This is a genomic window from Isoptericola sp. NPDC056573, from assembly GCF_042793335.1.
GTDB lineage: Bacteria > Actinomycetota > Actinomycetes > Actinomycetales > Cellulomonadaceae > Isoptericola.
Map to the genome: position 1 here is coordinate 406,316 of NZ_JBHTUY010000002.1, position 103,340 is coordinate 509,655.

Annotated in this window: 93 protein-coding genes, 3 tRNA genes and 1 riboswitch (1 of these 97 cut by a window edge); of the genes, 57 read left to right on the forward strand and 39 right to left on the reverse strand. The window is 73.3% G+C overall.

The features are described from left to right. The 5 genes from ACFQ8E_RS04645 to trxA all read left to right on the forward strand — a co-directional run. Positions 1 to 87, forward strand: the 3' end of a protein-coding gene (locus ACFQ8E_RS04645) for a DUF6049 family protein (RefSeq protein ID WP_430549408.1). 2,283 nt of this gene lie to the left of the window's left edge; only the last 87 of its 2,370 coding nucleotides appear in the window; its start codon lies beyond the left edge, outside the window; the stop codon is at positions 85 to 87. Next, positions 84 to 1,928, forward strand: a complete 1,845-nt coding sequence (murJ, locus tag ACFQ8E_RS04650) for a murein biosynthesis integral membrane protein MurJ (protein ID WP_430549409.1) — start codon at positions 84 to 86, stop codon at positions 1,926 to 1,928. Before ACFQ8E_RS04645 ends, murJ begins: the two co-directional genes overlap by 4 nt. Positions 1,929 to 2,076: 148 nt before the next feature. Then, complete coding sequence (locus tag ACFQ8E_RS04655) at positions 2,077 to 4,011, forward strand: hypothetical protein (protein ID WP_430549410.1); 1,935 nt, start codon at positions 2,077 to 2,079, stop codon at positions 4,009 to 4,011. Between the two features lie 106 nt (positions 4,012 to 4,117). Further along, complete coding sequence (trxB, locus tag ACFQ8E_RS04660; RefSeq protein WP_430549411.1) at positions 4,118 to 5,167, forward strand: thioredoxin-disulfide reductase; 1,050 nt, start codon at positions 4,118 to 4,120, stop codon at positions 5,165 to 5,167. Between the two features lie 34 nt (positions 5,168 to 5,201). Next, positions 5,202 to 5,534, forward strand: a complete 333-nt coding sequence (gene trxA, locus ACFQ8E_RS04665; RefSeq protein ID WP_429762817.1) for a thioredoxin — start codon at positions 5,202 to 5,204, stop codon at positions 5,532 to 5,534. A gap of 2,209 nt (positions 5,535 to 7,743) precedes the next feature. On the opposite strand, the gene ACFQ8E_RS04670 is transcribed toward trxA, so the two are convergent. The 8 genes from ACFQ8E_RS04670 to rpmH all read right to left on the reverse strand — a co-directional run bounded on the left by ACFQ8E_RS04670 (position 7,744) and on the right by rpmH (position 13,699). After that, complete coding sequence (locus tag ACFQ8E_RS04670) at positions 7,744 to 9,162, reverse strand: ParB/RepB/Spo0J family partition protein (protein WP_430549412.1); 1,419 nt, start codon at positions 9,160 to 9,162, stop codon at positions 7,744 to 7,746. 166 nt (positions 9,163 to 9,328) lie between these two features. Beyond that, complete coding sequence (locus ACFQ8E_RS04675) at positions 9,329 to 10,396, reverse strand: ParA family protein (protein ID WP_430549413.1); 1,068 nt, start codon at positions 10,394 to 10,396, stop codon at positions 9,329 to 9,331. Positions 10,397 to 10,562: 166 nt separating this feature from the next. Then, on the reverse strand, positions 10,563 to 11,162 hold the full coding sequence (gene rsmG, locus ACFQ8E_RS04680) for a 16S rRNA (guanine(527)-N(7))-methyltransferase RsmG (RefSeq protein ID WP_430549414.1): 600 nt from the start codon (positions 11,160 to 11,162) through the stop codon (positions 10,563 to 10,565). A 139-nt stretch (positions 11,163 to 11,301) separates the two neighbouring features. Next, positions 11,302 to 11,832, reverse strand: a complete 531-nt coding sequence (locus ACFQ8E_RS04685) for a protein jag (RefSeq protein ID WP_430549415.1) — start codon at positions 11,830 to 11,832, stop codon at positions 11,302 to 11,304. A gap of 23 nt (positions 11,833 to 11,855) precedes the next feature. Further along, complete coding sequence (gene yidC / locus ACFQ8E_RS04690) at positions 11,856 to 12,791, reverse strand: membrane protein insertase YidC (RefSeq protein WP_430544843.1); 936 nt, start codon at positions 12,789 to 12,791, stop codon at positions 11,856 to 11,858. A gap of 57 nt (positions 12,792 to 12,848) precedes the next feature. After that, positions 12,849 to 13,172 (reverse strand): membrane protein insertion efficiency factor YidD, encoded by a 324-nt coding sequence (yidD, locus tag ACFQ8E_RS04695; protein WP_430549416.1) that lies wholly within the window; start codon positions 13,170 to 13,172, stop codon positions 12,849 to 12,851. Beyond that, a complete protein-coding gene (gene rnpA / locus ACFQ8E_RS04700) occupies positions 13,169 to 13,558 on the reverse strand; it encodes a ribonuclease P protein component (protein WP_430549417.1) in 390 nt (129 codons plus the stop codon). The genes yidD and rnpA overlap by 4 nt, the downstream gene beginning before the upstream one ends. A 3-nt stretch (positions 13,559 to 13,561) precedes the next feature. Then, complete coding sequence (rpmH, locus tag ACFQ8E_RS04705; RefSeq protein ID WP_013840089.1) at positions 13,562 to 13,699, reverse strand: 50S ribosomal protein L34; 138 nt, start codon at positions 13,697 to 13,699, stop codon at positions 13,562 to 13,564. A gap of 407 nt (positions 13,700 to 14,106) precedes the next feature. On the opposite strand from rpmH, the gene dnaA reads away from it, so the two are divergent. The 5 genes from dnaA to ACFQ8E_RS04730 all read left to right on the forward strand — a co-directional run bounded on the left by dnaA (position 14,107) and on the right by ACFQ8E_RS04730 (position 20,060). Then, the gene (dnaA, locus tag ACFQ8E_RS04710; RefSeq protein WP_430549418.1) at positions 14,107 to 15,522 is read left to right on the forward strand and encodes a chromosomal replication initiator protein DnaA; all 1,416 of its coding nucleotides are present in this window, start codon (positions 14,107 to 14,109) and stop codon (positions 15,520 to 15,522) included. A gap of 648 nt (positions 15,523 to 16,170) precedes the next feature. Then, complete coding sequence (gene dnaN, locus ACFQ8E_RS04715; protein WP_430549419.1) at positions 16,171 to 17,304, forward strand: DNA polymerase III subunit beta; 1,134 nt, start codon at positions 16,171 to 16,173, stop codon at positions 17,302 to 17,304. A gap of 44 nt (positions 17,305 to 17,348) precedes the next feature. Next, positions 17,349 to 18,242, forward strand: a complete 894-nt coding sequence (gene gnd, locus ACFQ8E_RS04720) for a phosphogluconate dehydrogenase (NAD(+)-dependent, decarboxylating) (RefSeq protein WP_430549420.1) — start codon at positions 17,349 to 17,351, stop codon at positions 18,240 to 18,242. A 32-nt stretch (positions 18,243 to 18,274) separates the two neighbouring features. Further along, positions 18,275 to 19,465, forward strand: coding sequence for a DNA replication/repair protein RecF (recF, locus tag ACFQ8E_RS04725; RefSeq protein WP_430549421.1), 1,191 nt, complete (start codon positions 18,275 to 18,277; stop codon positions 19,463 to 19,465). Between the two features lie 100 nt (positions 19,466 to 19,565). Then, entirely contained in the window at positions 19,566 to 20,060 is a 495-nt protein-coding gene (locus ACFQ8E_RS04730) for a DUF721 domain-containing protein (protein WP_430549500.1), read from the forward strand. Positions 20,061 to 20,143: 83 nt separating this feature from the next. Here ACFQ8E_RS04730 and ACFQ8E_RS04735 read toward each other — a convergent pair whose 3' ends face one another. Continuing rightward, a complete protein-coding gene (locus tag ACFQ8E_RS04735; protein WP_430549422.1) occupies positions 20,144 to 21,703 on the reverse strand; it encodes an LPXTG cell wall anchor domain-containing protein in 1,560 nt (519 codons plus the stop codon). 442 nt (positions 21,704 to 22,145) lie between these two features. Between ACFQ8E_RS04735 and gyrB the strand changes: the two genes are divergently transcribed. The 7 genes from gyrB to ACFQ8E_RS04770 all read left to right on the forward strand — a co-directional run bounded on the left by gyrB (position 22,146) and on the right by ACFQ8E_RS04770 (position 28,842). After that, positions 22,146 to 24,245, forward strand: coding sequence for a DNA topoisomerase (ATP-hydrolyzing) subunit B (gene gyrB, locus ACFQ8E_RS04740; protein WP_430549423.1), 2,100 nt, complete (start codon positions 22,146 to 22,148; stop codon positions 24,243 to 24,245). A gap of 116 nt (positions 24,246 to 24,361) precedes the next feature. Next, positions 24,362 to 26,983: a DNA gyrase subunit A gene (gene gyrA / locus ACFQ8E_RS04745; RefSeq protein WP_430549424.1), complete on the forward strand. Its 2,622-nt coding sequence runs from the start codon at positions 24,362 to 24,364 to the stop codon at positions 26,981 to 26,983. After that, positions 26,983 to 27,852 carry a DUF3566 domain-containing protein gene (locus ACFQ8E_RS04750; protein WP_430549425.1) on the forward strand — a complete coding sequence of 290 codons (870 nt, stop codon included), beginning with the start codon at positions 26,983 to 26,985 and terminating at the stop codon, positions 27,850 to 27,852. Before gyrA ends, ACFQ8E_RS04750 begins: the two co-directional genes overlap by 1 nt. 116 nt (positions 27,853 to 27,968) lie before the next feature. Continuing rightward, positions 27,969 to 28,042: transfer RNA gene (locus tag ACFQ8E_RS04755), tRNA-Ile, on the forward strand. Between the two features lie 63 nt (positions 28,043 to 28,105). After that, complete coding sequence (locus tag ACFQ8E_RS04760; protein ID WP_217700772.1) at positions 28,106 to 28,225, forward strand: DLW-39 family protein; 120 nt, start codon at positions 28,106 to 28,108, stop codon at positions 28,223 to 28,225. A 30-nt stretch (positions 28,226 to 28,255) separates the two neighbouring features. Continuing rightward, positions 28,256 to 28,331, forward strand: a tRNA-Ala gene (locus ACFQ8E_RS04765). 142 nt (positions 28,332 to 28,473) lie between these two features. After that, positions 28,474 to 28,842, forward strand: coding sequence for a YciI family protein (locus ACFQ8E_RS04770; protein ID WP_430549426.1), 369 nt, complete (start codon positions 28,474 to 28,476; stop codon positions 28,840 to 28,842). An 85-nt stretch (positions 28,843 to 28,927) separates the two neighbouring features. Here ACFQ8E_RS04770 and ACFQ8E_RS04775 read toward each other — a convergent pair whose 3' ends face one another. Continuing rightward, positions 28,928 to 29,938 (reverse strand): hypothetical protein, encoded by a 1,011-nt coding sequence (locus ACFQ8E_RS04775; RefSeq protein WP_430549427.1) that lies wholly within the window; start codon positions 29,936 to 29,938, stop codon positions 28,928 to 28,930. Positions 29,939 to 30,043: 105 nt separating this feature from the next. Between ACFQ8E_RS04775 and ACFQ8E_RS04780 the strand changes: the two genes are divergently transcribed. Together ACFQ8E_RS04780 and ACFQ8E_RS04785 are read left to right on the forward strand one after the other, a co-directional pair. Continuing rightward, positions 30,044 to 30,583, forward strand: coding sequence for a peptidylprolyl isomerase (locus ACFQ8E_RS04780; RefSeq protein ID WP_430549428.1), 540 nt, complete (start codon positions 30,044 to 30,046; stop codon positions 30,581 to 30,583). Between the two features lie 210 nt (positions 30,584 to 30,793). Continuing rightward, on the forward strand, positions 30,794 to 31,615 hold the full coding sequence (locus ACFQ8E_RS04785) for a rhomboid family intramembrane serine protease (protein WP_430549429.1): 822 nt from the start codon (positions 30,794 to 30,796) through the stop codon (positions 31,613 to 31,615). Between the two features lie 74 nt (positions 31,616 to 31,689). On the opposite strand, the gene ACFQ8E_RS04790 is transcribed toward ACFQ8E_RS04785, so the two are convergent. Further along, entirely contained in the window at positions 31,690 to 31,950 is a 261-nt protein-coding gene (locus ACFQ8E_RS04790; RefSeq protein WP_430549430.1) for a cell division protein CrgA, read from the reverse strand. Between the two features lie 130 nt (positions 31,951 to 32,080). On the opposite strand from ACFQ8E_RS04790, the gene ACFQ8E_RS04795 reads away from it, so the two are divergent. Next, on the forward strand, positions 32,081 to 32,812 hold the full coding sequence (locus ACFQ8E_RS04795) for a DUF881 domain-containing protein (RefSeq protein WP_430549431.1): 732 nt from the start codon (positions 32,081 to 32,083) through the stop codon (positions 32,810 to 32,812). A gap of 107 nt (positions 32,813 to 32,919) precedes the next feature. Further along, positions 32,920 to 33,600, forward strand: coding sequence for an aminodeoxychorismate/anthranilate synthase component II (locus ACFQ8E_RS04800; RefSeq protein ID WP_430549432.1), 681 nt, complete (start codon positions 32,920 to 32,922; stop codon positions 33,598 to 33,600). 32 nt (positions 33,601 to 33,632) lie between these two features. Here the strand turns inward: ACFQ8E_RS04800 and ACFQ8E_RS04805 are convergent, their stop codons facing one another. From ACFQ8E_RS04805 to ACFQ8E_RS04840, 8 genes are read right to left on the reverse strand one after another with little or no spacing between them, the layout of a single operon-like run. Beyond that, positions 33,633 to 34,532 (reverse strand): aminoglycoside phosphotransferase family protein, encoded by a 900-nt coding sequence (locus ACFQ8E_RS04805; protein ID WP_430549433.1) that lies wholly within the window; start codon positions 34,530 to 34,532, stop codon positions 33,633 to 33,635. A 48-nt stretch (positions 34,533 to 34,580) separates the two neighbouring features. Continuing rightward, positions 34,581 to 36,599: a Stk1 family PASTA domain-containing Ser/Thr kinase gene (gene pknB / locus ACFQ8E_RS04810; protein ID WP_430549434.1), complete on the reverse strand. Its 2,019-nt coding sequence runs from the start codon at positions 36,597 to 36,599 to the stop codon at positions 34,581 to 34,583. Then, positions 36,600 to 38,147, reverse strand: a complete 1,548-nt coding sequence (locus ACFQ8E_RS04815) for a protein kinase (protein ID WP_430549435.1) — start codon at positions 38,145 to 38,147, stop codon at positions 36,600 to 36,602. Then, a complete protein-coding gene (locus ACFQ8E_RS04820) occupies positions 38,144 to 39,607 on the reverse strand; it encodes a peptidoglycan D,D-transpeptidase FtsI family protein (protein WP_430549436.1) in 1,464 nt (487 codons plus the stop codon). The genes ACFQ8E_RS04815 and ACFQ8E_RS04820 overlap by 4 nt, the downstream gene beginning before the upstream one ends. Beyond that, positions 39,604 to 41,178 carry an FtsW/RodA/SpoVE family cell cycle protein gene (locus ACFQ8E_RS04825; RefSeq protein WP_430549437.1) on the reverse strand — a complete coding sequence of 525 codons (1,575 nt, stop codon included), beginning with the start codon at positions 41,176 to 41,178 and terminating at the stop codon, positions 39,604 to 39,606. The genes ACFQ8E_RS04820 and ACFQ8E_RS04825 overlap by 4 nt, the downstream gene beginning before the upstream one ends. Continuing rightward, positions 41,175 to 42,590 carry a Stp1/IreP family PP2C-type Ser/Thr phosphatase gene (locus ACFQ8E_RS04830; protein WP_430549438.1) on the reverse strand — a complete coding sequence of 472 codons (1,416 nt, stop codon included), beginning with the start codon at positions 42,588 to 42,590 and terminating at the stop codon, positions 41,175 to 41,177. The genes ACFQ8E_RS04825 and ACFQ8E_RS04830 overlap by 4 nt, the downstream gene beginning before the upstream one ends. A 7-nt stretch (positions 42,591 to 42,597) precedes the next feature. Continuing rightward, positions 42,598 to 43,092 (reverse strand): FHA domain-containing protein, encoded by a 495-nt coding sequence (locus tag ACFQ8E_RS04835; protein WP_430549439.1) that lies wholly within the window; start codon positions 43,090 to 43,092, stop codon positions 42,598 to 42,600. 10 nt (positions 43,093 to 43,102) lie between these two features. Continuing rightward, positions 43,103 to 43,822, reverse strand: a complete 720-nt coding sequence (locus ACFQ8E_RS04840; RefSeq protein WP_430549440.1) for an FhaA domain-containing protein — start codon at positions 43,820 to 43,822, stop codon at positions 43,103 to 43,105. Positions 43,823 to 44,076: 254 nt separating this feature from the next. On the opposite strand from ACFQ8E_RS04840, the gene ACFQ8E_RS04845 reads away from it, so the two are divergent. Beyond that, a tRNA-Leu gene (locus tag ACFQ8E_RS04845) sits at positions 44,077 to 44,160 on the forward strand. Positions 44,161 to 44,762: 602 nt separating this feature from the next. After that, positions 44,763 to 45,539, forward strand: a complete 777-nt coding sequence (locus tag ACFQ8E_RS04850) for a hypothetical protein (protein ID WP_430549441.1) — start codon at positions 44,763 to 44,765, stop codon at positions 45,537 to 45,539. Positions 45,540 to 45,862: 323 nt separating this feature from the next. Here the strand turns inward: ACFQ8E_RS04850 and ACFQ8E_RS04855 are convergent, their stop codons facing one another. Further along, positions 45,863 to 46,834 carry a cupin domain-containing protein gene (locus tag ACFQ8E_RS04855; protein ID WP_430549442.1) on the reverse strand — a complete coding sequence of 324 codons (972 nt, stop codon included), beginning with the start codon at positions 46,832 to 46,834 and terminating at the stop codon, positions 45,863 to 45,865. A 153-nt stretch (positions 46,835 to 46,987) separates the two neighbouring features. Here ACFQ8E_RS04855 and ACFQ8E_RS04860 point away from each other — a divergent pair, with 153 nt between their 5' ends. Together ACFQ8E_RS04860 and ACFQ8E_RS04865 are read left to right on the forward strand one after the other, a co-directional pair. Then, positions 46,988 to 47,815: an NAD(P)H-dependent oxidoreductase gene (locus ACFQ8E_RS04860; protein ID WP_430549443.1), complete on the forward strand. Its 828-nt coding sequence runs from the start codon at positions 46,988 to 46,990 to the stop codon at positions 47,813 to 47,815. Between the two features lie 103 nt (positions 47,816 to 47,918). Next, a complete protein-coding gene (locus ACFQ8E_RS04865) occupies positions 47,919 to 48,494 on the forward strand; it encodes a dihydrofolate reductase family protein (RefSeq protein ID WP_430549444.1) in 576 nt (191 codons plus the stop codon). A gap of 7 nt (positions 48,495 to 48,501) precedes the next feature. On the opposite strand, the gene ACFQ8E_RS04870 is transcribed toward ACFQ8E_RS04865, so the two are convergent. Next, positions 48,502 to 49,071 (reverse strand): small multidrug efflux protein, encoded by a 570-nt coding sequence (locus tag ACFQ8E_RS04870; RefSeq protein ID WP_430549445.1) that lies wholly within the window; start codon positions 49,069 to 49,071, stop codon positions 48,502 to 48,504. A 216-nt stretch (positions 49,072 to 49,287) separates the two neighbouring features. On the opposite strand from ACFQ8E_RS04870, the gene ACFQ8E_RS04875 reads away from it, so the two are divergent. The 5 genes from ACFQ8E_RS04875 (at position 49,288) to ACFQ8E_RS04895 (ending at position 56,369) form a co-directional block, all read left to right on the forward strand. Continuing rightward, a complete protein-coding gene (locus ACFQ8E_RS04875; RefSeq protein ID WP_430549446.1) occupies positions 49,288 to 50,145 on the forward strand; it encodes a DUF3800 domain-containing protein in 858 nt (285 codons plus the stop codon). 265 nt (positions 50,146 to 50,410) lie between these two features. Beyond that, entirely contained in the window at positions 50,411 to 53,068 is a 2,658-nt protein-coding gene (locus tag ACFQ8E_RS04880; protein WP_430549447.1) for a hypothetical protein, read from the forward strand. Between the two features lie 186 nt (positions 53,069 to 53,254). Beyond that, positions 53,255 to 53,998, forward strand: coding sequence for a GntR family transcriptional regulator (locus ACFQ8E_RS04885; RefSeq protein WP_430549448.1), 744 nt, complete (start codon positions 53,255 to 53,257; stop codon positions 53,996 to 53,998). 113 nt (positions 53,999 to 54,111) lie between these two features. Next, positions 54,112 to 55,449 (forward strand): MFS transporter, encoded by a 1,338-nt coding sequence (locus ACFQ8E_RS04890; protein WP_430549449.1) that lies wholly within the window; start codon positions 54,112 to 54,114, stop codon positions 55,447 to 55,449. Then, the gene (locus ACFQ8E_RS04895; RefSeq protein WP_430549450.1) at positions 55,446 to 56,369 is read left to right on the forward strand and encodes an ornithine cyclodeaminase family protein; all 924 of its coding nucleotides are present in this window, start codon (positions 55,446 to 55,448) and stop codon (positions 56,367 to 56,369) included. Before ACFQ8E_RS04890 ends, ACFQ8E_RS04895 begins: the two co-directional genes overlap by 4 nt. 10 nt (positions 56,370 to 56,379) lie before the next feature. Here the strand turns inward: ACFQ8E_RS04895 and ACFQ8E_RS04900 are convergent, their stop codons facing one another. Both ACFQ8E_RS04900 and ACFQ8E_RS04905 read right to left on the reverse strand, forming a co-directional pair. Further along, positions 56,380 to 57,177, reverse strand: coding sequence for an alpha/beta hydrolase (locus ACFQ8E_RS04900; protein WP_430549451.1), 798 nt, complete (start codon positions 57,175 to 57,177; stop codon positions 56,380 to 56,382). Positions 57,178 to 57,198: 21 nt separating this feature from the next. Then, positions 57,199 to 60,579, reverse strand: a complete 3,381-nt coding sequence (locus ACFQ8E_RS04905; RefSeq protein ID WP_430549452.1) for a DUF5979 domain-containing protein — start codon at positions 60,577 to 60,579, stop codon at positions 57,199 to 57,201. A 181-nt stretch (positions 60,580 to 60,760) separates the two neighbouring features. On the opposite strand from ACFQ8E_RS04905, the gene ACFQ8E_RS04910 reads away from it, so the two are divergent. After that, complete coding sequence (locus ACFQ8E_RS04910) at positions 60,761 to 61,720, forward strand: diguanylate cyclase domain-containing protein (RefSeq protein ID WP_430549453.1); 960 nt, start codon at positions 60,761 to 60,763, stop codon at positions 61,718 to 61,720. A gap of 301 nt (positions 61,721 to 62,021) precedes the next feature. Here the strand turns inward: ACFQ8E_RS04910 and ACFQ8E_RS04915 are convergent, their stop codons facing one another. Further along, positions 62,022 to 62,945: an SDR family oxidoreductase gene (locus ACFQ8E_RS04915; RefSeq protein ID WP_430549454.1), complete on the reverse strand. Its 924-nt coding sequence runs from the start codon at positions 62,943 to 62,945 to the stop codon at positions 62,022 to 62,024. Between the two features lie 80 nt (positions 62,946 to 63,025). On the opposite strand from ACFQ8E_RS04915, the gene ACFQ8E_RS04920 reads away from it, so the two are divergent. Both ACFQ8E_RS04920 and ACFQ8E_RS04925 read left to right on the forward strand, forming a co-directional pair. Then, positions 63,026 to 63,565 (forward strand): low molecular weight protein-tyrosine-phosphatase, encoded by a 540-nt coding sequence (locus tag ACFQ8E_RS04920; protein WP_430549501.1) that lies wholly within the window; start codon positions 63,026 to 63,028, stop codon positions 63,563 to 63,565. A 55-nt stretch (positions 63,566 to 63,620) separates the two neighbouring features. Further along, the gene (locus tag ACFQ8E_RS04925; RefSeq protein ID WP_430549455.1) at positions 63,621 to 64,166 is read left to right on the forward strand and encodes a GNAT family N-acetyltransferase; all 546 of its coding nucleotides are present in this window, start codon (positions 63,621 to 63,623) and stop codon (positions 64,164 to 64,166) included. Here ACFQ8E_RS04925 and ACFQ8E_RS04930 read toward each other — a convergent pair. The 4 genes from ACFQ8E_RS04930 to ACFQ8E_RS04945 are packed head-to-tail and all read right to left on the reverse strand — an operon-like array spanning position 64,099 to position 69,759. Further along, positions 64,099 to 65,268 (reverse strand): alpha/beta hydrolase, encoded by a 1,170-nt coding sequence (locus ACFQ8E_RS04930; protein WP_430549456.1) that lies wholly within the window; start codon positions 65,266 to 65,268, stop codon positions 64,099 to 64,101. The two genes, ACFQ8E_RS04925 and ACFQ8E_RS04930, sit on opposite strands and share 68 nt — an antisense overlap. Positions 65,269 to 65,325: 57 nt before the next feature. Further along, positions 65,326 to 66,768, reverse strand: coding sequence for a gluconate:H+ symporter (locus tag ACFQ8E_RS04935; RefSeq protein ID WP_430549457.1), 1,443 nt, complete (start codon positions 66,766 to 66,768; stop codon positions 65,326 to 65,328). 17 nt (positions 66,769 to 66,785) lie between these two features. Continuing rightward, positions 66,786 to 68,402 (reverse strand): amidohydrolase family protein, encoded by a 1,617-nt coding sequence (locus ACFQ8E_RS04940; RefSeq protein WP_430549458.1) that lies wholly within the window; start codon positions 68,400 to 68,402, stop codon positions 66,786 to 66,788. 10 nt (positions 68,403 to 68,412) lie between these two features. Then, positions 68,413 to 69,759: an amino acid deaminase gene (locus ACFQ8E_RS04945; protein WP_430549459.1), complete on the reverse strand. Its 1,347-nt coding sequence runs from the start codon at positions 69,757 to 69,759 to the stop codon at positions 68,413 to 68,415. A 107-nt stretch (positions 69,760 to 69,866) separates the two neighbouring features. On the opposite strand from ACFQ8E_RS04945, the gene ACFQ8E_RS04950 reads away from it, so the two are divergent. Continuing rightward, on the forward strand, positions 69,867 to 70,283 hold the full coding sequence (locus tag ACFQ8E_RS04950) for a RidA family protein (RefSeq protein WP_430549460.1): 417 nt from the start codon (positions 69,867 to 69,869) through the stop codon (positions 70,281 to 70,283). On the opposite strand, the gene ACFQ8E_RS04955 is transcribed toward ACFQ8E_RS04950, so the two are convergent. The 4 genes from ACFQ8E_RS04955 to ACFQ8E_RS04970 are packed head-to-tail and all read right to left on the reverse strand — an operon-like array spanning position 70,271 to position 73,070. After that, positions 70,271 to 71,122, reverse strand: coding sequence for a Nif3-like dinuclear metal center hexameric protein (locus tag ACFQ8E_RS04955; protein ID WP_430549461.1), 852 nt, complete (start codon positions 71,120 to 71,122; stop codon positions 70,271 to 70,273). The genes ACFQ8E_RS04950 and ACFQ8E_RS04955 overlap by 13 nt on opposite strands. A gap of 31 nt (positions 71,123 to 71,153) precedes the next feature. Then, the gene (locus ACFQ8E_RS04960) at positions 71,154 to 71,936 is read right to left on the reverse strand and encodes an HAD-IIA family hydrolase (RefSeq protein WP_430549462.1); all 783 of its coding nucleotides are present in this window, start codon (positions 71,934 to 71,936) and stop codon (positions 71,154 to 71,156) included. After that, a complete protein-coding gene (locus tag ACFQ8E_RS04965; protein WP_430549463.1) occupies positions 71,933 to 72,517 on the reverse strand; it encodes an AAA family ATPase in 585 nt (194 codons plus the stop codon). The genes ACFQ8E_RS04960 and ACFQ8E_RS04965 overlap by 4 nt, the downstream gene beginning before the upstream one ends. Positions 72,518 to 72,524: 7 nt before the next feature. Continuing rightward, positions 72,525 to 73,070 (reverse strand): DUF1992 domain-containing protein, encoded by a 546-nt coding sequence (locus tag ACFQ8E_RS04970; protein WP_430549464.1) that lies wholly within the window; start codon positions 73,068 to 73,070, stop codon positions 72,525 to 72,527. A gap of 76 nt (positions 73,071 to 73,146) precedes the next feature. Between ACFQ8E_RS04970 and ACFQ8E_RS04975 the strand changes: the two genes are divergently transcribed. The 3 genes from ACFQ8E_RS04975 to ACFQ8E_RS04985 all read left to right on the forward strand — a co-directional run bounded on the left by ACFQ8E_RS04975 (position 73,147) and on the right by ACFQ8E_RS04985 (position 75,784). Further along, entirely contained in the window at positions 73,147 to 74,328 is a 1,182-nt protein-coding gene (locus ACFQ8E_RS04975) for an aminotransferase class I/II-fold pyridoxal phosphate-dependent enzyme (RefSeq protein ID WP_430549465.1), read from the forward strand. Positions 74,329 to 74,522: 194 nt separating this feature from the next. Further along, positions 74,523 to 75,290 carry an endonuclease/exonuclease/phosphatase family protein gene (locus ACFQ8E_RS04980; protein ID WP_430549466.1) on the forward strand — a complete coding sequence of 256 codons (768 nt, stop codon included), beginning with the start codon at positions 74,523 to 74,525 and terminating at the stop codon, positions 75,288 to 75,290. Next, on the forward strand, positions 75,287 to 75,784 hold the full coding sequence (locus tag ACFQ8E_RS04985; protein WP_430549467.1) for a DUF6328 family protein: 498 nt from the start codon (positions 75,287 to 75,289) through the stop codon (positions 75,782 to 75,784). Before ACFQ8E_RS04980 ends, ACFQ8E_RS04985 begins: the two co-directional genes overlap by 4 nt. Before the next feature lie 42 nt (positions 75,785 to 75,826). Here ACFQ8E_RS04985 and ACFQ8E_RS04990 read toward each other — a convergent pair whose 3' ends face one another. Then, complete coding sequence (locus ACFQ8E_RS04990; RefSeq protein ID WP_430549468.1) at positions 75,827 to 76,270, reverse strand: hypothetical protein; 444 nt, start codon at positions 76,268 to 76,270, stop codon at positions 75,827 to 75,829. Positions 76,271 to 76,454: 184 nt separating this feature from the next. Between ACFQ8E_RS04990 and ACFQ8E_RS04995 the strand changes: the two genes are divergently transcribed. The 8 genes from ACFQ8E_RS04995 (at position 76,455) to ACFQ8E_RS05030 (ending at position 84,916) form a co-directional block, all read left to right on the forward strand. Then, the gene (locus ACFQ8E_RS04995) at positions 76,455 to 77,363 is read left to right on the forward strand and encodes a LysR family transcriptional regulator (protein WP_430549469.1); all 909 of its coding nucleotides are present in this window, start codon (positions 76,455 to 76,457) and stop codon (positions 77,361 to 77,363) included. 71 nt (positions 77,364 to 77,434) lie between these two features. Then, on the forward strand, positions 77,435 to 78,094 hold the full coding sequence (locus ACFQ8E_RS05000; protein WP_430549470.1) for an HdeD family acid-resistance protein: 660 nt from the start codon (positions 77,435 to 77,437) through the stop codon (positions 78,092 to 78,094). Between the two features lie 78 nt (positions 78,095 to 78,172). Beyond that, a riboswitch (glycine riboswitch) is annotated at positions 78,173 to 78,279 on the forward strand. A 304-nt stretch (positions 78,280 to 78,583) separates the two neighbouring features. Beyond that, complete coding sequence (gcvP, locus tag ACFQ8E_RS05005) at positions 78,584 to 81,520, forward strand: aminomethyl-transferring glycine dehydrogenase (RefSeq protein WP_430549502.1); 2,937 nt, start codon at positions 78,584 to 78,586, stop codon at positions 81,518 to 81,520. 33 nt (positions 81,521 to 81,553) lie between these two features. Continuing rightward, a complete protein-coding gene (gene gcvT / locus ACFQ8E_RS05010) occupies positions 81,554 to 82,708 on the forward strand; it encodes a glycine cleavage system aminomethyltransferase GcvT (protein ID WP_430549471.1) in 1,155 nt (384 codons plus the stop codon). A gap of 63 nt (positions 82,709 to 82,771) precedes the next feature. Then, positions 82,772 to 83,140, forward strand: coding sequence for a glycine cleavage system protein GcvH (gene gcvH, locus ACFQ8E_RS05015; RefSeq protein ID WP_430549472.1), 369 nt, complete (start codon positions 82,772 to 82,774; stop codon positions 83,138 to 83,140). Positions 83,141 to 83,390: 250 nt separating this feature from the next. Further along, the gene (locus tag ACFQ8E_RS05020) at positions 83,391 to 83,621 is read left to right on the forward strand and encodes a LuxR C-terminal-related transcriptional regulator (RefSeq protein WP_430549473.1); all 231 of its coding nucleotides are present in this window, start codon (positions 83,391 to 83,393) and stop codon (positions 83,619 to 83,621) included. Between the two features lie 119 nt (positions 83,622 to 83,740). Further along, positions 83,741 to 84,178 (forward strand): (deoxy)nucleoside triphosphate pyrophosphohydrolase, encoded by a 438-nt coding sequence (locus ACFQ8E_RS05025; protein ID WP_430549474.1) that lies wholly within the window; start codon positions 83,741 to 83,743, stop codon positions 84,176 to 84,178. A 66-nt stretch (positions 84,179 to 84,244) separates the two neighbouring features. Further along, a complete protein-coding gene (locus tag ACFQ8E_RS05030; protein WP_430549475.1) occupies positions 84,245 to 84,916 on the forward strand; it encodes a GAP family protein in 672 nt (223 codons plus the stop codon). On the opposite strand, the gene ACFQ8E_RS05035 is transcribed toward ACFQ8E_RS05030, so the two are convergent. Then, positions 84,903 to 86,159: an ion channel protein gene (locus ACFQ8E_RS05035; RefSeq protein WP_430549476.1), complete on the reverse strand. Its 1,257-nt coding sequence runs from the start codon at positions 86,157 to 86,159 to the stop codon at positions 84,903 to 84,905. The two genes, ACFQ8E_RS05030 and ACFQ8E_RS05035, sit on opposite strands and share 14 nt — an antisense overlap. A 113-nt stretch (positions 86,160 to 86,272) precedes the next feature. Next, positions 86,273 to 86,827, reverse strand: a complete 555-nt coding sequence (locus ACFQ8E_RS05040; protein WP_430549477.1) for an AAA family ATPase — start codon at positions 86,825 to 86,827, stop codon at positions 86,273 to 86,275. A gap of 134 nt (positions 86,828 to 86,961) precedes the next feature. Between ACFQ8E_RS05040 and ACFQ8E_RS05045 the strand changes: the two genes are divergently transcribed. Together ACFQ8E_RS05045 and ACFQ8E_RS05050 are read left to right on the forward strand one after the other, a co-directional pair. Beyond that, positions 86,962 to 87,996 carry a serine hydrolase domain-containing protein gene (locus ACFQ8E_RS05045; protein WP_430549478.1) on the forward strand — a complete coding sequence of 345 codons (1,035 nt, stop codon included), beginning with the start codon at positions 86,962 to 86,964 and terminating at the stop codon, positions 87,994 to 87,996. Then, a complete protein-coding gene (locus tag ACFQ8E_RS05050; RefSeq protein ID WP_430549479.1) occupies positions 87,993 to 90,887 on the forward strand; it encodes an FAD-binding and (Fe-S)-binding domain-containing protein in 2,895 nt (964 codons plus the stop codon). The genes ACFQ8E_RS05045 and ACFQ8E_RS05050 overlap by 4 nt, the downstream gene beginning before the upstream one ends. Here the strand turns inward: ACFQ8E_RS05050 and ACFQ8E_RS05055 are convergent. Continuing rightward, positions 90,845 to 91,804, reverse strand: a complete 960-nt coding sequence (locus tag ACFQ8E_RS05055) for a DMT family transporter (protein ID WP_430549480.1) — start codon at positions 91,802 to 91,804, stop codon at positions 90,845 to 90,847. The two genes, ACFQ8E_RS05050 and ACFQ8E_RS05055, sit on opposite strands and share 43 nt — an antisense overlap. A 39-nt stretch (positions 91,805 to 91,843) precedes the next feature. Between ACFQ8E_RS05055 and ACFQ8E_RS05060 the strand changes: the two genes are divergently transcribed. Further along, positions 91,844 to 92,329, forward strand: a complete 486-nt coding sequence (locus ACFQ8E_RS05060) for a MarR family winged helix-turn-helix transcriptional regulator (protein ID WP_430549481.1) — start codon at positions 91,844 to 91,846, stop codon at positions 92,327 to 92,329. Here ACFQ8E_RS05060 and ACFQ8E_RS05065 read toward each other — a convergent pair. Further along, positions 92,319 to 93,566, reverse strand: coding sequence for an alpha-D-ribose 1-methylphosphonate 5-triphosphate diphosphatase (locus tag ACFQ8E_RS05065; protein ID WP_430549482.1), 1,248 nt, complete (start codon positions 93,564 to 93,566; stop codon positions 92,319 to 92,321). The genes ACFQ8E_RS05060 and ACFQ8E_RS05065 overlap by 11 nt on opposite strands. Before the next feature lie 163 nt (positions 93,567 to 93,729). On the opposite strand from ACFQ8E_RS05065, the gene ACFQ8E_RS05070 reads away from it, so the two are divergent. The 4 genes from ACFQ8E_RS05070 to ACFQ8E_RS05085 are packed head-to-tail and all read left to right on the forward strand — an operon-like array spanning position 93,730 to position 98,184. Then, the gene (locus ACFQ8E_RS05070) at positions 93,730 to 94,704 is read left to right on the forward strand and encodes a phosphate/phosphite/phosphonate ABC transporter substrate-binding protein (RefSeq protein WP_430549483.1); all 975 of its coding nucleotides are present in this window, start codon (positions 93,730 to 93,732) and stop codon (positions 94,702 to 94,704) included. A gap of 2 nt (positions 94,705 to 94,706) precedes the next feature. Further along, positions 94,707 to 95,525, forward strand: coding sequence for a phosphonate ABC transporter ATP-binding protein (phnC, locus tag ACFQ8E_RS05075; RefSeq protein WP_430549484.1), 819 nt, complete (start codon positions 94,707 to 94,709; stop codon positions 95,523 to 95,525). Then, positions 95,522 to 97,153, forward strand: a complete 1,632-nt coding sequence (gene phnE / locus ACFQ8E_RS05080) for a phosphonate ABC transporter, permease protein PhnE (protein WP_430549485.1) — start codon at positions 95,522 to 95,524, stop codon at positions 97,151 to 97,153. The genes phnC and phnE overlap by 4 nt, the downstream gene beginning before the upstream one ends. After that, a complete protein-coding gene (locus ACFQ8E_RS05085) occupies positions 97,129 to 98,184 on the forward strand; it encodes a zinc-binding dehydrogenase (RefSeq protein ID WP_430549486.1) in 1,056 nt (351 codons plus the stop codon). Before phnE ends, ACFQ8E_RS05085 begins: the two co-directional genes overlap by 25 nt. 11 nt (positions 98,185 to 98,195) lie before the next feature. Here the strand turns inward: ACFQ8E_RS05085 and ACFQ8E_RS05090 are convergent, their stop codons facing one another. After that, positions 98,196 to 98,924 carry a GntR family transcriptional regulator gene (locus tag ACFQ8E_RS05090; protein WP_430549487.1) on the reverse strand — a complete coding sequence of 243 codons (729 nt, stop codon included), beginning with the start codon at positions 98,922 to 98,924 and terminating at the stop codon, positions 98,196 to 98,198. Positions 98,925 to 98,992: 68 nt separating this feature from the next. Between ACFQ8E_RS05090 and ACFQ8E_RS05095 the strand changes: the two genes are divergently transcribed. The 5 genes from ACFQ8E_RS05095 (at position 98,993) to ACFQ8E_RS05115 (ending at position 102,495) form a co-directional block, all read left to right on the forward strand. After that, positions 98,993 to 100,171 carry a TIGR03364 family FAD-dependent oxidoreductase gene (locus ACFQ8E_RS05095; RefSeq protein WP_430549488.1) on the forward strand — a complete coding sequence of 393 codons (1,179 nt, stop codon included), beginning with the start codon at positions 98,993 to 98,995 and terminating at the stop codon, positions 100,169 to 100,171. 37 nt (positions 100,172 to 100,208) lie between these two features. Then, positions 100,209 to 100,961 carry a phosphonatase-like hydrolase gene (locus tag ACFQ8E_RS05100; protein WP_430549489.1) on the forward strand — a complete coding sequence of 251 codons (753 nt, stop codon included), beginning with the start codon at positions 100,209 to 100,211 and terminating at the stop codon, positions 100,959 to 100,961. Between the two features lie 91 nt (positions 100,962 to 101,052). Continuing rightward, positions 101,053 to 101,541 (forward strand): hypothetical protein, encoded by a 489-nt coding sequence (locus ACFQ8E_RS05105; protein WP_430549490.1) that lies wholly within the window; start codon positions 101,053 to 101,055, stop codon positions 101,539 to 101,541. 130 nt (positions 101,542 to 101,671) lie between these two features. Further along, a complete protein-coding gene (locus tag ACFQ8E_RS05110; protein WP_430549491.1) occupies positions 101,672 to 102,148 on the forward strand; it encodes a hypothetical protein in 477 nt (158 codons plus the stop codon). Between the two features lie 59 nt (positions 102,149 to 102,207). Continuing rightward, positions 102,208 to 102,495: a hypothetical protein gene (locus tag ACFQ8E_RS05115; protein ID WP_430549492.1), complete on the forward strand. Its 288-nt coding sequence runs from the start codon at positions 102,208 to 102,210 to the stop codon at positions 102,493 to 102,495. A gap of 4 nt (positions 102,496 to 102,499) precedes the next feature. Here ACFQ8E_RS05115 and ACFQ8E_RS05120 read toward each other — a convergent pair. Next, on the reverse strand, positions 102,500 to 103,340 hold an 841-nt coding region (locus ACFQ8E_RS05120; RefSeq protein ID WP_430549493.1), incomplete at its 5' end, for a gamma-glutamyltransferase.

A 103,340-nucleotide genomic window follows, 5' to 3' on the forward strand; every position in this document is an offset into this window, starting at 1 on the left:
GACGACGACCCGACCGACCCGGGCGGCGGCGGGATCCCCGCCGCCCGCACGCCGCCCGCCCAGGCCACGGAGACCGACCCCTCATGACTTCGACGTCCGCCTTCCCCGACGACAGCCGGCCCGACCTGCCCGGCGAGGGCGACGCCACCGACCCCGGGTCGCCGACCGGCGCCGCGGGCACGAGCTGGCACCCGGTCGGCGACCCCGCCGCCGGCCGCACCGGCCAGGATGGTGCGAGCACCGAGAGCACGGACAGCGCCGACGGAATCACCGACGACGGGGGCGCCGACGCCGTGCGGCGCACCAGCCTCGGCCGCGGCTCCGTGATCATGACGCTGGGCACGGTCGCCTCCCGCGCCTCCGGCCTCATCCGCGCGATGCTGCTCGTGGCCTGTGTCGGTGCGATGGGCACCGTGGCCAACGCGTTCGATATCGCGAACAAGCTGCCGAACATGCTGTTCGCGCTCATCTCCGCCGGTGTGCTCCAGGCCGTGCTCATCCCGCAGATCCTGCGCGCGATGAACGCCCGCAACGCCCGCGAGCGGCTCGACAAGCTCCTCACCCTGTCCGGCCTGGGCTTGCTGCTGCTCACGGCGGTGCTGGTCGTCGCGGCCCCGCTCATCATCTGGCTGTCGACGCTCAGCGGGGCCTGGGACGCCGACTCGCGCCACCTCGCCGTCGTGTTCGCGTACTGGTGCATCCCTCAGGTCTTCTTCTACGGCCTCTACATGCTGCTGGGCCAGGTGCTCAACGCGCAGGGGCGCTTCGGCGCCTACGGCATCGCCCCGGTCGCGAACAACGTCGTCTCCCTGATCGGCTTCGGTGCCTTCATCGCGGTGTGGGGCACCGCCCCGTCTCTCGGCATCTCCGACCTGTCGACCTGGTCGACGGCGCAGACGGCGGTGCTCGCCGGCACGGCGACACTCGGCATCGCGGCCCAGGCCCTGGTGCTCGTGTTCGCGCTGCGACGCACTGGCTTCCGCTGGAGATTCCGGTTCGGCCTGCGGGGCATCGGTCTGCGTGCGGCTGGGACGGTCGTCGGCTGGACCATCGGCGCCGTCGTGCTGGAGCAGGTGGGCGTCCTGTTCCTCACCAACATCCTCGGCGCGGCCGGGCAGAGCAGCACGGACCCCGACGTGGTCTTCGCCGGCAACGCCGCCTACACCAACGCGATGACGATCTACCTGCTGCCGCACTCGCTCGTCGTCGTCTCCATCGTCACCGTGCTCTTCCCCCGCATGACGGCGGCCGTCCAGGCCGGCGACCTGCCCGGGGTGCGTCGCGACATGTCGCTCGGGATGCGGTCCGCGGGCGTCTTCTCGGTGTTCTCCGCGGCCGCGCTCATCGTCCTTGCCGTCCCGCTGACGGCGTCCCTCCTGCCGACCCTCGACGCCGAGGGGGTCGGCGCAGTGGCGCCGATCATCCAGGCGATGTCGATCGGCATCATCGCCCTCGGCGCGACGGTGCTGGTCCGGCGCATGTACTTCGCGTTCGAGGACGGCCGCTCGATCTTCGGCATCCAGGTCATCGCGACCGTCTCGATGGTCGTTGTCCTGTGGGGCGCGACCCGCCTGCTGCCGCCCCAGTGGTGGGCCGTCGCCGCCGGAGGCGCGTACGCGCTGTCCACGTGGATCTCGCTGCTGCTGCGCGTGCGCGGCATGCGCCGCAAGCTGCAGGGCATGGACGGCCGGCGGGTCCTGCAGCTCTACGTCCGCGCGCTGGTCGGCGCGCTGATCGCCGCCCTCCTGGGCTGGCTGACCGTCCGCCTCCTCGACGGCTACGACGTCAGCTCGTGGGGCCACTCCGTGCTGGTCACGGCCGTCGCCGGGATCGTGATGGTGGTCGGCTACGTGCTCGCGCTCAAGGTCCTCCACGTGCGCGAGCTCGATGACGCGCTGGCCCCCGTCCTCCGGCGGCTCAAGCGATGACGACGGTCGCGTGCCCGGCTCGCGCGGGTTCCGTGAGGGCCCTGCGGGCACGCCCGCAGGGCGCGACCTCGCGGCCACCGGGCCGCCCGTACCATGGTCCGATGGACCGGAGGACCCTCTCCCCCCGCACCCCCACCGAGGAGCACAGGTGAGCACCGCCCATCCCGGGACCGTCATGGTCGATCGCTATCGGCTCGTACAGCTCGCTGCCACCGACCTCGCAGCAGCCGAGGCGTGGGAAGCGCACGACCAGATCCTGGACCGTCCCGTCCGGGTGACGTTCGTCGACGGCCCGTACGCGTCGGCGGCGCTCGACGCCGCGCGCCGGGCCGCGCTCGTCGCCGACCCGCGGCTCTCCCGCGTGCTCGACGTCGGCAGCACCGACCTCGGCGCGGGCCAGCGCAGCTACATCATCTCCGAGCCCTATCGGGGCTCGTCGCTCACGGAGGTCGTCTCCGGGGGCCTGGTCGACGCCCAGCAGGCTCGTGCCGTCGTCGGCGAGGCCGCCGCGGCGCTCGAGGCCGCCGGGCAGCGCGGCGTGCACCACCTGGCGCTGCGGCCCGAGGCCGTGCGGGTGGACGGCCACCGCGTCGTCGTCACCGGGCTCGGCATCGACGCCGCGCTCGCCGGCGTCGACGGCGGTCGGGATCACATCACGGGCGCCGGCGCGGCGGCCGCGGACGCACGCGACCTCGTCGCCCTCGCCTACTACGCGCTCACGGCCCGGTGGCCGGGCGACTCGCTCGACGAGCCGTGGATCGCTCCCGACGCCGTGCGCCCGCTGCCCGCGCAGCGGGACGAGCACGGCGTGGTCCCGGTGTCGACGCTGGTGCCGCACGTCGACCCCGAGCTCGACTCCCTGGTGCGCCGCACCTTCGGTTCCGACTCCCCCGACGCCCCCACCACGCCCGGCGACGTCGTCGCCGCGCTGGCGCCCTGGGGCGAGGTGTCCGTCGTCGCGGCGCTCCCGCAGTTCGTGCAGCCGTCGACCGAGCCGCCGGTGCGGTCCTCCGTCATGGGCGCGGTCGGGACGGGCGCCGCCCTGCCGGGCACGCCCCCGCCGGCCCCGCCCGTCCGCCGGCCGGCCAGCGGCCGCATCGCCCGCTCCGCGGCCGTCGGTGGTGCCGCGGGCGCGGCTGCCGCTGCGGCCGTGCCGGCGCAGTCCACGCAGGCGATCCCGCCGGTCGCGGCGCCTACCGCGGCTCAGGCTCCCGTCCCGCCCGTGCAGGCAACGGCCGCGATGGCCCCCGTCCCGCAGCAGCCCGCGCCGGCGCAGCAGCCCGTGGCGGCGTACGGCGCCGCGCCCGCGGCGGCCTACGGCAACCAGGCGTACCCCACGGCACAGGGTGCCCCGGTCCAGCAGCAGACCGCGCACGCCCCCGTCCCTCCGCCGCCCGGTGGCGGTGAGCCCCGCACCGATACCGGCGGCTTCGCGTCGTCGCCGGCTCCCAAGCGCCGTGGTGTGAACCCGACGCCGATCGTGCTCGGCCTCGTCGTCGTGCTCGTGCTCGCGGGCGCCCTGTGGGCCGTGTCGAAGGTGATGTCGCCGTCGCCTCCGCCGGTGGCCGCATCGCCGGTCAACACCGAGGACGCGGGCGGCGGCGCAGCGGCCGAGGAGCCCACGGACGAAGAGTCCAGCGAGGCGTCGGAGACGCCGGAGGTCCGCCCCGTCATCCAGTCCGGCGACCAGCTCGACCCCGAGGGTGACGGCCAGCACCCCGAGGCCGTGGACCTCGCGTACGACGGCGACCCGTCCACCTTCTGGTACACGATGTACTTCAACACCCCGGACTTCGCCGGCCTGCGCTCCGGCCTCGGCTACGTCGTCGAGCTCGAGGATGCCGCACCGGTCACCTCCATCACCCTGAACACCAACTCCGAGGGTGGGCGCGTCGAGATCCGCGCCACGTCGCGGGACAAGCCGACCGACGGCCCGGTGCTCGCCGAGGGCTCGTTCAGCTCCGAGACGAAGCTCGACCTCAAGGAGGAGACCGTGGCGGACTCCTTCGTCATCTGGATCACGGAGCTGCCGAGCACGAACGGCAAGAACTACCTGGAGCTCAACGAGATCGTCCTCTCGTGACCGTTCCCGGGCGACGCCTGTCGCCCGGGAACACCACACCCCGTCGGGGTGTTGAGGGCGATGGCGCCTCAGGACGCGAAAGACCACCAGACGAGCAGGAGAGAACGTGACCGATCAGCCGACCAACACCACCGGTGAGGCCACCGTGCACGACATCGTCATCGTGGGCTCGGGCCCGGCCGGCTACACGGCGGCCGTGTACGCCGCGCGGGCTGGTCTGGCACCCGTCGTCATCGCGGGGTCCGTCACCGCCGGTGGTGCGCTCATGAACACCACCGAGGTGGAGAACTTCCCCGGCTTCCCCGCCGGCATCCAGGGGCCGGACCTCATGGAGGCCATGCGCGAGCAGGCCGAGAAGTTCGGTGCCCGCGTGCTGTGGGACGACGCCGAGCAGGTGGAGCTCACCGGCGACGTGAAGACGGTCGTCACCGGCGGTGGCGAGACGTTCAAGGCGCGCGCCGTCATCCTCGCGACGGGCTCCGCGTACCGCGAGCTCGGCCTGCCCGAGGAGAAGCAGCTCTCCGGCCGCGGCGTCTCGTGGTGCGCCACCTGCGACGGGTTCTTCTTCCGCGACCAGCACATCGCCGTCGTCGGCGGCGGAGACTCCGCGATGGAGGAGGCGACCTTCCTCACGCGCTTCGCCTCGAAGGTGACGATCGTGCACCGTCGCGACTCGCTCCGCGCCTCGAAGATCATGGCCGACCGGGCCCAGGCCGACCCGAAGATCGAGTTCGCCTGGAACAGCGAGGTCGCCGGTATCTCCGGCGAGGACAAGGTCGCCGGCCTTACGCTGCGTGACACCGTCACGGGCGAGGAGCGCCAGCTCGACACCACGGGCCTGTTCGTCGCGATCGGTCACGACCCCCGCACCGACCTGGTCAAGGGCCAGATCGACCTCGACGACGAGGGCTACATCCTCGTCGAGGGCCGCTCCACGCGGACCAACCTGCCGGGCGTCTTCGCCTGCGGCGACGCCGTGGACCACACCTACCGCCAGGCGATCACCGCGGCCGGCTCGGGTTGCGCCGCCGCGCTCGACGCGCAGGCCTACCTCACCGAGGTGGCCGACGCCGAGGGCGAGCAGTCCCTCGCCGGCACCCCTGCCGTGCCCAACCCCGACGGTCTCCCCGCCGCGCTCGACTCCGTCGCCGGCTGACCCCTTTCCCCCACCGATCCCGAAGGAGCGAACCATGGCTACAGTCGCCGTCACCGACGACACGTTCAAGGCCGAGGTACTCGAGTCCGACGTCCCCGTCCTCGTCGACTTCTGGGCGACCTGGTGCGGCCCGTGCCGCATGGTGGCCCCGATCCTCGAGGAGCTCTCGGACGAGTACGAGGGCAAGATCAAGATCGTGAAGCTGGACACCGACGCCAACCAGGCCACCACGATGGCCTACGGCATCACGTCGATCCCGACGCTCAACGTCTACTCCGGCGGCGAGCTCGTGAAGTCCGTGATCGGTGCGCGCCCGAAGCGCGCTCTGCAGGAGGAGATCGAGGCGGTCCTCGCGCCGAGCGCCTGATCAGCTCAACGAAGGCCGCCCGTGTTTCACGTGAAACAGGGGCGGCCTTCGTCATGCCCGGCTGGATGTGCTCGGGCGGCCGGGCACGAACACCGCCGCTCGGCCCGCCGTCCCTGACGGCTCGGCCACCCCGGAGCTGACGGTTCCCGTCCGGGGTCGCGCCGGCCCCGACCACCGCAATCCTGTCAGCAGGCTACGGCACCCATCGGCCACTCCTCGTCGCGGGCGCCGTCGTCGATCCGCGCGGGACACCGCGACAGACGGTGATCGGTGCCGAGTCCTTGCCAGCTCTGCCCGCGAACGCGAACTCCCGCTCCCCGAGCGCTCGTCCGCCCACACGGGCGGACCATGCCGGTGTCTCCAGCTCGTGCCCTGAGCCGACTGGTCCGCCGGCCGCCGACCCTGTTCCAGCCGATCGCCCGTGTCCGACGACCAGTCGTAGGACTGCGTGACCGACTGGGTCGGCCATCACGGCGGCGCCGGTCCGACGCGTCTGCCCGGAATCCGGCTGTATGACGGGATAGCGACGATGCTCCCCGAGGCCTGGACGAGTCGGTAGACCGTCGCCGGTCGCACCAGAGTCGTGAGCGCCGAAGTCGCCCGGGCAGTCTGTGCACGAGCGGACCTGACGTTGCACGGGTCGTGCCCGCCACGAGGTCCCGCGGCTTCATCACGACGACGCCTTGTCCCGTCCGCTGCGACGCCGCCCGCCGCCATCGTCTCCACGGTCCGACCCGCACGGATGATCGGAGCCGGTGGGCCCGGCCCTTCCGCACCCGCACATCTCTTCAGTTCCTCGTTCAGGTCGACCCAAGCTGTCGGATCGTCGCCGCCGTCTCGGCGTCATGATCCCGGGAGTCAGAGATCCCGCGACTCGCCTCTGACCTCCCGATCGGATGACGTCGCCGATACTCCGAACCGACCTCCGGGCCGGTGCGGACGTCCGGGTTCGTCCGCCCACCGCGGTCGGCTCCGTCGCACGGCGTACCGACGCTGTGCCGCGGCCAGCCCCGTGACCTGCGCCGATCCGACGTCTGCTTGCGCACGGCAACGGAGGATGATCGAGCTCGCAGGCACATGGCCCGTCCGCCCCTTCGTGGTCACCTGCGGATGAACAGCAGGTACGGATGGCATGCCCGCGGTCCCGACTCCACGCGCCGGCGTCCCTGCCTCGCCCGCTGGGGCCTCCCGCCCACGTGCCGACTGTGGTTGCTGAAGCGCACCAGGGAGGAGCCAGTACGCGTGCTCATGTCACCCGCACGACTCCACGGCTGGGGTTCGCGTGAAACTTCGAGGACGCGTCTGAGTGGGAGGCCCGAGCGTTTCCTCATGGACCCCGCGGCCAATCGGTGCTGGTGCCGTCAATGTTTCACGTGGAACGGCCCGCGCAGTCTGCGGTTGCCGCCAGGCCGTGCGGGCCCAGCCAGGGCGGTCGCCGCCCCCTCCGCACTCGTCAAGGCATCAGGGTGTGTTCAACCTCGTCCCGGCACTCACCAGGAAGCGGCCTGACAGACACCCGTGCGCTCCCCCGCGGACCTATGGTTCCATGGACCGCTCCGCCTCGAGAGCCTGTTCCGGGACTGCGCGCGTTCGACCAGGTCGTGCGGCGCTCTTCGGACTCCGATGCGATGCCGACCCTTGGTATGCCGGAGCGCCGGAGCCCTTCCGGCCACCTGGGTCCCACGAGCCTCGAGACCGGGAGATCGCTGCGCTGCGGACGCGTGCCCTCCGGAACGAGACCGGAACCCAGCTTCGCGTGCGGGATGTCGACGCAGGTCAGCTCCCCGAACCCCTGGCATCGACGCGCGCCACCGGGCGTCGATCGACTCCGCCCGCTTCAGAGAACGGTGCGCACCGTCGACGCTACACCGTCGGACCGCAGCGTCTACTCCGCCCAGGTCATCGTGGATGCGGGGCACGACCTGGACCGTCGGATCCGGCCAGCACCGGACACGCTCCGCCACGACACCGTACGGCCGCCGGTGGGCTCTGCCTGGCCCGCGTTTCACGTGAAACATGACGGCGTGGCCCGCTCGCACCATCACCGGTGAACGAGGAACACGCTCCGCACGCGCGGGGCGCGCGTCCCCGGTTCTCGGCCCCTACCCCCTTGGCCCCTGGACGACGAGTTCGCGGACCCTCGTTCTCCGCGACGCAGAACGGGCATCGCTCCTCAGGAGGAGCGATGCCCGTCCGCTGCTGCCGAGTGTCAGGCGGGTCCCGACCGCAGGAGGCCCGGGTCCTCGGGCGCCATCACTCCCAGGATCCTGTTCAGATCCTCGACCGAGGCGAACTCCACGGTCAGGCGGCCCTTCGTCTTCCCGATGCTTACCTTGACGCGGGTCTCGAACCGATCCGCCAGTCGCGTCGCGAGCTCGTCCATCGCCTCGCTGCGCTGACCCGCGCGCGGTGCACGTCGGCCCGGCACATCGGTGTTACCGCTGGTCAGGAGCGTGACGATCTCCTCCGTCGCTCGGACAGAGAGCCCCTCGGAGACGATGCGCTGAGCGAGCCGCTCGATCTCTGCCCCATCGCTGAGCGAGAGAAGGGCGCGCGCATGACCTGCCGAGAGAACCCCCGCGGCGACCCGGCGCTGGACCAGGGGCGGCAGCTTCAGGAGACGAAGAGTGTTCGAGATCTGCGGACGAGACCTCGCGATCCGCGTCGCCAGCTCCTCGTGGGTGCACCCGAAGTCGTCCAGCAGCTGGCGGTAGGCGGCTGCCTCCTCCAGTGGATTCAGCGCCGCGCGGTGGAGGTTCTCCAGGAGCGCGTCCCGCAACATGTCACTGTCATCGGTCTCACGCACGATCGCCGGGATCGTGTCGAGGCCTGCAGCCTGGCTCGCACGCCACCGTCGCTCACCCATGATGAGCTCGTACTGGTCCGGGTCGGAGGCGTCAGGACGCACCACGATCGGCTGAAGAACGCCGATCTCCGAGATCGACGCCACCAGTTCGTCGAGGTCGCCGTCGTCGAAGACGGTTCGCGGCTGCCAGGTGTTGGGACGGATCGACTCGACGGAGATCTCTGCAAACCGGGCCCCCGGAACCGGCTTGAGTTCCGTTTCACGTGAAACGGGAGCAGCGAGCTCATCGTCCGCGCCTGACGCGTCCTCCCTCGCAGGCTGTTCCGGAGCACTCCCCGCCCCATCAAAGGGCCCGTGGTCCGACGACGAGTCAGGTGTCTCGTCCACGTCCGGGAACTCGATGCTCGTGATCAGCCCCAGCGACAGACCGTCAGCGCCCAGCGACTCCTCCGCCACACGCTCGGCGTCCGACCCACCTTCACCCGTCGGGGCGACCGGCTCGTCGGTCAGAACCGAGGTAGGGGCACCCGAACCTCCGGCGCCGGGCCCCTTCGCCTGCGGTTCGCCACCCGTTCGGATGCTCAGCCGACCGCCCGCGATCGCGGAGTCCCACGAGGCGGAGCGCCGCGAAGGACGGCCTGCGTCCTCGCCGTTCTCGCCAGCAGGACGGTCCGCGCCGACCGTGGAGACCGTGCTGCTGCTCTCCGTCGAGTCGCGACCCTCGCCCGCAGGGAAGAAGACGTCGACGGGACGGTCGCCCTCGGGCCCGGACGGGATCAGCGCGCCGAGCCCGCGCCCCAGGCCACGCTTCTTCTGACTCATGCTCCAGCCTCCTGAACCATCCGGCTCCCCGCTCCCCTGTTCGTCCTGAAGTTTCCGCCCCGCCTCCGCACCGACGAGGAACCTTCGCCAGCCCCACCACGGGCCGCGAGATCGAGCACGTTCACCACCGCACGCGCCAGCGACGGGGTCGCGGCAGAACCCGGCTTCATCGCAGGTCAGAGCGCTGCGGCGCGCGCTCGGCGAGCTCTCGGGCGGCCTCGAGGTAGGCCAAGGATCCCGTCGAACCCGGATCGTAGGTCATGACCGTCTGCGCGTGGCTCGGGGCCTCGGAGATGCGGACCGAGCGCGGGACGGTCGTTCTGAGCGTCTGGTCGGGGAAGTGCTCGCGCACCTCCGCCGCGACCTGTTGTGCCAGGTTCGTCCGGCCGTCATACATCGTGAGGAGGATCGTCGAGACACGAAGCTCGGGGTTCAGGTGCGCCTTGATCAGTTCGATCGTCTTGAGGAGCTGGCTGAGCCCTTCGAGCGCGTAGTACTCGCACTGGATCGGGATCAGCACTTCGCGCCCCACGACGAACGCGTTCACCGTGAGCAGGCCGAGGCTCGGGGGGCAGTCCACCAGCACGTAGTCGATCTGCTCCTCGCCTCGCTCCTCCCGCTCAGACAGGTACGCGTCGAGCGCCCGCCGCAGACGTGTTTCACGTGAAACGAGAGAGACGAGCTCGATCTCGGCCCCGGAGAGATCGATGGTTGCCGGCACCCCATAGAGACCGGGAACCGACGGGCACTCCTGGACCGTGTTGGCGAGCGGTTCATCCTCGACGAGTACCTCGTAGATCGACGGCGTCCCGGCACGATGCTCCAGCCCGAGCGCCGTGGAGGCGTTCCCCTGGGGGTCGTTGTCGATCACCAGCACCTTCAGTCCCGACTGGGCCAGGCCGGCGGCAATGTTCACCGTCGTCGTGGTCTTGCCGACGCCACCCTTCTGGTTCGCCACCGTGATGATCCGGGTACGAGCGGGGCGGGGGAACTGCCGACCCTGCAGCTCGATCCGGCGCCGCGCGTCGATGGCGAGCTGCGCTGCGAGGGGGGTGGACTCGTCGGCCTCAGGAACCGAGGCGACGAGCGCCGCCCTATGGCCGTCGATCACAGGAGGAAGTCCTCCCTGGGCCCACGACAGGGCGGGCACGGTTTCACGTGAAACGTGCGGATCAGCCGTCGCGGTCCCATCGTTCTGCGGGACGTCGTCGACGTGCTCCGTACTCGTGCTCACGTGCCACTCCTCCGGTTCGTCACAGGGACTTGCACCCGAGTCGCGGCACGTACGACGCCACGGCCCGGTGCTCCGCGCTCACTCTACGGCCTCACCGACGTCCGGACGGGTCAAAACTCCGGCCCGTGGACAGGCAGAGCGTCCACGGGCCGAGGACCAACGACAGTCAGGAGCGCCGCACGCGGAGGATCGTCGTGGGTTCGACGTTGTCGACCGTGCGGCCCTCGAGGATCTCCGGTTCAGCAGTCTTGAAGGACCGCAGCACCTTGCGCGCCGGCTCGATCTCTCGCTCGACGTTGCGGCCCTTCAGCACGACCATCGCACCGCCCTTCCGAACGAGCGGAAGGCTCATCCGCGCGAGCTTGCTCAGAGCCGCCACCGCGCGCGATGTCACGACGTCCACCTCGAAGGCGCCGTGGTACTCCTCCGCGCGACCCCGCTTCACCTGCACGTTCTCCAGGCCCAGGCTCTCGACGCACTCCTGCAACCACGCCGTCCGACGCTCCATCGGCTCGATGAGATGAACCTCGACGTCCGGGCGTTGGATCGCCAGCACGATCCCCGGCAGACCCGCTCCCGATCCGATGTCCGCCACCGAACGCGTGTCGCCGAGATAGGGAGTGACGGCGGCCGAGTTCAGAATGTGCCGCTCCCACAGCCGTGCGACCTCTCGTGGACCGATCAGGCCGCGCAGCTCGCCCTCGTCCCTCAGGCTCGCGGCGTACTGCGCCACCAGCTCGTACCGGTCCCCGAAGTACGCGCGCACAGCGTCGCTCCGACCGAGCTCGGCGTCATCGTCGCCCGTCGGGGCCTGTGTCTCGTCGCTCACGATCTCTCCCTTGCACTGCCACCACATGCCGAGAGCCCGTCGTTTCACGTGAAACAACGGGCTCTCGAAACGTCTTTCAGGACTCCGGCGCGGCGTCCTGCTCCGAGGCCGGCTGGACCACCACGTACCGTGACGGCTCCACGCCTCGCGAATCACTGACCAGGCCCGCCGCCGCGACGGCGTCGTGCACGACCTTGCGCTCGAAGGCGTTGAGCGGGTCGAGCTCGACCTCACGACCAGACTCGCGCACCTGGCGAATCGCGTCCTCGGCCAGCACGGTCAGCTCCTGCCGACGCGCCGAGCGGAACCCGGCGATGTCGAGCATCAGCCGGCTCCGCTCCCCCGTACGTGCCTGAACGGCGAGTCGGGTGAGCTCCTGCAGCGCCTCGAGCACCTCGCCGTCACGCCCGACGAGAGCCGACAGGTCCTCGTCCTCGTCAGCCACGATCTCGACCGCGGCCCGGTCGTGCTGGATGTCGAGGTCGATGTCCCCGTCGAGGTCGGCGATGTCGAGGAGTTCCTCAAGGTAGTCCGCCGCGATCTCGCCTTCCTCTTCGAGGCGCTTCGTACGGTCGGGACCCTGCTCCACCGGCGTGTCCGTCGTCATCGGTGTTCGATTCCTCTCGCTGCTCAACGGCGCTTCTGGCGGTTCTTGCGCTTGGGCTGCTCGCGCTGCCCACGGGGCTTCTCGGGCTCGGGCTCAGGAGTCGCCTCGATGGCCCCCTTGGCCGCGGCCTTCCGCGCCTGCTTCTCCTTGAGGAGACGCTCCGCCTCCGAGCCGGGAGCCGGCATCTTCTTGATCGTGTAGAACTGCTGGCCCATCGACCAGAGGTTCGAGATGACCCAGTAGATCAGCACACCGACGGGGAAGTTGATGCCCGAGATCAGGAAGATCACCGGGAGGATGTAGAGCATCATCTTCTGCGTGCTCGCCATCGGCCCCTCGAGGGCTGCCTTGGGCATGTTCTTCATCGTGAGCTGACGCTGGGTGAAGAACATCGTGGCGCTCATCAGGACGATGAGGCAGATGACGACAACGCGCGACGTCATCGAGTCGGTGGTGCGGAAGACGTCGGAGAGCTGGGCCCCGAAGAGGCTCGACGACTCGATGTCGCCGGCGATGCGCTGGTCGATCGGGCCGATCGCCTTGTGCGTGCCCTCCGCGATGCCCTGCAGGTTGTTGAGCACCCGGAACAGCGCGAAGAAGATCGGGGACTGCAGGAGGATCGGCAGGCACGACGCCATGGGGTTGGTGCCGTGCTTGCGGTAGAGCTCCATGGTCTCGCGGCCCATGGCCTCACGGGACGCGGGATCCGTCTTGCCCTTGTACTTCTTCTGCACCGCCTGCAGCTCGGGCTGCATCATCTGCATCCCGCGCGAGGCCTTGATCTGCTTGAAGAAGAGGGGGATCAGCGCGATACGGATGACGACCGTCAGAGCGACGATCGAGAACACCCACGCCCAGCCAGGGCCGTCCTGCATCCCGAGGGTCGTGAACAGGGCATGAGCCCCGTACATGATCCAGGCCACGACCCACTCGATGGGGTAGAGGATGGTGTCGAACATCCCGAATTGTCTCCTCTGTCGGAAAGTCTGCGTCCCCGGCGGCGCGGTCCGGGAGGGTCAGTGGTGTGCTGCGCCGCGGTGCTCGTGACCCGCCGCGTCGACATCGACGTGGTGGGAACGAGCCGGTGGGACGTCGTCGACTCCGCCGAGGCTCCACGGGTTGCACCGCAGGATCCGCCACAGAGCGAGGCCGGTTCCCCGTAGCGTGCCGTGCGTACGGATCGCGATGATCGCGTACTGGGAGCACGACGGGTAGTACTTGCAGGTGGGCCCAGTCAGCGGGGAGATCACCGACTGGTAGACGCGCAGGACGCCGATGAGGACGGTGGCCGGGAGGTTCCGCAGCACGTTCCGCCCGCGGTCGAGCGTCGAGGCGGTCACGTCGTCCTCCGTGCGCGCGCGACGGCGCGGTCGAGGCTGCTCGTGAGGTCGCTGTCGAGCTCGGCGTACGTGGCGCCGCTCGAGGCCGGCAGTGCGCGAACCACCAGCCGGGCTCCGGCGGGGAGCGCGGGAAGGTGCGCCGCCGCGATGTGCCGCAGGCGGCGTTTCACCTGGTTGCGGTGCACGGCGTTCCCCACGGCCTTGGATACGACAAGACCGACCTGTGACGGTGCATGGCCCGCGACAGCACCGACGCCGGCCTCAGGGCCGGCGTCGGGGTCGACAAGGAGATGCACCACCACGGTCGATCGACCTGCACGCGTGCCGCGGCGCACCGTCCGTTCGAAGTCGACGGAACGGCGCAGTCGGTGCGCCGCGGGCAGCATCCGTCAGGCAGAGAGCTCGGCGCGACCCTTGCGCCGACGGTTCGCCAGGATGGCGCGGCCGGCACGGGTGCGCATGCGCAGCCGGAAGCCGTGGGTCTTGGCACGACGGCGGTTGTTCGGCTGGAAGGTCCGCTTGCTCACGAGGTACTCCAAGAAACGTCGGGGAGGCACACCGTCATTTCCTCGACGATGCAGGTCTTGTCGCAGGTCAGGCCTCGCGTACGAGACGTGGAAGCACCGACCGGGCCGACCCGAGGACCGGCAGCCCGGATAAGGGCGCGCGAAAGGACCTGGAACGGCTGTCTGACGTTACGCCGAGGAGACCCCTCAGGTCAAACCCGCCCAGGGGCGACCCGCACCGGCCGGTGGCTACGATGTGGAGGACCTCACGCACCTCGGCGCGACGTCGCGCCGGCCGCCCGGTACGTTCATCGTCCACAGCCTTGTCCACAGGTTCCACAGCATGTGGACAACACTGTGGACGGAGATCTGGCGTGGCAGACTCGCGACCTCGCTGACCATCCCGAACGACCCGAAGGACGACGCCCGTGGCCCAGCCGGACGAGAACATCACCGACGTCTGGGCACACACGCTCGCCACCCTCGAGGCACGGCCGGACATGACCGCCCGGCAGCTCGCGTTCATCAAGCTCGCGAAGCCGATGGCGATCCTGGAGGACACCGTGTTCATCGCGGTGCCGCACGAGCAGACCCGCGCCTACCTCGAGACCAGCGTTCGCGACCAGCTCGTCTCGGCGATGGCCTCCACGCTCGGCCGCGACATCCGCTTCGGCATCACGGTGGATCCCGAGCTGAGCAGCGACACCCTCACCGGGCCGTCGCAGGACTACACCGCTCCCCCGGAGCCGGGTGTCCCCGACGAGCCGGAGGCGCCTCCGCTGCCGCCGAGTCCCAAGCAGTCGGCCGAGCCGACGCGGCTCAACCCGAAGTACATCTTCGAGACCTTCGTCATCGGTTCGTCCAACCGGTTCGCCCACGCTGCCGCCGTCGCCGTGGCCGAGGCGCCCGCCAAGGCCTACAACCCGCTGTTCATCTACGGGGACTCCGGGCTCGGCAAGACACACCTGCTCCATGCCATCGGCCACTACGCCCACAACCTCTATCCCCATGTGCGCGTGCGCTACGTGAACTCCGAGGAGTTCACGAACGACTTCATCAACAGCATCGGCGAGGGGCGCGCAGGGGCCTTCCAGCGCCGCTACCGCGACGTCGACGTCCTCCTCATCGACGACATCCAGTTCCTCGAGGGCAAGGAACAGACGATGGAGGAGTTCTTCCACACCTTCAACGCGCTCCACAACGCGGACAAGCAGGTGGTGATCACCTCCGACGTCCCGCCCAAGCAGCTGAACGGCTTCGAGGACCGGCTGCGGTCGCGCTTCGAGTGGGGCCTCATCACGGACGTGCAGCCGCCGGACCTCGAGACCCGCATCGCCATCCTGCGCAAGAAGGCCGCGAGCGAGCGGCTCGACGTCCCCGCCGAGGTGCTGAGCTACATCGGCTCGCGCATCTCGACGAACATCCGCGAGCTCGAGGGCGCGCTCATCCGCGTCACAGCCTTCGCGAACCTCAACCGGCAGGCCGTCGACCTCGCCCTCGCGGAGATCGTCCTCAAGGACCTCATCACCGACGACGACACGCAGGAGATCACCCCGTCGATGGTGATCGCGCAGACGGCCGCGTACTTCGGCCTCACGATCGACGACCTGTGCGGCTCCTCCCGCTCGCGCGTGCTCGTCACGGCCCGACAGATCGCCATGTACCTGTGCCGCGAGCTGACGGACCTGTCGTTGCCCAAGATCGGCCAGCAGTTCGGCGGCCGTGACCACACCACCGTGATGCATGCGAACAAGAAGATCGCGGGCCAGATGGCCGAGCGCCGTTCGACCTACAACCAGGTGACCGAGCTCACGAGCCGCATCAAGCAGCAGCACCGCGGCTGACGTCTCGCCGCACGACGGACGCCTCACGGGCCCGACCACGCTCTCCACAGGGCTGTGGATCCGGGCCCGTCGGCGTCTCTCCACATGCCCACCCACAGGGGAATGCCCGGAAACAGCCGGTTGCGCGCCATCTGTCCCCAGGCCTGTGGAGCAAAATCGTGGACAACGACCAGCGCGCACGCCGCAGAGAGATTCACACCTGTGGACAAACTTGTGGATGTGTGTGGACGACAGCCTCGGATCCGTGGACGACGACGCCCCGATCGGTGGACGGCTGTGGGTACAGATTCCGTCGCCCACAGGCCCAAGGTGTTGTCCACAGCTGCGCCCCCACGGCCTCCACACCCCGACCAGTGCGCTGACCTGCGCAAACACCGGTCATCCCCAGATTCCACAACCCCGATGACGATGACGAACGATTGATCAAGAAGAAATTCCACACACCTTCATCAGGCCGGCTCGTCGATCCAGGGCGAGGCCCGCCTCGGCCTGAGGATCACGTGCCGAAGAGCCCCTGTCTCGCGTAGGGTTTGGCTCGGACGACGAGGCAGGTCGGGTCACGTCGACGGTCCGGGCCGGTCCTGGGCCACCGACCCCACGCCCGCACGTCCGCTTCGATCGACAAGGGTCGACAACGCGAGGAGTGGGATGAAGTTCCGGGTTGAGCGTGACGTCCTGGCCGAGGCCGTGACCTGGACGGCGCGCACGCTCCCCACGCGCCCGCCGGCACCGGTGCTCGCGGGCGTCCGCATCGAGGTCGACACGGCCGGCACCATCTGGCTGTCCAGCTTCGACTACGAGGTGTCGGCGCGAGCGGAGATCCCGGCAGAGGTCTCCGAGCCCGGCACGGTGCTCGTCTCCGGCCGGCTGCTGGCCGAGATCTCCCGCGCTCTGCCCAACAAGCCCGTGGACGTCACGCTCGAGGGCACCAAGGTCGTCCTGACGTGCGGTGCCTCGCGCTTCACGCTGCTGACGATGCCGGTGGAGGACTACCCGGCGCTGCCGCAGATGCCCGAGTTGAGCGGCACCGTGACCGGCGACGCGCTCACGCACGCCGTCGCGCAGGTCAGCGTGGCCGCGAGCCGCGACGACACGCTCCCCCTGCTCACCGGCGTGCGCATGGAGATCGAGGGCGAGCGCATCACCCTCATCGCCACCGACCGGTACCGGCTCGCCCTGCGCGAGCTCACCTGGACGCCTGCCACGCCTGGCTACTCGGCCGTCGCGCTCGTGCGCGCACGCACCCTGACCGACGTCGCGAAGTCGCTCGGCGGGGGCGGGGGCCTCGTGAACGTCGGCCTGTCCACCGGACAGGGCGTCGACCTCATCGGTTTCGAGGCGGGTGGCCGCCACACGACGTCGCAGCTCGTCGACGGCGACTACCCGCCCGTGCGGCGGCTGTTCCCGGACGCGACGCCGATCCATGCCGTCGTCGCCACGGCGCCGCTGATCGAGGCCGCCAAGCGCGTGTCCCTGGTCGCGGAGCGCAACACGCCGATCCGGCTGTCGTTCACGGACGGTCAGGTCGTGCTCGACGCCGGTCAGGGCGACGACGCGCAGGCGTCCGAGGCGCTCGAGGCGGTGCTGGTGGGCGAGGACATCCAGGTCGCGTTCAACCCGCAGTTCCTGCTGGACGGTCTGGGCGCGCTCGGCACCGACTTCGTCCGGCTCTCGTTCACGCACCCGAACAAGCCGGTGGAGTTCACCGGCCAGGAGTCGCTCGACGGCGAGGACTCGTCGGACTACCGCTACCTGCTCGTGCCGATCCGCTTCGCCGGCTGAGCGCCGTCCTGCCCGTTCGCCCCGCACCGTCCCCGGAGGTACCCATGGTCAGCCACATCGGACTCGTCGGTCTGGGCAAGATGGGCAACAACATGCGCGAGCGGCTGCGCCGCGGCGGCATCGAGGTCACCGGGTACGACCCGCGGCCCGAGGTGTCCGACGTCGCGTCGCTCGCGGACCTCGTGGCCGCCCTGCCCGCGGACCGTCGCGTCGTGTGGGTGATGGTGCCGGCCGGCGACCCGACGCGCGGCGTCGTGCAGGAGCTCGGCACGCTGCTGGGCGAGGGCGACGTCGTCGTCGAGGGTGGCAACTCGCACTACCCGGAGGACCAGGCCCGTGCGGCGGAGCTGGCGGAGCGCGGCATCGGCTACATCGACGTCGGCGTCTCCGGCGGCGTGTGGGGCCTGGAGAACGGGTACGGCCTGATGTGCGGCGGAGACAGCGTGCACGTCGAGGCACTCATGCCGGTCTTCGACGCGCTGCGCCCCGAGGGGCCGCGCGAGGAGGGCTTCGTGCACGCCGGTGAGGTGGGCGCGGGGCACTTCGCGAAGATGGTGCACAACGGCATCGAGTACGGCCTCATGCAGAGCTACGCCGAGGGCTACGAGCTCCTCGCGGCCAAGGACATCGTCACGGACGTGCACGGCACGATGAAGGCGTGGATGCGCGGCACGGTCGTGCGGTCGTGGCTGCTCGACCTCATGGTCAAGGCGCTCGAGGAGGACCCGGCGCTGGCAGCGATCGACGACTGGGTCGACGACTCGGGCGAGGGCCGCTGGACCGTCGACGAGGCCATCGACAACGCCGTGCCCCTTCCCGTGATCTCCGCGGCGCTGTTCGCCCGCTTCGCGTCTCGGCAGGACGAGTCCCCGGCGATGAAGGCCGTGGCCGCGCTGCGCCAGCAGTTCGGCGGGCACGCGGTCAAGCCCGCGCAGTGAGGCCGGCGGTGCCAGGCCGCCGAGCAGGTTAGATGTACGTCTCCCACCTCTCCCTCCTCGACTTCCGCTCGTACGCCGCAGCGGACGTCGAGCTCGAACTCGGCCCCAATGCGTTCGTCGGGCGAAACGGCCAGGGCAAGACCAACCTCGTCGAGGCGATCGGCTACGTCGCGACACTCGGCAGCCACCGGGTCGCGAACGACACCCCCCTCATCCGGGCCGGCGCGGAGCGGGCCGTGGTCCGGACGCGGATCGTGCGCGGGGATCGGGCATCGACCGTCGAGCTGGAGATCACCGCGGGCAAGGCGAACCGCGCGCGCGTGAACCGCGGCCAGCTCGGCCGGGCCCGCGATGTGCTCGGCATCCTGCGCACGGTGCTCTTCGCACCGGAGGACCTGGCGCTCGTCAAGGGCGACCCCGACGGTCGGCGCCGGTTCCTCGACCAGCTGGTGGTGCAGCTCCTCCCCCGGGCGGCGGGCCTGCTGGGCGACTACGAGCGCGTGGTGCGCCAGCGGTCCGCGCTGCTGAAGTCGCTGCGCGGTGCACGCCGGTCCGGTGCCGGACCTGTGGACACGAGCACGCTCGAGGTCTGGGACGCACGGGCCGCGCAGCTCGGCGGGCAGATCCTCGCCATGAGGCTGGCGCTGGTGGAGGCTCTGCGGCCGCACGTCGCGGCGGCGTACGCGCAGGTCAGCGACGCCGACGGGGATGCCGAGCTCGCGTACCGCTCCAGCGTCCCGGGGACGGCGGACGGGACGACCCGCGCCGCGGAGGACCTGGAGAAGGCGATCCTCGAGGCGATGGCGGAGGCGCGGACCCAGGAGCTGGAGCGGGGCGTCAGCCTCGTCGGGCCGCACCGCGACGACCTGGTCCTCACCCTCGGCGGGCTGCCGGCCAAGGGGTACGCGAGCCACGGGGAGTCGTGGTCGTTCGCGCTGGCGCTGCGGATCGCGTCGTACCGGCTGCTCGGCGGCGGCGACGAGCCGGAGCACGTGCCGGACGCCGCGTTCTGGGACCCCGACCTCGACACGGACGCGGATCCCGTGCTGATCCTGGACGATGTCTTCGCCGAGCTGGACGTGCGACGTCGGGAACGGCTGGCGGAGCTCGTCGCGCCGGCACGTCAGGTGCTCGTGACCGCCGCAGTGCCCGACGACGTCCCGCCGGGGCTGCTCGGCGCGCGGTTCGAGGTCACGCCCGGCCAGGTGCGTCGTGCGGAGTGACGACGGCGAGAGCGTCGTGGGCGACCTCCCCGACGACGGCGACGACGCGGGCGGCACGTCGTCCGGCGAGGACCCGCGACCGGTCAAGGACCGCACCGAGCTGACGCCGCCCTCGGCGGTCGCGCGGGAGGCCCTCAACCGCGCGAAGGCGGCGGCGCGGGCCAAGGGACTCCGGCCGGGCTCGCCGGCGCGACGCTCCCCCCTCGCGGAGCCGCGCCTGTCCGGGCAGGGGCCGGGCGCCCGCGATCCCCAGCTCCTGTCGGAGGTGCTGGGGCGACTCATGCGTGACAAGGGGTGGACGGCGGACGTCTCCGTGGGCGGCGTGATCGGGCGCTGGCGGGAGGTGGTGGGCGCCCAGGTCGCCGACCACTGCCAGCCGGAGACCTTCGAGCAGAAGGTGCTCGTCGTGCGCGCCGACTCGACCGCCTGGGCGACGCAGGTGCGACTGCTGGTGCCGACGCTGCTCCGCCGGCTCGAGGAAGAGGTCGGCGAAGGCGTGGTCGAGCAGGTCACCGTGCTCGGGCCCGCCGGGCCGGGATTCCGCCGCGGACGGCGGTCGGTACGCGGCCCCGGCCCCCGCGACACCTACGGCTGACGTCTCGGGGGCGACGACGAGACGAACGACGGGCCCGGCCGCTGGTGCGGCCGGGCCCGTCGTTCGCTCAGTGCGTCGGTGCGTCAGTGCTGGATGCGGCGACGCAGCCAGAACAGCACGCCGCCACCCACGATGAGCAGCGCGGCGATCCCGGCGAAGACGCCGACCGTCGCACCCGTCTGCGGCAGCTCGTCGGCACCCTCGGCCTCGGCCGGCGGGACGTCGGTGTCGTCCGCGACGACCTCCACGTCCGCGCCGCCGGCGCCGATCGGGTTGGCGCACTCGGTGTTGGCCTCGGGGTAGCTCACGATCTGCGAGTACTCCGGGTTGACCTCGAAGAGCACCTCGACGTCGTCACGCGTCCAGGCGTAGTTCCCGTCGGTCTCCACGTAGGAGCCGTCGTCCTGCTGCTCCCAGCCCGGCCACTGCTTCGGCGCGGTGTCGGAGGCGCCCGGCCACAGCAGCTCGCCCTCCAGCGGCTGGTCGGCGGCGACGTAGTTCTCGCCGCCCTCCGGGTGGAGGAACGTGATGGTCAGCGGAGTGTCGCTGTCCACCTCGACGCCCTCGGGCAGGGAGACGCCGTAGTCCAGGTAGGGCGTGTCGCCCACGCAGACCGCGCCGATGTCACCGGGGACCAGCGCGCAGTCCTCCTCCGACGGGACGAGCTGCTCGATCGGGAAGATCACGTCGCCACCCTCGGTGCGGGTGTACCCGGCGAGGTCGTCGCCGAAGGTGCGCCCCTCGGTCGGCACGGCGAGCACGCCCTGCTCGGTGGTGAGGTAGGTGACGTCCCCCGTGTCCGCCGGGAGGATGACGTCGGACGCGTCCGCGCCGCAGATCTCCAGCGCGGCCGGCGCCTGCGGCACCACGACCTGGGGCTCCGGGACCTCCGGCTCGGTCGGCGTGGCGCAGTCCTCGGTGGACGGCAGCTCGATGCCGAAGTCGCTCAGCTCCTGGTGCTGCCAGTCGACCAGGTGCCCGTCCATGGACGAGCCGTCGGGGTACGTGATGGTCTCGGGCATCGTGTAGTCGTCGACGCCGCCGCGCACCAGGTCCTGCTGGATGCCCCAGCCGGTGCACAGGTCGATGTCGTCGAGCGCGTCCGTCTCCGGGAGCTCGGTGTACCAGTGCTGGTCGTTCGTGAGCTCGTCCTCGGGGACGGTGAGCGGCGTGGTGCCGAGCAGCTGCTGCTTCCCGGAGTTCTCCCACGCGGCGGGCTTGTCCTTGTCGAGCTTCGGGTACAGGTAGATCCCGACCTGCACGTCGGTGCCCTCGGGCTGCTCCGGCGTCGTGGGGACACAGGGCGTCGTCGTGCCCTTCGCGTCCTTCTCCTCCTCCGGGGTGCGCGGCCAGTCGTAGCGGTCGCCGTCGTGGGCGTCGACCTGCACCGACCACTCGTGGGCCTTCGACCCGTCGAGCTCGAAGGTGCGGCGCCACGAGTCTCCGAAGGACTCGTCGGCGGCGATCGCGCCGTCGATGGTGACGACGACGTCGGCGCCCTGGTACTGGGTGAGCTTCACCTCGAGGCTGGTACAGGAGTCGCTGACTCGCGGGGTGTGGGCGGAGGCCGGCGCCGCGGTGGCGACGAGCATCCCTCCGACGGCGAGCGTCGTCGCGGCGACGCCTGCCAGGGTCCTCTTCACTGTGGGGTTGTCCCTTCGGTGGTGACCGGTGCACAGGCGCGCGCCAGTCGACGTGCGGAACGGGGAATCGTCGTGTAGTACACCAGGTTTTGGAGTAAATCGGGAGAGTCGTTGATAACGGTCAGAGCACAAATACCCGACGTTCCGGAGGAGTGGCTCTGATCGCCCCCAAACTGTGGACAACCCTGAGGAAAACCCTGTGGACAAGGCTGTGGAGAGCCCGTCGTCCACGACCTGTGGACAACGTGTGCGGAACTTCCCTCCAGCGGCGTCAATCCGCCGTTTCCTTGCCTCTGGCAGGTAGACTGGGACGGTCATTCCGGGTCGTGCTGCGACCTCTCGCACGGCTCGGTCGAGCGCAGCCCGGAACCTGAGAGCCGCGCCGCCTGCACACTGCACGAAGCGTCGGCGCGTGCACGACGACCGAGGAGCAGCTCCGCCTGTGGCAGACCGAACCGACACCCCCCGTCCCGACACTGTCGCCAACGGAGCCAACGGAGCCGCCGGACCGGGGAGCGGGTACGACGCCGGCAACATCACCGTCCTGGAGGGCCTGGAGGCCGTCCGCAAGCGCCCGGGCATGTACATCGGCTCGACGGGTGAGCGGGGCCTGCACCACCTGGTCTACGAGATTGTGGACAACTCTGTGGACGAGGCCCTCGCGGGTCACGCCGACAGCGTCGAGGTGACCCTCCTCGCCGACGGCGGCGTCCGGGTCCGCGACAACGGGCGCGGCATCCCTGTCGCGATGCACCCCACCGAGGGCAAGCCGACGCTCGAGGTCGTCATGACGATCCTGCACGCGGGCGGCAAGTTCGGCGGCGGCGGCTACGCCGTCTCCGGAGGCCTGCACGGCGTGGGCATGTCGGTGGTGAACGCGCTGTCCACCCGCTTCGTCTCCGAGGTGAAGCGTGACGGCTTCCACTGGCGCCAGGAGTACCGGGACGGCGGCGAGCCCGTCACCGAGGTGCAGAAGCTCGAGCCGCTCGCCGAGGGCGAGCCCACCGGCACCACGCAGACCTTCTGGGCCGACGACTCGATCTTCGAGACCACGGACTACGACTTCGAGACGCTCCGCTCGCGCTTCCAGCAGTACGCGTTCCTCAACAAGGGCCTGCAGATCACGCTGCGCGACGAGCGCGCAGGCCACGCGGTCGCGGACGACGAGGTCGCCGGCCAGGCCCCGGAGGGTGCGGACACCGACGTCACCGCCGCCGACGCCGAGGTCGCGAACCCCGTCCGGACGGTGACGTACCGCTACGACAACGGCCTCACGGACTACGTGGCCCACATCAACGCGGCCAAGAAGTCCGAGCTCATCCACCCCGAGATCATCGACGTCGAGTCGGAGGACACGGAGCGGAAGATCTCGGTGGAGATCGCGATGCAGTGGACCAGCGCGTACAGCGAGTCGGTGCACACGTTCGCGAACACCATCTCGACCACCGAGGGCGGCACGCACGAGGAGGGCTTCCGCGCGGCGCTCACCACCCTGGTGAACAGCTATGCGCGCGACAAGCAGATCATCAAGGAGAAGGACGACAACCTCACGGGCGACGACATCCGCGAGGGGCTCACCGCCGTCATCTCCGTCAAGCTCGGCGAGCCGCAGTTCGAGGGCCAGACCAAGACGAAGCTCGGCAACACCGAGGCGAAGACGTTCGTGCAGCGCGTGGTGCGCGAGAAGCTCGTCGACTGGTTCGACGCGCACCCGACGGAGGCGCGCGACGTCATCCGCAAGGCCATCCAGGCGTCGCAGGCGCGCATCGCGGCGCGCAAGGCGCGCGAGGCCACGCGACGCAAGGGGATCCTCAGCTCCGGCGGGATGCCCGGCAAGCTCAAGGACTGCCAGTCCAACCGCGCCGAGGACTGCGAGGTCTACATCGTCGAGGGCGACTCGGCCGGTGGCTCCGCCGTCCGCGGCCGCAACCCGCACAACCAGGCGATCCTGCCGCTGCGCGGCAAGATCCTCAACGTGGAGCGGGCCCGGCTGGACAAGGCGCTCTCCAACCAGGAGATCCAGTCCCTCATCACGGCGTTCGGCACCGGTATCGGGGAGGACTTCGACATCTCGAAGCTCCGGTACCACAAGATCGTGCTGATGGCCGACGCCGACGTCGACGGCCAGCACATCTGCACCCTGCTGCTCACGCTGCTGTTCCGGTACATGCGACCGCTCATCGAGCACGGCCACGTCTACCTGGCGCAGCCGCCGCTGTACCGGCTCAAGTGGTCGAACGCGCCGCACGACTACGTGTACTCCGACCGCGAGCGGGACGCATTCCTCAAGGAGGGGATCGCGGCCGGCAAGCGGATCCCCAAGGAGAACGGCATCCAGCGCTACAAGGGTCTGGGCGAGATGGACTACACCGAGCTCTGGGACACCACGATGGACCCGGAGCACCGCACGCTGCTGCAGGTGACCATGGACGACGCGGCCGCGGCCGACGAGATCTTCTCGGTGCTCATGGGCGAGGACGTCGAGTCCCGCCGCAGCTTCATCCAGCGCAACGCCAAGGACGTCCGCTTCCTCGACATCTAGCGGCTGACGACGACGCCGTACAACTCGTACGGACGTCGTTGTACGTCAGCCCACCCATGATCTCGAGGACGACGGAACCCGCGCCCCGGCGGCGCAGGACAGGAAGAAGGTAGACGGTGACGGACGAGACCCCCGGTCCCGACATGACGGACGGCGCCCCGGACGACGAGGCGATCGACACGACCGACGGTGCGGTCACGGTGCAGCACGGCCGCATCGACCAGGTGGACCTCCAGCTGGAGATGCAGCGGAGCTACCTCGACTACGCGATGAGCGTCATCGTCGGGCGTGCGCTCCCGGACGTGCGGGACGGCCTCAAGCCGGTGCACCGCCGTGTGCTGTACGCGATGTACGACGGCGGCTACCGCCCTGACCGCGCGTACTCGAAGTGCTCCCGCGTCGTGGGCGACGTCATGGGCAAGTTCCACCCGCACGGCGACACCGCGATCTACGACACCCTCGTGCGCCTCGTGCAGGACTGGGTGCTGCGCTACCCGCTCGTCGCGGGCCAGGGGAACTTCGGCTCGCCCGGCAACGACCCGGCCGCCGCCCCCCGGTACACCGAGTGCCGCATGGCCCCGTTGGCCATGGAGATGGTCCGGGACATCGAGAAGAACACGGTCGACTTCCAGGACAACTACGACGGCCGCACGCAGGAGCCCGTCGTCCTGCCCGCCCGGTTCCCGAACCTCCTGGTCAACGGCTCCGCCGGCATCGCGGTGGGCATGGCGACCAACATCCCGCCGCACAACCTGCGCGAGGTCGCGGAGGGCGTGCGCTGGCACCTCGCGAACCCCGACGCGTCGCGCGAGGAGCTCCTCGCCGCACTGATGCTCCGCATCAAGGGGCCGGACTTCCCGACCGGCGCCACGATCCTCGGCACCAAGGGCATCGAGGAGGCGTACCGCACCGGCCGCGGCTCCATCACGATGCGCGCCGTCGTGAACGTCGAGGAGATCCAGAACCGGATCTGCCTCGTCATCACCGAGCTGCCGTACCAGGTCAACCCGGACAACCTCGCCAGCAAGATCGCGGACCTCGTCAACGACGGGAAGCTCGCCGGTATCGCGGACATCCGCGACGAGACGTCGGGCCGCACCGGCCAGCGCCTCGTCATCGTGCTCAAGCGCGACGCGATCGCCAAGGTCGTGCTGAACAACCTGTACAAGCACACGCCGCTGCAGTTCAGCTTCGGCGCGAACATGGTGGCGCTCGTCGACGACGTGCCGCGCACGCTCAGCCTCGACGCCTTCGTGCGGCACTGGACCACGCACCAGATCGAGGTCGTCCGCCGGCGCACCGAGTACCTGCTGGCGGAGGCCGAGCGCCAGATCCACATCCTGCGCGGGTACCTCAAGGCACTCGACGCGCTGGACGAGGTCATCGCCCTCATCCGCCGCTCCCCCGACGCCGAGCAGGCCCGCACCGGCCTGATGGAGCTGCTCGACGTCGACGAGCAGCAGGCGAACGCGATCCTGGCGCTGCAGCTGCGCCGGCTCGCCGCCCTCGAGCGCCAGCGGATCATCGACGAGCACGACTCCCTCCAGCGGGAGATCGAGGACTACAAGGACATCCTCGCGAAGCCGGAGCGCCAGCGGACCATCGTCCAGGACGAGCTCGACGACATCGTCGCGCGCTACGGCGACGAGCGCCGCACCACGGTGCTGCCGTTCGACGGCGACATGTCGGTCGAGGACCTCATCCCCGAGGAGGAGGTCGTCGTCACGATCACGCGCGGCGGGTACGCGAAGCGCACCCGCTCGGACAGCTACCGCGCCCAGCGGCGCGGCGGCAAGGGCGTGCGCGGCGCCGCGCTGCGCGAGGACGACATCGTCGAGCACTTCTTCGTCACGACGACGCACCACTGGCTGCTGTTCTTCACCAACCTCGGCCGGGTGTACCGCGCCAAGGGCTACGAGCTGCCCGAGGGCGGTCGGGACGCCAAGGGCCAGCACGTGGCGAACATGCTGGCGTTCCAGCCCGGCGAACACATCGCCCAGGTGCTGGACCTGCCCGACTACGAGGCGGCGGACTACCTGGTGCTCGCGACCCGTCGCGGCCTGGTGAAGAAGACCCGCCTGGGCGAGTACAACTCGCCGCGCTCGGGCGGCCTCATCGCCATCAACCTGCGCGAGGACGACGAGGGCAACCCCGACGAGCTCGTCGCGGCGCGGCTCGTGAACGCGGACGACCACCTCATCCTCGTGTCCCGCAAGGGCCAGTCGATCCGCTTCCCCGCCGACGACGACACGCTGCGCCCGATGGGCCGCGCGACGTCCGGTGTCACCGGCATGAAGTTCCGCGAGGAGGACGAGCTGCTCAACGCGGACGTCGTCACCCCGGGGACGGACCTGTTCGTCGTGACCGAGGGCGGCTTCGCGAAGCGCACCGCGATCACGGAGTACCGCGTCCAGGGCCGCGCCGGCTACGGCATCAAGGTCGCCAACCTGGTCGAGGCTCGTGGAGACCTCGTGGGGGCCTTGGTCACGGAGGCGGACGACGAGGTGCTGGTCATCATGGAGCGTGGCAAGATCGTGCGCTCGGCGGTCGCGGAGGTGAACCTCACCGGCCGCACCACGCAGGGCGTGACGTTCGCGAAGCCCGACCGCGGGGACCGCATCATCGCCGTCGCCCGTAACGTCGAGCGTCGGGACGTCGACGAGGCAAGCGGCGACGAGTCGGTTAGCGTGGACGAGCAGGCCGCCGACGAGCAGACCACGAGCGGGGACGAGGACTGATGACGGAGAACAGCGCGTCGACCCGGGCGTCGTCGGCGCCTCCCACGCGGGAGGCGGAGATCGACGACTCGACCCATCGCCGCAGCCCGGCTGCGGGCGCGGCACCGGCCGCGGCGTCCGCCGGCGCCGTCCGACTCGGTGAGGTGCCCGCACCGCCCGCACCGCCGGTCGCCGCCCCGTCGCCCGTTGCCGGCGTCACCTCGGACGGCACCACCGCCGCCCAGGGCGCGTCCCCCGTCAAGGAAGGCGCGGTGAAGGCCGCTGCCGCCGCCCTCGCCGCCGCGCGGAGTGCGGCGAAGAAGGTCCAGTCGGTCATGCCGGAGGCGCCGGCCAAGGCGCAGGACGGCGCGGGCAGCACCGGCGTCGCGGGCACGGCCAAGAACGCCGCGAAGCCCGCCGAGCCGCGTCCGGAGATGCACTACTCGGCCGGCGGCGTGCACGGGACGGCCGCTCCCGCCGCCGCGGCCCCCGTGGGGAGCCCGATGGTCGGGGCCGCGCAGCCCGGCGCCGGCGCGCGCCGCGTGCGGCTGTCGGTCTCGCGCGTCGACCCGTGGTCGATCATGAAGCTGGCGTTCCTGCTGTCCGTCGCGATCGGCTTCATCACCGTCGTCGCGACGATGGTGGTCTGGTACGTGCTCAACGACATGGGCACGTTCGCGAAGATCCAGGGCTTCCTGAGCGAGACGATCGGCCCGCAGGCCGTGAACCTCATGCAGTTCATCGAGTTCGACCGGGTCGTCTCCCTGTCGGTGCTGATCGCCATCGTCAACGTGGTGCTGCTGACCGCGCTCGCCACGATCATGGCCATCCTGTACAACATCACCGCAGCACTCGTCGGCGGCGTGCACCTCACGCTGACGGACGAGTGAACCCCGTCCCGACCGGGACCGACGTCACACCGCGCGACGGCACCCCCGGTTTGGGAACGGACCCGCGCGTACGGTAATGTTCCGTGCTGCACGCGCTCCCTCGCGGGGGCGCGCTCGGGGCTATAGCTCAGACGGTTAGAGCGCTTCCCTGATAAGGAAGAGGTCGGAGGTTCAAGTCCTCCTAGCCCCACTCCAGGCCACCTCAGGCCCGGGCCCGAGACGCACGACGACGGTCGTGACGAGGAGGCAGAAGATGAAGAAGCTGTTCGTCCTCCTGCTCGCGCTGGGCGCGGGTTACCTGGTCTGGCGCCGTCTCAACGAGGACTCGGCCGACCGGGACCTGTGGTCCGAGGTCACCGACACCATCGACTGAGCACGCCCGGCCCGTCTGACGAGGCCGCCAGGGGCCATGGCGCAATTGGTAGCGCACCTGCTTTGCAAGCAGGGGGTTAGGGGTTCGAGTCCCCTTGGCTCCACCACCGAAGACCCCGTACGCCTGCCGGCGTGCGGGGTCTCGTCGTTCCGTGCCGGCGTGCCCGAGGTGTTGAGCCCCCGCCCCCGGTCCCGCATGGTGGTGGGTGGGCCCGCCGTCCGGCCGGCCGTCACGACGAGGGGGTCACGATGACGCTGTACCTGCTGTCCGTGCCGCACGACTCCGAGACCGAACCCACGATGGCGACGATGGACCCGGACGAGCTGGAGGCGACGCTCGCGGCGGTGGGCGCCTTCAACGAGTCGCTGGAGGCCGCGGACGCGCTGCGGTTCGCCGGAGGACTGCACCCGCCGAGCACGGCCACGACGATCGACGGGTCGGGTGAGACGGCGACCGTCGCCCCGGGACCGTTCGTCGAGGCTCCCGAGTACCTCGGCGGGCTCTGGGTGATCGAGGCGGCGGACGACGCCGCGGCCATCGCATGGGGCACCCTGGCGGCCGAGGCGCTCGGCGGTCGGGTCGAGGTCCGGGCGTTCCAGGACGTGCCGTCCGGCTGACGACCGACCGAGAGCCGCAGGGCCCCGTCCTGTGGACGGGGCCCTGCGGCGAGCGGTGCGGTGCCGTCCCGGACGGCGGGTCGGATCAGGCCTTGTCGCCCTCCCCCGTGTCCTTCGCGGCGTCCGCCGCGTCCTCGGCGGCGTCCTCGGTCTTGCGGGCAGCAGAGCGCGTGCGGTTCGTGGCCTTCTTGGCGGCGTCGGTCGCCTTGTCCTTGGCCTTGTCCACGGCCTCGGTGACCTCCTCGCCGAGCTCGGCGGCCTTCTCGGAGGCGCGCTCGGCGGCCTCGCGACCCTTCGCGACGGCGTGCCCCGCGGCCTCGCCGACCGCCTCCGCCGCGTCGGCGACGGCGTGCCGCGCGTCGCGGGCCGCGCCGTCGTAGTCCGGGCCCGACTGCTGCTCCCAGGGCTCGGCCCACGGGTCGTTCTGCGGCTGGGCGCGGCGCCAGAAGGCATAGCCGGCCACGGCGGCCCCGGCGAGCGCGAGGAACCAGAAGAGCCCCTTGCCCTTGCCGGACTTCTCAGCCTCCTTGGCGGCCTTCTCCGCCGCCTTTTCCGCGGCGGCCTGGGCCTTGGTGGCCTCCTTGGCCGCCTTCTTCGCGGCCTTCTTGCCCGCGCGTCCGGCCTTCTCCGCGGCGTCGCGCGCGGCGTCCGCCGCCAGGACGCCGGCCGCACCTGCGGCGGCCCCGGCGCGCGTCGCCGCCTCGTTGAAGGCGGTGACGACCCGCGGCAGGTAGTCGTCCACGATCTTGTCGTGCGCGGTGTCCACGAGCGGGCCCGCCTTGTCGGCGGCCTTCTCGACCCGCGGCGCCGCCGCGAGCACGCTCTCGCGCCACGCCTTCTCGGCGCGGGGCACGAGCCACTCGAGGAACGAGTCGACCCGCGGCTCGGCCCAGTCCTTGGCCTGGTTCGCGGCGTCCTTCGCCCCGCCCGCAGCACGGGCGCCGACGTCGACCAGGACGGCGGCCGCCTCGGTCGCGGAGCCCTTGAGCTTCTCGGTGTCGATGTCGTTGATCGTCGAGCTCACCTTGGCGGAGAGCTTCTCGGCCTGGTCCTTGGCAGTGTCCTTGACGCTGTCGCCCACGTTCTTTCGCACCATGGACCCACTGTGCCACCTGGCGCTCTGGCCTGCAGCGGTACGCGCGGGTCGCGCCGTGCGGGTCGTGGAGACGGATGGTGAGAGGGAGGGTGAGAGGATGAGGGCATGTTCGCAACCCTCCACACCACCGCCGGTGACATCCGCATCGAGCTGCTGCCGAACCACGCGCCCAAGACCGTCGCGAACTTCGTCGGGCTGGCCAAGGGCACCACGACGTGGACGGACCCGGCCACGGGCGCCGAGCGCAACGACCCCCTGTACGACGGCGTGATCTTCCACCGCGTCATCGACAACTTCATGATCCAGGGCGGGGACCCGCTGGGCACCGGCACCGGCGGCCCCGGCTACACCTTCGACGACGAGATCCACCCCGAGCTCCAGTTCGACGGCAAGTACATCCTCGCGATGGCGAACGCCGGCAAGCGCCGCAACCCCGTCACGGGCGCCGTCGAGGGCACCAACGGCTCGCAGTTCTTCATCACGACGGGCGACACCCCGTGGCTGAACGGCAAGCACACCATCTTCGGCAAGGTCGTGGACGACGGTTCTCGCGCCGTCGTCGACGCGATCGGTGACACCCCGACCCGACCGGGCGACCGCCCCGTCCAGGACATCGTCATCAACAGCGTCACCATCGAGGACTGACCGACACAGACCGAAACCGGGTCACCTGGTCACGGTCGGGGTCGGGAACCTCGTCGCAGTCCCGTTCACGCGCCCAAGGGGCGCTCCACTTCGGGAAAGATGGAACTGCGACGAGGTTCCCGACCCCGACCTTTCCATCGCCTCACGGAGGGCCGACTCATCTCGACACCGCCAGCCCCGCAGTTCGGACAGCCTGCCGACGCGCCGCCGGTGTGCCCGCGGCACCCGGACCGCGTCTCCTACGTGCGCTGCCAGCGCTGCGGCCGGCCGACGTGCCCCGAGTGCCAGCGGCCCGCCGCCGTCGGGATCCAGTGCGTCGACTGCGTCAAGGAGGCGTCGCGCGCGGTCCCGAGCGCGCGCACGATGTTCGGGGGCACGGTGCGGGGCGGGCGGCCGGTCGTCACGCTGACGATCGTCGCGCTGTGCGTGGTGAGCTGGGTGCTGCAGCTCGTCACGGGCGGTGAGTGGACGCAACGGTGGGCGTTCGCCCCGTCCGTGGGGCTGGACCAGCCGTGGCGCTTCCTCACCGCGGCGTTCCTGCACTCCACCAGCATCCTGCACATCCTGTTCAACATGTACGCCCTGTGGCTCACCGGCCCGTTCCTCGAGCAGGCGTTCGGGCGCGGACGCTTCGTCGCGCTGTACGTGCTGTCGGCGATCGGCGGTTCGGTGGGCTACCTGCTGCTCGCGACGCCGACGATCGACGGCGGGTGGAACACCGCCGTCGTCGGGGCCTCCGGGGCCGTCTTCGGGCTGTTCGGCGCGATCATCCCGGTCCTGCGCCGCACCGGGCGCAGCGCCGCGCAGATCCTCGTGCTCATCGCCATCAACATGGCGATCCCGTTCTTCGTCGGCGGGATCGCGTGGCAGGCGCACCTGGGCGGCCTGGCGGTCGGACTGGCGATGGGCGCAGGTTTCGCCTTCGCGCCCCGCGAGCGGCAGGCGCTCGTGGGATGGCTGCTGCCGCTGGGGGTGGCCGTCGTCCTCGTGGCCGCGACCCTGTGGAAGTACGCCTCCGTCGGCTGGCTCTGACCGCACGGCCCGACCCGTCGTCCACAGGGTTGCCCACAGGTGTGGAACGAACTACACGGGTGGAAGTCCTGGCGTCAGCGCCAGCGCGTGGTGAGCCCGAAACCCGCGATGATCAGCACGAACCCGACGGCGAGGTTCCAGGCGCCGAGCGCCGGGATCGGGAGCCCCAGGCCCTGTGCCGTGAGGTAGTACAGGACGATCCACGCGAGGCCCAGCAGCATGAGCGTGAGCATCGTCGGCACCAGCCAGCGGGGGTTGCCCTGCGGCTTCGCCTTCGGCGTGACCGGCTGCTCGTCGGGCGTGCTCTTCTTCTTGCGGGACTTCGACTCGGGCACGGGGAGGTCTCCTGTCCGGACGGGTGGGTGGCGGCCGCGGGCCGGATGCCCGCCACCGTCGGCGATTCTGTCGACTAGCGTAGTCGTCAGCAGGCTCGAGAAGGACAGCAGGGGACTGACAGGGGTGCCGATGAACCGCCGACTGCGCCAGAGCGCGACCGTCGCGTGCGTCCTCGCCGCGTCCGGGCTCCTGTTCACCGCCAGCGCGCAGCTCGCTGACACCAAGGACGGTCGCGACCCGCAGGACCTCGCCGAGCTCGTCACCACGGAGTCCGACCGGGTGGCCGGCCTCACCGACCGCATGAACGAGCTCGAGGCCGAGATCGACGACCTCGGCAAGCAGACCGGCACGGACCTGCCCACGCGGAGCGCCGACCTCGTGGCCGACGAGTCGGTCGTCACCGGCGCCGCGGCCGTCTCGGGGCCCGGGCTGCGGGTGGCGCTCGACGATGCGCCCGCGTCCAGCCAGTCGATCGCCGGGGTGCGGCCGGACGACCTGGTCGTGCACCAGCAGGACGTGCAGCACGTGATCAACGCGCTGTGGGCGGGCGGCGCCGAGGCGATGACGCTGCAGGGCGAGCGCGTCACCGCGACGTCGGCGTTCCGCTGCTCCGGCAACATCCTGCTGCTGCACGGCAAGGTCTTCTCCCCTCCGTACGTGATCGAGGCGGTGGGCGACCCCCAGGAGCTGCGGGACTCGCTCGACGCGGACCCGGGCGTCGCGATCTACCAGCAGTACGTCGACTGGGTCGCCCTCGGCTGGTCGGTCAAGGACGCGGGCACGCTCCAGCTCCCCGCGTACACCGGCAGCTCCGAGATGAAGTACGCGACGGTCCCCGCCGGCACGGACGTGTTCTCGTGAGCGCCACGACCGTCGTGGGCGCCGCGGTGCCGGGGCCGGGCCGGCGATGGCGTGGCCGCCGTCCCGCCCCGCAGCCCGCCTGACCACCTCCCCGAAGCGAGACAGCCATGACCACCCCCGCCCCCACCCCCGCCGGCCCGCGCATCCTCGTGGTCGACAACTACGACTCGTTCGTCTACACGATTGTCGGCTACCTCGACCAGCTCGGGGCACGCACCGTCGTGGTGCGCAACGACGCGGTGCCCGAGCCCGACGCCGACGGCGTCTTCCACGACGCGGACGGCGCGCCCTTCGACGGCGTGCTCGTCTCCCCGGGCCCCGGCACCCCGAAGGAGGCCGGCTCGTCGGAGGACGTCATCCGCGCCTGCGCCCGCTCCCGCACGCCGATGCTCGGCGTGTGCCTGGGCCACCAGGCCCTCGCGGAGGTGTACGGCGCCACGGTCGCGCACGCGCCGGAGCTCATGCACGGCAAGACCAGCCTCGTCGAGCACGACGGCGAGGGCGTGCTCGACGGCCTCGCGTCGCCGTTCACGGCCACGCGCTACCACTCCCTCGCCGTGCTCCCGGAGACCGTGCCCGCCGAGCTCGAGGTGACGGGCGCGACGGCGAGCGGCGTCGTCATGGGTCTCCAGCACCGCGAGCTGCCGCTGCACGGTGTGCAGTTCCACCCCGAGTCCGTGCTCACCGAGGGCGGGCACCGGCTGCTCGCCAACTGGCTCGCCGTGTGCGGCGACGACGGCGCGGTCGAGCGGTCCGCCGGCATGGCACCGCTGGTGCACCAGGGCTGACGTCGTCGCGAGCGGCTCGTCGGGAAGCCGGGTCAGACGCTCGCCAGGACCCGGTCGAGAGCCGCCCGTCCGGCTGGACCCCATGCCGGCTTGCCGCCGGGAAGGCCACGGTCCCCGTTCTGACCCATCAGCATCAGGAAGAGACTCTTCAGCGCGGCCAGCCCGCGGGCGCGCCGGACCGTCGCGTCGTCCGCCTCCCCGTAGGTGGCGAAGAAGCGTGCGGCCGCGCCCTTCGGCAGCAGGACCCAGGCGGCCGCCAGGTCTGACGCCGGGTCGCCGGCGGACAGGTCACCGAAGTCGACGACGCCGGCCAGCGTCCCGTCCGCGACGACCACGTTCGCGGGGTGCAGGTCGCCGTGCACCCACACCGGCGGACCCGTCCACGCCGCGGCCGAGACCGCGTCGTCCCAGACCGCCCGGACGTCGGCGGCGTCGGAACCGATCGCGTCGGCGTCGACCGAGTCGAAGAAGTGGTCGAAGCCGTCCGACCAGTCGTGGGGATGCGCGCCGCGCCCGCCCTCCGTCGGTGCGTCGGCGGGCGCTGCCACATGCAGCGCCCGGAGGAACGCCGCCAGGGTGTCGGCCGCGTGCTCGCCGCGGGTGATCGAGGCGTGGTCCAGCGGCGTGCCCGGCACCCAGGTCATGACCGTCCACACCTTGGGGAACCGCTCGGAGGGCGCACCACTGCGCACCGGGACGGGGATGGGCAACGGCAGACGCGGGGCGAGCAGCGGCAGCCACCGGCGCTCCTTGAGCTGGTGATCGGGGACGGTATCCATCCGCTGGATGCGCACGGCGAGCTCGTCCCCGAGCCGCCACATCTGGTTGCCCCAGCCGCCCTCCACCTCGCGGAGGGGCAGCTCCGCCAGGTCCGGGTGCTGGTCCCGCAGCAGGTCGCGGACGAGGCCGGCGGAGATGTCGACCTCGGTCATGCTGAGCGACCTTAGTGGATCCGATGCGGCTGGGGAGCTCGACCGGCCCTAGCTGTCGCCGCCGAGGTCGAGACCCGGCAGCCCGCCGGCGTCGTCGGTCTCGTCGTCCGTGGGGTCGCCGGACGGCTCCCCCGTGGGCGTCTCCTCCGCCTCCGGGCCGCTGGACACCACGACGGCGACGTTCGAGCCGACCTCGGCCTCCCCGCCCTCCGGGTCCTGGGAGATCACCGTGCCGTTCGGCACGTCGTCCGAGGGCTCGAAGGTGATCTGCGGGTTCAGGCTCGCGCCGCTGATGGCGGCCTGGGCGTCCGCAGCAGTCTGCCCGACGACGTTCGGCACCGTCGTCATCTCCGGGGCCTTCTCCTTGGCGATGACGATCGAGACCCCGCTGCCCTGCGGGACCGAACCGGACTGCGGGCTCTGGCGGATCACGGTGCCGGCCTTCTCGTCGCTCTCCTCGGTGCTGGTCTCCGAGTTGAGCCCGAGGTTGGTGATCGTCTCCTTGGCCTTGCCCTCGGTCATGCCCACCAGGTTCGGCAGGTCGACCTGACCGGTGGAGACGACGATGTCGACGGCCGATCCTTCGCTGACCGCCTGACCCTCGGCCGGGTCGGACTTGACGACGTGGTCCTTCTCGACGCCCTTGCTGTTCTCCTGCGAGACCTCGCCGAGCGTGAGGTTCAGCTTCTCGAGCTCTGCCTCGGCCTCGTCCTGCGTGAGGCCGGAGAGCTTCGGCACGGCGACGGTGTCCGGGCCGGCGGAGAACGTCACGGTGACGATGGTCCCGCGGTCCACCTCGGCGCCGCCCGCCGGGTTCTGCCCCAGGAAGGTGTTCTCCGGCTCCGTGGACTCGGTGTCCACGGCCTGCTCGTACTCGAGCCCCGCGGCCGTGATCTCCCGCTCCGCCTCGGCGGGCGTGACGTTGGACTTGAGCTCGGGCACGGTGGTCTTGGCCTCGGCGCCGTTCATGACGAGGAACGTGATGATCGCGGCCAGCGCGACGGCGCCGATCGCGATGAGCGTCCACATGAGCCCCTTGCGGCTCTTCTTCTCGTCGTCGGGCTCGCCGTTCGCGCCCTGGACACCGGTGGTGCCCCACTGCGACGTGCTCGCCGGGTCCATCACCTGCGTGCCCTGGGGCTGGCCCATGACCTGCGTCGCCGCGGCGCCGGCCATGGCCGCGCCGATGAGCGGCGCGGTGACGTCGCCCCCGCGCAGCGCGGTCTCGAGGTCCGCGCGGAACTCCGCCGCCGTCGAGTAGCGGGCGTCGCGGTCCTTCGTGAGCGCCTTGAGCACGATGCGGTCGAGCACCTCGGGCACGTCCGAGGCGAGCTCGCTGGGTCGCTGCGGCGCCTGCCCGACGTGCTGGTACGCCACGGCGACCGGGGAGTCGCCCATGAACGGCGGGCGCCCGGTGAGCAGCTCGAACAGCACGCACCCGGTGGAGTACAGGTCGCTGCGGGCGTCCACCGTCTCGCCGCGGGCCTGCTCGGGCGACAGGTACTGGGCCGTGCCGATGACGGCGTGCGTCTGCGTCATGGTCGCGGCGGAGTCCGCCATCGCGCGGGCGATGCCGAAGTCCATCACCTTGACCGCGCCCGTCGGCGTGATCATCACGTTGGCGGGCTTGATGTCGCGGTGCACGATGCCGGCCTGGTGCGAGTACTCGAGCGCGCTGAGGATGCCGGCCGTGATCTCGACGGCCTCCTCGATCGGCACCGCCGCGCCGTCCTGGAGGATGTCGCGGACCGTGTGGCCCTCGACGTACTCCATGACGATGAACGGGACGTGCACGGATGCGCCCTGCGTGTCCGTGTGCGTGTCCTCACCGGTGTCGTACACGGCGACGATGGCGGGGTGGTTCAGCGCGGCGGCCGACTGGGCCTCGCGACGGAACCGTGCCAGGAAGGACGGGTCGCGGGCGAGGTCGGACCGCAGCACCTTGATCGCGACGGTGCGACCCAGGCGCGTGTCGTGCCCGATGTGCACCTCGGCCATGCCGCCGCGGCCGATGAGCTCACCGACCTCGTAGCGGCCGGCGAGTACCCGGGGCGTGTTGTCCACCACTCAGAAGTCCTTCTCGGTCATGGCCGCGCGCGGGGCGCGCGGCGTGTCTCGGAGCATCATCCCAGAGGAGGGAGGGGCAGCCGTGCGGGAGGGGCGGGAGACCGCGAGGGCCGGTCCCACCAGGAGGGCCGCCGCCTGGCCCCCGGCGTCGGCCGCCATGGCCTGCACGATGGTGGCGAGCAGCAGGACGACGAGGAGGCCGAGCAGCGCGAGCAGCGGCCAGGAGAGGCGCCCGAGGGGGCCGAAGCGCTGGCCCGTCGACGTGGACGTCCGGCGCTCCGGCTTCGCCTCGGGCGCGGCGCGGGACGCCGAACGGCTCCGGGTGCCGGTCGGGGCGGTCTTGCGCACCGGGGGACGGCGGGCGTCGTGGGCGCCGGCGCGCACGTCGCGGCGCAGCGGGTAGGCGCGGCCGGCGGCGAGGTCGTCGACGGGCGTCGGCGGGGCCGGCTCGTCGCCGTGGCGCGCCGGCCCGGAGGCCGTCGTGCGCTCGTCGTCGGACGGCGTGACCGACGACCACGCGACCGGCAGCGCGGCCGACGGCGGCGTGGCGGGGCCGGCGGGAGCGTTCGGCCCGGCGGTGCCGGCGTGACCTGAGGGGCCGGCCGGGCCGGCGGGTCGCGGCGTCGTGGGGGCGGCGTGCGCGGGGACGGCGCGGGCGGGTCGGGCGCCCTGGCGGGCGGCGGCGGCGCGCCGCGCGGACCGGGACCGGGCGCCCAGCGGGTCCTCCGCGATCTCGCGGGCGAGCGACTCGAGCTCCCCCGCGAGCGCGGCGGCCGACTCGGGTCGGCGCGACGGGTCCTTCTCGAGCATGCGCCCGATGACGTCCGCGAGACCCGGGTGCACGTGCGTGGGCAGGGGCGGGACCGGGGCGTTGACGTGCGCCACGGCGATGTCGACCGGCGTCGAGCCCGTGAACGGGCGCTTGCCCGCCGTCGCCTCGTACGCGACGACGCCGAGCGCGTACAGGTCGGACGCCGCCGTCGCGGGCTGCCCCACCGCCTGCTCGGGCGACAGGTACTGCGCCGTGCCCATGACCATGCCGGTGGCCGTCATGGGGGCCTGGTTCGCGGCGAGCGAGACGCCGAAGTCGGTGATCTTCACGCTGCCGCCGTGCTCCAGCAGGATGTTGCCGGGCTTGACGTCGCGGTGCACCACCTTGGCCAGGTGCGCGTGGTGCAGGCCCCGCGCCGTGGCGGCGAGGATCGGCAGCAGCTTGCGGGGCGCGACGACGGGCTCGCGCTCCAGCAGGTCGGCCAGCGGCTCGCCCAGCACCAGCTCCATGACGAGGAAGCCGGCGCCGTCCTGCTCGCCGTAGTCGTACATCTGCGCGATGTTCGGGTGCGACAGGGCGGCGCTGTTGCGCGCCTCCGTGCGCAGGCGGCGCAGGAAGTCCTCGTTGCCCGTGTACTCCTCGCGGAGCACCTTCACGGCGACCTCCCGGCCCAGGTAGCCGTCGTCGGCCACCCAGACCTCGCCCATGCCGCCGATGGCGATCCGGCGCGTGAGGCGGTAACGCTCGCCGAGCGCGAGCCCCGTGGACGGCCTCATCCGTTCAGCACCGCTTCCATGACGGCCTTCGCGATCGGCGCGGACACCGAGCCGCCGGTGGCCTGGCCACCGAGCTTGCCGCCGTTCTTGACGACGACGGCCACCGCGACCTGCGGGTCGTCGGCCGGCGCGAACCCGGTGAACCACACGTGCGGCGGCTGGGAGTTGTCGCCGTGCTGGGCGGTGCCGGTCTTGCCGGCCACCTGGACGCCCGGGATCTGGGCGGTGGTGCCCGACCCGGACTCGACGACGCTCTTCATCATGTCGGTGAGCTGGCTCGCGGTCTTGTCCGAGACGGCACGGCCGAGGCTGGTGGGCGACGTCTGGCGGACCACCTCGAGCTGCGGGTCGCGGACCGTGTCGACCGAGTAGGGCTGCATGACCTCGCCGCCGTTCGCGATCGCGGCGGAGACCATGGCGACCTGCATCGGCGTGGCGGCCACGCTGCCCTGGCCGATTCCGGACAGCTCCACCTGCGCGGAGTTCATCTCGTCCGGGTCGGGGTCGTACTGGCTCGCGGCGGTCGAGAACGGGACCTCGTACCTGCTGCCGAACCCGAACTTCTCGGCCTGCTCGTTCATCGCGTCGGCGCCGAGCTCGCCACCGAGACCCAGGAAGGCCGTGTTGCAGGAGATCCGCAGCGCGTCGGCCAGCGTCATCTCCCCCGAGGAGGCGCAGGAGGTGCCCGCGAAGTTCCCGACCTGGGTGCTCGTGCCGGTCAGGGTGTAGGTGGACGGGGCGTCGATCACCGTGTCGGGCGTGTAGTCGCCGCTCTCGAGCGCGGCGGCCGTCGTGACGAGCTTGAACGTCGAGCCCGGGGGCGGGTTCCACGCCGTGGCGCGGTTGACCAGCGGGTCGTCGTCGTCGTTGAGCAGGTCGGTGTACGCCTGGCCTGCCTCCTTGGTGGAGTGCGACGCCAGGTCGTTCGGGTCGAAGGAGGGCTTGGACACCATCGCGAGGACGGCGCCGGTCTTCGGGTCGAGCGCGACGACGGCGCCCTGCTGGTCGCCGAGCGCGTCCCAGGCGGCCTTCTGCGCCTTCGGGTCGATGGTGAGCTCCACCGACGAGCCCTCCGGGTCACGACCGGTGAGCAGGTTCTGCAGCCGGTCCACCCACAGGGCGTCGGCCTGCCCGTTGAGGTAGTCGTTCTCCGCGTGCTCGATCGCCGTCGTGCCGTTGGCCAGCGAGAAGAAGCCGGTCAGCGGCGCGTAGAGCTTGCCGTTCGTGTACTCGCGCTGGTAGCCGAACTCGTCGTCGACGGGCTTGGACAGCGCGACCGCCTCGCCCCCGACGACGATCGGGCCGCGGGCGCGCCCGTACTCGGCGTAGATCGAGCGGATGTTGCGGGTGTCGCTGTTGAGCTCGTCGGCGTGGAAGAACTGGATCCACGTGGTCGACACCATGAGCGCCAGGAACATGACCATGACGACGCTCGCGAGCCGGCGCAGGGTCGTGTTCACAGGTGCTCACCTCCAGTCGTGCCTCGGGGATCGTCGCGTCGGGGGTCCAGCGGCCCGCCGAACGCCTCGGTGGGGTGCGACGGCGTCGACCCGCGCGAGGGCGCGTCCGCGGCGGACCGGCGGACGGGGACGCCGCCACCGGGCGTCGTCCCGTCGTGCGCGCCGACCACGATGGGGTCGTGCATGGCGCCGCCCTGCGCGACCGTGCCGCGCATCGGCAGCGCCGACGGGCGCCGGGCGTTGTCGGAGATCCGCAGCAGCAGCGCGATGACGATCCAGTTGGCGAGCAGCGACGACCCGCCCTGCGCCATGAACGGCAGCGTCAGGCCGGTGAGCGGGATGATCCGCGTGATGCCGCCGACGACGACGAAGAGCTGCAGCGCCATGACGAACGCGAGGCCGCCGGCCAGCAGCTTGCCGAAGCCGTCGCGCACCGCGATCGCCGTGCGCAGGCCGCGCTGCACGATGAGCAGGTACGCCAGCAGGATGGCGAGCAGGCCGGTGAGACCGAGCTCCTCGCCCAGCGAGGAGTAGATGAAGTCGGAGAAGGCGTACGGCACGAGGTACGGGTAGCCCTCGCCCCAGCCGGTGCCGAACAGGCCCCCCGCGGCGAGCGCGAACGTGCCCTGCACGATCTGGTACGACCCGCCGACCGCGTTGTACAGCTCGTTGTCGAACGGGTGCAGCCAGACGTCCATGCGGGCGCCGACGTGCGGGAACACGCTCGCGGCGACGAGCGCGCCCGCCGCGAACAGCACGAGGCCGATGAGCACCCAGCTGAACCGCTCGGTGGCGAGGTACAGCATCGCGACGAACAGCCCGAAGAACAGCAGCGAGGTGCCCAGGTCGCGCTCGAAGACGAGGACGGCCAGCGACGCGGCCCACACGATGATGATCGGGCCGAGGTCGCGGATGCGCGGCAGCTGCAGGCCGAGCACCTTCTTGCCCGCCAGGGCCAGGGTGTCGCGGTTGGTCACGAGGTAGCCGGCGAAGAAGATCGCGAACGCGATCTTCGCGAACTCGGCGGGCTGCAGGGAGAAGCCGGCGATGTTCACCCAGATGCGGGCGCCGTTGATCTCGCGCCCGATGACGGGCAGCAGCGGCAGGACGACGAGCCCCAGGCCCACCAGCATCGCCGTGTAGGTGAGGCGGCGGATCCAGCGGTGGTCGCGCAGGAACCAGACGAGGAGGATCGCGATGACCGCGCCGAGCGCGGTGTACATCATCTGCGACCAGGCGTCGGCGCCCTTCGTGCCCGCGAGCTCCAGCCGCAGGATCATGGCCAGGCCGAGCCCGTTGAGCAGCACGACCGCGGGCAGGATCACCTGGTCGGCCCACGGCGCGCGGAGGCGCAGCACGATGTGCGCGGCTGCGGCGATGCCCACCAGGAGCAGGCTGACGGCCCAGAAGTCGCCGGGCAGCTCGCCCGTGACGCTGCGGCCGACCATCGCGAACGCGCTGATGCCCGCGGTCAGGGCGAGGATCAGCAGGAACAGCTCGGCCAGGCGTGCGGGACGGCGTTCGGTGGGCTCGACCGTGCGCCCGGCGGGGGTCTCGACGGCGGCGCTCACCCCTTCGACCCCCCGTCGGCCTTGCTGTCGGCGCTGTCGGTCGTGCCCGCCGCCTGCTCGGAGTCGGCGGGCTGCTTCGAGGGCTTCGAGGTCGCCGTGCTCTTCGAGGGGGACGGCGTGCTCGACGGGGTCGCGGAGGGGGTGGGGGACAGGGTCGGCTCGGGGGCGGCCTCGGTGATGAGCCGGTCCGCTCGCTCGCGAGCCTCGGCCTCGGACGACGCCCGGATGGACCCGTCGAGGCGATCCGCCCAGTAGTCCGGCAGGTCGGAGACCGGGGTGCCGGTGAGCTCCACCGGGGTGGAGAGGGTGAGGGGGCCGGCGCTGGCCGGGATGCCCTGGAAGACGGCGACCTCGCCGTCGGCGACGCCGACGTAGTACTGCTGCTGCGTCCAGCCGTACGCGCGCCACAGGCCGTACCCGAGTCCGCCGAGCACCACGAGCACCACGAGCACCGTGATCCAGGGCCGGCGCTTGCGGGCGGGCCGGGCGTCGTCGTCGTCCTCGGGGTCGTCCGCGTCGTCGTCGGCGGCGTCCTGCTCGGTGGGCACGGGGTCGTCGGCCGGGTCCTCGACCGGGTTCTGGAGGACCGCGGGGAGCTCGCCCGTCGCGGCCGCGCCCACGACCTGCGGCACGGTCGCGCCCTCGACTGGGGCCGACGCCGCGTCCTCGGTCGCGGGGGCGTCGCCGTCCTCCACGACGTCGGCGACGACGACGGTGATGTTGTCGGTGCTGCCCGCCGTCATGGACAGCGTGATCAGCAGGTCGGCCGCCTCGTCGGGCGCCGAGGTCTCGGTGAGCACCTCGGTGATCTGCTCGGGCGAGACGAACCCGGACAGCCCGTCCGAGCAGAGCAGCCACCGGTCGCCGGCGCGCGCCTCGCGCACCGACATGTCGGGCGTGAGGTCGACGTCGAAGTCGCCCAGCACCCGCATGACGACGTTGCGTTGCGGGTGGTGCTCCGCCTCCTCGGGCGAGATGCGGCCGGTGTCCACCAGGTGCTGCACGAACGTGTGGTCCACCGTGACCTGCGTCAGGCGGCCCTCGCGCAGCAGATAGGCGCGCGAGTCGCCGAGGTGCGCCATCACCAGGGTGGTGCCGGTGTGCAGGAGGGCGGTGACGGTGGTGCCCATGCCGACCAGCTCGGGGTCGGCGTCGCTGACCCGGACCAGGTCCTGCCGGGCACGCTCCACGGTCTGCTCGAGGTCGGTCAGCGCCTCCTCGGGGCCGTGCTCCGTGCGGTCGAGCGGCGCGAGGGCGGCGATCGCGAGCCGCGACGCGACGTCGCCGCCCGCGTGCCCGCCCATGCCGTCGGCGACGGCCAGCAGGTGCGGCCCGGCGTACGCGGAGTCCTGGTTGTTGGACCGCACGAGCCCGACGTCGGACCGCGCGGCGTAGCGCAGGGTGAGGGTCACGGAGCGGTCACCCCTGGAGCTCGACGACGGACTGGCCGATCCGGACGCCGACACCCGGCGCCAGCGGCTGCGGTCCCGACACCTGGGTGTCCCCGATGAAGGTGCCGTTCGTCGATCCGAGGTCCTCCACGTACCACTGGTCACCCTGCGGGAAGATGCGGGCGTGCCGCGACGACGAGTAGTCGTCGTCGAGCACGAGGGTGCAGCCCGGCGACCGCCCGATGAGGATCGACGCCGAGGACAGCGGGAGGGTGGTGCCGGTCAGCGGGCCGGTCGTCACGACCAGGCGCGTGGGACCGGAGCGCCGGGCGGGCGCGGGCGCGGCGGCGGCGGGAGCACCGGCGGCCGGTGCCGACTCGGCACGACGGCGCTCGGCCTTGGAGGCTCGCGGGGCGCCGCGCGGCGCCAGGTCGCGGCGCAGCACCGCGATCGCGGAGAGCACGAACACCCAGAGCAGCACCAGGTAGCCCAGCCGCAGCAGGGTGATCGTCAGCTCACTCATCCTGGGGGGATCACCAGCCTTCGGTCTGCTGGCCCGAGGCGCTGCCGGTCCAGAACATGATGCGGGTACGGCCGATGGTCAGGGTGTTGCCGTCCAGCAGGGTGGCGGCGGGCACCTGGTGGCCCTCGACGAACAGGCCGTTCGTGGAGCCGAGGTCGGTCGCGACGACACCCTCCGGCGTCACGCGGATCTCCAGGTGGCGGCGCGAGACACCCGGGTCGTCGACCACGATGTCGGCCTCGGCGTCGCGGCCGATGACCGTCACCGGGCCGGTGAGCAGGTAGCGCTGGCCGTCGATGTCGATGAGGGGGTGGCGGGTGGACGGCGCCGCCGACGTGGCGGGGGCGACGTTGCCGCGCACGGTCGCGGAGCGGAGCTGGAAGCGGCCGCCCGGCAGGTCCTCGTGCTCCTCGAACGACACGCTGACCGGGCCCACGAAGGCGTAGTGCTGCGAGGCGGCGTACTCGGTGAGGTTCGTGGCCAGCTCGTCGGCCATCGTCTCCGCGCCCCAGGCGTCGATCTGCGAGAAGTCCGCGGACGACAGCTCGATCGTGAACTCGTTCGGCACGACCGTGCGGTCGCGCCCGACGACGGCAGCGCGGTCGTCGATCTCGCGCCGCAGGCGGCTCGCCAGCTCGACCGGCTTGATCTCGCTGTTGCGACCCACCTTCGCGAACGCGTTGTTCATCACGCGCTCCACGCCTTTCTCGAAGCGATCCAGGGCGCCCATGCCACCTCCTCCCATTGGCCCGACACGTCCGCGGGCAGACTATCTAGATCGTAGGCAGCGCCGCAGCACCACTCCTCCGCGCGGTGTGGATTTCCTGCGAACGCTCGGCGCAGAAGCGGAACCGGCAGGTCACGGCGCGGTGACGGCCGCCACGCTCACCGCCAGCGGCGGGTCCGGGCCGTTCCCGGGGTGCGCGGACCCCTCAGCAGGGGATTGGGGAGCACCCCCGGCGCCGTGCTAATCTTCTGCGGCACGCGCGAGTGGCGGAATAGGCAGACGCGCACGGTTCAGGTCCGTGTGCCCGAGAGGGCGTGGGGGTTCAACTCCCCCCTCGCGCACGTGAGGAGGGTTTCGGCTTCAGGGCCGGAACGCCTTCGGAAAGTCCCGGTCAGGTTCTCCTGGCCGGGACTTTCTGCGTTCCGGGAGGTCTGATCCGGCTGTGGGTGACGGCGCGAGCCCTCTCCTGGTCTCGAGCCTGGTCAAGCGGACTCGTCCCACCCGCCGAGCTCCGACGACAACCACGACCGCCACCACACCGCCCCGGCCACCGTCGATCCTCGCTGGCGAGGGGCCTCCCCGTGAGGACGGAGAAGCGACGCCTCATGCCTACCGATCGGTGAGGAGCGGGTGGCTGTCTGGCCGGGGTCTCTGCGCACCTGCGGAGGCGGCCGAGCGTGGGCCGGGCGGGTGAAATCTCCGGGCCTCGGAGGACCGCCGCGTGCCGCGCGGGAGGGCGGGCCGAGAGGCGACGGCCGCCCGGTCAGCCCCCGTGAGGCCCGGCATCCCGGGCCTGCGCGACCTGTCGCCCCGCCGGCGAGGCCGCTCGCCGGTATCCGCTACCGCAGGTTCTGGGCGGTCCGGGCGGTGGTTTCGGCGGGCACATATCACGGGCACCTGAATAGGATCCGCGCGGCTCATCTCTCCCCTCGAAAGGGTCCCCATGCGCATCCTGTCCAAGCTCGCGGTCACTACGGTGGCGGCGGCCTCGCTCTTGCTCGGCACCGCCGTCGCTCCCGCGACCGCAGCCGCCGCCCCGGCGATCGACGTGACCTCGATCAAGGTCACGCCCTCCAACGGCAGCACCGGGACCAACTCCGCGACGAAGTACTACGACGTCCACACGAGCGTGAAGCTCGGCAACCTCAGCGGCTACGGCCAGTACTGGTGGGCCGACATCTCCGCCGACGTCTACCGCGGCAGCACCCGCGTCGCGAAGAACCTCGACCTGGGCTCGGTCGCCTCGCAGAACTACAAGAGCCTGGACACCTACATCGCCGCGAAGTCGTCCTGGGGCCGCGGCACCTTCAAGGTGAAGAACGTGCGCGTGGTGGTCGACACCGACTACAACTCGACCACGCCGGACGTCACGCTCAAGGACGCCTCGTACTCCCGCGGCACCTTCATGATGAAGTCCTCGATCGACGGCAAGCTCAAGTACGGCAACGTCGTCCGGGTGACCTCGAGCGGCAGCCACAAGACCGTCAAGATCGGCCTGAAGAGGTACACCCCGTCCGGCTGGCACTCGTACTCGTACGCCAAGGTGAAGGTGCAGTACAAGAACTCCACCGGCTGGCACACGCGCAAGACGCTCACCCTGGACAAGTACGGCCTGAAGACCTACAAGTTCACGGCCTCGCACAAGTACAACTACCGCGTCACGATCGCTCCGACCACGACCAACGGGGGCGGCACGACCACCGCGACCCCGAAGGTCTGACGCGTCGCACCACGCAGCAAGGGCCTCCGGCCCGGGGACGTCCCTTTCCACGTCCCCGGGCCGGAGGCCCTTCTCGCACCGAGATCAGCCCCTCCGCGCGACGTCGCCCGGATCGCGGCCGCCCCCATCGCCTGGCTCCAGCAACGCCCCTGACCAGTACTTCCGAACAAGCCCTGGCTGACCCTCGCCACTGAAGAGCGGCGTCCGCCCCAGCCAGGAAACCGTCGCGGAGAGGCCGGTGTGCCTGCGGGCCGCAGCCGGGTGTACCCGGAGGCCACCATGGACGGGCCTCGCTGCGTTGGGGACGGTGCGGCCCGGCCGGCTCACGACGCCACGGGCTGCTCGGTGCCGTGCCGGGCCTGGGAGCGGTACCGGCTCGGGCGCACGCCGTACTCCCGGGTGAACGCGGCGCTGAGGGCGTAGGCGTTGGAGTAGCCGACCTGACGGGCGATGGACTCGAGGGTGTCGTCGCGCTCCTGCAGGAGGTCCGCCGCCAGGCACAGCCTCCAGCCCGCGAGGTAGGAGATGGGCGGCTCCCCCATCGCCTCGGTGAAGCGGCGGGCGAAGGTCGCCCGCGAGACGCGGGCCCGGCGCGCCAGCGCCTCGACGGTCCACGCGCGCGACGGGTCGGCGTGCAGAGCCCTGAGCGCCGGGCCGACCACCGGGTCTCCGGCGGCCCCGTACCAGGCGGGGGCGGCGGCCTGGGGCAGGGCGAACCAGTCCCGCAGGGCCCCGATCAGCAGGATGTCCAGGAGCCGGTCGAGCACGGCCTGCTGGCCGGGCTCCTGCCGATCGAGCTCGCTCTCGAGCAGGTCCAGCGTGCGGGCGCTCTGCTGCGCGCGGGGCACCACGAGCACGGGCGGCAGCGCACCGACCAGGCGCTCGGCGATGCGGCCCGAGGTGCGGAACGACCCGGCCAGCAGCGCGTGCTCGGCCACCAGGGGCGACGTGCCGCCCGCCTCACCGTGGCCGAGACGTTCCTGCTCGAGGAGCTGCCCGGACGCGTCGTCGCGGACGCCCTCCGCGGTCAGGGCGCAGATGGGGTGACCGCCGCCCTCGCGGTCGCTGGCCAGGAGGGCACTGCCCTGCCCGGTGAGCACCGCGAGGTCCCGGGTGCCCAGGTGGACCGGGTCGGCGTCGTCGTGCAGGACCCACCCGTCACCCCGGAGCATCGCCACGAGCGTGATCGTGGGGCCCGCCTCGACGCAGACCGACCACGGCGCGGTGAGCACGTCCTGCCCGATGAGGGAGCCCGAGGCGCGGAGGTTGTCGAGCACTTCCGTCAGGGTGTCCACCCTCACGAGGTTAGACGACGACGTATCTGGTCCAGCGTTCCAACCATTCTCCGTCTCACGGGCGAGGGGTGGACTCGTCTCGTACCCGAGGAGCCCGGCCCCGCACGACGCACCGGGCGAGGCTCCGATCCGCTCCCACCCCTGGAGGTCACGATGTCCGTCGACCAGACGCCCACCCCCGGCTCCGCGCTGTGGGTCCTCGCGCACCCGCGCCGCAGCTCCCTCAACGGCCACCTGTACCGCGCCGGCGTCGAGGCGTTGTCCCGGGACCACGACGTCGCGACGTCGGACCTCTACGAGCTGGGCTTCGACCCCGTGCTCGGTGCGAGGGACCTGGGCGAGCTCGCGGACCGGCCCGGCAACCTGGCCACGCTGGCCGGGGAGGCCTACGCCCGCGGCCAGACCGCCCCGGACGTGCGGGCGGAGCACGAGAAGGTCGCTCGCGCGGAGCTGCTCGTGCTCCAGTTCCCGCTGTGGTGGTACGGGCCGCCGGCGATCCTCAAGGGTTGGCTGGACCGCACCTTCACGGAGGGCTTCGCCTACGACAACGGCCTCGACCCGGTGCTCGGGCTGCCGCGACGGTACGGCGACGGCGGGCTCACGCGGCGCAAGGCGCTCATCGTGGTGACCGTCGGCGAGGACGAGCGCACGCTGGGACCCCGGGGTGTCAGCGGCGACCTCGACTCCCTGCTCTTCCCGCTCACCCACGGCGCGCTCTGGTACGTCGGGATCGAGGCCCTCGACCTGCACGTCGTGCACGACGCCGACTCCCTGGACGCCGCCGCGGCGGACCGCGAGGCGCAGCGGCTGCGTGCGCGGCTCGCGGGGATCGGCACCGAGCGCGGCCGGCCGTTCCGCCGCCTGCGCGACGGCGACTACCCGTCGGACCTCCGGGCGCTGCACCCGGACCTGCTGCCCGGCCGCACCGACCTCGGTATCCATCGTGCTGAGGCGCCGGGGAGCCTCGGGCTGCCTGCCTGACGCCGCACCGGTCGCAGGCGGTTCGCGCGACGATGTCGATCCGGGCCGCGGCCGTTCGACCTCGGAGTGACAGCAGTGAAGGCCACACGACAGGAGCGGGACCATGGCACGAGAGCTCGTCTACACCGGATTCATCACCCTCGACGGCTCGGTCGACTCTCCGGGCGGGACGGCCGAGGGCCACCCCGGGGGCGGGTGGGTGTTCGACACCGAGTTCCTCCCCGAGGCGTACGCGCTCAAGGGCGAGGAGCTCGAGGAGACGACGGCCCTGATGTTCGGTCGTCGCAGCTACGAGGCGTTCTCGGCGGTCTGGCCCGGCTCCGACGACCACGCGGCGTACCGGGACCTCCCGAAGTTCGTCGTGTCGTCGACGCTCGACGACGACGCCCTCGTCGACGGCTGGGGTCCGACGACGATCCTGCGCGGCACGCAGGACGTCGCCGCCCTCAAGCGGACCGACGGCGGCCCGATCTTCATCCACGGCAGCGCGGAGCTCGCGCTGCGGCTGGGCGAGGCCGGCCTCGTCGACCGCTACAACCTGCTGGTGTTCCCGTACCTGCTCCCCGGGGGGAAGACGATCTTCGGCACGAAGGGCGCGGACCGCCGCGCCCTGTCGTTGCGGGAGTCGGCCGCGTACGCGAACGGCGTGGTCAAGCTCGTCTACGACGTCGTGCGCTGACGGCGTCTCAGGCAGCCGTTCCGGAGACGAGGTTCAGCAGCCGGCTGGCGACGAAGGCGGTGACCGTGGTCCAGCCGACGATCGCCACCGCCTGCCAGACGAGCACGCGCGCCTTGCCGACGCCGGACGCCACCAGCATCGAGGCCGTGAAGTGGGTGGGCAGCAGCAGCGGGCCGAGGAGGCTGACGCCGGGGACGCCGTAGCGCTCGTAGGCGCGCTGGAACTTCGCGCGGCGCGCGTCGCGGCGGTCCTCCGCCGGTGCGAGCGCGCCCTGGCCGCCCGGCGCGGGACCGGAGCCCACCGGGACGGGGCTGCTCTGCCGGGCCTTCGCCCGGCGGCGGTTCACGACCGCGTCACGGGCGCCGGCGCTGGCGAGCACGACGGCGGTGACGGCGAGGAAGTTGCCGAGCATCGCGGCGACGGCCGCGACCGCGGGGTGGATCCCGCCGATGATGCCGATGGTCGCGCCGCCCTCCCCCTCGATGAAGGGGACCATGGCCGCGACCGCGACGATCAGGGGCTGGACCAGGTCGGGTACCTGGGCGACCAGGTCCTGGAAGGTGTCGACGAGATTCACGAGGTGCTCCGGGGGTGTCGGGGGCGTGTCGGACGATGCACCCAGTCCACCCGCGAGCGAGAAGGCTCGGTAGTGCCCGGAGTCACCGGTTCCCGTGCCGATCGCACGCCTCGGCCGTGACATCTGTCATGGGGTCGGCCGGCAGGGACGGGGAGACGGCAGGTCCGTCCCCGGAATGCGGTGGTGGTGGGCGAGCGGCCGCGCCACGATGACGTCATGTCCGGGCCGGTCGCCATCGTGGAGATCGCGTGCGACGAGTCGGGCTTCACCGGGACGAACCTGCTGGACCCGGCGTCGCCGGTGATCGCGCACGCGGGGGTCGACCTCACCCGCGACGAGGCGGCGGCCGTGCTCGGCACGCTGCGGTCGCGGTTCAACCATCGCCGGACGACGGAGCACAAGGCCCACCTGCTGCTGCGGCCCGGGCAGCCGGAGGCGGTGGCGTGGTTCCTGGCGGAGCTCGCGGGACGCTCGACGGTGCACGTCGTCGACAAGCGCGACCACGTCGCGGGGCGGGTGCTCGACCTGCTCACGGGCGAGCCGTCGTACGTCGACGGGACGCGCCTCGGTCACGACCGCGTCGGCGCGGTCGCCGTCCTGCGGGAGCGGGCCGACGTCCTCGCCGCGTTCGTCGCGATGACCCACCTCAAGCACCGGCGCCGGCCGGACCGCGCCGCCGTCGACCGGTTCCTCGCCCTGGTCCCGGGCGTGGTGGCCGACGGGGTGCCGGAGCTGGCCGGCGTGGCCCGGCGCGACGTCGTGGCGGTCCTGGACCGGCTGCTCGACGGCGATCCCGCCGTCCCGCCCCCGCTCGAGCCGCTGGTGCCGGCGCTGGCCGAGACGGTGCTGCGGTGGAGCGACGGCCGCCGCTCGGTCGTCGTCGTGCACGACGAGCAGAGCGCGCTGACGCGGCAGCGCACCGCCGTCCTGGCCGCGACCCTCGCCGCGGCGGTCTCGCCCGCACCGCCGCCGCTCCTCGGGGTGCGGCAGGTGGACTCCCGCCGCGATCCGCGCGTGCAGGTGGCCGACCTCCTGGCCGGGTGGGCGCGGAGCTCTGCGGAGCCCGCCGCCTGACGTCCGGCGGTCCCGTCAACACGCGTCGATCCGCGGACCGGGTGAAATTGGGGGTTGCGCTCCGGGAAACCGGTCCCCTACGGTCAAGAAACCGGTTGCTGTGATCTGTTCGTAACCAATGTGGGTTCGGACAGCGGTCGTTCCGCCGAGCGGAGCGGCCCCGGCACCGGCTGCAGGTCCCGCGTTCGACGACGAAGGTGAGGCAGCAACGATGAGACGGCACGCGAAACGACGACTTCTCGCGGCGGGGGTGACGACGTCACTGGTGGCCGCGATCGGGGTCACCGCGATGACGCTCGGCGCCCAGGCCGCGGAGGGTGGCGTGACCGGGTTCGCCACCCAGAACGGCGGCACGACGGGCGGCTCCGGCGGCTCCGTCGTGAGGGCGACGACCGGCACCCAGATCCACGAGGCCCTGTGCGGCCGCGCGTCCGAGGACACCCCGATCACGATCCAGGTCGAGGGCACGATCAACCACGGCAACACGAGCAAGGTCTCGGGAGACAGCTGCAACACCGCGGACGGTGTGATCGAGCTGAAGCAGATCAGCAACGTCACGCTCGTCGGGGTGGGAAGCGGCGCGACGTTCGACCAGGTGGGCATCCACATCCGCGAGGCCAGCAACATCATCATCCAGAACGTCACGGTCAAGAACGTCAAGAAGTCGGGCTCCCCGACGTCCAACGGCGGCGACGCGATCGGCATGGAGTCCGGCGTCTCGAACGTGTGGGCGGACCACGTGACGCTCGAGGCCTCGGGCGGCGAGTCCGAGGGCTACGACGGCCTCTTCGACATGAAGGGCGACACGAAGTACGTGACGCTCTCCTACAGCATCCTTCGCGGCTCCGGCCGCGGCGGCCTCGTCGGCTCGGGCGACAGCGACCTGGGCAACGGGCCGGTCACCTACCACCACAACCTCTACGAGAACATCGACTCGCGCCTCCCCCTGCTGCGCGGGGCGACGGCCCACATCTACAACAACCACTACGTCGACATCCACGAGTCCGGCATCAACGCGCGCGCCGGCGGCAAGGCGAAGGTCGACAGCAACTACTTCCAGGACTCGAAGGACGTGCTCGGCACGTTCTACACCGACCTGCCCGGCTACTGGCAGGTCGCCGGGAACACGTTCGACAACGTCACCTGGTCGGAGCCGGGCGAGGACAACAACCCCGCCGGCCCGAACCCGACGTCGACGACGACGGTCAGCATCCCCTACGACTACTCGCTCGACGACGCCGGTTGCGTGCCGGACGTCGTCGCCGCGACCGCCGGGGCGAACAAGGGCCTCAGGGTGTCCGACGGCTCGTGCGAGGCGACGACGCCGGAGCCGACCGACCCGCCGACCGGCGAGCCCACGGACCCGCCGACCGGCGAGCCGACCGACCCCCCGACGGACGAGCCGAGCGGGGCCAACCTCAGCCTCGGCGCCGGCGCGGACGGCTCGTCCAAGGCGTCGGGCAGCAGCTTCGGCAACGTGACCGACGGCAACCTGAGCACGTTCTGGTCGCCGTCGAGCACCACGGGTCGCGTGTCCGTCAAGTGGTCGACCCCGCAGACCGTGTCGCAGGCCAAGGTCGTGGAGGCGGCCGGCTCCGCGGGCACGATCACGGGGTTCCGCGTCGTCAACCACGACACCGGCGCCGTGCTCGCGACCGGCAGCCGCGCGGGCGTCGTCAACCTGCCCACGACCACGCTGAGCAAGCTCGACCTCGAGATCACCAGCGCCTCCGGCACGCCGAAGGTGGCCGAGCTGGAGACGTACGCCGGCCAGGGCTCGACGGACCCGACCGACCCGACCGACCCCACCGACCCGACGGACCCGACCGACCCGGGGCCGACCGACCCGCCGACCCCGAGCGGCGAGGTGATCTACGCGGCGCCCGACGGCTCGGCCGGCGCGGCGGGCACGGAGGCCGACCCGACGACGGTCGCCGCGGCGATCGCCGCCGTGGAGCCGGGCGGGGCGATCTACCTGCGCGGCGGCCAGTACGACCTGGCCGACACGCTCACGATCGAGCCGGGCAACGACGGCACGTCGTCGGAGCGGACGCTCCTGTCGGCGTACCCGGGCGAGACGCCGGTGCTCGACTTCTCCGCGCAGGCCGAGGACTCCGCCAACCGGGGCCTCGCCATCGGCGGCAACTTCTGGCACGTGTACGGGATCACGGTCCAGAACTCCGGCGACAACGGCATCCTGCTCGGCGGCGACGACAACGTGATCGAGCGCGTCGTCACCCGCGGGAACGCCGACACGGGCCTGCAGATCGCCCGCCTGGTCGCGGGCGCGCCGAAGGCGGAGTGGCCGGCGAACAACCTGGTGCTCTCCTCCGAGTCGTACGACAACGTGGACTCCGACGGCGAGGATGCGGACGGCTTCGCGGCCAAGCTGACGGTCGGCGAGGGCAACGTGTTCCGCGACTGCGTGTCCCACAACAACATCGACGACGGCTGGGACCTGTACGCCAAGTCGGACACGGGCCCCATCGGCGTGGTGACCATCGAGGACTCGCTCTCCTACGACAACGGCACGCTGTCGGACGGCTCGCAGGCCGGCAGCGGCGACCGCAACGGCTACAAGCTGGGCGGCGAGGACATCCCCGTCGACCATGTGGTGACGGGCAGCATCGCCTACGAGAACGGCAAGCACGGGTTCACGTACAACAGCAACCCGGGCTCGATCACGGTCGCCGACAACGTGAGCATCGGCAACGAGGAGCGCAACTTCAACTTCGACGAGGGCAGCCACCGGTTCAGCGGCAACGTGTCGTGCGACAGCGGCTCCAACGACCGGATCGTCGGGAGCGACGACGGCACCAACGAGTTCTGGTCCGGCTCCAACAGCGCCGCCTGCGGCGCCTACGCGGGCGACCTCGACTGGTCCTTCGCCGCGGACGGCACGCTGGAGGTGACCTTCGGCTGAGCCGACCCGCTCTCGACGGAGCGCCCCGCGCGGGCGCACCGTCACCCCGACCCCGGCCGGCCCGTCGACCCCTCCGACGGGCCGGCCGGTCCCATGACCGGGCCGTGGGCGTCCGCTCTGCGCACACCCGTGGCGGTCCCGTGGCATCCTGGCCACGTCCGTGACGTCGAGGCCAGGAGACAGCAGATGAGCAGCGGTGCGGGCGGCCGCGGCAGGCCGTCGATCCTGGGGTCGATGGACGTCCCCGACAGCATCCGGTCGCGCGTCCTGGTGACGTTGCGGGAGGCGATGGTGGCCGGCGAGCTCGAGCCCGGGGCCATCTACTCGGCCCCGGCCCTCGCCCAGCGGCTGGGCGTCTCGGCGACCCCGGTGCGCGAGGCGATGATGGAGCTCACCCGCGAGGGGCTGGTCGAGACGCTGCGGCACCGGGGCTACCGCGTGGTGGAGCTCGGCGACGTCGCGCTCGAGGAGATCCTCCAGATCCGCGAGCTCATCGAGGCGCCGACGGTGGCGCGCGTCGCGACGCTGGCGACGGCCGCCCAGGTGCGGGCGCTGCGCCCCCTCGCGGACCGCATCGACGCGACGGCGGCGGCCGGCGAGCTGCAGGAGTTCGTCGCGGCCGACACGGCCTTCCACACCGAGGTGCTCGCCCTCGCGGGGAACGAGCGCCTGGTCGAGGAGGTCCGCCGGCTGCGCGGCATGTCGCGGCTGCTCGGGCTCCAGGGCCTGCACGAGGAGGGTCGTCTCGTGGCCACGATCCGGGAGCACCACGAGCTGCTCGACCTCCTGGAGGCCGGCGACGCGGCCGGCGCGGAGGCGTGGATGCGCCGGCACCTGAGGCACGTGCGCGACGTCTGGTCGGGGCAGGGCTCGGGCGCGTCGTCGAGGGCCTCGGCGGGTCCGGCGGGCGACGCCGCCGACGCCGGCTGACCGGGATCCGCCCTGCTCACGACGCGGGAAGCCCTTGCGTCCGCGGTCGGTGCAATTGTACGTTGCACGCCATTCGAGGCCCCCGACGTGGCGGGCCGGACGGGAGCAGGCGCGTGACTTCGCAGCAGTCCACGGTCGGGAAACCGGCCACCAACCTCCGGGTGCTGGTCGGCAGCCTCTCCGGCAGCGCGATCGAGTGGTTCGACTTCTTCCTCTACGCCACCGCAGCGGCCCTCATCTTCGACAAGCAGTTCTTCCCGACCGACGACCCGGCCGTCTCGCTGATGCTGTCGTACCTGTCGCTGTCGCTGACGTTCTTCATCCGCCCGTTCGGCGGCATCGTCTTCTCCCACATCGGTGACAAGATCGGCCGCAAGAAGACGCTGGTCATCACGCTCTCCCTCATGGGTGGCGCGACGATCGCGATCGGCCTGCTGCCCACGTACGCGCAGGTCGGCGTCCTCGCGCCGGCGCTGCTCATCCTCTGCCGCGTCATCCAGGGCCTCGCGATCGGCGGCGAGTGGGGCGGCGCCCTGCTGCTCGCCTACGAGTACGCGCCGGAGAACCGCCGCGGCTTCTTCGGCTCCGTGCCGCAGACCGGCGTGACCATCGGCATGCTCCTGTCGACCATCGCCTTCGCGCTGGTCACCTCGCTGCCCTCCGGGGCGTTCGAGTCCTGGGGCTGGCGCCTGCCGTTCATCGCCTCGGTGGTGCTCGTGTTCGTCGGCCTGTGGATCCGCAAGGGCCTCGCCGAGACCCCCGCCTTCCGGGAGGCCAAGGCGAGCGGCAACGTGGCCAAGCTCCCGATCAAGGACACGCTGCGCGACCACTGGCGCTCCGTGCTCGTCGCCGTCGGCGCCAAGGTCGTGGAGACCGGCCCGTTCTACATCTTCGCCACGTTCGTCGTGAGCTACGCGACCGGCACCCTCGGCATGCAGCAGTCGGTGGTCCTCAACGCCGTGAGCGCCGCCGCGTTCGTCAGCACGCTGGCGATCCTCGCGATGGGAAGGCTCTCCGACCGGCTGGGCCGACCCGCCGTCTTCCTCGGCGGCACCGTGCTCATCGCGCTCTTCGCGGCGCCCTTCTTCCTGCTGCTCGACCTCCAGGTCGACTGGGCCGTCTACGCGGCCGTCGTCATCGGGCTGGGCGTCGTGTGGCCCCCGGTCACCGCCACCCTGGGCACGCTGATGTCCGAGACCTTCACCACCCGCGTGCGCTACACCGGCGTCACGCTCGGCTACCAGATCGGCGCCGCGCTGGCGGGCGGCACCGCGCCGCTGCTCGCGACCTGGCTGCTCTCGCGGTTCGACGGCGCCTGGTGGCCGATCGCCGTGTACATGGTGGGACTCGCGGTCGTCGCGCTCGTCGCCGTGTCCCTGTCCGGCCGGGTCGTGCGCCTCGAGCGCGCCCGGATCGAGGCGCGCGAGGCGCGCGAGGAGGTGGCCGCGTGACCGGGCTGCCGTTCGTCACGGCCGACGAGGTCCGCCGCCGGGTCGGGCCCGACGACGCCCGCCGGCTCGTCGAGCGCGCGCTGCGCGACGGCTTCGACCCCGCCGACGACCCGGCGCGGTCGTCGGTGGCCGCCGGCGCGGGGCACCTGCTGCTCATGCCGTCGGTGCTGGGCGAGTGGGCCGGGGTCAAGATCGCGTCCGTGGCGCCGGGCAACCCCGCGCGCGGCCTGCCGCGCATCCAGGCGACCTACCTGCTGCTCGACGCCGCCACGCTCACGCCCCGGTTGCAGCTCGACGGGTCGGCCCTCACCGAGCTGCGCACGCCCGCGACCTCGGCCGTCGCGGCGGACCACCTCGCGGCGCCGGACGCGCGGCGCCTGGTCGTCGTCGGCACCGGGCCGCAGGCCGTCGAGCACGCGGTCGCGATGGCGGCGGTGCGCGACCTCGACGACGTCGCGCTCGTCGGCCGCGACCGCGGACGCCTGACGGCCGCCGTCGACGGCCTCGTCGCGCGCGGGATCCCCGCCCGCGCGGGGAGCACCGCCGACGTCGCCGACGCCGACCTCGTGGTGTGCGCGACGTCGGCGGGCGAGCCGCTCTTCGACGGCGCCCTGGTGCGCGACGGCGCGTGCGTCGTGGCCATCGGCTCGCACGAGCCCGACCGTCGCGAGCTCGACGCCGGGCTCATGGGGCGGGCGCTCGTCGTCGTCGAGGACCGCGCGACCGCGATGCGCGAGTGCGGCGACGTCGTGCTCGCGGTCGAGGAGGGCGCGCTGCGACCCGACGCCCTCGTGCCGCTCGCCGACGTCGTGCGCGGGCGATCCCGCGCCACGGACCGGCCGAACGTCTTCAAGGGGTCCGGCATGTCGTGGCAGGACCTCGCCGTCGCGGTGGGCGTCGCGGAGGCGGCCGGGCGCTGACCGGGCGGGCTCAGCCGAGGCCGAAGAACGTCGCGGCCTCGGCGAGCACCTCGCCCGCGCGCTCGGTGCCGACGAACCCGTGCTCGGCGCCGGGCAGCTCGACCAGCCGGCAGGGCACGCCGTCGCGGCGGCAGGCGTCCGCCAGCGCCCGCGCCTCGGGCAGCAACGAATCCCGCTCGCCCACCGCGACGAGGGTCGGGGGCAGCCCGCGCGCGGACCGGTGCAGCCGCGGCGCGTCCGCGGGGTCGACGCCGGTCCACGCGCGCATGGCGTACGTCGACAGCTGCCGGCCCGGACCGCCCGGCAGGGCGTCGTCGTAGGACTCGAGCGACAGGTCGAGGTTGGGGTTGGTGAGCAGCAGGCCCGCCGGCCGGTGGGCCGGGCGCGACGCGGCGAGGACGGCGACGGCGCCGCCCGCGGAGTCGCCGGCGAGGTAGACGCGGTCGACGCCCGCGCCGGCGAGCAGGTCGAGCGCGGCCACGGCGTCCGCGACGGCGTCGTCGAGCGTCGCCTCCGGCGCGAGCCGGTAGTCGACGGCGAGCACGACGACGCCGAGGGCGTCGGCGGTCCGCCGGCACCAGCCGTCCTGCAGCTCGAGGTCGCCGAAGAGGCCGTACCCGCCGTGCAGGAAGACCGCCGCGGCGCCGGGCTGGTGGCGGTCGGGCGTGTAGCGACGCATCGCGACACCGTCGTGCGCCAGGTCCGTCACCGTGCCGGCGAACGGCTGCCGCGGGCGGGCGACGGCGCGCTCGTACGCGCCGCGCCGCAGCGCCCCGACGTCGGGCACGCCCTCCGTCCCCGGAGCCACCGGACGCACCTCCCCCGGCCGTCAGGCGCGGATCGTCCGGGCCACGAGGCGCACCGCGATCCCCAGGAGCAGCAGCCCGAGGGCCAGCAGCGGGAGGGCGCCCCCGCCGAACCCGGTCTCCGGCAGCTGGCCGCCCGGGGTCTCCGGCGTCGTCGGACGGGCCGTGTTCGTCAGCGTGACGGCGTTGAGCCGCTCGTCGTTCGCGTGGATCACCACCCAGCCGTCGTCGTCGGCCTCGAGCTCCTGGCCGTCGATCGCCCAGCGCGGCGACGCCCAGGTGGCGTCGTCGACGGCGGGCGGGTCGGCCTCGCGGATCTCGACCGTGGTGCCCAGCGGGACGTCGTCCGCCTCGAAGGGGTCACCGAGCACGAGGTCGCCCTGCTGGACCGGGCCGTCGTCCACTCGGTACTCGACCGGGAAGCGGGTGCCGTCGGGCAGGTCCGTGCCCTCGACCAGCTTCTCGATCCGCAGCGTCGTCGTGGGCACGGCCGAGTTCGTCACGGTGAACGACGTCGTGCCGGTGCCCTCGTCGATCGTGAGGCTGCTGCCCGGGGACCAGGTCGGGACGGCCCAGGTCCACCCGTCGGGCAGCACGTCGTCCGACGGCTCCTCCTCCGTGACGCGCACGGTGGTCCCCACGGGGAACGCGCGGTCCGGGCCGACGGCGGTCCCGTCGGTCGGCACGCGCAGCACGCCGTCGTCGGTGCTGCCGTCGGGCAGGGTGGCCGTCCACGGCACGTCGAAGCCGTCCGCGCTCACGTCGCCCGGCTCGGCGCCCTCGAGGGCCTTCGCGACCTCGAACGTGCCATGCTCCACCGTGGCGGAGTTGGTGACGGAGACCGCCGCCGTCTCGTCGGCGCCGACCGTGATCTCCGCCGGTGAGATCGTCGGGGTGCCCCAGTCCCAGCCGGGCACGTCGGGCAGCACCGGTTCGTCGAACGTGACCGTCGTGCCGGCCGGGAAGTCGACCGGGTCGCCGGTGGCGTCGGTCGGCGCGACGGGCTCGCCGTCGGGCGCGAGCGTGGTGGACCCGCTGGTCGTGGTGCCGTCGACGTAGGTCGCGGTCCAGGCCACCGTGAACTCCAGGCCCTCCGGCACGTCCTCGGCGACCGGTCCGTCGAGGGTCTTGGCCACGGTGAACGACCCTGTGGGGACGCTCCCCACGTTGGTCACCTCGAGGGCGACCGTCGGGCCGCCGGCGAGCTCCAGCGGGTAGAAGCCGTCCTCGTCGGGGTCGGTGAGCGGCTCGCCGTCCACCGAGAGCACCGGGTCCTCCCACACGATGCCGTCGTCGAAGGACGGGTCGTGCTCGCGCACCCACACGGTGGTCCCGGCAGGGATGGGTTCGTCGTCCAGCAGGGTGGTGATCGTCACCGGGTCGCCGACGGCGATCTCGCGGACGCGCCCCTCCCGCGGGCCGCCGGGCGGGTCGAACGTGTACTCGACCGAGAACTGGAGGTTCGGGTCGACCGGGCCGTCGACGTCGAGCACCTTGACCATGCTGAACCGCGCGGTGGCGGGGACGACGTTCTCGTCGACGAGGATGTTGGTGACCATGTCCTCGACCACCTGGTCCTCGCGGTCGATCGTGAACGTCGTGCCAGGGCTCCACGACTCGTCGCCCCAGGTGGCGCCGTCGGGCGGGACGCCGCGGTCGGTCTCCGCCACGGTGACCTCGGTGCCGACCGGGAAGGTGACCTCGTTCCCGGCGTCGTCGACCGGCCCGGTCGGATCGAACGACCCGTCCTCGTTCGCGACGAGCTCGATGGTGCCGCTGCTCTCGTTGCCGTCCGGGTCGACGGCGGTCCACCCCACGGTGACGGTGGTGCCCTCGTCGACCTCGATCGGGTCGTCCAGGGTGGCGACCACGGTCTTGACGACCTGGAACGTGCCGCGGGTGCGTTCCGCCGTGTTGGTCACCGTCGCGTCCACGACGGCGTCGCCCTCGTCGGTGATGGTCAGCGAGGACGGCGACACGGACGCGCCCGTCCAGTCCCAGCCGGGCACGTCGCCCGGGGGCCGTTCCTCGAACGTCACGACCGTGCCGACGGGGAAGGTGCTCAGCGTGCCGTCCACGTCCTGCGGGCGCACCGCGCCGCCGTCCGCGGGCAGGTCGAGCGTGCCGGAGCCGAGCACCTCGCCGTCCGGCGACGTGGCGGTCCAGTCGACCTGGAACGTCGTGCCGTCGGGCAGGTCGTCGGCGCCGATCCCGTCGAGCTCCTTGGACAGCTCGAACGTGCCGTGCGGCTCGCCGCACGGCACCGTGCCCGCGAACATGAAGGAGTGCACCTCGCCGCCCAGCAGGGTGACGTCCTGCCCCACGACCTGGCCGTCCAGGGGCGCCGCGTCCACCGTGACGTTGGCGTTGGGCGCGAAGATCGACCCGTCGATGCGCTCCCCGGTGTGCGCGACGGTCACGTCGCCCGTGACGGCCGACAGGTCCCACAGGATGTACGGCGAGTACTGGCCCTGCGGGTCGACCCGCAGCCCCTGCACGTCCGTCGTCCCGGCGGGGACGCGGATGATCAGCGGGTTCTGCTGACCCGGCACCGCGCTGCCCGCCGAGAACTGGAGGAGGTCGGCGCCCGCGACGTCCTCGTACGCCACGACGTTGGGCCGGTCGGAGGCGAGGAGCGAGAGGACCTTCCGCGACCCGTCGTCCTCGGCGACGGTCACGTGGTTCACGTCGTGGCCGCCCGGGTCCGTGATCGTCGCGAGGCACGCGGTGGTGTCGTCGAGGCTGGCGTCCTGCCCGGCCTGCACGTACCCGGCGACGACGTCCTGCGTGTCGCCGGTCTGCTCGGTGAAGATCGAGGTGTTGCTGCCCGTCGGAGGCTCCGCGTCGGCGGGGAACGTCTGCGCGGTCGCGTCGATGAGGGGTGGGTTGGAGCCCTGCTCGGACTCCCGCACCCAGCCCTCGCCCCGGGCCGACGTGGCGTACGGACCGAGGTCACGGTCCACCGTCTTGAGGGTGCCGACGTTCTCCGGGGTGGTCGCACCGCGGCTCGTGATGTTGACCTGGCCGACGTTGCGCGACTCGTCCGGGTCGAACCGGCCGATGAGGAGGCGTGTCGGGTCGCCGTCGACGGTGGGGATCGTGTAGTCCGCGGTGCCCGCGGCCACGTGGATCACCGCCCACTGCGCGGCCGTCGTGTCGGTGAGGTTCCGCCCGGCGGCCAGCGAGCCCTCGAGCTCCTGGTTGCCGACGATCGCGTCGCGCTGCGCGTACACGGTGTACCCGCCGGAGGAGGAGAACGGGTTGACGTCGCCCTCGGCGGCGGCGGCCGCCGGCGGCGCCGTCGCGGTCTGCGCACCGACGCCCACCAGACCGCCCAGCGCGAGCGCGGCGGCCAGCAGGCCGCTCGTCGTCCTGCGACCGGCCGTCGTCCTCGTCCTTCGCATGTGTCGCCCCCCGAGACATCACAGACATCGCGTACCCTCGCGACACTCTAGGGACACGACAACCCGGGCGCTGGGTGGTCGCGCTCCCATCGCGGTCCCGTGGTTGAACGGCCCGCGAACGCTCGGCGAACATCTCCGCGGAGCGCCTCGCACGACGTCCAGGCTGGCCATACTTCCGCTTGTGCACGACGAGATCGCCCGCCTGGCCCGCCACGTCGCTCCTCGCCGGGCGACGCGCGTCGCGTCGGTCGCGGAGCTGGCCCAGCCGGTGCTGGTGGTGGGCTCCACGCTGCCCGTCGGGCAGCTCGAGGTGATCTTCCGGCGTCCGGAGGTGGGCTCGGTCGCCGTGCAGGACGACACGGCGCCCACTCGCACGGGCATCGTCACGCGGTCGGGCCTGACGGCCGCGCTCACGGGACGCCTCGGGTACGGGCGCGCGGTCCTGGAGCGACGGCCCACCGGGGCGGTCGCGGACTGGTCGCCGCTCGTCGTCGAGCCCGGGACGGCGCTCGCGGACGTCGCGTCGCTCGCGATGGCCCGCACCGCGGACCGCCGCTACGACGACGTCCTGGTGAGGGGACCCTCGGCCTGGGGCGCGGCGAGCACGGCCGACGTGATGCGCGCCGTCGTCGCCGAGCTGGCCGAGCGCTCGACCCACGACCCGCTGACGCGGCTGCCGGGGCGGGCCGCCACCTGGTACGCGCTGCGGCGCCGCTGCGCCCTGGTGCGCGGCGGCGCGACCCGCGTGGTGCTGGTGCTGCTCGACGTGCGGGACATGGCGAGGCTCAACGCCGACCACGGGCAGGACGCCGGAGACGTGGTGCTCGCGGAGCTCGCGGCCCGGATCGGGGCGGCGCTGCCCGCCGGGTGCGAGGCGGGTCGCGTGGAGGGCGACGGGTTCGCCGTCCTGGCGACGTTGCCGGCGATGGACGACATCCAGGCGGCGGCGTCCGCGGACGCCCTGCGTCAGCACCTGCTCGCGCACGTCGCCGAGGCCTCGAGCGCGCTCGACGCCCCGGTGTGGCCGGGGCTGCACGCCGCTGCCGCGTGGTCGGTGGCCGGCGCCGCCGACGCGGACGAGCTCGTCGCCCAGGCCGAGCGGCGGCTGCGGCGGGAGCGTCGCGCGGCGGTGCTCGCCTGACGTCGGGGCGTCCGCGGTCCTGGGCAGCCCGGTCCTGGGCAGCAGAAAGCCCGCGGGCTGGAGGTCGAACCTCCTGCCGTGCTGGACGAGGTCACGGCACCCGCGGGCTCCGGTGGTCGCGAGGAACTCGCTACCCGCCCGACGTTCTAGCGCGCGCGACTAGCGCGCGACCACCTCATGGGTCCGAAGAGTCTTCACAGCTCGGATCACCTCCCTTCTCATGTGCCGACGACGCTACGCCCGCCGCCGCGGGGAGGCCAAGGGTTTTCCTCAGGGTGAACGCGAGGCCCGGGGAGGCGGCCTACGCGCGCCGCAGGTGCGCCCACTCGCCGGGGTAGTCGTCCAGCCACTGCGCGAGCGAGCGCGCGGGCCGGCCGACGAGGCGGCCGACGTCGTCGGAGACGTGCGCCAGCTCGCCCGCGGCGATGGCCGTGTACGACGAGACCCACCCGTCGAGCTCGAACGGCTCCGCCCCGTACCCGGCGCGGGAGGCGTACGCCTCCTCCTCCGTCTCGGGGTGGTAGGTGAGGTCGCGGCCGGCGGCGCGGCCGAGCGTGGCCGCGACCTCGTCGAGGGTGAGCGCCTGCGGCCCGGTGACCTCGTAGACGGCGTCGTCGTGCCGAGCGGGCCGCTCGTCGAGGATGACGGCGGTCGCGACGTCCGCGACGTCGTCGTGCGACACGGCCGCGACGCGCCCGTCCGACGCCGGGCCGCGGATCACGCCGTCGTGCCCGACGAACGTGCTCAGCGCGTGGAAGTAGAGGTTGTCGCGCAGCACCGTCCAGCGCAGCCCGGTGCGCGCGGCGACGTCGGCGAGGTGCTGCTCCGTGTGCCAGTGGTCGCGGGCGAACGTGAACACGGCGTCGGGCGCCGCGCCCGCGAACGACGTGTACACCAGCCGCTCGACGCCGGCGGCCGCCGCCGTGTCGATCATCGCGGTGTGCTGCGCGACACGGTCGGGCGCCTCGCGCGCGCTCACCAGGAACACGGTGCGGACGCCGTCGAACGCGGCCCGCATCGCGTCGGCGTCGTGGAAGCCGTCGGCGACGGCGACCTCCGACACCGGCAGCGCCCGGCCGTCGCTGAGCCGCGGCGCGCGCGCCGGGTCCCGCACGACCAGCCGTTGTCGCGCGCCCTCCGCCGCGAGCCGGAACGCCAGTCGTGACCCGAGCCGCCCGCTGGCGCCGGTCACGGCGATCAGCCCGTCCGCCGCCCATCTCGCCATGCCTCACGGTAGGCACGGATCGGGAGCGGGGCCCGGCGAGAGGCGAGAATGGGCCCGTGACCGCCACCCCGTACCGCGTGATGACCGTCTGCACCGGCAACATCTGCCGCTCCCCCATGGCCGAGATCGTGCTGCGCGACCGCCTCGAGGCCGCCGGTCTCGGCGACCGCGTGGTCGTGGACTCGTCGGGCGTGAGCGACGAGGAGCACGGCAACCCGGTGGACGGGCGCGCCCGCCGCACGCTGGCCGCGCACGGCTACCCGACGGGCGACGGCCACCGCGCCCGCCAGGTGACCTCCACGGACCTCGCCGACCACGACCTGGTCCTGCCCATGACGGCGCAGCACGCCCGACGCCTGCGCCGTCTCGCCGACGGCGCCGCGGGCTCCGCCGGGCTCGCCGAGATCCGCCTGTACCGGTCGTTCGACCCCGACGCCCCCGTCGTCGAGCCGGGTGGCGACGAGCACCTGCTCGACGTCGACGACCCCTGGTACGGCGACGAGTCCGGCTTCGAGACCACCCTGGCGGAGGTCGAGGCCGCCGCCGACGGCGTCGTCGCGCACGTGCGCGCCCGGCTCGGCGAGTCGCCGTCGCGACGTGCTCCCTCGGCAGATCGGTGACCACCTCGGCGGGGGGTGGCGGCCGGGCCGGGTCGCGAGGTGACAGGATCGGCGGATGACGACTCCGCCGGCCCCGCTCATCGTCCGCCGCGCCCGGGAGGGCGAGTGGCGCGAGACCCGCGACCTGCGCCTGGCGGCGCTCCAGGACCCGGCGGCGCCCGTGGCGTTCCTCGAGACGCACGACGTGGCGGCCGCCCGCCCGGACGCGTTCTGGCAGGAGCGGGCGCGCGGCAACGCCACGAGCGACGCGGCGGCGGCGTTCGCCGCCGTCGACGCCGACGGTCGCTGGGTCGGCACGACGATCGGCCTGGTCGAGGAGCCGGGGTCGACCGACGTCCTGGGCGGCCCGGTCACGCAGCGGCAGGTGCACCTGGTGGGCGTGTTCGTGCGGCCCGAGCACCGTGGCGGCGGCCTGCTGGCGCGGCTGTTCGACGGCGTCCAGGACTGGGCGCGCGGACTCGGCATCGAGCGGGCCCGGCTGTGCGTGCACGTCGACAACCCGCGCGCGCAGGCCGCCTACGCGAAGCTCGGGTTCACGCCGTCGGGCGAGCGCTTCGTCCTCGAGCAGGGCGAGGAGATCGAGCTGGTGCGGGCGCTCTGACCTCGCGCCGCGACGGGCGGCCGTCGCCGAAGGTGCGACGCCACCAGGCGGCCACGCCCCGCGGTTCCGGCGCGGCCGCCGGCGGCGCGGAGGGCACGTAGGCGCGGACCCAGCGGGACATCTCGCGCCAGACGACGTCGCGCACGGCGGGGGCGGAGAGCGTGACGTCGTGCAGGGCGCCGTCGATCCGGGCCAGCGTGACGAGGCTGCCCAGCGCGGGGACGCGGCGGGCGACGCCGCCCACCTCGAGCACGGAGTCGGTGGTCATCATCTCGGGGCTCCACCGCACGGGCGCCGTCGAGCGGGCGGACAGCAGCACCAGCACCGGGATGTCGATGCCGAGCCCGCGGGACACCCGCTCCTGCCCCTGGAAGATCGCCGACAGCCATGCCGGCGTGGCACGCCAGCCCGTGTCGGGGCGCCAGGTCGGGTCGATGTCCCACGCGCCGTCGAACCGCCGCGAGACGCTGCGGGCGTAGAACCCGAGGTCCACGTTCACCAGGTGGCTGCGCGGTGCGAGCGCGGCCTGGGCGCGCAGGCCCGGCTCCAGCACCCACCTCCCCACGCTGCGGGTCTGGAACTCGAGCCACGGGCTGTTGAGCACCAGCGCGTCCGCCCGGCCCGGCCGGTGCGACACCCACAGGCTGAGCACCAGCCCGCCCGTCGAGTGGCCCATGAGCACCAGGCGGCGCCCCGACGACGCCTCCGGGCCGTGGCCGAGGACCGCCAGCGCCGCCTCGACGTCCTCGTCGTACGTCGCCAGCGCGGTGACGAAGCCCGGGGTCTGGTGCTCGCGCAGGCTGCGGCCGTACTTGCGCAGGTCGAGCGCGTAGAACCGGGCGCCCTGCCGCTCCCAGAACGCCGCGAGGTGGGTCTGGAAGAAGTAGTCCACCCAGCCGTGCACGTACAGGACGTCGATGCCCGCGTCCCGCCCGGTGCCGCCGGCGGGCGGGTCGGACGTCGCGACCGGGGGCTCGACGGCCCTCCGCACCAGCGTCGCGACGACGTCGCCCTCGAAGTCCGGCTCCAGCGGCAGGGTCAGGCGCTCGAAGCCGGGCAGCACGTCGGGCTCCCACGTGCTGCTCGTGCCGGACTGCTCCACGACCCGAAGGTAAGGAACCCGGCGAGGACGCGCGACCCGGCCGTGCCGGACGACCGGCTACACGACGAGCCAGAGCAGCCAGGTGAACAGCAGCCCGAGCACGGCGATGATCGTCTCCATCACCGTCCAGGTCTTCAACGTCTGCCCGACGGTCATGCCGAAGTACTCCTTGACCAGCCAGAACCCGGCGTCGTTGACGTGCGACAGGATGAGCGACCCGGCGCCGATGGCGAGCACGAGGAGCGCGAGGTGCGTCGGCGTCAGGCCGGTGGCGAGCGGCGCGACGATGCCCGACGCCGTGACGATGGCGACCGTGGCGGACCCGGTGGCGATGCGCACCAGAACGGCGATGAGCCAGCCGAGCAGCAGGATCGACAGGCTCATCGCGACGGCCGCCTTGCCGATCGCGATGCCCGTGCCGCCCTCGACCAGCACGGCCTTGAATCCGCCGCCGGCGCCGACGATCATCGTGGCGCTCGCGATGGGCTTGAGGCTCTCCGTCATCTTCGAGCCGAGGGTGCCGAGCGAGAACCCGACGCTGGTGCCGAACGTGATCATCGCGAGCAGGACCGCGATGAGCAGCGCCACCAGCGGCTCGCCGATGAACGACACGAACGGGAAGAACCATGAGTCGGGGCTGGCCCACACCTCGACGCCGGCGCGCACCAGCATGAGGATCACCGGGCTGAGGATGGTCACCAGCGTGAGCACGAACGTGGGGTTCCGGGTCTTCACCGTGCCCGGCTCGCCGGAGCCGCCCGAGCCCCCGTCCGTGTCGCCGGCGACGATGCCCCCGCCGCCGCCCTGCGCGCCGATCGGGACCAGCTTCGCGGCGAACCGGCCCCACACCGGGCCGGCGATGATCACGGTGGGCACCGCGATGACCAGGCCGAGCGCCATGGTGATGCCGACGTCCGCGCCCAGGTTGCCGATGGCCGCCAGCGGCCCGGGGTGCGGGGGGACGAAGCCGTGCAGCACCGACAGGCCGGCCAGCGCCGGCATGGCCAGCAGCATCGCGGGCAGGCCGGAGCGGCGCACGGCCAGCATGATCACCGGGATCAGCAGCACCAGCCCGACCTCGAAGAACATCGGGATGCCGATGAGGAACGCGATGAGCGCCATCCGCCAGGGCAGGCTCCCCGTGCTGCCGCGGAAGATCTTGTCGACGATCTCGTCGGCTCCCCCGGAGTCCGCGAGCAGCTTGCCGAGCATGGCGCCCAGCACCACCAGCACGCCGACGGTGCCCAGCACGTCCCCGACGCCGGTCTCGAACACCCCGGCGACGTCGCCGAGCGGGATGCCGGACCCGATCGCCACGAACAACGACCCGATGGTCAGGGCGAGGAAGCCGTGCATCTTGAGCATCGTGATGAGCAGCACCACGACGGCGATGCCGATGGCGGTGACCACCAGCACCTGCGTGTCGTGCTCCGACCACGGCTGGTTGATCAGCTCGAGGGTGTTGTCGTCGTCCCCCGCGGCGTGCAGCAGCATGCGCATCCCGGGTTCCTCCTGTCTCAGCGGGTGCCGCTCCCCGTGCGTCGCAGCGCGTGCCCGGGGAGGGCGTCGGTCCGTGCGCCGTCGTCGATGACGGCGACGCCGTCGACCAGGACCAGGTCGATGCCCGCCGCCTGCTGGCGCGGGTCCTCGAACGTGGCGGTGTCCTGGACGGTGTCGGGGTCGAGCAGCACGAGGTCCGCGGCGTAGCCGGGGCGGACCAGGCCGCGGTCGACGAGCTTCAGGCGGGCGGCGGGCCGCCCGGTGAGGTGGTGCACGCAGTCCTCGAGGGTGAGGACGCCGAGCTCGCGCACGTACCGCGCGAGGTAGCGCGGGAACGTGCCCCAGGCGCGCGGGTGCGGGCGTCCGCCCACGAGGATCGCGTCCGAGCCGCCGCAGTGCGTGCGGTGCTGCATGATCGCGCGCACGTTCTCCTCGTGCCCCACGTGCTGCAGGATCGTCGTGCCGAGCCGGTCGGCCACGAGCTGCTCCACGAACACGTCGCCGGGCGCGCGGCCCTCGTCGCGGGCGATCGCCTCGACCGTGCGGCCCACGCGACCGGCCAGCGCCGGGTTCTGCACGCCGCTGATCTCGATCGTGTCCCACTCGGCCACGCAGCCGTGGCAGCCGTCGGTGCCGACGTGCTCCAGCTCGTCGACGATGCGCTCGCGGTCGGCGGGGTCGGCCAGCCGTGCGAGCAGCGCGTCCGTGCCGCCCGAGAACGACCAGCTCGGCAGGATCGCGCTGAGCGTCGTCGAGCCGGGCAGGTACGGGTAGGTGTCGAGCGTGATGTCGACGCCGTCGTCCAGCGCGGTGTCGATCAGGGCGAGGAGCTCGCCCGCGCGGCCCTTGTTGGGCTTGAAGTTCATCGTCGCGTGCGTGAGGTGCAGCGCGCAGCCCGTGGCGCGGGCGAGGTCGATCATCTCGGCGTACGCCTCGAGCGCGCCCTTGCCGTACGACCGGTGGTGCGGGCTGTAGTAGCCGTCGTGGGCCGCGACGACGCGCAGCAGCGCGGCGAGCTCGTCGTCGTCGGCGTACATGCCGGGCGTGTAGGTGAGCCCGCTGCTCATGCCGAGCGCGCCCTCCCGCATCCCCTGGGCGAGCAGCTCGCCCATCCGGGCGACCTCCGCGGGCGTGGCTGGGCGCTCGTCCGGCCCGACGACGAGGTGGCGCAGCGTGCCCTGCGGCACGAGGTAGGCGGCGTGGCACGCGATCCCGCGGTCCAGGCGGTCCAGGTAGCCCGCCACGGACTCCCAGTCCCAGGCGAAGCCGGGCGGGTCGTCGTTCCAACCGGCGATCTGCGCGCGGATCGCCGTGCGGGTGCGCTCGTCGACCGGGGCGAACGACAGGCCGTCCTGGCCCAGCACCTCCAGCGTGACGCCCTGGCTCACCTTCGCCGTGTGGTCCGGGTTCGCGAGGATCTGCACGTCGGAGTGCGCGTGCATGTCGATGAACCCGGGGGTCAGCGCGCGGCCCTCGGCGTCCACGGTCCGCCGGGCGCCGGCGGCGCGCGCGCCGGAGCGGCCCTCGTCGACGGCGGTGATGCGCCCGTCGGTGACGGCGACGTCGGCGACGACGCCCGGCGCGCCGGTCCCGTCGAGCACCAACGCGTCGCGGACCAGCAGGTCGGCGGTCATGCCCGCCCCCTCAGAACCAGGTCCGCACGAGGTCGACGACGACCGGGTCGGCCGCGTCGGCGTCGTCGACCACCGGCACGAGCGACCACTTGTCCATCGCCGTGCACGGGTGCGACAGGCCCAGCCGCAGCTCGTCGCCGATGCGCAGGTCGACCTGTGCGTCCGCGGCGTCCCAGCGCAGGAAGCCGTGCTGGTCGTTGAGGGCGGTGACCTGGACGCCGGGGACGGCGGCGGGCTCCTCGCCCGCCGCGCGCGGGCGCCGGAGCTGCACCTCGGGCAGGCCCTCGTCGAACGGCAGGTCGCGCTTGCCTGCGTCGAACAGCGCGAGCCCCGGCTCGGGCTGCGAGCTCACCCGCACCCATCCGTGCATCGCGCTGCGGAACCCGGGGCCGCCGCTGCGCGGCTCCTCGCCCAGCGGGGAGATGTGCCGGTAGAAGCCGTCGTCGTGCACCACGTACGCGCCGCTGCGGAGCACCACGCGCGCCCCCGTCGCGACCAGCGGCGACATGACCTCGTCGACGACGTCGAAGTAGGCGCTGCCGCCCGCCGTCACGACCGGGACGTCCACCTCGTAGCGCCCGTCGGCCGCGAGGCGCTCGTGCACCTCGACCATGTCGCGCAGGTAGCCGCGCACCACGTCCCGGCTGCGGGCGTCCGAGTCGTGCGCCAGCGCGCCCTCGTACCCGCCGACGCCCGCCAGGCGCAGGTGCGGCGACGCGACGACCCGCTCCGCCGCCGCCAGCGCCGTGCCCAGGTCGCGGGCACCCGTGCGGCCCCCGGCGCCGCCGCGCTCGACGAGCACGTCGATCGGCGGGCGCGAGCCGGACGCGGCGACGTGCGCGGCCAGGGCGTCGTGCATGAGGTCGACCGTGACCGGCGAGTCCGCCCAGACCAGCACCCGGAGGTCCCGGTCGGCGGCCAGCTCGTCGGCGATCCAGCGCAGCGCGAGCGGCGAGACCACGCTGTTCGCGACCATCACGCGGCTCACGCCGAACTCGAGGGCCACGCCCAGCTGGAACGGGTTCGCGACCGTGATCGCCCACGCCCCGGCGTCGACCTGCTCGGCCCACAGCTGCGGCGCCATCGTCGTCTTGCCGTGCGGGGCGAGGTCGAGGCCGCGCTCGGCGCACCAGTCGGCCATCACGCGCAGGTTGGTGTCGAGCGCCGAGCGGGACAGCGTGAGCAGCGGGGTGGGGAGCTGCGACAGGCGGGGGCGGCGCTCGCGGACCTCCGCGACGGTCAGCCCCCACAGCTCGGGCGGGATCGCCTTGTGCCGCCAGCCGACGCGCTCGCCCTCCCGGGCGGCGACCTTCTCGCGGTCGATCCGACAGGTGTCCTCGGCTCCGGTACCGTCCATCGTCAGGCCCTCCTCGTTCCCCGTCGACGGTGCGACGATGCCGCACCGGCCGCCGAAATGCACGCCGGGTCCAGAGCGGCCGCACCACCCCCCGAAAGGACCAGCACATGGCTGAGCAGACCTCGAAGACCGCGATCTCCACCGACCGGGCCCCCGCCCCGGCGCACACGTTCCACCAGGGCGTACGCGTCGGCAACCTGCTGCAGGTCTCCGGTCAGGGCCCCGTGGACCCGGCGACCAACGAGTACCTCTACCCCGGCGACGTCGCCGCGCAGACCACGCGCACGCTCCAGAACGTCGAGGCGATCGTCCAGGCCGGCGGCGGCACGATGGCGGACGTCGTCATGCTGCGCGTCTACCTCACGACGCGCGACGACTTCGCCGCCATGAACGACGCGTACGGCGCGTTCCTCACCGAGCGGCTCGGCCCGGACGCCGTGCTGCCGTCGCGCACCACCGTCATGGTCGGGCTGCCGCGCGAGGAGATGCTCGTCGAGATCGACGCGCTCGCCTACGTGGAGTGAGCCGTCGCCGGGCGGGCGAGGTCCGGCGTGGGCAGGAAGGTCACCGGCACCTCGGGCACGACGTCGCGCAGCCAGTCGGCGAAGTGCCTCATGCCCGCCTGCTCGGCCGGCACGTGCCCGGCCACGACCAGCCCCTTCGGCGCGCCCCGGCCGGTCGTGCCGAGGTGCGCGGCGTCCAGGGCGTAGGACTGGGTCTCCCACTCGTGCGCCTCCCCCACGACGACGGCGTCCACGTCGGCGCGGCGCAGCAGCGCGCGGTTGCGCGCGAAGCCGCGGAACCCGAGGTCCAGGCCGACGCGGCGCACCGGCTGGGCGGGGTCGCCCACGAAGCGGGCCGTGCGGGACCCGAGCGCCGTCGCGACGTGCGCGGCCAGCGCGCCCAGCGTCGTCGGGCCGACGTCGCACACCGACGCGCCGTCCGCGGCGGGGTCGAGCGTCCAGCCCAGCGCCCGGGCCGCGCCCTCGTCGACGCCGTCCGGCCGGCGGTCGTGCCAGGCGTCGTGCGCGCGCCACACGACGAGGCCGTGGTCGGCGACGAACGCGCGCTTGGCGGCGAGCACGGGGTCGCCCTCCGCCTCCAGGTCGGGCACCGCGGCGCCCGTGTGGTCGTAGTCGGGCGGCTCGTGCGTGACGACGACGTTCGCCCCGGCCGCGACCGCGCGCTCCAGCACCTCGAGCGTGGCCAGCGTGGTCACCGCGACGCCGCGCACCACCGCGCCGGGGTCGCCGGCCACGAGGCCGTCGACCGTCGTGGGCCGCGGTGTCACCGCCAGCGCCGCCGCGGCGCGGGACACCAGGCACGCGGCGGTGAGGGTGGGGTCGTGCGGGCGCGTCGTCACGGCGTCACGGTAACCGCAGTCCCCGACGCCCTCACCCCCGGCGGAGCAGCTCCGGCAGCGCGGTGACGTCGTCCAGCACGTGCTCGGGGCGGGGCAGGGAGTCGTCGGCGGCCTGACGGGCGAACTTGCCCGTGCGCACCAGCACCGTGCGGACGCGGGCGGCGCGGCCCATCGCGACGTCCGACGTGCGGTCGTCGCCCACCACCCACGTGCGGCCGGGCTCCGGCGCCGGGCTGACGGTGCTCAGCGCGAGCCGCAGGAACTCCGTGCTCGGCTTGCCCAGCGTGCGGGCCGTCACCTCGGCGCCGTGCTCGATCGCGGCGACCACGGACCCCGTGTCGAGCGCCGGCCGGCCGTCGCGCAGGAACCAGCGGCCGTGCTGCAGCGCCAGCAGCTCCGCCCCGCCGAGCACGCCGCGGAACGCCGCGTCGAGGGCGGGGTAGTCGAGCACGTCGTGCACGTCGCCCACGAGCACGTGCGTGGGGTCGTCCTCCGGCCCGACGACGTCGAGGCGCGCGGCGAGCTGGTCGTGGACGGCGGCGGTGGCGAGGACGTGCACCCGAGCGCCGGTCCCCTCGAGGTCCGCGACCGCGGCGTCCACCGGGGTGAACAGCTCGTCCGCGTCCAGGCCGAGCCCCATCCCCCGCAGCCGCGCGACGATCGACGCCGAGTCCTGCGAGTCCGTGTTGGTGACGAAGCGGACGGCGTGGCCGGCGTCGCGCAGCGCGGCGACCGCGGCGTCGGCGCCGGGGACCAGGCCGTCGCCCTCGTGGACCGTGCCCTGGAGGTCGAGCAGGACGGCGTGCCGGGTCACGGCCGCGCTCCCCCGGTCGCGACCGGCCCGGGTGCCCGCAGCGCCCCCGCGAGCAGCAGGTCGCGGACCCGCGTCGCGAGGCCGGCCGGCGACGCGGCGTCGTCGCGCAGGACGGCGTGCTCCGCCGCCGGGTCGGCCTCCGCGCCGTCGACCTCCGCCGCGAACGCCGCGTGCATGGCCCGGGTGGCGGCGGGGTCGTCGAAACCGTGACCCGTGCGCGCGGCCACGCGGGCGAGGCACACGTCGACCGGCGGCAGCAGGACGGCGCGGTGTACGGTGGCGCCCGCGTCCGCGGCGCGGACCGCGAGGTCCCGGGTGGCCTCCTGTTGCAGCACGCCGTCGTAGACCACCCAGGCGTCGGAGCGGGCGAACTCCACGGTCGCGGCGAGCGCGGCCCGGCCGGCGGGCGCGGTCTGGGCCGCCGCCTCCGGGAGCCAGGGGTCGACGGCGCCGCGCCGCCACCGGCCGAAGAACCAGTCCGCCTCGACGAGCACGGAGGGGTCGAGCAGGTCGGCCAGGGCCGACCCGACGGCGGACTTCCCCGATCCCGGCGGTCCCGTCACCACGACGACGTCGCCCACGGCGGCCTCAGAAGATCCCGCGGGCGCGACGGCGCTCGCGCCACCGCTGCACCTCGCGCTCGACGTCGCGCGTCGGCGTCACGACCGGCGGGCCGCCGAGCAGCTGCCGGCGGGCGTCGACCACCCGCGCGTTGAAGTCCTCGACGACCTCGCGGACCCGCTTCTCCTCGGGCTCCCGGTCGAGCGTCTCGTCCAGCTCGGCGTCGTCGCGCCGCAGCTGCGCGGCGGGCAGGACACCGGTGATCTGCTCCCGCTCGACGAGGTTCTTGAGCCACCAGTCGGGGTCGTGGGTGCCGCGCAGCCCGGGGATGGGCTTGCCGGCCAGCGGCAGGTCGTCGAACTCGCCGCGCCGGATCGCCTGGTCGACGACGGTGTCCACCCACAGGGCGCGGTCGTCCATGCGGCGGCGGGGCTGCGCGGCGACGCGGTCCGTGTCGCCGGCCTCGGCGTCCGGGTCCGCGGCCTCCGCGGCGACCTCGCGGTCCACCTGGTACTGCGCGGCCCGGCGCGCAGGGTCGCCCTGGTCGGCACGGCGGCGTCGGAACATCGGCATCCCTCCGGTTCGTCTGCTCCCAGACTAGGTGCGGACCCGGCGGCGGCGGTCGCGGGCGACCCGGCATGATGGCCGTATGAAGGTCTCGCGTCGTAGCCACGTGCCGCCGTTCGCCGTGATGCAGGTGCTGGCCACGGCCAACGAGCGCCGCGCCGCCGGCCACGACGTGCTCAACCTGTGCGCGGGCGAGCCGTCCACGGGCGCGTCGGACGTCGTCCGGGAGAAGGCGGCGGAGCTGCTGCGCACCGCCGACCTGGGCTACACGGAGTCGATGGGCGTGCCCGCGCTGCGGCGCGAGATCGCCGGGCACTACCGCCGCTGGTACGACGTCGACGTCGACCCGGCGCGCATCGCCGTGACGACCGGGTCGAGCGGCGGGTTCCTGCTCGCGTTCCTCGCGGCGTTCGACGTCGGTGACCGGGTCGCGCTGGCCCGCCCGGGCTACCCGGCGTACAAGAACATCCTCGCCGCGCTGGGCTGCGAGGTGGTGGAGCTCGACTGCGGCCCCGACACCCGGTACCAGCCCACGGTGTCCCAGCTCATGGAGGCGTACTACGAGGGCGGCCTGGACGGCCTGGTCGTGGCCTCCCCCGCGAACCCGACCGGCACGATGCTGCCGCCCGCCGAGCTGGCCGCCCTCGCCCGCTGGTGCGACGAGCACGACGTACGCCTGATCAGCGACGAGATCTACCACGGCATCGCGTACTCCAGCGATGTACAGCAGGCCACCGCGGCGATGTACACGGGCTCCGGCGCGGTCGTCGTGAACTCGTTCTCCAAGTACTGGGCCATGACCGGCTGGCGGCTGGGCTGGCTCGTGCTGCCCGACGAGCTGGTCGGTCCCGTCGACGCGCTCGCGGGCAACGTGGCCCTGTCGCCCCCGGCGCTGGCGCAGCACGCGGGCGTCGCGGCGTTCTCCCCCGCCGGGTACGCCGCCGCGGCCGAGAACGTGGCCCGGTACGCGGCCTCGCGCGAGGCCCTGCTCGATCGGGTGGACGAGCTCGGGTGGCGCCCCGTCGCCCCCGCCGACGGCGCGTTCTACCTGTACGGGAACGTCGCCGGCTTCCGCGACGCCGTCGGCGGCGACTCCGTGACGTACTGCCGCCGGCTGCTCGCCGAGGCCGACGTCGCGATCACCCCGGGCGCGGACTTCGACGTCGTGGGCGGGGGCGACTGGGTACGCCTCTCCTTCGCCGCCGCGCCCGACGTCGTCTCCCGGGCCGTCGACCGCATCGTCGCCTGGCACCGCACCCTCTGATGCCGAGGTAGTTCGACCCTCGCCGAGGTAGTCGGAATCTCCGCGAGGTAGTTCGGACCGGCCGTGGGTGCGAGACGCGGCGTCGTGCGGGAGGCTCTCACTACCTCGCGATGCCTCGAACTACCTCGACGAGCACTGAACTACCTCGGCAGGCCCCGGACTACCTCGCGGACGGAGGGCGGATGATCCGGCTGGTGACGGCGAACGTCCAGCACGCGCTGGTGGACGGACGGCAGGTGGACCTCGACCGGCTCGCCGCGGCGCTGGAGGCGCTGGACGCCGACGTCGTCGCACTGCAGGAGGTGGACCACGGCCAGGCGCGGTCCGACGGCGAGGCGCAGGCGTACCGCCTCGCCGCGGGGCTCGGGATGCCGGAGCACCGCTTCGTCCCCGCGGTCCGCGGGTCGCTCGACCCGGCGTGGCGCCGACGACGGGCGCCGCGGACGGCCGAGGGCGACGACGGCCGCCTGCCCGCCCCGGCCGGCTACGGCATCGCGCTGCTCAGCCGGCACCCGGTGCGTGCCTGGCACGCCATGCGGCTGCCCGGCCTGAACCTGCCGGGGGTGCCGCCGCTCGGCGTGGACGAGCCGCGCGTCGCCGTCGCGGCCGCGGTGGCGACCCCCGACGGCCCGCTGACCGTCGTCGCCACGCACCTGTCGAAGAGCGAGCCGTGGAAGGGCGCGCAGCTGCGGCGGCTGCGGCGCCGGCTGCGGCACGCGCCGCGCCCGCTGGTGCTGCTGGGCGATCTCAACACCCGGGGTGACCTGCCCGCCCGGCGCACGGGCTGGCGCGAGCTCGTGCACGTGCCGACCTATCCGCGCACGAGGCCCTGGCTCAGGATCGACCACGCGCTCGCCGACGGTCCGGTCACCGCGGCCGCCGCCGCGCGGGCCGTGGACCTCGGCGTCAGCGACCACCGCGCCGTCGTGGTCGACGTCGCGCTCGGTGAGGACGCGGGATGACGGACGAGCCCACGGGCGGCGTGCCCGACCGCGCCCACGGCCGCCCGGAGACGCCGGAGCAGCGCTCGGACCGCAACTGGAACGAGCTGCTGCAGGAGCTGCGCGTCATGCAGACGGGCGTGCAGATCCTCACCGGCTTCCTGCTGATCCTGCCGTTCCAGAGCCGCTTCGCGGACCTGGACGACTTCCAGCGCGCGGTGTACCTCACCCTCGTGCTCGTGTGCGTGGCGACGACGGGGCTCCTGGTGGCCCCGGTCGCGCTGCACCGGGCGCTGTTCCGCAAGCACCTCAAGCGCTCGGTGGTGACCGGGGGCGACCTGATGGCGCGCGCCGGGCTCGTGCTCCTCGCCGTCGCGCTGGCGGGCACGGCGGAGCTCGTGTTCGACGTCGTCCTGGGCCGCACGGCGGGGATCGTCGTGGGCGCCGGGTCGGCCGTCGTGCTGCTCGGCCTGTGGGCGGTGGTGCCCGCGTTCGTGCGGCACCGACGGGAGTGACGCGACGGCGTCACCACCGCCGGACCGTCCCGGTCGTCGCCGTCAGGCGGCGAGGTCGACGCGCTCCTGGCGCGGCAGCTCCGCGACGTCGGACACGGACGCGGCGTCGGCCGAGGTCTCGGCGACGAGGGCGCCGGCGGTCGGGTCGGCGGACCCGTCGACGACGGCGACGGCGTGCGGCTCGCCGGTCGCCTGGACGGCGGCGAGCTGCGCGGCGGCGGCGCGCTCCGCGCGGCGGGCGCGGGCCATCGTGCGCATCGCGGCGGCGCCGATGATGACCGCGGCGACGTTGGACAGGGCGGACGGCCAGATGCCGTTCGTGATCGCGATGACGAGCATCACGGCCGCGCCGGCGAAGTTGGACAGCTGGAACGGGAGCGAGTCGGCGGTCCAGCGGCCCTTGCTCACCATGCCGTAGGCGAGGACGACGGCGACGGCGCCGACCCACCCGAGGGCAGTAATCACGGTCAGCAGGGAGATCGTCATGACGGGCACCTCCGGGGGGTCGGCGTGGCACAGGTGTGCCACGGGAAGGAAGATCTGAGGGATGTGGGACGCCGCCCCGAGAACCGGGAACCGGAGTGGTCCGGCTGGCGTCGAAACGATTCTGCAACACGATCTGCGTTCAGCACAATCAAATCCTTCTCCGACCGGCAGTTAGTATCCCTACATGGCCACAGACCCACGGAGACTTGCCTTCCTCCTTGCCGTGCACCGCGCCGGGGGCGTGCTCGCGGCAGCAGATCTTCTGCATGTCACCCCGTCCGCGGTGTCCCAGCAGATCGCCCGTCTCGAGGCCGAGGAGGGCATCGCCGTCCTCGACCGCGGGCCGCGCGGCGTCACCCTCACCCCGGCGGGCCGGGTGCTGGCCGAGGCGGGCGAGCGGATCGAGGCCGAGCTGCTCGAGGCCCGGCAGGCGATCGCCGGGCTCGGCGAGGGGGTGAGCGGCAAGGTCGTGCTGGGCGCCTTCCAGACGGGGATCCGCGCCGTCGTGGCGCCCATGCTGCTCGACCTGGCCGAGCAGTACCCCGCCGTCGAGGTGGACGTGCGCGAGCACGAGCCGGCCGAGGCGATCCGCATGCTGCGCGCCGGCGACCTCGACGTCATCCTGCTCGAGCGCGACGCCGACATGGACTCCCCCGCACCCCGCGGCGTGCACGACGTCCCGCTGCTCGACGAGCCCTGGTGCGTCGTCGTGCCCGCCGGCCTGCCCATGCCCGAGCGCCTCGACGACCTGGCGAACCTGCAGTGGGTCGGCGCGGAGGCGGACACCGCCTCCGACCGCGCCCTGCGCCGCCTGGCCCGCACCCTGGGGACGACGGTCAGCCAGCGGCACGCCTTCTTCGACTTCGACACCGCGCTCTCGCTCGTCGCGGCGAACCAGGGCGTGGCCATGCTGCCGGCGCTCGCGCTCCAGGGCGGGGACGTGCCGGAGGGCGTCGAGGTCGCGCGCCTCGCCGGCCTCGGCACCCGCCGCATCGTGGCGCGGCACCGCGCCACGCGGCACGAGCCCGGCCCCGCCGTGCGCGCCGTCGTCGACGCCATGGTTGAGGTGACGCGCGACCTCGAGCTCGGCTGACGCTCGTCCTGCCCGCGACGTCGCAGGTCCCCGGCGCGCGACCTGGCGGGACCGCTCCTAGCATCACCAGCATGAGCGGAACGACGTCGGGGCCGGCCGGGTCGTCGGACGCGGGGGCCGCTCCCCTGTCCGACCGGACCTTCGGCGTCGCGCGCCGCCTCTGGGGACTGGTCTACCTGCGCGCCCTGCTGTACCTGGCGGCGGGGATCGTCCTGTTCGCGAACCCCGACCGCGGCCTCGTGTGGGTGCGATGGCTCGTCGGGGCGCTGATCGTCGTGCAGGGCGTGCTGCTCACCGTCGAGGGCGCCCCGACCAAGCGGTCGGGCCGTCCGCAGGGCGCCGGCGACGAGATCAGCTGGCGCCTCATCGCGGGCGTGGTCAGCCTGCTCGCGGGGGTCCTCATCATCGTGTGGCCGTCGATGACCGGCCCGGTGATGTACCTGGTCGTGGCGGTGTGGGCGTGCGCGGCCGGCGTGGTCGGCGTCATCGGCGCGCTGCGCGGGCGCGCGCTGCGCACGACGTCGTGGGACTGGCAGCTCGTCAACGCGGTGCTGTGGATCGTGCTCGGCCTCGTCATGCTGCTGCGGCCCGGCGCGGACGTCGCCACGTCGGCGCAGCTCCTGGCGCTCTACCTGGTGCTCGCCGGCGCCGTGCTGGTCGTGGGCGCGTTCGCCACCGGCACCCGGGCCCGCGACGCCCGCAAGGCCCGGGACGGCGCCGCGGCCGGGTAGGATCGGCAGCGTCACACCGCAGCCCCGGCTGCCCCCACAACGCGGCCGTACCTCAGGTGCGGTTGCCACATAGCCGCTCGAACCGCGACGGGAGAGCTCGCGCCGTGCCCCGCAAGGTGGCCGGCCGGCGCCGAAGGAGCAACCCTCCCCGGGAATCTCTCAGGCATCCGTACCGTCACGGCGAGGCAACTCTGGAAAGCGGCCCTGCCCGTCCTCGCGACGGTGCGGGCCCACCGACGGTGCAAGTCGGCGCGCCCCGTCGACGTCGTAGGTCACGTCTGCGACGACGCGATGGCGGACCGGCAAAACTCTCAGGTCGACGCGTGCGCGTCCGATGACAGAGCGGGGAGGACCCGCCAGTCCCCGCCTGCCCGGCCCGACCTACGGAGCTCCGACGTGACCACCATCCCGGACGACGTCCTCACCGGCGCCGACCCCGACGTCTTCGCCGACCGGCACGTGGGCCCCCGCGGCCGCGAGGTCGCCGCGATGCTCGACACCCTCGGCCACGCGAGCCTCGACGCGCTGGTGGACGCCGCCGTCCCCGCGTCGATCCGCACCGACCGCCCGCTGGACCTGCCGGCCGCCCGCTCGGAGGCCGAGGTGCTCGCGCACCTGCGGGACCTCGCGGGGAAGAACCAGGTCAAGCGCCAGATGATCGGGCTGGGCTACTACGGCACCACCACTCCCCCGGTGATCCGCCGCAACGTGCTCGAGTCCCCCGCCTGGTACACGGCGTACACGCCGTACCAGCCGGAGATCTCGCAGGGCCGCCTCGAGGCGCTGCTCAACTTCCAGCAGGCCGTGGAGGACCTCACCGGCCTGGGGATCGCGGGCGCGTCCCTCCTCGACGAGGCCACCGCCGTCGCCGAGGCCGTCGCGCTGATGTGGCGCGCCTCGCGCGCGAAGAGCGGGTACGTCGTCCTCGACGCGGACCTGTTCCCGCAGAGCCTGTCGGTCACGCGCGGTCGTGCGGAGGCCATCGGGCTGCCGGTGGTCGTGGTGGGGCTCGACGGCGGCCTGGCGGCAGGCCTCGACGCGTTCGTCGCGGCGGGCGGCGCGCTGCCCGACGGCGACCTGGTGGGCGTCGTCGTGCAGCAGGCGGGCGCCTCGGGCAGGGTGCTGGACGCGCGCGGCGTCGTCGCGGAGGCCAAGGAGCGCGGCGCACTGGTGACCGTGGCCGCCGACCTGCTGGCCCTCACGCTGCTGACCTCCCCCGGCGAGCTCGGCGCGGACGTCTCGGTCGGTTCGGCGCAGCGCTTCGGTGTCCCGCTGTTCTACGGCGGCCCGCACGCCGCCTTCATGGCGGTCCGCAGGGGCCTGGAGCGCCAGCTCCCCGGCCGCCTGGTCGGCGTCTCGACCGACGCCGACGGCGCCACGGGCCTGCGCCTGGCCCTCGCCACCCGCGAGCAGCACATCCGCCGCGAGAAGGCGACGAGCAACATCTGCACCGCCCAGGCGCTGCTCGCCATCGTGGCCTCGATGTACGCCGTGTACCACGGCCCCGACGGCCTGCGCGCGATCGCCGAGCGCACCCACGCCCGCGCCGCCGCCGTCGCGGCGGGCCTCCGCGCGGCGGGCGTCACCGTCGAGCACGACGTCTTCTTCGACACCGTCCGCGCCGTCGTCCCCGGCCAGGCCCAGCAGGTCGTGACCGCCGCAGCGGACGCCGGCTACAACCTGTACAAGGCGGACGCCGACCACGTACAGATCGCCTGCGACGAGACCACCACCCCCGACGACGTCGCGGCGGTCGTCGCCGCTTTCGTCGCCGTGCTGGGCGGAGGTGACGCCGACACGGTGCAGGGAGCGGGGAGGTCGGAGGGCCTTCGCGCGGACGTAAGAACTCCCGAAGTGGAGGGCGCCCAGGCGCCCGTGAACGCGTCCGCGCGAAGGACCTCCGACCTCCCCGCGGCGCTACCCACCGAGGTGACCCGGACCACCGCCTACCTCCAGCACCCCATCTTCCACGTGCACCGCTCCGAGACCTCGATGCTCCGGTACCTGCGTGCGCTCAGCGACAAGGACCTGGCGCTGGACCGCACGATGATCCCGCTGGGCTCGTGCACGATGAAGCTCAACGCGACGGCGGAGATGGAGGCCATCAGCTGGCCGGGCTTCGCGGACATCCACCCGTACGTGCCGGCTGACCAGGCGCTGGGCTACGCGGAGCTGGTGTCGACGCTGGAGGCGCAGCTCGCGGAGATCACGGGGTACGCGGGCGTGTCGGTGCAGCCGAACGCGGGCTCGCAGGGCGAGTTCGCGGGGCTGCTGGCGATCAAGGGCTACCACCGGTCGCGGGGCGAGGAGCACCGCGACATCGTGCTGATCCCGGCGTCGGCGCACGGCACGAACGCGGCGTCGGCGGCGCTGGCGGGCCTGCGCGTGGTGGTCGTGGCCACGGCGGACGACGGCGAGATCCAGCTCGACGACCTGCGGGCGAAGCTGGAGCAGCACGGTCCGCAGGTGGCCGGGATCATGATCACGTACCCGTCGACGCACGGCGTCTACGAGGAGCACGTCCGCGAGGTCTGCGACCTTGTACACAATGCTGGTGGACAGGTGTACATCGACGGCGCCAACCTCAACGCGCTGGTCGGGCTGGCCCGGCCGGGCGAGTTCGGCGGCGACGTCTCGCACCTCAACCTGCACAAGACGTTCTGCATCCCGCACGGCGGCGGCGGCCCGGGCGTGGGCCCGGTCGCGGTGGCCGCGCACCTGGTGCCGTTCCTCCCGGCGGACCCGACGCCGGGGATCGACGCGCAGGACGGCATCGCGCCGGTGAGCGCGGCGCCGCACGGGTCGGCGGGCATCCTGCCGATCTCGTACGCGTACCTCGCCCTGATGGGCCCGGACGGGCTGACGGAGGCGTCGAAGGCCGCCGTCCTGACCGCCAACTACGTGGCCAAGCGCCTGGACCCGTACTTCCCGGTGCTCTACACGGGCGAGAACGGCCTGGTGGCGCACGAGTGCATCCTCGACCTGCGGCCGATGACCGCCGAGACCGGCGTGACGGCCGAGGACGTGGCGAAGCGCCTCATCGACTACGGCTTCCACGCGCCGACGATGTCGTTCCCGGTGGCAGGCACGCTCATGGTGGAGCCCACCGAGAGCGAGGACCTGGCCGAGCTGGACCGCTTCGTCGACGCGATGATCGCCATCCGCGGCGAGATCGACCGTGTCGGGGCGGGGGAGTGGAGCGCCGAGGACTCGCCGCTGCGGCACGCGCCGCACACGGCGGCGAGCGTCGTCGCCGACGAGTGGACGCACCCGTACTCCCGCGAGCTCGCCGCCTTCCCGCTGGCCAGCCTGCGGGGGGCGAAGTACTGGTCGCCCGTGCGCCGGATCGACGGGGCCAAGGGCGACCGCAACCTCGTCTGCGCCTGCCCGCCGCTCGAGTCCTACGCCGAGCCGGCCGCTCACTGAGCCCGAGCGCCCACCACACCGAAGGGAGCCTCGATGGCCGAGGACCAGCAGGACAAGACCACGCCGCTGCACGACGAGCACGTCGCGCTGGGCGCCAGCCTCACCGGCTTCGGCGGCTGGCTGATGCCGCTGCGGTACACCTCCGACCTCGCGGAGCACCGCGCGGTGCGTGAGGCCGCGGGGCTGTTCGACCTGTCGCACATGGGGGAGATCCACCTCGAGGGCGCGCAGTCCGGCGCCGCGCTGGACCAGGCGCTCGTGGGCAACGCGAGCGCGATCGGCGTCGGCCGGGCGCGGTACTCGATGATCTGCGCGGACGACGGCTCGGTGCTGGACGACCTCATCGTCTACCGCCTGGCCGACGAGCACCTCCTCGTCGTCGCGAACGCCGGCAACGCGCCGCGGGTCGCCGCCGAGCTGGTCGCGCGTGCCGCCGCGTTCGACACGGTCGTCACCGACCGGTCGACCGAGACGGCACTGGTCGCGGTCCAGGGCCCGCAGGCGGAGGAGATCGTCGCGTCGCTCACGGCGGACGGCGACGTCGACACGGTCCGTGGCATGAGGTACTACGCGTCGGCCGAGGCCACCGTCGCCGGGATCGGGGTGCTCGTGGCGCGCACCGGGTACACGGGGGAGGACGGCTTCGAGCTGTTCGTGCCCTCGGACCGGGCGGTGGAGCTCTGGCGTGCGCTGCTCGCGGCGGGGGAGGGGCGCGGCCTCGTCCCGGCCGGGCTGTCGGCCCGCGACTCGCTGCGGCTCGAGGCGGGCATGCCGCTGTACGGGCACGAGCTCGACGAGACGACCACCCCGTACGAGGCGGGCCTCGGCCGGGTCGTGAAGCTCGACAAGACCGGCGCCGACGGTGAGCCGCTGCCGTTCGTGGGCCGCGACGCCCTCGCGGCGCGCGCCCAGAGCGCACCGGCACGCGTCCTCGTCGGCCTGCGGGGCGAGGGGCGCCGTCCTGCCCGTGCGGGGTACGACGTCGTGCAGCGCGGTCTCGACGGCGCCGTGGGCGCCGTCGTCGGTCACGTGACGTCCGGCGCGCCGTCGCCGACGCTCGGCTACCCGGTGGCGATGGCGTACGTGACGCCCGAGGTGTCCGCCGAGGGCACCGCCCTCGCCGTCGACGTGCGTGGCCGCGCCGAGCCGTTCGTCGTCGTCCCGCTGCCCTTCTACCAGCGGGCGTAGGACGATCGTCCTGAACCACCCGGTCCCCACCCCTCTGCCGTGAACCCCGAAGGAGCTGACCCCATGGCCGACTTCCCCGAGAACCTCCGCTACTCCGCCGAGCACGAGTGGGTGGACGACGCGTCGCCCGCCACGATCGGCGTCACGTCCGTCGCCGCCGACGCGCTGGGCGACGTCGTCTACCTCGAGCTGCCCGAGGCGGGCGCGACGATCGAGGCCGGCGCCGTCGTCGGCGAGATCGAGTCCACCAAGTCCGTCTCGGAGCTGTACTCGCCGGTGAGCGGCACCGTGGTGGAGGTCAACCAGTCGGCCGTGGACGACCCGGCCGTCGTGAACTCCGACCCCTTCGGCGCGGGCTGGCTCTTCAAGGTCGACGTGACCTCCCGCGGGGCGCTGCTGACGGCCGAGGAGTACGCCGCCCAGGCGGGCTGACGCTTTCCCGAAACCCGTGACCGAATCGTGACCATCGGGCCCGAATTGCGTTGATTGCCTGGGATAACCGCGCTGACCTGCGACGACACGGCCGGCCGCACCCTCCGACGGGGAGCGACCGGCCGTCGTCGTCCCGGCGCGGCAACAACCCGCGACATTCCGCGTCATGACAGGGGCCCCTTCCCATCTTCATCCATGACGGCTTCCCCTGGTCGACCTTCGGTCGACGGCCGTCGACGGAGGAAGAACGATGAGCACGATCGAAATGGCCCCGGTGACTAACCGTCTGCTGACGCGGCGCGAGCGGGTGGTCCTGTCCAACCTGTCCGAGGACGTCACCCTCGAGCAGATCGCGACCAAGCTGTTCGTCACCCGGAACACGGTGAAGTCGCAGGTGCGCAGCGTGTATCGCAAGATCGGTGTCTCCAACCGGGCCGAGGCCGTCGCATGGGCGCGACAGGCCGGCCTGGGGGTCAGCTGACAGCGGGTAGGTGCGAGCCCCGCCCGACGACAGGGGAGGTCGTCGGCGCGGGGCTCTCGCACGTCCGGGCACCGGGCACGGCACGGCCCGCCGGGGGCTCGGATGGCAGACTCGCGGTCATGACAGCACGCCGCCTCGTGGTCGCCGCCGCGATCGTCGACGACCTCGACCGCCCGGCGCGCCTGCTCGCGGCGCGGCGGAGCCGGCCCGAGCACCTCGTGGGCCGGTGGGAGTTCCCCGGCGGCAAGGTGGACCCGGGGGAGACGCCGGTCGAGGCGCTGCACCGGGAGCTCATGGAGGAGCTGGGGGTGCGGGTCCAGCTCGGCGACGAGCTGCCCGGCCCCGACGACGGCGCCTGGATCATCACCGACCGGCACGTGCTGCGCCTCTGGCTGGCGGCCGTCACCGACGGCGACCCGCGGCCTCTTGTCGAGCACGACGACCTGCGCTGGCTGGACCGGACGTCGCTGCTCGACGTCGACTGGCTGGACGGCGACGTCCGGATCGTCGAGCAGCTCGACGCCGTCCTGCACGACCGCGTCGACACCTCGCGCTGACGCCTGGGCGCGCGACATCGTCGCGCCCCGCCTACGGTCGGACCGTCACCGGACGGAGGAGCACAGGTGGGCGCAGCGATCGGCCAGTCACTTCCCGTCGCGGTGGGCGTGCTCATCAGCCCGCTGCCGATCGTGGCGGTGGTGCTCATGCTCGTCAGCCGGCGGGCGAAGGCCAACGCCGCCGCCTTCCTGATCGGCTGGTTCGTCGCCGTCCTGGTCGTCGTCGCGCTGGTCGCCGTGCTGGCCGGGTCGTCCGCGCCGGACGACGACGGCCCGCCCGCCTGGGCGGGCGTCGTCAAGATCGTGCTCGGCGTCCTGCTCCTGCTGCTCGCGGTGCGGCAGTGGCGCGGGCGGCCGCGCGAGGGCGTCGAGCCCGAGACGCCGAAGTGGATGGCGGCCATCGACCAGTTCACGCCGGGCAAGGCCCTCGGGCTCGCCGTCCTGCTGTCCGCGGTCAACCCGAAGAACCTGCTGCTGGTCGTCTCGGGCGGCGCCGCGATCGCCGCGGCCGCGCCGGGCGACACGAACGCCCAGGTCGTGGCCGCCGTCGTCTTCGCCCTCGTCGCCAGCGTCGGCGTCGTGACCCCGCTGGTGATCTACCTGGCGACGGGGGACCGCGCCGCCGCCGTCCTCGACGGCCTGAAGACCTGGATGGTCCAGAACAACGCCGTGATCATGGCGGTCCTGCTGCTCGTCATCGGCGCCAAGATGATCGGCGACGGCATCACGGCGCTGTGACGAGCATCGGCGGCCGGCCGCGCACCAGGAGCCACAGCGGCAGGACGGCGAGGCACAGGACGGGCAGGACGGCGACGTCGGCCACCATGGCGACGCCCATGAACAGGGCGAGCCAGCCGTCGCGGGCGACGACGAGCGTCGCGCCCATCACCCCGGCGGCGACGGCGAGCCCGACGTGCACGTCGGGCACCACGGCGTGCGCGGACAGCGCCACGGCCACCCCGACGAACACGGCGGGGAAGATCCGGCCGCCGCGGAAGCCGGCGCTCGACGCGACGACGAGCGCCACCATCTTCACGACGGCGAGGCCGAGCAGCGCCCAGGCGCCGTAGCCGGCGGCGTCGGCGGTGAGCTCCTGCATCTCGTCGAGCCCCTTGAAGAGGGTGAGCGGGCCGCCGACCGCGCCGAGGACGCCGAGCACGAGGCCGCCGGCGCCGAGCATGAGCACGGGGTGGCCGATCCGGTGGAAAGCCGCGTGCACGTGGGGGAACGCCCACACCCCGAGGAGGCAGACCAGGGCAGCGGCGGCGGCGACGGCGGGCGCGGCGACGAGGTCGCCCCACGCGGGGTCGGTGTAGCCGGGCACGTCCACCGACAGCTGGGGCGACCCGATCAGCGACATCGTCAGCGACCCGGTGCCGGCGGCGACGAGGGGGCCGAACAGGCGGTCGAACAGCGGCCCGCGGCCCTGCCCGCCGAGCGACTCGGTCATGACGAGCGCCGCGCCGACGGGGGTGCCGAACATCGCGCCGATGGTGCCGGCCGACGCCATGAGCGTCACCGCGGGCACGGGAACGCCGACGCGCGACCGCGTCACGAGCCAGACGGCGAGCGCGACGTTCACGGCGATGATCGGGTTCTCCGGGCCCAGGCTCACCCCGCCCGCGAGACCGAGGACCAGGGCGGCCGCCAGGCCGGGGACCGTGCCGACCGGGAGCGGGGCGGCGACCAGCCCGGTGGTCGCGGGGTCGTCGCCGGCGTGCCCCGGCGCCCAGCGCACGACGGCGCCCACGGCGAGGCCGGTCGCGGTGAGCACCGTGACGATCCACCAGGGGGAGTCGGCGCGTGCCCCGAGCGCCTCGGGCAGGGCGCCCCACAGCCAGCCCTGCAGCCGGCCCGCGAGCCACGACACCAGCACCAGGCCGAGGGCGGACAGGACGCCGACCACGGCGGCGGGGACAGCGAGCGCCGCGAGGCGGGCGGTGGTCAGCGGCGCGGTCGCGGCGGACTGGTCGGTCGTCACAGGGGCGAACGTAGCCGCGGCCCTCCGGTTCGGCGCGCGGTACCACCCACCTCACGGAGACGGAGCGCGCGACCCGGCTGGAGACGTTCGGCTCCTGACGACGCCGCCCGGGGTCACGCCAGGGAGCGCACCCAGCGCTCGACGTCACGGCGGCTGCGCAGCCGCACGACCCGCACGTGCGGCGCCTCGCGGGCGAGCCGCTCGTCGAGGCCGCGGAGCTTGTGCCGCGTGCGCCACGCCCACCGCAGGATGTGGTCGCGGTCCCGGAGCACGGTGCGCAGGGGTGGCTCGACGTTCCCGTGCCACAGCTCCGTCCTGCGCAGCCGGCGCCGGACCGTGCGGGTCCCGACCTGCCACAGCACGACGGGGACCGGCGGGTCGAGCCAGACCAGCAGCTCGGCGTGCTCGAGCAGCAGGGGCCGCACGGCCGTGTACTGCCACTCGCTCACCCAGGCGTCCTGCGCGACGACGGCGCGCACGTCGTCCTCGAACTCCGGGCGAGGTGTCCACCCGGTGCCGTGGTACAGGCCGTCCAGCTCCGTGTACGGCAGGCCGAGGACGGTCGACACCCGACCCGCGAGCGTCGTCTTGCCCGCGCCGGACGTGCCCGCCACCAGGATCCGGCGGGCCGTGACGGCGGGCGGGGGAGCGGGGGCGTCGTGGGGCACCCGCCGAGAGTACGGAACGCGGTCGCGGCGCGGACACCGCCACCGGCCTGAAGACATGTGCCGGACCGCTAGTACGGTAGGGAGAAATCTGCCAGGACCGGGATCGGCGCCGACCCCGGAGGACGGAGCGCACCGTGCCGCACCCCGCGCAGCCCGCCGGTCTCCTCGACGGGCGCGCCGCCGACGAGGGCTGGTCCTCCGCGGCGGCCCTCGTCGCGTCGTCGGCGGGCACGGTGAGCGCGTACGCGGACGGGCCGGGGGACGTGGGGGCGACGACGGGCGGGCAGACCCGGTTCGACCTCGCGTCGGTGACCAAGGCCTTCGTGGCGCTCGCCGCGGCGACGCTGGTCGACGACGGCCTGCTCGACCTCGACGCCCCGGCCCGCGAGGTGCTCGACGTGCCCGCGACGTCGTCCGGCGCGACCGCGCGTCACCTGCTCACGCACACCGCCGGGCTGCGTCCCACGGCCCTCGCCTGGCGCACCACGGCCGACCCGGACGCCGTGCTCGCCGACGCCCTCGGGCCGCCGGTCGCGCCGCCGGGGACGGCGCACGCCTACTCCTGCCTGAGCTTCATCGCGCTCGGCCGGGTCCTGGAGGAGCTCGCCGGCGAGCGGCTCGACCGCGTGGTCGCGCGGCGCGTCGGTGCGCCGCTCGGGGCGGCGGGGCTGCGGTGGTCGCCCGTCGACGTCGTCGACGCCGCCGACGTCGCACCGACCGAGCCGGGCACGCCGACGGGTCGCGTGCACGACGAGCTGGCCGCGGCGACCGCCCGTCCGGTGGGCAACGCCGGGCTGTTCGGCACGCTCGACGACGTCGCACGGCTGGCGGCGCTGGTCGCCGACCGCGGGGCCGCGGGCGGCCGGCAGGTCGTGAGCGAGGCGTCGTGGCGCGCGCTGGTCGAGCCGGACGACGTCGCCCGCCGCGCCGGCGCGCCGTGGGGGCAGGCGCTCGGGCTGCGGCTGGGCGACCCCGGGTTCATGGTGTCGGGAGACCAGGTGGGGCACGCGGGGTTCACGGGGACGTCGTTCGTCGTCGACCTCGCCACGGGAGCGACGGCGGTGCTGCTGACGAACCGTGTCCACGGTGGTCGGGCGTCGAGCGTCGTGGCGCGGCGTCGACGGTTGGCGGCGCTCGCCGCAGGGCTCGGCACGCAGGAGGGGCGATGACGGGACGGGACACGTCGCGCGGGGCGGCCCGCGCGGACGGCTACGAGCTGCGGACGGACCTGCTGACGCGGGTGGCGCACGCGCACGACGCGTCGCACTACCTGCTGCGCCCGGAGGTGGTGGTGCGTGCGCACGACGTCGACGGCGTGGTCGCCGCGATGCGGGAGGCGAGCCGCCGCGGCCTGGCGGTGACGTTCCGCTCCGGCGGCACGAGCCTGTCGGGGCAGGCGTCGGGCGCGGGGATGCTGGTCGACACGCGCACGCGGTTCGCGCGCGTCGAGGTGTTCGACGGCGGGGACCGGGTGCGCTGCCAGCCCGGCGCCACGCTGCGCCTGGTCAACGGGCACCTGGCGCGGCACGGGCGGCGGCTGGGTCCGGACCCGGCGAGCGAGATCGCCTGCACCGTCGGGGGAGTGGTGGCCAACAACTCCTCCGGGATGTCGTCGGGCACCACCCGTACCGCGTACCGGACGGTCGAGGCGATGACGGTCGTGCTGCCCGGCGGAACCGTCGTCGACACGGGGGCGCCGGACGCCGACGCGCGCCTCGCCGTCCTGGAGCCGGACCTGCACCGCGGCCTCGCGGAGCTCCGCGACCGGGTGCGCGGCAGCGCGACGATGTGCGCCGAGGTCCAGCGGCAGTTCGCGATGAAGAACACCATGGGCTACTCGGTGAACGCGCTGCTCGACCACGACAGCCCGGTGAAGATCCTCGAGCACCTGATGATCGGGTCCGAGGGCACGCTGGGCTGGGTCGCGGACGTCACCTTCCGCACGGTGCCGCTGCTCACGAAGGTCGCGACGACGCTGCTCGTGTTCGACTCCCTCGAGCGCGCCACGGACGCGCTGGTGCCGCTGGGCGCCTCCGGGCCGGAGGCGATCGAGCTCATGGACGCCGCGTCGCTGCGGGTCGCGGCGGCCGACCCGAAGGCCGACGCGTCGATGCGGTCCCTCGCAGAGGGCGCCGGCATCACCGGCCAGACGGCGTTGCTGGTGGAGTACCGCGCCGGGACGGACGACGCGCTCGCCCCGCTGCAGGACGCCGCGCGCGCCGTCGTCGACGGCCTCAGGCTCGAGCTGCCCGCCGCGCTGACCACCGACACCGCCACGCGCGAGCGCCTCTGGCGCGTGCGCAAGGGCCTGTACACGGCGGTCGCGGGCGCCCGCCCCGCGGGTGCGACGGCGCTGCTGGAGGACGTCGTCGTCCCGGTGCCGGACCTCACCGCCACGGTGCGCGACCTGGGCGGCCTATTCGCCCGTCACGGCTACGACGACGCCGTCACCTTCGGGCACGCGAAGGACGGCAACCTGCACTTCATGATCACGCCGCGACTGGGCGACGCCGCCGAGCTGGACCGGTACGCGGCGTTCAGCGACGACCTCGTCGACCTGGTCCTGGGGCACGGCGGCTCGCTCAAGGCGGAGCACGGCACGGGCCGCATCATGGCGCCGTTCGTGCGCCGCCAGTACGGCGACGACCTGTACGCCGTCATGCGCCGCGTCAAGGACCTGTTCGACCCGCGGGGCCTGCTCAACCCGGGCGTCGTCATCACGGACGACCCGCACGAGCACCTGCGCGACCTCAAAGTCGAGGCGTCCGCCGGCGGCGAGGACGCGCCGCTCGTCGACCGCTGCGTGGAGTGCGGCTACTGCGAGCCCGGCTGCCCGTCGCGCACCGTCACGACGACGCCGCGCCAGCGGATCGCGCTGCTCAAGGAGCTCGCCGTCGCGCCCGAGGGCGAGCGGGAGGAGCTGCAGCAGGCGTACCGGTACTGGGGCGTGCAGACCTGCGCCGCCGACTCCATGTGCGTGGAGGCGTGCCCCGTCGGCATCGACACGGGCGTCGTGATGAAGGGGCACCGGGCGCGGTCGAACCCGCCCGTCGTGCAGAAGGGCGGGGAGGCGCTCGCCGGGTCGTGGGGGCCGGTCGTGGACGTGCTGCGCGGCGCGCTGGGCGTCGCGGCGAAGGTGCCGACGCCCGTGGTGCGGGTCGCCTCGGAGGTCGCGCGCGGCGTCGTCGGCACCGACGTCGTGCCGCGGGCCGACGCCGACCTGCCCGGCCCGGGACTCCGGCGCGAGGCCGACGACCTCCCGGCCGCGGACGGTGGTGCGCCCCGGGCCGTCCTGTTCTCGTCGTGCATGGGCGAGCTGTTCGCCCCCGCGCCCCGGGGCCTGCCGGACTTCGACGGGAGCGCGGTGGGCGCCGAGTACGCCTTCCGCGTGCTGTGCGAGCGCGCCGGGATCGGGCTCGCGGTACCGGAGGGCATCGGCGGGCTGTGCTGCGGCACGCCGTGGGTGAGCAAGGGCCTGCCGGGTGGCGCGGCGCGGATGGCGCGGCAGGTGCTCGACGCCCTGTGGACGGCGACCCGCGGGGGAGAGCTGCCGGTCGTGTGCGACGCGTCGAGCTGCACGCACGGCCTGGTCGAGACGCCGCACCACCTCTCCGGTGAGGACGCCGAGAGGTTCGCCCGGCTGCGCATCGTCGACGCCGTGACGTTCGTGCGCACCGACGTGCTGCCGGCGCTCGCGGACCGCGGGGTCGACGTCGAGCGCCAGGGGAGGGTCGTCGTGCACCCGACCTGCGCGACCGTGCACCTGGGCGCCGTGGACGACCTGCGCGCCGTCGCGGCCGCCGTCGCCGACGACGCCGTCGTGCCCGCGGCCTGGGGCTGCTGCGGCTTCGCCGGCGACCGCGGCATGCTGCACCCCGAGCTCACCGCCGCCGCCACGCACGCCGAGGCGGCCGACGTCGCGGCGGGGGAGCGGGAGCTGCCCGGGGGCCGCTACGACGCGTACGTCTCGAACAACCGCACCTGCGAGATGGGCATGGCGCGTGCCACCGGGCGCGACTACGTGCACGTGCTCGAGCTGCTGGAGGCGGCGACGCGCTGAGCGGGCTCGACCTCCAGGTCCGGCTGCTCCCTGCGACGACGCGTCCCGCGCGGCAGGTTGACGAGCACGATGCTCGCGAGCACCAGGGCGATCCCGAGCGCCTGGGACCCGGTGAGCACCTCGCCCCCGGCCGCGACGCCGAGGGTGACTCCGGTGACGGGGTTCAGCAGGCCGATCACGCCCACGGCCCCGGCCGGGAGGTGGCGGAACCCGCTGAACCAGCAGACGAACCCGAGCGCCGTCGCGACGAGGCTCACGTACGCGAACGCGAGGACCTCGGTGCCCGACAGCGCGGGGGGCGCGCCCTCGACGAGCGCCGCGGCGACGAGCAGCTCGACCCCGCCGACGACGAGCTGCCACGCGGTGACCGTGAGCACGGGCGTCCCGTCCTGCCACCGCTTGGTGAGGACCGCCCCGACGGACGAGAGGGCCATCGAGGCGACGGACGCCGCGATGCCCCAGCCGTCGAGCGCGCCGGTCGCGGTGCCGACGATCAGCAGGACGCCCGCCCCGCCGACGGCGGCCCCGACGACCACGCGCGGGGTGGGCCGTTCGCGGAGCAGGAGCCAGGCCGCGCCCGCGATCGCGAGCGGGCTGAGCGACATCAGCGAGGCGGCGACGCTCGACGGGAGCAGCTGGGCCGCGACGTACACGAGGCAGAAGAAGATCCCCATGTTGAGGGTGCCGAGCACGACAGACCGCCACCACCAGGAGCCGCGAGGCAGCCGGCGCGCGACCAGCAGGAGGACGACGCCCGCCGGCAGCGCGCGGAGGGCCGACCCCCACAGCGGGGCGTCCCCGGGGAGGAAGTGATGGGTCACGAAGTACGTGGACCCGAACGCGACCGGCCCGACGGCGGCGACGAGGGGCCAGCGGACGCGGGCCAGCGCCCGGCGCGCCGGCGAAGAAGTTTCCATGGAAACCATCATACTTTCCGTGGAAAGTAGGATGGGGTCATGACCGAGACCGATCGCGTCGCCACGTTCGTCGCGCAGTGGCGGCGGGAACGCCCCGACCTCGACCCGAGCCCGATGGCGGTGATCGGGCGGATGCGACGGATCTCCGACGACTTCACCGCCGCGCTCGTGGCGAACTACCGGCGGTTCGGGATCGGGGAGGGCGAGTTCGACGTCCTGTGCGCGCTGCGGCGCGCGGGCGCCCCGTTCGCGCTGAACCCGGGCGAGCTCGCGGAGCACACCATGGTGACGGCCGGCGCGACGTCCAAGCGGGTCGACCGGCTGGAGGCCGCGGGCCTGGTGGTCCGGCAGGGCCGTGCCGACGACGGTCGCGGTCGCGTCGTGACGCTGTCCGCGCAGGGGCGCCGGCTCATCGACGAGGCCTACCCCGCGCACCTCGAGCTCGAGGACGGGCTGCTGGCGCCCCTCTCACGCCAGGAGCGCGCACAGCTCGAGGGCCTGCTCCGCAAGCTCGTCACCGGCTGACGCCGGGGCCACCCGCCCCTCGGCCGGACCGCGCCGCCGGGCCGGCGCGCAGTGCGGCGACCACGGTGGGCCACCGCCCCGCGCGCCGGACGAGCAGGACGTCGGCCCGCGCACCGGGCACCAGGGCGCCGCGGTCGTCCAGCCCCGCGGCGCGCGCGGGGCCCGAGGTGACGAGCCGGACGGCGCCCGGCAGGTCGGCGAGGCCCTCGCGCACGAGCACCTCGACGGCCGTGAGCAGGGACGACGGCACGTAGTCGGACGCCAGCGCGTCGACGAGGCCGCGGGCCACGAGCTCCCGCGCGGAGACGTTGGCGGCGTGCGAGGAGCCGCGGACGGCGTTGGGCCCGCCTGCCACGACGTGAAGGCCGAGCTCTCGGGCCGCGAGCGCCGCCTCGACGGTGGTGGGGAACTCCGCGACGGCGCCGCCGCGCGCGACCAGTGCCTCGACGTCGGCGCGGGTCTCGGGATCGTGCCCGGCGAGCCGGACCCGGCCGGCGCGGGCCCACGACCCCAGGCGGTCGAGGGCGGCCGCCGCGACGTCCGCCCGGTCCTCGCGCTCGGCGCGCCAGGCGGCCACGTGCGTGCGCGCGTCGGGCGGGGTCATGCCCTCGCGCTCCACGAGGAAACGTTCCATCGTGGCGGGGTCGGCGTACTGCCCGATGCCGGGGGTGTGGTCCTCGTGCGACACCAGCGGGGGGACGTCCCCGGTGTCACCGGCGAGGGCCGCCTCCAGGTCGGCGAGCCCGGTCACGCACCGCACGTCCACGCGGTGCAGCACGCGGGACCCCGACCCCGCGGCCTCGGGGTCCCGCAGCGCCCCCAGCAGCGGGCCGGGTCCGGGGTCGCCCGCGGCGAGCCCCACGGGGGTGCGCTCGCCGAACGGCACCCCGTGGAACGCGGTGAGCACGCCGCTCGCGGCGAGGCGGTCGGCCGCCGTCCGCACCGCGAGGTCGGGCGGCAGGTCGGCGCCGGGCCGCGGCCGGCGCTCGTGCGCCAGCACGTCGGTGTGCACGTCGACCAGCCCGGGCAGGCACCACGCACCCCCGCCGTCGAGGTCCGCCCGGAACCCCGGCGGCCGCTCGCCCACCTCCGCCACGCGGCCGTGGTGCACGACGAGGCGGGCGTCGTCCACCACGCGGTCGGGCAGGACGGCGCGGACGCCGGCGAGCGACCACTCCGCGGGCGCGGCGCCGAGGGGCCACGGCCTGTCGGTCGCGGAGGGGAGGGAGGTGAACACCGGTGCATCTTGTCCGGACGACCTGGCGAGACGGTTAACGAGGCTTCACCGGGGGTTCACCTCCCCGGGGCCGGCCGGTCGTCGCGGGCTCCCAGACTCCTGCACGGCGCCGGCCACCGGCGCCCGCGCCGAGCCCCATCGCCGAGTCCTCACCGGAGACGACATGAAGACCACCAGGACCACCCTCGCCGCCGCGGCGCTCGCCGGCGCCGCGGCCCTCACGCTCGCCGGCTGCGGTGCGCTGGGCACGGCGTCCGCGGGTGGCGGCACCACGGAGCAGGGCTTCCCGGAGGTGCTGCGCCTGGGCGCCATCCCCGCGGAGAACTCGACCAACCTCGCCGAGGGCTACGACCCGATCGTCGCGATGCTCGAGGAAGAGACGGGGGCGCAGGTCGAGGTCAGCCAGGCCTCCGACTACGCGGGCGTCATCGAGGGGCTCATCGCCGACAAGGTGGACCTCGCGTTCCTCGGCTCGTTCGCGTACGTCCTCGCGACGCACAACGACGCCGCGATCACGCCGCTGGCGTCCGTCATCGCGGAGGAGGGTGCCGAGCCCGGCTACTTCTCGCTCGGCATCACCCAGGGCGACAACGACGCCGTGGACGGCCTGGAGGACTTCGCGGGCAGGACGGTCTGCTTCGTGGACCCGGGCTCGACGTCGGGCTTCCTCTACCCCTCCGCCGGGCTCATCGACGCGGGCGTCATCGCGTCGGGCACCGAGCAGGACGTCGCCGCCGGGGTCGAGCCCGTGTATGCGGGCGGCCACGACGCGTCGGCGCTCGCCGTCGCCTCGGGGGACTGCGAGGTCGGCTTCGCGATGCAGTCGATGGTCGAGGAGACCCTGCCGGCGGCCGGTGACCTCGCCGACGGCGACCTCAAGGAGGTGTGGAGGTCGGAGACGATCTCCGGCTCCCTCTTCGTCGGCAACGACGCCCTCGGCGCCGACGTCAACGAGAAGCTCGCGACGCTGCTCACCGAGAAGGCGAACTCCGACTACCTGCGCGAGCACGGGTACTGCGACGGGGACTGCCTGCTCACCGACGAGGACGCGTGGGGCTTCGTGCCCGCGCAGGACGCCGACTACGACGGCACCCGCGAGGTCTGCACGATCACCAAGTCCGACAAGTGCGAGGGCTGACGATGCCGACGAGGCCGACGCTGCCGACGAGGCCGACGGCGCCCGGCGTCGCGACCGACGAGCCCCTGGTGCGGGTGCGTGGGCTGCGCAAGGAGTTCGGTCGGACCGCCGCGCTCGACGGCGTGGACCTCGACGTGCGGCAGGGGGAGCTCGTCGTGCTGCTCGGGCTGTCCGGGTCAGGCAAGTCGACGCTCCTGCGCTGCCTCAACGGGCTGCACCGGCCGACGGCGGGCGAGGTCACGGTGGCCGGCACCCGCGTGGACCGCGCGTCGGCGCGCGAGCTGCGGCACCTGCGCACCGAGGTGGGCTTCGTGTTCCAGCAGTTCAACCTCGTGGGTCGGCTCACCTGCCTCGAGAACGTGCTGATCGGCGGCCTGGGCCGCGTGCGCGGGCCGCGCTACGGCGTGTCGACCTACTCGCGCCGGATGCGTGCGGAGGCGATGGCGCACATCGACCGCGTCGGTCTCGCGGACCAGGCGTACCAGCGGGCGGACACCCTGTCGGGCGGCCAGCAGCAGCGCGTCGCGCTGGCGCGCACGCTGATGCAGCGCCCGCAGGTCGTGCTCGCCGACGAGCCCGTCGCCTCCCTCGACCCGGAGAACGCCGGCACGGTGATGGACCTGCTCGTGCGGGTCTGCGCGGAGGAGGGGCTGACCGTCCTGTGCACGCTGCACCAAGTGGACCTCGCCCTCGGCTGGGCCGACCGCCTCGTCGGCCTGCGGCAGGGGGAGAAGGTGCTCGACCGCCCCGCGGCGGGCCTCACGAGAGACGAGGCGATGGCGATCTACCGGCGGGTCGAGCCCGCGGCGGTGGCGGCATGACGGCGTCCCTCCAGGCGCCTCCGGGGACGACGTCGCCCGCGCCGGCCCCGGCGCCGTCGTCCGGCGGGGACCCGCTCCGCCCGCCCCCCGACGGCCGGCGCCGCGCCCTGCGCTGGCTCGCGGGCGGCGCCGTCGTGCTCGCGCTGGCCGCGTCGTCGGCGATCGGGCTGGACCTGCCGACGCTCGTCGCCGGCGGCGAGGACGTGGCGAACCTGCTCGGCCGGATGGTGCCGCCGGAGCTGTCCGACCCGGCCCGGATCGCGACGCTGGCCCTCGACACGGTGCTCATGGCGTTCCTCGGCACGGTGCTCGCGATGCTGCTGTCCGTGCCGCTGGCGTTCCTCGCGGCGCGCACCACAACGCCGCATCCCGCGGTGGCCGCCGTCGCGCGCGGGATCATCACGTTCTGCCGCGCGGTGCCGGACCTCGTGTTCGCCGTGCTGTTCGTCCGGGCGCTGGGCCTGGGCGTGCTTCCGGGCGTCCTGGCCCTCGCCCTGCACTCCGTGGGCATGCTCGGCAAGCTGTTCGCCGACGCGATCGAGGGCGCCGACGAGGGGCCGCGCGAGGCCGTGCGCGCCGTCGGCGTGGGGCGTGTGCGCGAGCTGCTCAACGGCGTCGTGCCGCAGGTGGTGCCCGCCTGGGTCTCGGCGTTCGTGTACCGGGTGGACATCAACCTGCGCACGTCCGTGGTGCTCGGCTTCGTCGGCGCGGGTGGCATCGGCTTCGCGCTGCAGGACGCGTTGCGCGGCCTGGTCTACCCCAAGGCGATGGGCATCGTGCTCGTGATCCTCGTGCTGGTGGCGGGCATGGAGCTGCTGTCCGTCGCGATCCGCCGCACGCTCCTCGCGCCCCGGAACCCCCGGTACGGCCGGGACCGCGCGGTGCGGTGGGCGGCCGGTGGGGCTGCCGTCGCGCTGCTGGTCGTGTCGTTCGTGCGGCTCGGCATCGACCCCCTCGCCCTCGTCACGTCGGTGCCCGACCTCCTCGCGGTCGCCGGGCGCACGTTCCCGCCCGACCTCACCACCCTCGGGCCCGCGCTGTGGGCGGCCCTGCTCCAGACGCTCGCCATCGGGCTGTCGGCCACCGGTATCGGCGTGCTGCTGTCGCTGCCGCTGGGCCTGCTCGCCGCGCGCAACGTGGCGCCGCACCCGCTCGTGTACGGCGCGGCGCGGACCGTGGTCCTCGTGGTGCGCGCCATCCCCGAGCTGATCCTCGCCGTGGTGTTCGTCGCCGCGGTCGGCCTCGGGCCCGTCGCGGGGGCCGTCGCGCTCGGCATCGGCTCGATCGGCTTCCTCGGCAAGCTCGTCGCGGACGCCGTCGAGGAGCTCCCCGCCGGGCCCGCCGAGGCCGTGCGCTCGGTGGGCGGCGGCTGGTGGAAGGTCCTGTGCTCGGCCGTGCTGCCGCAGGCCATGCCCGGGATCGTCGGGTCGGGCCTGTACCTGCTGGACGTCAACATCCGCACCTCGACGATCCTCGGGATCGTCGGCGCCGGCGGGGTCGGCTTCCTGCTCTTCGAGGCCGTCCGCACCCTCCACTTCCAGGTGGCGGGCGGGATCGTCCTGCTCGTGTTCGTCGTCGTCCTGCTCATCGAGAGGCTCTCCGGGTGGATCCGCGCTCAGCTGTCCTGACCACCGTCGCGCTGTGGGAGGGCGGCGACGCCGTCCGCCTCGTCGACGTCCCGCTCCCCGCGCTCGGCCCGGGCGAGGTGCTCGTCCGGGTGCTCCTCGCCACCGTGTGCGGCAGCGACCGGCACACCGTCTCCGGGCGGCGCTCGTCGCCGTCGCCCTCCGTGCTCGGGCACGAGGCCGTCGGCGAGATCGTCGAGGTGGGGCCGGGCGGCGCCGTGGGCGACGACGGCGGCGAGCTCGCCGCGGGCGACCGCGTCGTGTGGGGCGTCACCGTGGCCTGCGGGTCGTGCGACCGGTGCCGCGCCGGGCGCACCGCGAAGTGCCGGTCGGTGCGGAAGGTGGGGCACGAGGCGTTCGACTCGGGCTGGCCGCTGTCCGGCACCTACGCGCGGCACCTCGTGCTGCCCGCGGGGGCCACGATCGCCCGCGTGCCCGTGACCGTCCCCGACGCGCTGGCCGCCCCCGCGGGGTGCGCCACCGCGACAGTGATGGCGGCGGTCGAGGCCGCGGGGCCGCTCGCCGGCCGCCGCGTGCTCGTCAGCGGGGCGGGGATGCTCGGCCTGGCCGCGGTCGTCGCGTCGCGGGACGCCGGGGCCGCGGAGGTCGTCGTCACGGACCCCGACCCCGCCCGCCGCGACCTCGCCGCCCGGTTCGGCGCCGATGCGGCCCTGGGGACGGGCGAGTCCGTGGGGGACGCCGACGTCGCGATCGAGCTCTCCGGCGCGACCCCGGCCGTGACCCGGTGCCTCGACGCGCTCGACGTCGGCGGGCGGCTCGTGCTCGTCGGGTCGGTGGCGCCGTCGCCGGCCGTGCCGCTCGACCCGGAGCGCGTCGTGCGCGGCTGGCTGACCGTGACCGGCGTGCACAACTACGAGCCGCGGCACCTGCGGGCCGCGCTCAGGCTGCTGGACCGCACGCGGGACGTCGTGCCGTGGGGCGAGCTCGTGACCCCCGCCGCGCCGCTGGTCGACCTGGCCGGGCTCCTCACCGGGCCCGCCGGCACCGCGCCGCGCGCGGCGGTGGCGCCGTGACGCCTCTCCGCTCAGGCGTCGCGGCCCTGCCCCAGCTCCAGCACGACGCGCACCGCGTCGGCGCGCACCCAGCGCTCCGTGAACAGCAGCGGGCGGCCGTCCGCGCCGTCGCGCGCGAGGCTCACCATGAGCCACGCCGGGTCGCCCGGCCGGCAGCCGAGGCCGTCGCTCGCCTCCTCGGGCGCGGGCTCCACGCTCGCCCGCGTCCACGCCCGTTCGGGGCGGGTGCCGGCCGACGCGCGCAGGATCGTGTCCAGCGACTCCTCCAGCCGCAGCGCGGCGGGCAGCTCGGGCACGAGCCCGTGCGCGAGCCACTCGACGCCCCACGCCGCGGGCATCTCGTCGATGTGCGACCGGCGCACCAGCCGGAACCCGCGGGTGCCGGTCGGGACCTCCAGCGCGGCGGCGACGTCGTCGGGCAGGGGCACGTCGTCGCAGGCCAGGACCACGGTGCGCGGCGACGCGCCCGCCTCGCGCAGGGTCCGGCTCCACGACGGCGCGCGCCCCGGCGCCACGAGGTAGTCGACGCGGCGGCGGGTGAACGTGCCCAGACCCTGGATGCGGCTCACGAGCATCCGGCGCTCCAGCTCGCCCAGCGCCGCCCGCGCGGCGGCGCGCCCGACGCCGAACCGGCGCCCCACCTCTGCCTCGGAGGCGACGCGCGTGCCCGACGGCAGCCCCGCGAGCTCGTCCGCGAGCACGCGCACGATCCGCGCCGACGGCCCCTTCTCGCTGCTCACGCCCGGACCGTACCGGCCCCAGGTGGCCGTGCGGTGAACGAGCCCGACCACCACCCCGGAGGAACACGATGACCCGCCCCGCCACGACGGTCCCGCACCCCTCCTCGACCCGCCGCGCCCCCGCGACCCGAGGCCACGTCGTCGTCGTGGGGGCGGGGGTGGTCGGCCTGGGCGCCGCGGCGGAGGCCCACCGGCGCGGGTACCGGGTGACGGTCGTCGAGCAGGCGGCCGGGGTGGTCGGCTCCTCCGTGCAGAACTTCGGCCACGTGTGCACGACGGCGCAGGCCGGCGACGCGCGCCGGTACGCCCTCGCCGCCCGCGAGCGCTGGCTGTCCCTGGGGGCCGCGGCGGGGTTCGACGTCGCCCCGGTGGGCACGCACGTCGTCGCGCGCACCGCCGCCGAGCTGCGCCTGCTCGGCGAGCTCGCGGCCGAGCGCGGCACGGACGAGGTGCGGCTCCTGGACGCCGCCACGGCGCGGGCGGCCGTGCCCGTCCGCCCGGAGCCCGTGGTCGGGGGAGCGCACCTGCCGCTCGACCTGCTCGTCGACCCCAGGGCGGCGGCCCCCGCCCTGGCACGGTGGCTCGAGGCGCAGGGCGTGACGTTCCGCTGGCGCACGGCGGCCCGCTCCGTCGGGCCCGGCCGGGTCGAGACGACGCGCGGCGCCCTCGAGGCGGACGTCGTGGTGGTCGCCGCGCACCACGACCTCGACCGGCTGCTGCCGGACCTCGCCGAGGAGGCCGGGCTGCGCCGCTGCCGGCTGCACATGCTGCGGGTGCGGCCCGACGTGCCCCTCGGCCTGACGACGCCGCTGCTCACCGGCTGGTCGATGGTGCGCTACGCGGCGTTCGCGGCCTGCCCGTCGGCGGCCGACGTCGCGGCCGAGCTCGCCGCGGCGGACCCCGCCGGGGCGCGTTGGGACGTCAACCTCATGGCGACCCCGCAGGGCGGCTCGCTGCTGCTCGGCGACACCCACCTGCGCGCCGACGACGCGCCCGTGTTCCAGGACGAGGAGGGCTTCGACGTGCTCTTGCGCCTGGGCCGCGACCTGTTCGCGTCCCGTCCGGGCGCCGACCTGCGCGTCGTCGAGCGCTGGCAGGGTACCTACGCCACCGCCCCCGGGCGAGAGTTCCTCGTCGCCGAGCCCGCGCCCGGCGTGCACGTCGCCGCCGTCACCACGGGCATCGGCATGACCACCGGGCTCGGCCTCGCCGCCGACGTCCTCGACCGGGCGGGCGTCATCGCCTGAGCGCCCCGCCACCGACCCACCCACCGGAAGGAACCCCGTGAACGACACCGCCACGACCGAACCCGCCGCCCCCGACCGCATCGAGTCCGCCCGTATCGCGCTCGCCGCGTTCGACGTCGCCGGCACCACCGTGGAGGAGGGCGGCGCCGTCTACCGCGCGCTGCACGACGCCGTGCGCCGCCACGGCAGCACCGCCGACGTCGCCGACGTCGCCCGCTGGATGGGCGCCGACAAGCGCACCGCCATCCGTGCGCTGCTGGCGCTCGGCGGCGACCCGTCCGCCGTCGAGCCGGCGTTCGCCGACTTCGAGCGCCTGCTGCGCGAGGCGTACGACGCCACCCCGCCGGTGGCGATGCCGGGCGTGCTCGACACGTTCGCCGACCTCCGGGCACGGGGCGCGCGGATCGCCCTGACCACCGGCTTCTCCGCCGACGTCACCGGCCTGCTGCTCGACCGGCTCGGCTGGACCGAGGGGGTCGTGGACGCCGTCGTGACCACCGACGACGTGCCCGCGGGCCGCCCCGCGCCGTTCATGGTGCACCGGGCGATGGAGCGCACGGGGGTGGCCGACGTCGCGCGCGTGCTCACCGTCGGCGACACGGTGCTCGACCTCGAGGCCGGGACGAACGCCGGCGCCGCGCTGGTCGTCGGCGTGCTCAGCGGCGGCGTGCCGCGTGCGGTCCTGGAGGCCGCGCCGCACACGCACCTGCTCGACAGCGTCGCCGACCTGCCCGCCGTCCTGGAGGGCGCCGCGACACCGTCGCCCCTGTCGCACGCGGCCTCACGCTGAGCGTCCACCGCGCCGGTACCGGGGCCATCAGTAGGTTCGTGCCCGGCCGCGACGAACGTGGCCACACCGTCCCGTTCGAAGGAGATCGTGCATGTCCTCGAGAAGTCTGTCCCGCAGGTCCCGCGCCGCCGCGATCGCGGGGGTCGCGGCCGTCCTTGCGGGCGTGACCACCATCCCCGCGTCTGCCTCAGCTCCGGCGCGCGCGCAGGACGTCGCCGTCGCGTCTGCCGCCGACGTCACCCCGGTGCGCGACTTCGTCGGGGTCGGCGGCGACGCGCTCAACGGCGGTGTCTGGGTGCGGCCGGAGGCGCAGATCCGGCTCATGGGGGACAGCAACTACCTCGCCGTGCGAGTGCACAACGATGACGTCGAGCCCGCGCACGTGCGGGTCTCCAGCGCCTACGGCGAGAGGTCGCTGCTCGTCGAGCCCGGCAGGTCCGGCTACGTCGCCGTCAACCTGCGGACGTCGACCGTGCCGCTCGTCCCCCTGCTCATCGTGGCGGAGGTGCTCGATGCCGAGGGGAGCGTCGTGCGAGGCACCGGGATCAACATGATGAACGTGGTCCTCCCGGAGGGCTGAGGCCCGGGTGCAGCCCGGCGCCGGGCTGGCGGCGCGCGCCGGGTGTCCGTCGTGCCGGGACGGTGTCTGCCAGTAGTTTCGTGCCTGGCCGCGGCGACGTGGCCACCCGTCCCGGCCGAAGGAGCCTCGTATGTCCCGCACGCGATCCACCGTCCGCGCCGCGTCCGGCGTCCTCCTCGTGTTGTCGCTGGTTGCCACGGGCGCGGCCGGGGCGGCCACGGCGTCCGCCGCCTCACCGGACGGGGTGCGGACGGTCGTCGAGGACGAGGCCGTCCGGGACTTCGTGGTCGTCTCGGGCGACGGGTTCAACGGGGGCACGGACTTTCTGCCGACCGCCCAGATCCGCACCATGGGCGGCAGCAACTACCTCACGGTGCGGGTGCTCAACACCGACCCGGAGACCCTCACGATCGTGGCCTCGTCCGTCTACGGCGAGGTGACCAGGCAGGTCGCCCCGGGCGCGAGCTCCTACGTGGCGTTCCCGATGCGCACGACGGACGTCCCGCTCACGCGGCTGTCCGTCGCGGGCTGGGTCGAGGACGCCGCGGGAGAGATGGTCCGCGGCTCCTCGGCGAACCTGGTGAACGTCGTCCTGCCGCAGGGCTGAGGCCCTGCGGCACGGCCGCCCCCGAGAGCTGTCCCCGGGAGGCCGCTACGCTCGCTGGCATGAGGATCCGGCCCGGGGTGCTGGCCGGCGTCGGGCTGGCCGTGCTCGTCGCCGCCACGGTCGTGCTGTTCACGGTCCGGCTCCCCGAGGGCGTCGAGCTCGCCCTGCAGGGCGTGTGGGTCGTGGTCGTCGTCGTCCTGTGCTGGGGCACCGCCCGCTCGATGCGGCACCGCCAGCGCGCGAGCCAGCGCTACGACAAGCCCGACGGCGCCAGCCAGAGCGGGCCGACGCCGGACTTCGACCGTCGCACCCTGCTGGAGCAGTACAAGCAGCCGCCGCGGTTGTAGCGGCTCACTCCTCGGCCGGGTGCACCACCATGGCCGCGCCGCCGCCGCGGCGGCGCGGCTCGGAGACGGCGGTGAGCAGGCCGTCGTCGCCGATCTGCACCGCCGTCGCGGCGCCGATCTCGGCGGCGGACGTGAAGGCGTCCCCGGACGGCACGAGCGTGTGCTCGTACGCCTCCAGCTCCGGGCCGTAGGCCTCGATGAACTCCGGCTCCGCGGTGACGGACGCCGTGTTGCGCTGAGCGGCGCGCGGGGCGGCGAGCGCGTCGCCGATCGGCATGCCGCGGTCGAGGTGGTTGGTGAGCGTCTGCAGCACGGTCGTGATGATCGTGGAGCCGCCGGGCGAGCCGAGGGCCAGGACGGGCTCGCCGTCGCGCAGCACGATCGTCGGCGCCATCGACGACCGTGGCCGCTTGCCCGGCTCGATGCGGTTCGGGTCGTCAGCCGCCCACACGGTGGAGAAGTCGGTGAGCTCGTTGTTCAGCAGGAAGCCGCGGCCCGGCACGAGCATCCCCGAGCCGCCCGTCTGCTCGATCGTGAGGGTGTACTCGACGACGTTCCCGTCCTCGTCCACCACGGTGAGGTTCGTCGTCGAGACGTTCTCCGTGTCCGAGTCGGCGGGGGCGATCGTCTCGCCGCACGCCGCGTCGTCGGCGTCGACGTCCCCGGGTGCCACGGGCTTGGTCGCCGCCGCCTCCGGGTCGAGCAGGCACGCGCGCTCGGCCGCGAAGTCGTCCGACAGCTGGGTGTCGTGGGGGACGTCGACGAACGCCGGGTCGCCCAGGTACGCGCCGCGGTCGGCGAACGCCAGGGCGCTCGCCTCCAGGTAGTGGTGCAGGTAGGCCGCG

What these genes read in the sequence shown, in the direction of transcription:
- ACFQ8E_RS04945 (WP_430549459.1), bottom strand. Translation starts at nt 69,759, where the DNA reads ATGGACGGTACCGGAGCCGAGGACACCTGTCGGATCGACCGCGAGAAG.
- ACFQ8E_RS04815 (WP_430549435.1), bottom strand. Translation starts at nt 38,147, where the DNA reads ATGAGGCCGTCCACGGGGCTCGCGCTCGGCGAGCGTTACCGCCTCACG.
- ACFQ8E_RS04970 (WP_430549464.1), bottom strand. Translation starts at nt 73,070, where the DNA reads ATGCCGATGTTCCGACGCCGCCGTGCCGACCAGGGCGACCCTGCGCGC.
- ACFQ8E_RS04780 (WP_430549428.1), top strand. Translation starts at nt 30,044, where the DNA reads ATGTTCGCAACCCTCCACACCACCGCCGGTGACATCCGCATCGAGCTG.
- ACFQ8E_RS04885 (WP_430549448.1), top strand. Translation starts at nt 53,255, where the DNA reads ATGAGCAGCGGTGCGGGCGGCCGCGGCAGGCCGTCGATCCTGGGGTCG.
- ACFQ8E_RS04920 (WP_430549501.1), top strand. Translation starts at nt 63,026, where the DNA reads ATGACCGTCTGCACCGGCAACATCTGCCGCTCCCCCATGGCCGAGATC.
- ACFQ8E_RS05070 (WP_430549483.1), top strand. Translation starts at nt 93,730, where the DNA reads ATGAAGACCACCAGGACCACCCTCGCCGCCGCGGCGCTCGCCGGCGCC.
- phnC (WP_430549484.1), top strand. Translation starts at nt 94,707, where the DNA reads ATGCCGACGAGGCCGACGCTGCCGACGAGGCCGACGGCGCCCGGCGTC.
- ACFQ8E_RS05025 (WP_430549474.1), top strand. Translation starts at nt 83,741, where the DNA reads ATGACAGCACGCCGCCTCGTGGTCGCCGCCGCGATCGTCGACGACCTC.
- ACFQ8E_RS04770 (WP_430549426.1), top strand. Translation starts at nt 28,474, where the DNA reads ATGACGCTGTACCTGCTGTCCGTGCCGCACGACTCCGAGACCGAACCC.
- ACFQ8E_RS04670 (WP_430549412.1), bottom strand. Translation starts at nt 9,162, where the DNA reads ATGAGTCAGAAGAAGCGTGGCCTGGGGCGCGGGCTCGGCGCGCTGATC.
- ACFQ8E_RS04685 (WP_430549415.1), bottom strand. Translation starts at nt 11,832, where the DNA reads ATGACGACGGACACGCCGGTGGAGCAGGGTCCCGACCGTACGAAGCGC.
- trxA (WP_429762817.1), top strand. Translation starts at nt 5,202, where the DNA reads ATGGCTACAGTCGCCGTCACCGACGACACGTTCAAGGCCGAGGTACTC.
- ACFQ8E_RS04775 (WP_430549427.1), bottom strand. Translation starts at nt 29,938, where the DNA reads ATGGTGCGAAAGAACGTGGGCGACAGCGTCAAGGACACTGCCAAGGAC.
- murJ (WP_430549409.1), top strand. Translation starts at nt 84, where the DNA reads ATGACTTCGACGTCCGCCTTCCCCGACGACAGCCGGCCCGACCTGCCC.
- ACFQ8E_RS04760 (WP_217700772.1), top strand. Translation starts at nt 28,106, where the DNA reads ATGAAGAAGCTGTTCGTCCTCCTGCTCGCGCTGGGCGCGGGTTACCTG.
- ACFQ8E_RS04925 (WP_430549455.1), top strand. Translation starts at nt 63,621, where the DNA reads ATGACGACTCCGCCGGCCCCGCTCATCGTCCGCCGCGCCCGGGAGGGC.
- ACFQ8E_RS05095 (WP_430549488.1), top strand. Translation starts at nt 98,993, where the DNA reads ATGACCCGCCCCGCCACGACGGTCCCGCACCCCTCCTCGACCCGCCGC.
- gcvT (WP_430549471.1), top strand. Translation starts at nt 81,554, where the DNA reads ATGGCCGAGGACCAGCAGGACAAGACCACGCCGCTGCACGACGAGCAC.
- ACFQ8E_RS04935 (WP_430549457.1), bottom strand. Translation starts at nt 66,768, where the DNA reads ATGCGCATGCTGCTGCACGCCGCGGGGGACGACGACAACACCCTCGAG.
- ACFQ8E_RS05050 (WP_430549479.1), top strand. Translation starts at nt 87,993, where the DNA reads ATGACGGGACGGGACACGTCGCGCGGGGCGGCCCGCGCGGACGGCTAC.
- gnd (WP_430549420.1), top strand. Translation starts at nt 17,349, where the DNA reads ATGGTCAGCCACATCGGACTCGTCGGTCTGGGCAAGATGGGCAACAAC.
- gcvP (WP_430549502.1), top strand. Translation starts at nt 78,584, where the DNA reads ATGCTCGACACCCTCGGCCACGCGAGCCTCGACGCGCTGGTGGACGCC.
- ACFQ8E_RS04850 (WP_430549441.1), top strand. Translation starts at nt 44,763, where the DNA reads ATGCGCATCCTGTCCAAGCTCGCGGTCACTACGGTGGCGGCGGCCTCG.
- ACFQ8E_RS05020 (WP_430549473.1), top strand. Translation starts at nt 83,391, where the DNA reads ATGAGCACGATCGAAATGGCCCCGGTGACTAACCGTCTGCTGACGCGG.
- ACFQ8E_RS04805 (WP_430549433.1), bottom strand. Translation starts at nt 34,532, where the DNA reads ATGACCGAGGTCGACATCTCCGCCGGCCTCGTCCGCGACCTGCTGCGG.
- ACFQ8E_RS04865 (WP_430549444.1), top strand. Translation starts at nt 47,919, where the DNA reads ATGGCACGAGAGCTCGTCTACACCGGATTCATCACCCTCGACGGCTCG.
- ACFQ8E_RS04835 (WP_430549439.1), bottom strand. Translation starts at nt 43,092, where the DNA reads ATGAGTGAGCTGACGATCACCCTGCTGCGGCTGGGCTACCTGGTGCTG.
- rnpA (WP_430549417.1), bottom strand. Translation starts at nt 13,558, where the DNA reads ATGCTGCCCGCGGCGCACCGACTGCGCCGTTCCGTCGACTTCGAACGG.
- ACFQ8E_RS04995 (WP_430549469.1), top strand. Translation starts at nt 76,455, where the DNA reads ATGGCCACAGACCCACGGAGACTTGCCTTCCTCCTTGCCGTGCACCGC.
- ACFQ8E_RS04905 (WP_430549452.1), bottom strand. Translation starts at nt 60,579, where the DNA reads ATGCGAAGGACGAGGACGACGGCCGGTCGCAGGACGACGAGCGGCCTG.
- ACFQ8E_RS04795 (WP_430549431.1), top strand. Translation starts at nt 32,081, where the DNA reads ATGAACCGCCGACTGCGCCAGAGCGCGACCGTCGCGTGCGTCCTCGCC.
- ACFQ8E_RS04975 (WP_430549465.1), top strand. Translation starts at nt 73,147, where the DNA reads ATGAAGGTCTCGCGTCGTAGCCACGTGCCGCCGTTCGCCGTGATGCAG.
- ACFQ8E_RS04915 (WP_430549454.1), bottom strand. Translation starts at nt 62,945, where the DNA reads ATGGCGAGATGGGCGGCGGACGGGCTGATCGCCGTGACCGGCGCCAGC.
- gcvH (WP_430549472.1), top strand. Translation starts at nt 82,772, where the DNA reads ATGGCCGACTTCCCCGAGAACCTCCGCTACTCCGCCGAGCACGAGTGG.
- recF (WP_430549421.1), top strand. Translation starts at nt 18,275, where the DNA reads ATGTACGTCTCCCACCTCTCCCTCCTCGACTTCCGCTCGTACGCCGCA.
- ACFQ8E_RS04940 (WP_430549458.1), bottom strand. Translation starts at nt 68,402, where the DNA reads ATGACCGCCGACCTGCTGGTCCGCGACGCGTTGGTGCTCGACGGGACC.
- ACFQ8E_RS05000 (WP_430549470.1), top strand. Translation starts at nt 77,435, where the DNA reads ATGAGCGGAACGACGTCGGGGCCGGCCGGGTCGTCGGACGCGGGGGCC.
- ACFQ8E_RS04875 (WP_430549446.1), top strand. Translation starts at nt 49,288, where the DNA reads ATGTCCGGGCCGGTCGCCATCGTGGAGATCGCGTGCGACGAGTCGGGC.
- ACFQ8E_RS04990 (WP_430549468.1), bottom strand. Translation starts at nt 76,270, where the DNA reads ATGACGATCTCCCTGCTGACCGTGATTACTGCCCTCGGGTGGGTCGGC.
- ACFQ8E_RS05105 (WP_430549490.1), top strand. Translation starts at nt 101,053, where the DNA reads ATGTCCTCGAGAAGTCTGTCCCGCAGGTCCCGCGCCGCCGCGATCGCG.
- ACFQ8E_RS05055 (WP_430549480.1), bottom strand. Translation starts at nt 91,804, where the DNA reads ATGGAAACTTCTTCGCCGGCGCGCCGGGCGCTGGCCCGCGTCCGCTGG.
- ACFQ8E_RS05115 (WP_430549492.1), top strand. Translation starts at nt 102,208, where the DNA reads ATGAGGATCCGGCCCGGGGTGCTGGCCGGCGTCGGGCTGGCCGTGCTC.
- ACFQ8E_RS04985 (WP_430549467.1), top strand. Translation starts at nt 75,287, where the DNA reads ATGACGGACGAGCCCACGGGCGGCGTGCCCGACCGCGCCCACGGCCGC.
- ACFQ8E_RS05110 (WP_430549491.1), top strand. Translation starts at nt 101,672, where the DNA reads ATGTCCCGCACGCGATCCACCGTCCGCGCCGCGTCCGGCGTCCTCCTC.
- yidC (WP_430544843.1), bottom strand. Translation starts at nt 12,791, where the DNA reads ATGTTCGACACCATCCTCTACCCCATCGAGTGGGTCGTGGCCTGGATC.
- ACFQ8E_RS04800 (WP_430549432.1), top strand. Translation starts at nt 32,920, where the DNA reads ATGACCACCCCCGCCCCCACCCCCGCCGGCCCGCGCATCCTCGTGGTC.
- ACFQ8E_RS04860 (WP_430549443.1), top strand. Translation starts at nt 46,988, where the DNA reads ATGTCCGTCGACCAGACGCCCACCCCCGGCTCCGCGCTGTGGGTCCTC.
- ACFQ8E_RS05060 (WP_430549481.1), top strand. Translation starts at nt 91,844, where the DNA reads ATGACCGAGACCGATCGCGTCGCCACGTTCGTCGCGCAGTGGCGGCGG.
- phnE (WP_430549485.1), top strand. Translation starts at nt 95,522, where the DNA reads ATGACGGCGTCCCTCCAGGCGCCTCCGGGGACGACGTCGCCCGCGCCG.
- dnaN (WP_430549419.1), top strand. Translation starts at nt 16,171, where the DNA reads ATGAAGTTCCGGGTTGAGCGTGACGTCCTGGCCGAGGCCGTGACCTGG.
- ACFQ8E_RS04840 (WP_430549440.1), bottom strand. Translation starts at nt 43,822, where the DNA reads ATGGGCGCCCTGGATCGCTTCGAGAAAGGCGTGGAGCGCGTGATGAAC.
- ACFQ8E_RS04950 (WP_430549460.1), top strand. Translation starts at nt 69,867, where the DNA reads ATGGCTGAGCAGACCTCGAAGACCGCGATCTCCACCGACCGGGCCCCC.
- ACFQ8E_RS04750 (WP_430549425.1), top strand. Translation starts at nt 26,983, where the DNA reads ATGACGGAGAACAGCGCGTCGACCCGGGCGTCGTCGGCGCCTCCCACG.